The organism is Streptomyces cynarae (genome assembly GCF_025642135.1).
Taxonomy (GTDB): Bacteria; Actinomycetota; Actinomycetes; order Streptomycetales; family Streptomycetaceae; genus Streptomyces; species Streptomyces cynarae.
In genome coordinates this window covers 4,856,358-4,971,368 of the sequence record NZ_CP106793.1, presented here as the reverse complement: position 1 = coordinate 4,971,368, position 115,011 = coordinate 4,856,358, and the positions used below count along the sequence as shown (strand labels likewise).

Annotated in this window: 94 protein-coding genes, 1 tRNA gene and 5 pseudogenes (2 of these 100 running past the window's edge); 37 read left to right on the top strand and 63 right to left on the bottom strand. The window is 71.5% G+C overall.

All coding sequences use genetic code 11. The features are described 5' to 3' along the window. A protein-coding gene (gene disA / locus N8I84_RS22810) for a DNA integrity scanning diadenylate cyclase DisA (protein WP_103842159.1) crosses the window boundary here: on the top strand, window positions 1-652 show its 3' portion. Its footprint begins 473 nt before the window's first position; the window shows 652 of its 1,125 coding nt (coding positions 474-1,125); its start codon lies off the left edge, out of view; its stop codon occupies window positions 650-652. A 112-nt stretch (window positions 653-764) separates the two neighbouring features. On the opposite strand, the gene N8I84_RS22805 is transcribed toward disA, so the two are convergent. Further along, on the bottom strand, window positions 765-1,577 hold the full coding sequence (locus tag N8I84_RS22805) for a hypothetical protein (protein WP_263231247.1): 813 nt from the start codon (window positions 1,575-1,577) through the stop codon (window positions 765-767). 240 nt (window positions 1,578-1,817) lie between these two features. On the opposite strand from N8I84_RS22805, the gene N8I84_RS22800 reads away from it, so the two are divergent. The 5 genes from N8I84_RS22800 to cseC all read left to right on the top strand — a co-directional run bounded on the left by N8I84_RS22800 (window position 1,818) and on the right by cseC (window position 6,407). Further along, window positions 1,818-2,777, top strand: coding sequence for an HhH-GPD family protein (locus tag N8I84_RS22800; RefSeq protein ID WP_263231246.1), 960 nt, complete (start codon window positions 1,818-1,820; stop codon window positions 2,775-2,777). 360 nt (window positions 2,778-3,137) lie between these two features. Beyond that, window positions 3,138-3,677, top strand: coding sequence for a SigE family RNA polymerase sigma factor (locus N8I84_RS22795; RefSeq protein WP_263231245.1), 540 nt, complete (start codon window positions 3,138-3,140; stop codon window positions 3,675-3,677). Continuing rightward, a complete protein-coding gene (locus N8I84_RS22790) occupies window positions 3,665-4,321 on the top strand; it encodes a hypothetical protein (protein WP_263231244.1) in 657 nt (218 codons plus the stop codon). The genes N8I84_RS22795 and N8I84_RS22790 overlap by 13 nt, the downstream gene beginning before the upstream one ends. A 26-nt stretch (window positions 4,322-4,347) precedes the next feature. Next, window positions 4,348-5,052, top strand: coding sequence for a two-component system response regulator CseB (gene cseB, locus N8I84_RS22785; RefSeq protein WP_200422420.1), 705 nt, complete (start codon window positions 4,348-4,350; stop codon window positions 5,050-5,052). Window positions 5,053-5,066: 14 nt separating this feature from the next. Continuing rightward, window positions 5,067-6,407, top strand: coding sequence for a two-component system sensor histidine kinase CseC (cseC, locus tag N8I84_RS22780; RefSeq protein ID WP_263231243.1), 1,341 nt, complete (start codon window positions 5,067-5,069; stop codon window positions 6,405-6,407). A 57-nt stretch (window positions 6,408-6,464) separates the two neighbouring features. On the opposite strand, the gene N8I84_RS22775 is transcribed toward cseC, so the two are convergent. The 3 genes from N8I84_RS22775 to N8I84_RS22765 form a co-directional block, all read right to left on the bottom strand. Beyond that, window positions 6,465-6,908, bottom strand: a complete 444-nt coding sequence (locus tag N8I84_RS22775; protein WP_263231241.1) for a VOC family protein — start codon at window positions 6,906-6,908, stop codon at window positions 6,465-6,467. 58 nt (window positions 6,909-6,966) lie between these two features. Continuing rightward, on the bottom strand, window positions 6,967-7,380 hold the full coding sequence (locus tag N8I84_RS22770) for a helix-turn-helix transcriptional regulator (RefSeq protein WP_263234860.1): 414 nt from the start codon (window positions 7,378-7,380) through the stop codon (window positions 6,967-6,969). Window positions 7,381-7,515: 135 nt separating this feature from the next. Next, entirely contained in the window at window positions 7,516-9,111 is a 1,596-nt protein-coding gene (locus N8I84_RS22765; RefSeq protein WP_263231240.1) for an MDR family MFS transporter, read from the bottom strand. 171 nt (window positions 9,112-9,282) lie between these two features. Here N8I84_RS22765 and N8I84_RS22760 point away from each other — a divergent pair, with 171 nt between their 5' ends. Further along, a complete protein-coding gene (locus tag N8I84_RS22760) occupies window positions 9,283-9,882 on the top strand; it encodes a TetR/AcrR family transcriptional regulator (protein WP_263231239.1) in 600 nt (199 codons plus the stop codon). An 18-nt stretch (window positions 9,883-9,900) separates the two neighbouring features. Here N8I84_RS22760 and N8I84_RS22755 read toward each other — a convergent pair whose 3' ends face one another. Further along, window positions 9,901-10,461, bottom strand: coding sequence for a M23 family metallopeptidase (locus tag N8I84_RS22755; protein ID WP_263231238.1), 561 nt, complete (start codon window positions 10,459-10,461; stop codon window positions 9,901-9,903). Window positions 10,462-10,700: 239 nt separating this feature from the next. On the opposite strand from N8I84_RS22755, the gene N8I84_RS22750 reads away from it, so the two are divergent. After that, window positions 10,701-13,808, top strand: a complete 3,108-nt coding sequence (locus tag N8I84_RS22750) for an NACHT domain-containing protein (protein WP_263231237.1) — start codon at window positions 10,701-10,703, stop codon at window positions 13,806-13,808. A 73-nt stretch (window positions 13,809-13,881) separates the two neighbouring features. Here the strand turns inward: N8I84_RS22750 and N8I84_RS22745 are convergent, their stop codons facing one another. Next, complete coding sequence (locus N8I84_RS22745; RefSeq protein ID WP_263231236.1) at window positions 13,882-16,401, bottom strand: ATP-dependent Clp protease ATP-binding subunit; 2,520 nt, start codon at window positions 16,399-16,401, stop codon at window positions 13,882-13,884. 431 nt (window positions 16,402-16,832) lie between these two features. Between N8I84_RS22745 and N8I84_RS22740 the strand changes: the two genes are divergently transcribed. Beyond that, window positions 16,833-17,465 carry an SCO3374 family protein gene (locus N8I84_RS22740; protein ID WP_263231235.1) on the top strand — a complete coding sequence of 211 codons (633 nt, stop codon included), beginning with the start codon at window positions 16,833-16,835 and terminating at the stop codon, window positions 17,463-17,465. Here N8I84_RS22740 and N8I84_RS22735 read toward each other — a convergent pair. From N8I84_RS22735 to N8I84_RS22690, 10 genes and pseudogenes are all read right to left on the bottom strand, one after another. Then, window positions 17,444-17,782 carry a histone-like nucleoid-structuring protein Lsr2 gene (locus N8I84_RS22735; RefSeq protein ID WP_263231234.1) on the bottom strand — a complete coding sequence of 113 codons (339 nt, stop codon included), beginning with the start codon at window positions 17,780-17,782 and terminating at the stop codon, window positions 17,444-17,446. The genes N8I84_RS22740 and N8I84_RS22735 overlap by 22 nt on opposite strands. A gap of 252 nt (window positions 17,783-18,034) precedes the next feature. Next, complete coding sequence (locus N8I84_RS22730) at window positions 18,035-18,568, bottom strand: amino-acid N-acetyltransferase (RefSeq protein ID WP_200422411.1); 534 nt, start codon at window positions 18,566-18,568, stop codon at window positions 18,035-18,037. 9 nt (window positions 18,569-18,577) lie between these two features. Then, on the bottom strand, window positions 18,578-19,006 hold the full coding sequence (locus N8I84_RS22725; protein ID WP_390899048.1) for a BlaI/MecI/CopY family transcriptional regulator: 429 nt from the start codon (window positions 19,004-19,006) through the stop codon (window positions 18,578-18,580). A gap of 205 nt (window positions 19,007-19,211) precedes the next feature. Then, window positions 19,212-19,391 carry a hypothetical protein gene (locus tag N8I84_RS22720; RefSeq protein WP_263231232.1) on the bottom strand — a complete coding sequence of 60 codons (180 nt, stop codon included), beginning with the start codon at window positions 19,389-19,391 and terminating at the stop codon, window positions 19,212-19,214. Between the two features lie 92 nt (window positions 19,392-19,483). Next, window positions 19,484-20,205 (bottom strand): annotated as a pseudogene (locus N8I84_RS22715) (hypothetical protein). Between the two features lie 196 nt (window positions 20,206-20,401). Next, complete coding sequence (locus tag N8I84_RS22710) at window positions 20,402-21,205, bottom strand: type III pantothenate kinase (protein ID WP_263231230.1); 804 nt, start codon at window positions 21,203-21,205, stop codon at window positions 20,402-20,404. 10 nt (window positions 21,206-21,215) lie between these two features. Then, entirely contained in the window at window positions 21,216-22,193 is a 978-nt protein-coding gene (gene nadC / locus N8I84_RS22705; protein ID WP_263234859.1) for a carboxylating nicotinate-nucleotide diphosphorylase, read from the bottom strand. A gap of 5 nt (window positions 22,194-22,198) precedes the next feature. Next, window positions 22,199-23,914: an L-aspartate oxidase gene (locus N8I84_RS22700; protein ID WP_263231228.1), complete on the bottom strand. Its 1,716-nt coding sequence runs from the start codon at window positions 23,912-23,914 to the stop codon at window positions 22,199-22,201. Further along, a complete protein-coding gene (gene panC / locus N8I84_RS22695; protein ID WP_263231227.1) occupies window positions 23,911-24,951 on the bottom strand; it encodes a pantoate--beta-alanine ligase in 1,041 nt (346 codons plus the stop codon). The genes N8I84_RS22700 and panC overlap by 4 nt, the downstream gene beginning before the upstream one ends. Beyond that, the gene (locus tag N8I84_RS22690; protein WP_263231226.1) at window positions 24,948-25,880 is read right to left on the bottom strand and encodes a Rossmann-like and DUF2520 domain-containing protein; all 933 of its coding nucleotides are present in this window, start codon (window positions 25,878-25,880) and stop codon (window positions 24,948-24,950) included. The genes panC and N8I84_RS22690 overlap by 4 nt, the downstream gene beginning before the upstream one ends. 196 nt (window positions 25,881-26,076) lie before the next feature. On the opposite strand from N8I84_RS22690, the gene N8I84_RS22685 reads away from it, so the two are divergent. Beyond that, entirely contained in the window at window positions 26,077-27,297 is a 1,221-nt protein-coding gene (locus tag N8I84_RS22685) for a threonine aldolase family protein (protein WP_263231225.1), read from the top strand. Window positions 27,298-27,351: 54 nt separating this feature from the next. Beyond that, window positions 27,352-28,458 (top strand): DUF5937 family protein, encoded by a 1,107-nt coding sequence (locus N8I84_RS22680; protein ID WP_263231224.1) that lies wholly within the window; start codon window positions 27,352-27,354, stop codon window positions 28,456-28,458. Between the two features lie 33 nt (window positions 28,459-28,491). Here N8I84_RS22680 and N8I84_RS22675 read toward each other — a convergent pair whose 3' ends face one another. Both N8I84_RS22675 and N8I84_RS22670 read right to left on the bottom strand, forming a co-directional pair. After that, window positions 28,492-29,163 (bottom strand): response regulator transcription factor, encoded by a 672-nt coding sequence (locus N8I84_RS22675; protein WP_200422403.1) that lies wholly within the window; start codon window positions 29,161-29,163, stop codon window positions 28,492-28,494. A 50-nt stretch (window positions 29,164-29,213) separates the two neighbouring features. After that, window positions 29,214-30,419, bottom strand: coding sequence for a sensor histidine kinase (locus N8I84_RS22670; protein WP_263231223.1), 1,206 nt, complete (start codon window positions 30,417-30,419; stop codon window positions 29,214-29,216). Between the two features lie 142 nt (window positions 30,420-30,561). On the opposite strand from N8I84_RS22670, the gene N8I84_RS22665 reads away from it, so the two are divergent. Beyond that, window positions 30,562-31,566, top strand: coding sequence for an SAM-dependent methyltransferase (locus N8I84_RS22665; RefSeq protein ID WP_263231222.1), 1,005 nt, complete (start codon window positions 30,562-30,564; stop codon window positions 31,564-31,566). A gap of 131 nt (window positions 31,567-31,697) precedes the next feature. Here the strand turns inward: N8I84_RS22665 and N8I84_RS22660 are convergent, their stop codons facing one another. Next, window positions 31,698-32,849 (bottom strand): NADH-quinone oxidoreductase subunit D, encoded by a 1,152-nt coding sequence (locus tag N8I84_RS22660; RefSeq protein WP_263231221.1) that lies wholly within the window; start codon window positions 32,847-32,849, stop codon window positions 31,698-31,700. A 31-nt stretch (window positions 32,850-32,880) separates the two neighbouring features. Here N8I84_RS22660 and N8I84_RS22655 point away from each other — a divergent pair, with 31 nt between their 5' ends. Together N8I84_RS22655 and N8I84_RS22650 are read left to right on the top strand one after the other, a co-directional pair. Continuing rightward, a complete protein-coding gene (locus tag N8I84_RS22655) occupies window positions 32,881-33,372 on the top strand; it encodes a PH domain-containing protein (RefSeq protein ID WP_263231220.1) in 492 nt (163 codons plus the stop codon). Next, window positions 33,369-34,699: pseudogene (locus N8I84_RS22650) on the top strand (PH domain-containing protein). The gene N8I84_RS22655 and the pseudogene N8I84_RS22650 overlap by 4 nt, the downstream one beginning before the upstream one ends. Window positions 34,700-34,805: 106 nt before the next feature. Here N8I84_RS22650 and N8I84_RS22645 read toward each other — a convergent pair. After that, window positions 34,806-35,987, bottom strand: coding sequence for an ICP22 family protein (locus N8I84_RS22645; protein ID WP_263231219.1), 1,182 nt, complete (start codon window positions 35,985-35,987; stop codon window positions 34,806-34,808). A 360-nt stretch (window positions 35,988-36,347) separates the two neighbouring features. Beyond that, entirely contained in the window at window positions 36,348-37,478 is a 1,131-nt protein-coding gene (locus N8I84_RS22640) for an alpha/beta hydrolase-fold protein (RefSeq protein WP_263231218.1), read from the bottom strand. Between the two features lie 210 nt (window positions 37,479-37,688). On the opposite strand from N8I84_RS22640, the gene N8I84_RS22635 reads away from it, so the two are divergent. The 6 genes from N8I84_RS22635 (at window position 37,689) to N8I84_RS22610 (ending at window position 42,911) form a co-directional block, all read left to right on the top strand. After that, the gene (locus tag N8I84_RS22635; protein WP_263231217.1) at window positions 37,689-39,527 is read left to right on the top strand and encodes a phosphatidylglycerol lysyltransferase domain-containing protein; all 1,839 of its coding nucleotides are present in this window, start codon (window positions 37,689-37,691) and stop codon (window positions 39,525-39,527) included. Between the two features lie 193 nt (window positions 39,528-39,720). Then, on the top strand, window positions 39,721-40,608 hold the full coding sequence (gene folP, locus N8I84_RS22630) for a dihydropteroate synthase (RefSeq protein ID WP_263231216.1): 888 nt from the start codon (window positions 39,721-39,723) through the stop codon (window positions 40,606-40,608). Next, entirely contained in the window at window positions 40,605-41,105 is a 501-nt protein-coding gene (locus N8I84_RS22625; protein WP_263231214.1) for a nuclear transport factor 2 family protein, read from the top strand. The genes folP and N8I84_RS22625 overlap by 4 nt, the downstream gene beginning before the upstream one ends. Before the next feature lie 275 nt (window positions 41,106-41,380). After that, window positions 41,381-41,740: a dihydroneopterin aldolase gene (gene folB, locus N8I84_RS22620; protein WP_263231213.1), complete on the top strand. Its 360-nt coding sequence runs from the start codon at window positions 41,381-41,383 to the stop codon at window positions 41,738-41,740. Next, on the top strand, window positions 41,737-42,348 hold the full coding sequence (gene folK / locus N8I84_RS22615; protein ID WP_263231212.1) for a 2-amino-4-hydroxy-6-hydroxymethyldihydropteridine diphosphokinase: 612 nt from the start codon (window positions 41,737-41,739) through the stop codon (window positions 42,346-42,348). Before folB ends, folK begins: the two co-directional genes overlap by 4 nt. Window positions 42,349-42,425: 77 nt before the next feature. After that, a complete protein-coding gene (locus N8I84_RS22610) occupies window positions 42,426-42,911 on the top strand; it encodes a DUF3180 domain-containing protein (RefSeq protein ID WP_263231211.1) in 486 nt (161 codons plus the stop codon). 73 nt (window positions 42,912-42,984) lie between these two features. Here N8I84_RS22610 and folE read toward each other — a convergent pair whose 3' ends face one another. From folE to dacB, 6 genes are all read right to left on the bottom strand, one after another. Then, entirely contained in the window at window positions 42,985-43,590 is a 606-nt protein-coding gene (folE, locus tag N8I84_RS22605; protein WP_263231210.1) for a GTP cyclohydrolase I FolE, read from the bottom strand. 135 nt (window positions 43,591-43,725) lie between these two features. Further along, window positions 43,726-45,753, bottom strand: coding sequence for an ATP-dependent zinc metalloprotease FtsH (ftsH, locus tag N8I84_RS22600; protein ID WP_263231209.1), 2,028 nt, complete (start codon window positions 45,751-45,753; stop codon window positions 43,726-43,728). A gap of 230 nt (window positions 45,754-45,983) precedes the next feature. Next, window positions 45,984-46,544 carry a hypoxanthine phosphoribosyltransferase gene (hpt, locus tag N8I84_RS22595; protein ID WP_103840506.1) on the bottom strand — a complete coding sequence of 187 codons (561 nt, stop codon included), beginning with the start codon at window positions 46,542-46,544 and terminating at the stop codon, window positions 45,984-45,986. 229 nt (window positions 46,545-46,773) lie between these two features. Next, the gene (gene tilS, locus N8I84_RS22590; protein ID WP_263231208.1) at window positions 46,774-47,820 is read right to left on the bottom strand and encodes a tRNA lysidine(34) synthetase TilS; all 1,047 of its coding nucleotides are present in this window, start codon (window positions 47,818-47,820) and stop codon (window positions 46,774-46,776) included. Between the two features lie 204 nt (window positions 47,821-48,024). Beyond that, window positions 48,025-49,158 (bottom strand): zinc-dependent metalloprotease, encoded by a 1,134-nt coding sequence (locus tag N8I84_RS22585; RefSeq protein WP_263231207.1) that lies wholly within the window; start codon window positions 49,156-49,158, stop codon window positions 48,025-48,027. A 142-nt stretch (window positions 49,159-49,300) separates the two neighbouring features. Next, window positions 49,301-50,944: a D-alanyl-D-alanine carboxypeptidase/D-alanyl-D-alanine endopeptidase gene (gene dacB, locus N8I84_RS22580; protein WP_263231206.1), complete on the bottom strand. Its 1,644-nt coding sequence runs from the start codon at window positions 50,942-50,944 to the stop codon at window positions 49,301-49,303. 79 nt (window positions 50,945-51,023) lie between these two features. Here dacB and N8I84_RS22575 point away from each other — a divergent pair, with 79 nt between their 5' ends. Both N8I84_RS22575 and N8I84_RS22570 read left to right on the top strand, forming a co-directional pair. After that, window positions 51,024-51,515: an inorganic diphosphatase gene (locus N8I84_RS22575; RefSeq protein ID WP_200422385.1), complete on the top strand. Its 492-nt coding sequence runs from the start codon at window positions 51,024-51,026 to the stop codon at window positions 51,513-51,515. Window positions 51,516-51,644: 129 nt separating this feature from the next. Further along, window positions 51,645-53,402 carry a threonine/serine exporter family protein gene (locus N8I84_RS22570; RefSeq protein ID WP_390898934.1) on the top strand — a complete coding sequence of 586 codons (1,758 nt, stop codon included), beginning with the start codon at window positions 51,645-51,647 and terminating at the stop codon, window positions 53,400-53,402. Between the two features lie 39 nt (window positions 53,403-53,441). Here N8I84_RS22570 and N8I84_RS22565 read toward each other — a convergent pair whose 3' ends face one another. Continuing rightward, on the bottom strand, window positions 53,442-54,389 hold the full coding sequence (locus N8I84_RS22565; protein ID WP_263231205.1) for a DedA family protein: 948 nt from the start codon (window positions 54,387-54,389) through the stop codon (window positions 53,442-53,444). 183 nt (window positions 54,390-54,572) lie between these two features. After that, complete coding sequence (locus tag N8I84_RS22560) at window positions 54,573-55,334, bottom strand: MerR family transcriptional regulator (protein ID WP_263231204.1); 762 nt, start codon at window positions 55,332-55,334, stop codon at window positions 54,573-54,575. A gap of 168 nt (window positions 55,335-55,502) precedes the next feature. Here N8I84_RS22560 and N8I84_RS22555 point away from each other — a divergent pair, with 168 nt between their 5' ends. Further along, complete coding sequence (locus N8I84_RS22555; protein WP_263231203.1) at window positions 55,503-56,915, top strand: glutamate decarboxylase; 1,413 nt, start codon at window positions 55,503-55,505, stop codon at window positions 56,913-56,915. Window positions 56,916-56,936: 21 nt separating this feature from the next. On the opposite strand, the gene N8I84_RS22550 is transcribed toward N8I84_RS22555, so the two are convergent. From N8I84_RS22550 to N8I84_RS22540, 3 genes are all read right to left on the bottom strand, one after another. Beyond that, the gene (locus N8I84_RS22550; RefSeq protein WP_263231202.1) at window positions 56,937-57,476 is read right to left on the bottom strand and encodes a DinB family protein; all 540 of its coding nucleotides are present in this window, start codon (window positions 57,474-57,476) and stop codon (window positions 56,937-56,939) included. Between the two features lie 100 nt (window positions 57,477-57,576). After that, the gene (locus N8I84_RS22545) at window positions 57,577-59,040 is read right to left on the bottom strand and encodes an aldehyde dehydrogenase family protein (protein WP_263231201.1); all 1,464 of its coding nucleotides are present in this window, start codon (window positions 59,038-59,040) and stop codon (window positions 57,577-57,579) included. A gap of 137 nt (window positions 59,041-59,177) precedes the next feature. Continuing rightward, window positions 59,178-60,014, bottom strand: a complete 837-nt coding sequence (locus N8I84_RS22540) for a helix-turn-helix domain-containing protein (protein ID WP_263234857.1) — start codon at window positions 60,012-60,014, stop codon at window positions 59,178-59,180. 343 nt (window positions 60,015-60,357) lie between these two features. Between N8I84_RS22540 and N8I84_RS22535 the strand changes: the two genes are divergently transcribed. Then, complete coding sequence (locus N8I84_RS22535) at window positions 60,358-60,846, top strand: ATP-binding protein (RefSeq protein ID WP_263231200.1); 489 nt, start codon at window positions 60,358-60,360, stop codon at window positions 60,844-60,846. A gap of 185 nt (window positions 60,847-61,031) precedes the next feature. On the opposite strand, the gene N8I84_RS22530 is transcribed toward N8I84_RS22535, so the two are convergent. The 4 genes from N8I84_RS22530 to N8I84_RS22515 all read right to left on the bottom strand — a co-directional run bounded on the left by N8I84_RS22530 (window position 61,032) and on the right by N8I84_RS22515 (window position 62,658). Further along, on the bottom strand, window positions 61,032-61,289 hold the full coding sequence (locus N8I84_RS22530; protein ID WP_200422377.1) for a DUF397 domain-containing protein: 258 nt from the start codon (window positions 61,287-61,289) through the stop codon (window positions 61,032-61,034). Between the two features lie 172 nt (window positions 61,290-61,461). Beyond that, window positions 61,462-61,920 carry an SRPBCC family protein gene (locus N8I84_RS22525; RefSeq protein WP_263231199.1) on the bottom strand — a complete coding sequence of 153 codons (459 nt, stop codon included), beginning with the start codon at window positions 61,918-61,920 and terminating at the stop codon, window positions 61,462-61,464. Continuing rightward, on the bottom strand, window positions 61,917-62,276 hold the full coding sequence (locus N8I84_RS22520; RefSeq protein WP_263231197.1) for an ArsR/SmtB family transcription factor: 360 nt from the start codon (window positions 62,274-62,276) through the stop codon (window positions 61,917-61,919). The genes N8I84_RS22525 and N8I84_RS22520 overlap by 4 nt, the downstream gene beginning before the upstream one ends. A gap of 10 nt (window positions 62,277-62,286) precedes the next feature. Continuing rightward, window positions 62,287-62,658 (bottom strand): VOC family protein, encoded by a 372-nt coding sequence (locus tag N8I84_RS22515; RefSeq protein WP_263231196.1) that lies wholly within the window; start codon window positions 62,656-62,658, stop codon window positions 62,287-62,289. Between the two features lie 132 nt (window positions 62,659-62,790). Between N8I84_RS22515 and N8I84_RS22510 the strand changes: the two genes are divergently transcribed. Together N8I84_RS22510 and N8I84_RS22505 are read left to right on the top strand one after the other, a co-directional pair. Further along, on the top strand, window positions 62,791-63,306 hold the full coding sequence (locus tag N8I84_RS22510) for a hypothetical protein (protein WP_263231195.1): 516 nt from the start codon (window positions 62,791-62,793) through the stop codon (window positions 63,304-63,306). A gap of 207 nt (window positions 63,307-63,513) precedes the next feature. Continuing rightward, window positions 63,514-64,083: a DUF4232 domain-containing protein gene (locus tag N8I84_RS22505; RefSeq protein WP_263231194.1), complete on the top strand. Its 570-nt coding sequence runs from the start codon at window positions 63,514-63,516 to the stop codon at window positions 64,081-64,083. Window positions 64,084-64,092: 9 nt separating this feature from the next. Here N8I84_RS22505 and N8I84_RS22500 read toward each other — a convergent pair whose 3' ends face one another. Beyond that, a complete protein-coding gene (locus N8I84_RS22500; protein ID WP_263231193.1) occupies window positions 64,093-65,229 on the bottom strand; it encodes a DUF2786 domain-containing protein in 1,137 nt (378 codons plus the stop codon). An 83-nt stretch (window positions 65,230-65,312) separates the two neighbouring features. On the opposite strand from N8I84_RS22500, the gene N8I84_RS22495 reads away from it, so the two are divergent. Both N8I84_RS22495 and N8I84_RS22490 read left to right on the top strand, forming a co-directional pair. Next, complete coding sequence (locus N8I84_RS22495) at window positions 65,313-66,056, top strand: Clp protease N-terminal domain-containing protein (RefSeq protein ID WP_263231192.1); 744 nt, start codon at window positions 65,313-65,315, stop codon at window positions 66,054-66,056. Window positions 66,057-66,112: 56 nt separating this feature from the next. Continuing rightward, a complete protein-coding gene (locus N8I84_RS22490) occupies window positions 66,113-67,849 on the top strand; it encodes a bifunctional 3'-5' exonuclease/DNA polymerase (protein WP_263231191.1) in 1,737 nt (578 codons plus the stop codon). A gap of 43 nt (window positions 67,850-67,892) precedes the next feature. Here N8I84_RS22490 and N8I84_RS22485 read toward each other — a convergent pair whose 3' ends face one another. After that, window positions 67,893-70,877 (bottom strand): AfsR/SARP family transcriptional regulator, encoded by a 2,985-nt coding sequence (locus N8I84_RS22485; RefSeq protein WP_263234856.1) that lies wholly within the window; start codon window positions 70,875-70,877, stop codon window positions 67,893-67,895. A gap of 618 nt (window positions 70,878-71,495) precedes the next feature. Continuing rightward, window positions 71,496-72,407 carry a glycosyltransferase family 2 protein gene (locus N8I84_RS22480; protein ID WP_263231190.1) on the bottom strand — a complete coding sequence of 304 codons (912 nt, stop codon included), beginning with the start codon at window positions 72,405-72,407 and terminating at the stop codon, window positions 71,496-71,498. A 282-nt stretch (window positions 72,408-72,689) separates the two neighbouring features. On the opposite strand from N8I84_RS22480, the gene N8I84_RS22475 reads away from it, so the two are divergent. Together N8I84_RS22475 and N8I84_RS22470 are read left to right on the top strand one after the other, a co-directional pair. After that, window positions 72,690-73,526 (top strand): RNA methyltransferase, encoded by an 837-nt coding sequence (locus tag N8I84_RS22475; RefSeq protein ID WP_263231189.1) that lies wholly within the window; start codon window positions 72,690-72,692, stop codon window positions 73,524-73,526. Window positions 73,527-73,824: 298 nt separating this feature from the next. Beyond that, the gene (locus N8I84_RS22470; protein WP_263231188.1) at window positions 73,825-75,669 is read left to right on the top strand and encodes a trypsin-like serine protease; all 1,845 of its coding nucleotides are present in this window, start codon (window positions 73,825-73,827) and stop codon (window positions 75,667-75,669) included. A gap of 210 nt (window positions 75,670-75,879) precedes the next feature. On the opposite strand, the gene N8I84_RS22465 is transcribed toward N8I84_RS22470, so the two are convergent. Beyond that, the gene (locus N8I84_RS22465) at window positions 75,880-76,515 is read right to left on the bottom strand and encodes a class I SAM-dependent methyltransferase (protein ID WP_263231187.1); all 636 of its coding nucleotides are present in this window, start codon (window positions 76,513-76,515) and stop codon (window positions 75,880-75,882) included. A 61-nt stretch (window positions 76,516-76,576) separates the two neighbouring features. Next, on the bottom strand, window positions 76,577-76,963 hold the full coding sequence (locus N8I84_RS22460; RefSeq protein WP_313884274.1) for a hypothetical protein: 387 nt from the start codon (window positions 76,961-76,963) through the stop codon (window positions 76,577-76,579). 223 nt (window positions 76,964-77,186) lie between these two features. On the opposite strand from N8I84_RS22460, the gene N8I84_RS22455 reads away from it, so the two are divergent. Then, window positions 77,187-78,437 (top strand): sensor histidine kinase, encoded by a 1,251-nt coding sequence (locus N8I84_RS22455; protein ID WP_263231185.1) that lies wholly within the window; start codon window positions 77,187-77,189, stop codon window positions 78,435-78,437. Beyond that, window positions 78,425-79,069, top strand: coding sequence for a response regulator transcription factor (locus N8I84_RS22450; RefSeq protein ID WP_263231184.1), 645 nt, complete (start codon window positions 78,425-78,427; stop codon window positions 79,067-79,069). Before N8I84_RS22455 ends, N8I84_RS22450 begins: the two co-directional genes overlap by 13 nt. 183 nt (window positions 79,070-79,252) lie before the next feature. Here N8I84_RS22450 and N8I84_RS22445 read toward each other — a convergent pair whose 3' ends face one another. The 13 genes and pseudogenes from N8I84_RS22445 to bldG all read right to left on the bottom strand — a co-directional run bounded on the left by N8I84_RS22445 (window position 79,253) and on the right by bldG (window position 97,612). Further along, window positions 79,253-79,615, bottom strand: coding sequence for a hypothetical protein (locus N8I84_RS22445; RefSeq protein ID WP_263235068.1), 363 nt, complete (start codon window positions 79,613-79,615; stop codon window positions 79,253-79,255). A gap of 343 nt (window positions 79,616-79,958) precedes the next feature. Then, window positions 79,959-80,918: pseudogene (locus tag N8I84_RS43170) on the bottom strand (glycine-rich protein); the annotation flags it as partial. Between the two features lie 277 nt (window positions 80,919-81,195). Further along, window positions 81,196-81,272, bottom strand: a tRNA-Thr gene (locus N8I84_RS22435). 108 nt (window positions 81,273-81,380) lie between these two features. After that, on the bottom strand, window positions 81,381-83,000 hold the full coding sequence (locus N8I84_RS22430) for an alpha/beta hydrolase (protein ID WP_390898933.1): 1,620 nt from the start codon (window positions 82,998-83,000) through the stop codon (window positions 81,381-81,383). Window positions 83,001-83,130: 130 nt separating this feature from the next. Beyond that, window positions 83,131-84,335: pseudogene (locus tag N8I84_RS22425) on the bottom strand (DNA polymerase III subunit delta'). Window positions 84,336-84,441: 106 nt separating this feature from the next. Then, window positions 84,442-87,624, bottom strand: coding sequence for a dTMP kinase (gene tmk / locus N8I84_RS22420; protein ID WP_263231182.1), 3,183 nt, complete (start codon window positions 87,622-87,624; stop codon window positions 84,442-84,444). A gap of 146 nt (window positions 87,625-87,770) precedes the next feature. After that, window positions 87,771-90,629: a type I DNA topoisomerase gene (gene topA / locus N8I84_RS22415; protein WP_263231181.1), complete on the bottom strand. Its 2,859-nt coding sequence runs from the start codon at window positions 90,627-90,629 to the stop codon at window positions 87,771-87,773. 269 nt (window positions 90,630-90,898) lie between these two features. Continuing rightward, window positions 90,899-91,096 (bottom strand): hypothetical protein, encoded by a 198-nt coding sequence (locus tag N8I84_RS22410; RefSeq protein ID WP_263231180.1) that lies wholly within the window; start codon window positions 91,094-91,096, stop codon window positions 90,899-90,901. A gap of 521 nt (window positions 91,097-91,617) precedes the next feature. Then, entirely contained in the window at window positions 91,618-93,135 is a 1,518-nt protein-coding gene (locus N8I84_RS22405; RefSeq protein ID WP_263231179.1) for a class I SAM-dependent methyltransferase, read from the bottom strand. A gap of 26 nt (window positions 93,136-93,161) precedes the next feature. Next, window positions 93,162-93,776: a small secreted protein gene (locus tag N8I84_RS22400; protein WP_263231178.1), complete on the bottom strand. Its 615-nt coding sequence runs from the start codon at window positions 93,774-93,776 to the stop codon at window positions 93,162-93,164. 220 nt (window positions 93,777-93,996) lie between these two features. After that, entirely contained in the window at window positions 93,997-96,399 is a 2,403-nt protein-coding gene (locus tag N8I84_RS22395; protein WP_263231177.1) for a sodium-translocating pyrophosphatase, read from the bottom strand. A 321-nt stretch (window positions 96,400-96,720) separates the two neighbouring features. After that, on the bottom strand, window positions 96,721-97,164 hold the full coding sequence (locus N8I84_RS22390) for an ATP-binding protein (RefSeq protein ID WP_263231176.1): 444 nt from the start codon (window positions 97,162-97,164) through the stop codon (window positions 96,721-96,723). 106 nt (window positions 97,165-97,270) lie between these two features. Further along, on the bottom strand, window positions 97,271-97,612 hold the full coding sequence (bldG, locus tag N8I84_RS22385; RefSeq protein WP_103840429.1) for an anti-sigma factor antagonist BldG: 342 nt from the start codon (window positions 97,610-97,612) through the stop codon (window positions 97,271-97,273). Window positions 97,613-97,692: 80 nt separating this feature from the next. Between bldG and N8I84_RS22380 the strand changes: the two genes are divergently transcribed. Beyond that, complete coding sequence (locus N8I84_RS22380) at window positions 97,693-100,203, top strand: DEAD/DEAH box helicase (RefSeq protein WP_263231175.1); 2,511 nt, start codon at window positions 97,693-97,695, stop codon at window positions 100,201-100,203. Here N8I84_RS22380 and N8I84_RS22375 read toward each other — a convergent pair. The 7 genes and pseudogenes from N8I84_RS22375 to ssd all read right to left on the bottom strand — a co-directional run bounded on the left by N8I84_RS22375 (window position 100,112) and on the right by ssd (window position 105,487). Continuing rightward, a complete protein-coding gene (locus N8I84_RS22375) occupies window positions 100,112-100,534 on the bottom strand; it encodes an Rv3654c family TadE-like protein (protein ID WP_263234855.1) in 423 nt (140 codons plus the stop codon). The genes N8I84_RS22380 and N8I84_RS22375 overlap by 92 nt on opposite strands. A gap of 59 nt (window positions 100,535-100,593) precedes the next feature. Continuing rightward, window positions 100,594-100,986: a TadE family type IV pilus minor pilin gene (locus N8I84_RS22370; RefSeq protein WP_263231174.1), complete on the bottom strand. Its 393-nt coding sequence runs from the start codon at window positions 100,984-100,986 to the stop codon at window positions 100,594-100,596. Next, window positions 100,973-101,191 (bottom strand): DUF4244 domain-containing protein, encoded by a 219-nt coding sequence (locus N8I84_RS22365; RefSeq protein WP_263231173.1) that lies wholly within the window; start codon window positions 101,189-101,191, stop codon window positions 100,973-100,975. Before N8I84_RS22365 ends, N8I84_RS22370 begins: the two co-directional genes overlap by 14 nt. 208 nt (window positions 101,192-101,399) lie before the next feature. Further along, window positions 101,400-102,221: a type II secretion system F family protein gene (locus N8I84_RS22360; protein WP_263231172.1), complete on the bottom strand. Its 822-nt coding sequence runs from the start codon at window positions 102,219-102,221 to the stop codon at window positions 101,400-101,402. Beyond that, window positions 102,218-103,092, bottom strand: a pseudogene (locus tag N8I84_RS22355) (type II secretion system F family protein). Before N8I84_RS22355 ends, N8I84_RS22360 begins: the two are co-directional and overlap by 4 nt. Before the next feature lie 44 nt (window positions 103,093-103,136). After that, on the bottom strand, window positions 103,137-104,393 hold the full coding sequence (locus tag N8I84_RS22350; RefSeq protein ID WP_263231170.1) for a TadA family conjugal transfer-associated ATPase: 1,257 nt from the start codon (window positions 104,391-104,393) through the stop codon (window positions 103,137-103,139). Next, entirely contained in the window at window positions 104,390-105,487 is a 1,098-nt protein-coding gene (ssd, locus tag N8I84_RS22345; RefSeq protein WP_263231169.1) for a septum site-determining protein Ssd, read from the bottom strand. Before ssd ends, N8I84_RS22350 begins: the two co-directional genes overlap by 4 nt. Before the next feature lie 613 nt (window positions 105,488-106,100). On the opposite strand from ssd, the gene N8I84_RS22340 reads away from it, so the two are divergent. Beyond that, entirely contained in the window at window positions 106,101-106,925 is an 825-nt protein-coding gene (locus N8I84_RS22340) for an HAD family hydrolase (protein ID WP_263231168.1), read from the top strand. Between the two features lie 380 nt (window positions 106,926-107,305). On the opposite strand, the gene N8I84_RS22335 is transcribed toward N8I84_RS22340, so the two are convergent. After that, on the bottom strand, window positions 107,306-108,130 hold the full coding sequence (locus tag N8I84_RS22335; RefSeq protein ID WP_263231167.1) for a Fic family protein: 825 nt from the start codon (window positions 108,128-108,130) through the stop codon (window positions 107,306-107,308). Window positions 108,131-108,229: 99 nt separating this feature from the next. Here N8I84_RS22335 and N8I84_RS22330 point away from each other — a divergent pair, with 99 nt between their 5' ends. Beyond that, complete coding sequence (locus N8I84_RS22330; protein ID WP_263231166.1) at window positions 108,230-109,210, top strand: ATP-binding protein; 981 nt, start codon at window positions 108,230-108,232, stop codon at window positions 109,208-109,210. A 16-nt stretch (window positions 109,211-109,226) separates the two neighbouring features. Here N8I84_RS22330 and N8I84_RS22325 read toward each other — a convergent pair whose 3' ends face one another. Continuing rightward, window positions 109,227-110,531 carry a polysaccharide deacetylase family protein gene (locus tag N8I84_RS22325; RefSeq protein WP_263231165.1) on the bottom strand — a complete coding sequence of 435 codons (1,305 nt, stop codon included), beginning with the start codon at window positions 110,529-110,531 and terminating at the stop codon, window positions 109,227-109,229. A 347-nt stretch (window positions 110,532-110,878) separates the two neighbouring features. Between N8I84_RS22325 and N8I84_RS22320 the strand changes: the two genes are divergently transcribed. Together N8I84_RS22320 and acs are read left to right on the top strand one after the other, a co-directional pair. Beyond that, window positions 110,879-113,263: a SulP family inorganic anion transporter gene (locus N8I84_RS22320; RefSeq protein WP_263231163.1), complete on the top strand. Its 2,385-nt coding sequence runs from the start codon at window positions 110,879-110,881 to the stop codon at window positions 113,261-113,263. 336 nt (window positions 113,264-113,599) lie between these two features. Further along, on the top strand, window positions 113,600-115,011 hold the 5' portion of the coding sequence (gene acs / locus N8I84_RS22315; RefSeq protein ID WP_263231162.1) for an acetate--CoA ligase. 544 nt of this gene lie beyond the right edge of the window; 1,412 of the gene's 1,956 nt are visible here — the first part of the coding sequence; its start codon is at window positions 113,600-113,602; the stop codon falls past the right edge of the window.

Genomic DNA, 115,011 nt, shown 5'->3' with positions numbered 1-115,011 from the left:
GGCGGCGATCCTGTCCCGCGCCAACCAGGCCCTGGCCACCCTGGAGCGGTACAAGCTCCGCCTGGACGAGGTGGCCGGGACGCTGTCCGCGCTGGAGATCGAGGACCTGGTGACGGTCCGGGACGTCTCGGCGGTCGCGCAGCGGCTGGAGATGGTGCGCCGCATCGCCACCGAGATCGCGGAGTACGTGGTCGAGCTGGGCACGGACGGCCGCCTCCTCGCCCTCCAGCTCGACGAGTTGATCGCGGGCGTGGAGCCCGAGCGCGAACTGGTGGTCCGCGACTACGTGCCGGAACCGACCGCGAAGCGTTCCCGCACGGTCGAGGAGGCGCTGGCCGAGCTGGACGCGCTGAGCCACGCGGAGCTCCTGGAGATGTCCACGGTCGCCAAGGCGCTGGGTTACACCGGCTCCCCCGAGGCGCTCGACTCCGGGGTGTCCCCGCGCGGCTTCCGCCTGCTGGCGAAGGTCCCGCGGCTGCCCGGCGCGATCATCGACCGCCTGGTGGAGCACTTCGGCGGCCTCCAGAAACTGCTCGCGGCCAGCGTGGACGACCTGCAGACGGTGGACGGGGTGGGCGAGGCCCGGGCACGGAGCGTACGCGAGGGCCTGTCGCGGCTGGCGGAGTCCTCGATCCTCGAGCGGTACGTCTGACCGACGGCCGAGCCGGGGCCGGGGCGCTGTGCCGCGCACGGCACCCGGCAGTCGGGGTTGCCGTACTCACGGGCCGGGGCCCGCGACGCCCGGCTCATCCCAAGGACAGGACCTAGTCCTTCGCCAGCACGAACGACGTCTGGGCCTTCGGGAAGCCGGGGACCTTCGCCTCGACCAGGTAGGTGCCCGCCGGCGCGGAACCCGCCGGGGGCGTCGCGCAGTTGGGTGCGCTGTGCTTGCGGTCCCACTTCACGGTGTAGGTGACCTGCTCGTTCGCGGGCACCCGGAACAGCGCGCCGCCCGAGCCGCCGGGGCAGTCCGCCGAGGTCCAGAAGGCGCTGCCGCTTCCCGTCTGAGTGATCGTCAGCACCGCGTACTTGGGGCCGAGGTCGACCTTGCAGTCGCTGCCTGAGGTGTTCTTGGCGATCAGCTGGAAGGTGGGGGTGTCCCCGGGCTCGTAGGTGTTGTGCAGGCTGCGCAGCGTCAACTGCACCGCGCCGGACGCGCAGTTGGGCAGCGTCGCCCCACCACCAGCGGGGAGCTGGTCGACGGAGGAGGAAGTGCCGCCGCTGCCACCGCCGTTAACCCCGTCGCCCGCGCCGCCGGATCCGGCGCCACCCGTTCCGTCGGAGGTCCCGGAGCCCGACGACCCGGAGGACCCGGAGCCGTCGCCGCCGCCCGACTCGTCGCGCCCGCCCGGGCGTTGGCTGATCGCGGGCCCCGTACCGGACGGGCCCGGCGTGATCGATGACGTGGGATGCTTGCCGTTCGAGCCGTCCGCCTTGTTCTTCCCGCCGCCACCGGAGGAGGTGACCGCCCACACGACGAGCAGCACCAACAGGGCGACCACGGACAGCACTACGGCCCTCCGTCGCCAGTAGATGGAGGAGGGAAGCGGCCCAACCGGATTGCGCAGAGATCCCACGGCGCAAACTGTACGAGAGATCTCCCCCACACCTGGCCCCACCCGCCGCCCGGGCCACAACTTTTCCGGATCATCATCTCGGAGAGCCGCGTCCGCCGAGCCGGCGAACTCTCCGGAGGACGCCCTCACCCACGGACACCGAGCCCGACCGCCGGAGCCCACGAAAGGTCATCCCGGACAAAACCACCCCGAGCCGGTTCCCCACCCGACCACCCCCGGCATGGCAGGATCGACTACGCCATGACTGCACCCACCACCCCCGCCCCCGCCACCGCCCCCGTCCAGACCGACGACACCCCCGGCTCCACCGCCACCGGCCAAGCCCCCGGCACGGTCCTGCACGGCCCGGTCATCGCCTGGTTCGAGCAGCACGCCCGTGATCTCCCGTGGCGGCGCCCGGAAGCCGGACCCTGGGGCGTGATGGTCAGTGAGTTCATGCTGCAGCAGACGCCGGTCAACCGCGTCCTGCCCGTCTACGAGCAGTGGCTCACCCGCTGGCCCCGCCCGGCCGACCTGGCCAAGGAACCCCCCGGCGAAGCGGTCCGTGCCTGGGGCCGCCTCGGCTACCCCCGCCGCGCCCTCCGCCTGCACGGCGCCGCGGTCGCCATAACGGAACGGCACGGCGGCGACGTCCCCACAGACCACGCCCAACTGCTCGCCCTGCCCGGCATCGGCGAGTACACGGCCGCCGCCGTCGCGTCGTTCGCGTACGGCCAGCGACACCCGGTGCTCGACACCAATGTGCGCCGGGTCCTGGCCCGCGCGGTCACCGGCGTGCAGTACCCGCCCAACGCCACCACCGCCGCCGAGCGCAGGCTCGCCCGCGAATTGCTGCCGGACGACGAGCGCACCGCCTCGCGCTGGGCCGCCGCCTCCATGGAACTGGGCGCGCTGATCTGCACGGCGAAGAACGAGAACTGCCACCGCTGCCCGATCGCCACGCAGTGCGCCTGGCGACTGGCCGGGAAGCCCGAGCACGACGGTCCGCCGCGCCGAGGCCAGACGTACGCGGGCACGGACCGTCAGGTGCGCGGCCGACTGCTGGCCGTGCTGCGGGAGGCCGTGGGCCCGGTGCCGCAGTCGGTGCTCGACCGCGTGTGGGACGACCCGGTCCAGCGCGCCCGCGCCCTGGACGGCCTGGTCTCCGACGGCCTGGTGGAGCCCCTCCCGGGCCGCCTCTACCGCCTGCCCCTCACCTGACCCGTCCGAGCGCCCCGCTCCCCGATTTCACAGCCAACCCTTGGTCCCGTCACAGCAACACCGCCGCCACATCACAGCCTCCAGCCCCCTACCCACCTGACAAATCACCCCATACCCACCCCAACTCCCGCCTGCCTTTACCCCGTTCCTACGCCTGTTACACAACCGACGGACAGCCGAGTGCTCTCCGCAGCCTGGAACGGACAACGCCGTGACAACTCGTCCGTAACTTCATATGCGTGCCGCCGACAGTGCGGCACCCGGGCTCGGGACGGGCCCGCTCGAGGTTGTGAGGAACCGGCCGGGCTGCGGGGCGCAGCCGGACCACAGGTCGGAAAACGGGGAACGGAGGCGGTTGGAATGGCGCACGGCGAGGTGCTCGAGTTCGAAGACTACGTACGCACCCGGCAGGACGCGCTGCTGCGCAGCGCGCGCCGGCTGGTCCCCGACCCGACCGACGCCCAGGACCTGCTGCAGACCGCGCTGGTGCGCACCTACGGCCGCTGGGACGGCATCGCGGACAAGCGACTGGCCGACGCCTACCTGCGCCGCGTCATGATCAACACGCGGACCGAGTGGTGGCGCTCGCGCAAACTGGAGGAGGTCCCCACCGAGCAGCTCCCGGACGCGTCGGTGGAGGACTCCACGGAGCAGCACGCCGCCCGTGCCCTGCTGATGGACGTCCTGAAGGTGCTGGCTCCCAAGCAGCGCAGCGTCGTCGTGCTGCGACACTGGGAGCAGATGTCCACGGAGGAGACGGCCGCCGCCCTCGGCATGTCGGCCGGTACGGTCAAGAGCACGCTGCACCGGGCGCTCGCCCGGCTCCGGGAGGAGCTGGAAGCCCGCGACCTGGACGCACGCGCGCTGGAGCGTGAGGAGCGGGAGCGTTGCGCCGCCTAGGTACGGGGGTCATACGGCTCAGCGGAGCCCTGAAGGCGGTGACCGCGGCGGTGGCCGCGGTCACCGCCCTCGGGCTTTTCGTCTCCGCCTGCGCCACGGGCGGCGCGGGCGCCCGGGACGAGGGCCCCGCGGGGAGCGACCCGGTCATCGCGGGTGCCGCCACGCCGTCGCCGTCGCCCACCACCAAGGAGCCCACGCGCGCCGAAGTGGTGAAGATCGTCAAGGACGACCCGCAGGTCGCCAAGGTGGTCAAGGAGGACCTGAAGCCCTGCGTGGCCGACGAGTACCCGGTCGACGTGTCCTACGGCGACCTCACCGGCGGCGATGTCGACGACATCGTGGTCAACGTGATGACGTGCGGTGACGCGGTCGGGGTCGGCTCGTACGTGTACCGGATGAAGAACCACAGGTACCAGAATGTGTTCAAGGCCGAGGAGCCGCCGGTCTACGCGGAGATCGACCGCGGCGACCTGGTGGTGACCCAGCAGATGTACGAGAAGGGCGACCCGGTGTCGTACCCCTCCAGCGAGGAAGTGATCACCTACGACTGGAGGACCAGCCACTTCACCGAGATATCCCGCACGCGCAACGAGTACAGCAACGCTGTGGGCAACAGCGGCACCGCCGCCCCCACCAAGAAGTGACACCCGACCCCTACTGAGAGCAGCGGATGGCAGAGCAGACACACGTCCTGTTCGTCGAGGACGACGACGTCATCCGCGAGGCCACCCAGCTCGCGCTGGAGCGCGACGGCTTCGCGGTGACCGCCATGCCCGACGGCCTGTCGGGCTTGGAGGCGTTCCGCGCCCGCCGTCCCGACATCGCCCTGCTGGACGTGATGGTTCCGGGCCTGGACGGGGTCAGCCTGTGCCGGCGCATCCGCGACGAGTCGACCGTGCCGGTGATCATGTTGTCCGCGCGGGCCGACTCGATCGACGTGGTGCTCGGTCTGGAGGCGGGCGCCGACGACTACGTGACCAAGCCCTTCGACGGCGCCGTGCTGGTGGCGCGCATCCGTGCGGTGCTGCGCCGCTTCGGGCACGCGAGCGGCGCCGGCCGGGCGGCCGAGGACACCTCGCCCGGGGACGACGGGGTGCTCACCTTCGGTGACCTGGAGGTCGACACCGAGGGGATGGAGGTCCGGCGGGCCGGGCAGCCGGTGGCCCTGACGCCGACCGAGATGCGCCTGCTGCTCGAGTTCTCGTCGGCGCCCGGCACCGTACTGTCGCGCGACAAGCTGCTGGAGCGCGTGTGGGACTACGGCTGGGGCGGGGACACCCGTGTCGTCGACGTCCATGTGCAGCGGCTGCGCACCAAGATCGGCCAGGACCGGATCGAGACGGTCCGCGGCTTCGGCTACAAGTTGAAGGCGTGAGCGGGGACAGGAGCATGCGGGGGATCATCGGCCGCCTCGTCCCCGAGGACGCGGCCATACGCACCGGTCTGAGATGGAAGCTCAGCGCGGCGATCGCCCTGGTCGGGGCGCTCGTCGCGATCGCGTTGAGCCTGGTCGTGCACAACGCGGCCCAGGTGTCGATGCTGAACAGCGCACGTGACCTCGCCGACGAGCGCATCCAGGTGGCGCAGCGGATGTACGAGTCCGGGCGCACCCAGACCTTCGGGACCAAGATCGACGACCCGGCCATCCCGCGGGACCTCCTGGAGAAGGTCATGCAGGGCAGGCGCGCCACCTTCGCCTCCTGGGACCGCAACGGGGTGCCGGACACCTGGGCCGCCGTACCGCTCAAGGACGGCCGGGTGCTGTCCCTGCACACCCGCACGGACCGCAGCGTCGGGGTGATCAAGGACCTCGACCAGGCCCTGATCATCGGTTCGATCGCGGTGGTCCTCGGGGGCTCCGCGCTCGGTGTGCTGATCGGCGGGCAGCTGTCGGGCCGGCTGCGCAAGGCGGCCGCCGCGGCGAACCGGGTCGCCAAGGGCGAGACGGACGTGCGCGTACGGGACGCGATCGGTGGTGTCGTACGCGACGAGACGGACGATCTGGCGCGGGCGGTGGACGCGATGGCGGACGCGTTGCAACAGCGGCTGGAGGCGGAGCGCCGGGTGACCGCGGACATCGCGCACGAGCTGCGCACGCCGGTGACGGGCCTGCTCACCGCGGCGGAGCTGCTGCCGCCGGGCCGCCCCACCGAACTGGTGTTGGACCGCGCGAAGGCCATGCGGACGCTCGTGGAGGACGTCCTGGAGGTGGCCCGTCTGGACGGCGCGTCCGAGCGGGCCGAGCTGCAGGACATCATGCTGGGTGAGTTCGTGACCCGGCGGGTGGCCGCGAAGGACGCGGACGTCGACGTCAGGGTGATCCACGAGTCGGAGGTCACCACGGACCCGCGCCGTCTGGAGCGGGTGCTGTTCAACCTGCTGGCGAACGCGGCACGACACGGCAAGCCGCCCATCGAGGTGTCCGTCGAGGGCCGGGTGATCCGTGTACGGGACCACGGGCCCGGCTTCCCCGAGGAGCTGCTGGCCGAGGGCCCGAGCCGGTTCCGTACGGGCAGGTCGGACCGCTCGGGCCAGGGCCACGGCCTGGGGCTCACGATCGCGGCGGGGCAGGCGCGGGTGCTGGGCGCCCGGCTGACGTTCCGCAACATCCGGGCGCCCGGGGTGCCGGAGCACGTGCCGGCCGAGGGGGCGGTGGCGGTGCTGTGGCTGCCGGAGCACGCGCCGACGGACACGGGCAGCTTTCCGATGCTGCCCATGTCGGGAAAGTAAGAAGCAGAACCGGGAGGCCGCAGGACCGGGGCCGGCAGAAGGACAGGGAGGAGCCGGCTAGCTCCACTCCTTCTCGAAGTCCAGACCGCCCTCGCGGCGCTGGGTGAAGGAGAACCAGTTGCCGGAGTCGTCGCGGAAGAGCGCCTCGGTGCCGTACGGCCGCTCCTGCGGCTCCTGGAGGAACTCCACGCCGCGGTCCTTGAGCCGCTTGTAGTCGCCGTGGATGTCGTCGGTGGCCAGCACACCGGCACCGAGAGCGCCCTTGGCGACGAGCTTCTTCATCATCTCGGCGGACTCGGGGTCCATCGCCGGCGGCCCGGGCACCATGAGCGTCAGCTCGACGTCGGGCTGGTCCGGGGCGCCTACGGTGAGCCAGCGCATGCCGCCGTCGCCCATGGTCATGTCCGTACGGACCTCGAGGCCGAGCTTCTGCGTGTAGAACTCCTTGGCCCGGTCCTGGTCGAGGACCCAGACGGTGGTGATGGCGAGCCCCTTGATCATGGCGTGCTCCTGGAGGTGGGAGGTGCGGTGTGCGCTGCCACGGTAAGCAGCGGCCCCTTCACCCCGCTTCTCCGGAATTGCTCTGCTCGCTCCTGCGGAACCCGCCCGCCCAGAGCATCGCGTAACACCCGGGTATGAGCGCGGCGCCGCGGCCGACGTGCTTGGCGCGGTACTCGCTGGGCGTGAGCCCGGTCCTGGCCTTGAACCGCGCCGAGAACGTCCCGACGCTGCTGAACCCCACGAGATGGCAGATCTCGGTCACGGACAGATCGGCGGTGCGCAGCAGGTCCTCGGCGCGCTCGATGCGCCGGTGCGTCAGATACTGCCGCGGCGTCTCGCCGTACGCCTCCTTGAAGGCCCGCAGGAAGTGATACCGCGAGTACCCGGCACGGTCGGCGACGGCCTCAAGATCGAGCGCCGGATCGGCCCAGTCCCGGTCCATCAGATCCTTGGCCAGCCGCAGCTGCCGCATCTTGTCCACGCCCCCGATGCTGCCACGCGGCACTGACAGGGCGGCGGGGGCGAGACTCGCCCGCTGTGCCCGTCCGCGTGCCGAAAGGCCCCCGGGCGCACGCACCCGGGGGCCTCGGGCCGGAGCCCGTGCCGGTCAGACGGCCTCTGCAACCGCCGGCGGCACATCCGCGGCGTCCCCAGCCGCGGCCCCGGCCTGCTTGTCGGGTCCCGCTCCCCGCAGCGGGACCTCCTTCACGAACACCGCCGCAGCCAGCGCGAGCACGGCCACCACCGCGCCGAGCAGGAACGCCGAGTGCGTGCCCGCGGACACCGCGTGCTGGTACGCCTCACGCGCCGCCGCCGGCAGCTTCTGAAGGCTCTTCGCGTCCAGCTGCGCCGACTGCTCGGTGATCTTCGACCCCAGCGCACCGGCCCGCTCGGCCATCACGTGCTGCACCCGGTTGTTGAACAGCGCGCCCATGATCGCGACGCCGAAGGAGGAGCCCAGCGTCCGCGCGAGGGTCGTGGTCGACGAGGCGACACCCATGTCCCGCATCTCGACGCTGTTCTGCGCCACCAGCATGGTGACCTGCATCAGGCAGCCCATCCCGGCACCCAGCACGGCCATGTACAAACCCGAGGTGAACCGGCTGGTCCCCGTGTCCATCTGCGACAGCAGGAAGAGGCCCGCGATCATCAGCACGCTGCCGACCACCGGAAAGACCTTGTACCGCCCGCTGTTGGTGGTGACCCGCCCCGCGATCATCGACACCACGAGCATGGCGCCGAGCATCGGCAGGAGCAGCAGCCCCGAGTTGGTCGCGGACGCGCCCTGCACGGACTGCTGGTACAGCGGCAGGAACAGCGTCGCACCGAACATCACGAACCCGGTGATGAAACCGATCGCCGACATCAGCGAGAAGTTCCGGCTGCGGAAGATGTGCAGCGGCACGACCGGCTCGGCGGCCTTCGTCTGCCAGAACAGGAATCCGACGAGCGCGGCGACACCGATCCCGATCAGCTCCATGATCCGCGCGGACGTCCACGCGTACTGGGACCCGCCCCAGGTGGTGACCAGCACGATCGAGGTGATGCCGACGGTCAGCAGCGCGGCGCCGAGGTAGTCGACCCGGGCCTGGGACCGTTTCTTCGGCAGGTGCAGCACGACGCTGATGGCGCCCAGTGCGACCACACCGAGCGGCAGGTTGATGTAGAAGGCCCAGCGCCAGCCCCAGTTGTCGGTGATGGTGCCGCCGACCAGCGGACCGCCGATCATCGCGAGCGCCATGACGCCCGCCATCATGCCCTGGTACTTGCCGCGCTCCCGCGGAGGAATCAGATCACCGATGATGGCCATGACGCCGACCATGAGACCGCCCGCGCCGAGCCCCTGGACGGCCCGGAAGCCGATGAGCTGGCCCATGTTCTGCGCCATGCCGCTGAGCGCGGACCCGGCCAGGAAGATCACGATCGAGGTCATGAACGAGCCCTTGCGCCCGTACATGTCTCCGAGCTTGCCCCACAGCGGCGTGGCGGCGGCGGTGGCGAGGGTGTACGCGGTCACCACCCACGACAGGTGTTCGAGGCCGCCCAGCTCGCCCACGATGGTCGGCATCGCCGTGCCCACGATCATGTTGTCGAGCATCGCGAGCATCATCGTGATCATCAGCGCGAGCAGGACGACCCGTATGCTCCGAGGTTGTTTCTCACTTTTGTCACCGTCAGCGGCCGGTGCCGCGCTGTCCGCCATGTCCCCAGTCTCCCCTTGGTACTGCCTGCCGCCCGGCTACTTACTTGTCGCCCGGCTAGTTCGCTATTCTCGGGGAAGATAGCCCCGTAACTAGCCGTGCGTCAAGTAAGTTTCGTAGGCTCGGCGAGGAGGCCTGCACACGGGCTCTCCGGGAGTGCGAGGAGTACGAGGATGGGCGGCACCACCATGGAAGGCACCAAGCGGCAGCGGCGCGGGGACACCCGTCAGCGCATCCAGGACGTGGCGCTCGACCTCTTCGCCGAGCAGGGCTACGAGAAGACCTCGCTGCGGGAGATCGCCGAGCGCCTGGACGTCACCAAGGCCGCGCTCTACTACCACTTCAAGACCAAGGAAGAGATCCTCGCCAGCATCTTCGAGGACCTGACCCGCCCGATCGACGAGCTGATCGAGTGGGGCAAGGCGCAGCCGCACACCCTCGAGACCAAGCAGGAGGTGCTGCGCCGCTACAGCGAGGCATTGGCCGGCGCGGCCCCGCTCTTCCGCTTCATGCAGGAGAACCAGGCCACGATCCGCGAACTGAGCATCGGCAACCAGTTCAAGGACCGGATGCTGCAGATGCGCGACATCATCCGGGATCCGGACGCCTCCCTGACCGACCAGGTCCGCTGCGTCAGCGCGCTGTTCACGATGCACGCGGGGATGTTCGTCCTCCAGGAGGTCGAGGGCGATCCGGAGGCCAAGCGCAAGGCGGTGCTGGAGGTCGCGATCGACCTGGTCACACAGGCCCACTCGGGTGAGGGGACGGCGTAGGGAGGGCCCGGGCACGCCTCAGACGGCCACGCCCCTGCCCCGCAGGTAGGCGACGGGGTTGACGGCGGATCCGTAGTGCGGGGTCGTACGGACCTCGAAGTGCAGATGCGGGCCGCTGGAGTTGCCCGTGTTGCCGGACAGCCCGATGCGCTGGCCGGTGGCGACGGCCTGGCCGACCCTGACGTCGATCCGCGAGAGGTGGGCGTACTGCGAGTAGGTGCCGCCCGCGTGCCTGATGACGACGGCCTTGCCGTACGCCGCCCCGTCCCCGGCGCCGCCCGCTCCCGCCTTGACGACGGTCCCGGCGTGCGCGGCGACGACGCTCGTCCCGCTCGGCACGGCGAAGTCCTGCCCGCTGTGGGCGGACTTCCACATGCCGCCGGCCTGGTTGAAGCCGGCGGTGAGCGAGTAGCCCCTGACCGGATGGACCCAGGACGCGGCGCTCACCGCGCCACTGCCGGCGGCGGCCGCCACATCGGCCCCCAGCACGGCTGAGGCCCCGGCACCGGCGGCCAGCACGGCCAGCCGGGCACGCATCCGGGACATACGGGAGGAGGAGGGCATGACGCTCTGAGACATGGGAACCTCGGGAAGCAGGTGACTTGACCGTTTCTTGGTACAAGTAGGAACTGTTGATTACCAAACGCGCGATCTACGAGGACATGCCGTACCGGTGGCGATATCGCCCCACCCTGGGTGCCCCACCGGCGGGCGGCCGCTACTAGGCGCCCTCGTACCAGCCACTTCCCCTGTGCGGCATGTCACCCGGCGGGCCCGCTAGGCTGACCCACCGTCACGGACCGAGTACGGGGGAGCAGATGGATCCAGCGGCCCTGGGCGTCAAGGTGGCCTCCAGCGTGGTCACCCCGCTCGTGAAGCGGCTCTTCGTCACGGAGGGGCCCGGCGCCGGGCTCGTCGACAAGCCGGTGCGCGTCTCGCAGTTCGTCTCGTTCCGCGGCGAGAAGCGCGCCCTCGCCGAGAAGGAGCTCACCAAGCTCGCCGCCGAGCTGGTCAGGCGGGCCGTCACGGCGGAGGGCGAGCGCCCGCTGCCCGAGGACGAGACACCCGCCGTCGTCCTCGCCCTGGCCACCACCCTGCATGCCCTCGGCGACCTCGACATGACCGACGTCCAGGCCGTGCGACTGGGTCACCAGACCCTCGCCCTGCACCTGCGGGCCGCGAGCGGCACCCCCGACCGCCACCTCTCCCTCGACGCCACCCTCTTCTACGAGCGCGTCCTGGAGATCGCCTGCCTGCACATCCTGCACTTCTTCACGCAGCGGTCCACCTTTGTCCCCCGCACCCTCGTCGAACAGACCCGGCGGCAGGCCGAGATCATCGCGAAGATCGACGAGCTGATCGCCCGCACCCCGCCCACCGGCGGCACCGACCCGGCCTTCGACCAGCGCTACCTCGCCTATGTCGCCACCAAGCACAGCCACCTGACCATCTACGGAATCGATCTCGTCAACTCCCCGGAACGCTGGCCCCTCGACACGGCCTACCTCAGCCTCCAGGCACTGCGCCCGGACCACGAGACCGACGCCCGTATCGCCACCGCCTCCGCAGCCCTGTCCGCCGACCAGGCCCTCACCGGTCACGACCGGGTCCTGCTGCGCGGGGTCGCCGGCTCCGGCAAGACCACGCTGGTGCAGTGGCTCGCGGTGACGGCGGCCCGCGGTGAGCGCGGCGACCGGATCCCGTTCGTCCTGCCGCTGCGCACCCTCCTGCGCCGCCCCGGCGGACTGCCGGCGCCCGACGCCTTCCTGGACGCCGTCCGCGTCCCCTTCCACGCCACCCAGCCGCCCGGCTGGGCCGACCGGGTCCTCACCGCCCGCCGCGCGCTCCTGCTCGTCGACGGCGTCGACGAGATCCCCGAGCGCGAACGGGAACGCACCCGGCGCTGGCTGCGCGAACTGCTCGACGTCTACCCCGGCAACCAGTGGCTCGTGACCTCGCGCCCCTCCGCCGTACGCGAGGACTGGCTCGCCGCCGACGGCTTCACCGAACTCTCCCTCGCCCCCATGGGCCGCGACGACGTCGCCGCGTTCGTCCGCCGCTGGCACACCGCGGCCCGCGTCGGCGCCCCCGACACCGACCGCCTCGACGACTACGAACACTCGCTCCTGGACGCCGTACGCACCAAGCCGGACCTCGGCCGGCTCGCCACCAACCCGCTGATGTGCGGGCTGATCTGCGCCCTGCACCGGGACCGGCGGGGGTATCTGCCGCACGGCAGGCAGGAGTTGTACGAGGCGGCCCTGTCGATGCTGCTGGCGCGGCGCGACGAGGAGCGGGACATGTTCGTCCGGCAGGACGGCATCCACCTGACCGAGGCCCCGCAGATCCAGCTGCTGCAGCGCCTTGCGTACTGGCTGATCCGCAACAACCAGTCCGAGATGGACCGTGAGCGCGCGGAGCGGATCATCGCCGACGTGCTGCCCTCGCTGCCGGCCGCCGCCTCCCAGGGCGACGCCGGACAGATCCTGCGCCACCTCCTGGTCCGCAGCGGGCTGCTGCGCGAACCCGTCCCCGGTACGGTCGAGTTCGTCCACCGCACCTTCCAGGACTACCTGGGCGCGAAGGCGGCGGTCGAGGACGGGGACTTCGGGCTGCTGGTGCGGGGCGCCGCCGACGAACAGTGGGCGGACGTGATCCGCATGGCGGTGGCGCACGCACGGCCGCGGGAGAGGGCCGAACTGCTGGACGACCTGAGCGCCTCCGCCGACCGGGCCCCGGCAGCGGCCGCGACGCGTATCCGGCTCCTGGCGCTCGCCTCGCTCGAACACGCGACGGAACTCGATCCCCGTGTCCGCACCCGGGTGGAGTCCGAGGCCGCCGCGCTCATCCCGCCCCGTACGACGGCGGAGGCCCGCGCCCTCGCCGAGGCCGGCCCCCTCGTCCTGGAACTGCTTCCGGGCCCGGAGGGGCTGACGGACGCGGAGGCGAGGGCGGTGGCCATCACCGCGTCGCTGATCGGCACCGAGGCGGCCATCCCGGTACTGGCCCGGTTCCGGTCGCATCACGCCCTGTCCGTGCGGGCGCAACTGACGTGGACCTGGCACCGCTTCCACACCGAGCGGTACGCGGAGGAGGTGATCGCGCATCTGCGGCCCAAGGGCCTGTACTTCGCGGCGCACTCGGCGGCCGAGCTGCGCGTTCTACGGGACTTGGGCGGGCCGTCCCTGCTCCAGATCGTCGGCGACATCGGCTCGGACGACATCCGGGCCGCACTCCGCCCGGACCAGGTGCGCAAGCTGGTCGTCCGCGACAACCCCGCATTGCGGGACCTGAGCTGTCTCTCCGATCAGGGGCGGCTGAACGAACTGGATCTCGGAAGCCTGGACCCGGACGTCGACGATCTCTCGCCGCTCGCGGAACTGCCGATCACCCTGCTGTCGCTGCACGGCAACTCCCGTCTGGGGACGCCGGAGGCACTGGCCCGGCTCGGGCCCACCGTGACGGGGCTCGACCTCAGTATCCGGCTGCACGGCGACTCCCTCGACACGGTCCTCCCCCGAGAGCACCCCCTGGAATACCTTCGACTCTCCGAAAAGGCACTGCGGTTCACCGGACTGCGCGGGCTTCGGCACCTGCACACGGTGAAGAGGATGAGTCTGGCCTCCCTTCCGAAAGAGCTTCCCCCGGAGCACTTCGAGGAGATCGCCGCCCTGCCTGCCCTGGAGGATCTGCGGCTCATCTGGAATGCCACCGGCTGGGAAGCGGGCCCCGTTCTGCCCCGGGTCACCCGGCTGCGGCTGAACACGTTCACCGGGACCGAGGACCTCTCGAAACTCCCCACGCTCTTCCCCGGAGTGCAAGACCTCACCCTTCGCCTCGCCCCGGACGTGTCCGGCCTCCCGGATCACGTCCTGGACCTTCTGCCGGTCCGGCCCGTCATCGAACGCACCGACAGCGTGCTGTGACCGCACACGGAAAAGGGGCTGCCCCGGGACCGAAGTCCCGGAGCAGCCCCTTTCCGTCTCACCCCCGCAGGGGTCAGTCCTTGCTCAGGTTCGGACCGCCACCGGCCGCCTGCTCGATCGGCGGAACGTCCGGCAGAGCCGACTTCTCCTCACCACGGAAGGTGAACTTCTGGGCGTCGCCCTCGCCTTCCGTGTCGACGACCACGATGTGGCCCGGACGCAGCTCTCCGAAAAGGATCTTCTCGGACAGCGTGTCCTCGATCTCGCGCTGGATCGTGCGGCGCAGCGGCCGGGCGCCCAGCACGGGGTCGTAGCCCTTCTTCGCCAGCAGCTCCTTGGCGGACTGGGCGAGCTCGATGCCCATGTCCCGGTCCTTGAGCCGCTCGTCGACCTTGCTGATCATCAGGTCGACGATCGCCAGGATGTCGGTCTGAGTCAGCTGCGGGAAGACCACCACGTCGTCGACGCGGTTGAGGAACTCGGGCCGGAAGTGCTGCTTGAGCTCGTCCGAGACCTTGTTCTTCATGCGCTCGTAGTTGGTCTTCGTGTCACCCGCGGCGGCGAAGCCGAGGTTGAAGCCCTTGGAGATGTCCCGGGTGCCGAGGTTGGTCGTCATGATGATGACCGTGTTCTTGAAGTCCACGACCCGGCCCTGGGAGTCGGTCAGGCGACCGTCCTCCAGGATCTGCAGCAGCGAGTTGAAGATGTCCGGGTGGGCCTTCTCGACCTCGTCGAAGAGGACCACCGAGAACGGCTTGCGGCGCACCTTCTCCGTCAGCTGGCCGCCCTCCTCGTAGCCCACGTAACCGGGGGGCGAACCGAAGAGACGCGACACCGTGTGCTTCTCGCTGAACTCCGACATGTCGAGGGAGATCAGCGCGTCCTCGTCACCGAACAGGAACTCCGCCAGCGCCTTGGACAGCTCGGTCTTACCGACACCGGACGGGCCGGCGAAGATGAACGAACCACCCGGACGCTTCGGGTCCTTCAGGCCCGCACGCGTACGGCGGATCGCCTTCGACAGCGCCTTGACGGCGTCCACCTGGCCGATGACCCGCTTGTGGAGCTCGTCCTCCATGCGGAGCAGGCGGCTGGACTCCTCCTCGGTCAGCTTGAAGACCGGGATGCCCGTGGCCGTGGCCAGCACCTCGGCGATCAGCTCGCCGTCGACCTCGGCGACGACGTCCATGTCGCCGGCCTTCCACTCCTTCTCCCGCTTGGCCTTCGCGGCGAGCAGCTGCTTCTCCTTGTCGCGGAGAGAAGCCGCCTTCTCGAAGTCCTGGGAGTCGATCGCGGACTCCTTGTCCCGGCGGACGGCCGCGATCTTCTCGTCGAACTCGCGAAGGTCCGGCGGCGCGGTCATCCGGCGGATGCGCATCCGGGAACCGGCCTCGTCGATCAGGTCGATCGCCTTGTCCGGCAGGAAGCGGTCCGAGATGTAGCGGTCGGCCAGGGTGGCGGCCTGGACCAGGGCCTCGTCCGTGATGGAGACGCGGTGGTGCGCCTCGTAGCGGTCGCGCAGGCCCTTGAGGATCTCGATGGTGTGCGGCAGGGACGGCTCCGCGACCTGGATGGGCTGGAAGCGGCGCTCCAGGGCCGCGTCCTTCTCCAGGTGCTTGCGGTACTCGTCCAGCGTGGTGGCGCCGATGGTCTGCAGCTCACCGCGGGCCAGCATCGGCTTCAGGATGGAGGCCGCGTCGATGGCGCCCTCGGCGGCGCCCGCACCGACCAGCGTGTGCAGCTCGTCGATGAACAGGATGATGTCGCCGCGGGTGCGGATCTCCTTGAGCACCTTCTTCAGGCGCTCCTCGAAGTCACCGCGGTAGCGGGAGCCGGCGACCAGCGCGCCCAGGTCGAGGGTGTAGAGGTGCTTGTCCTTGAGGGTCTCGGGCACCTCGCCCTTGACGATGGCCTGCGCCAGGCCCTCGACGACCGCCGTCTTGCCGACGCCGGGCTCGCCGATGAGCACCGGGTTGTTCTTGGTACGGCGGGACAGCACCTGCATGACCCGCTCGATCTCCTTCTCGCGCCCGATGACCGGGTCGAGCTTGGACTCACGAGCGGCCTGGGTGAGGTTCCGGCCGAACTGGTCCAGGACGAGAGAGGTCGAGGGCGTGCCCTCGGCCGGGCCGCCCGCGGCGGCGGTCTCCTTGCCCTGGTAGCCCGACAGCAGCTGGATGACCTGCTGGCGGACACGGTTGAGGTCTGCTCCGAGCTTGACCAGGACCTGGGCGGCGACGCCCTCGCCCTCGCGGATCAGGCCGAGCAGGATGTGCTCCGTGCCGATGTAGTTGTGGCCCAGCTGAAGGGCCTCTCGGAGCGACAGCTCCAGGACCTTCTTGGCACGGGGGGTGAAGGGGATGTGCCCGGACGGGGCCTGCTGGCCCTGGCCGATGATCTCCTCCACCTGCTGGCGGACCGCCTCGAGCGAAATCCCGAGGCTCTCCAGGGCCTTAGCGGCGACACCCTCACCCTCGTGGATCAGGCCCAGGAGGATGTGCTCGGTGCCGATGTAGTTGTGGTTGAGCATCCGGGCTTCTTCCTGAGCCAGGACGACAACCCGCCGCGCGCGGTCGGTGAACCTCTCGAACATCGTTAATCGCTCCTCAGAGCGGTCAGGCAGTGGGGGGGAACTTCCCCTCCCTGTCCTTCCGCAGCTTAGTCCCGCAAGCGGGGACCGCTCATTCCAACTGCCGACACCGTCGATGGCCTCCTGACCCCGAACGCCGACATCTGCTCCAACCCGATGGTGCGAGACGATGTTCCCGCAGGCCAGGCAGATACCCCACTCGCCAGTACGCCGATGGCGAACGTGAGACGACCTCTCCCGCGCAACGCCCCCTCCCACTAGGGATGTCTTACCCGCCGACACCGACACTCCATGCCGCGCGCACCGTTTCCCTCCGCTACGGGCGAACATCCTTGCGCCGCCGAACGCCCCCGTACGCCCCTTTTCTCGGCACTCGGCGCAATCGATCGGCCACCCAGCGTAACCCGACGCCGGCTCGGGCGGTTGCTCCGTACATGGTCCACACGGTCCTCCCGGTGCCGCCTCCACGAAGGCCACTCGATCGCGGCACGAGCGCCGCGGTGCGTCAGTGGTACGAGCATGAGCTGGGCTGGGCAACGGCGCCCGGAGAGCCGCTTCGGTTGGTCACCGGGGTGCGTTTCGACGTGCTGGAGGCGCCCGCGGAGGCCGGTTTCGCCGCGCTGAGGCATCTGGGGCCCGCGTCGCCGGTCGCGTTGTGCGCCGGGCGGATGCGGCTGCTGGTGGCGGCGGGCAGCGCGGAGGAGCTGCCGGGGCTGCTCGACTGGCTGGAGTGGGGGGCGCTGGCCCTGGACCTCACGGTCACCGGCGCGGGCGGGCGGACGGAGGCGCCGCTGCCGCCGGGATGGGCCCCCGCTTCGGTGCCGGATCCGGCCGGCACCCCGGGATCCCGGGCGCTTCCCCTGGACCGGGCCGTTTCACAGGGGGCCGCCGTCTGGCTGCGGCCCCCCGAGCCGGGGTGCGAGGTCGAACAGGTGCTGCCGACGCTGTCGGCCGTGGGGGGCGGTGGGGGCGCCCCCGATCTGGTACGGCTGGTCGACACGGTGGCGACACAGTGCCACCGGGTCCGGCTGCGGCGCGCGTGCGCTCAGCCCATCGCCTTCTCGTAGGCCTCGCGGATGGTCGCCGGAACACGGCCACGGTCGTTGACCTCGTAACCGTTCTCCTTCGCCCAGGCGCGGATCTGCGCGGTGTCCTGGCTGCCACCGGAAGCGGCCGCACGGGCCTTTCCACGCCCACCCGAAGCACGGCCTCCGGTACGACGGCCGCCCTTCACGTACGGCTCGAGAAGGCCGCGCAGCTTGTCCGCGTTGGCGGTCGTGAGATCGATCTCGTACGTCTTGCCGTCCAGTGCGAACGTGACGGTCTCGTCAGCCTCGCCACCGTCGAGGTCGTCGACAAGAAGGACCTGAACCTTCTGTGCCACCGGATTTCCTTTCATCGATAACTTCAGGGCCGAGGGTCTGCGGCCGGTGCCGCCCGTTTCGCGTCCCCTGTTATATGCAGTACTGCAGTACGTCGGAAAGCAAACCGCTTTTGCCGGAAAAACACAAACCCCCCGGGAGAGACTGACGGACGGCCGGGAGACCGGAAACATGCGCGTTTCGGACATAGGGAACCTGGGCAACGTCTTCAGGCTGAAGCGCGGGCTGAATAGTCCCCTGGGATCGCCCGGCGATCACAGATGCAGAAGCATCCGGCTGTTGCCCAAGGTGTTCGGTTTCACTCGTTCGAGACCGAGGAACTCCGCCACGCCCTCGTCATAGGAACGCAACAGCTCGGCGTAGACATCCTGGTCGACGGGCGTCTCGCCGATCTCCACGAAGCCGTGCTTCCCGAAGAAGTCGACTTCGAAGGTGAGACAGAAAACGCGGCGAACACCGAGCCACCTCGCGGTCTGCAGCAACTTCTCCAGCAACTGGTGGCCCACGCCCAGGCCCCTGGCCTCCGGCATCACCGCGAGAGTGCGGACTTCCGCCAGGTCCTCCCACATGACGTGCAAGGCGCCGCAGCCCACGACCTCGCCGTTGTCGTCGCGTTCCGCGACCCAGAACTCCTGGATGTCCTCGTAAAGCGTGACGGTCGCTTTGTCGAGCAGGATGCCGCGGCGGACGTAGGAGTCGAGGAGGCGGCGCACCGCCGGGACATCGCTCGTCCTGGCCCGTCGGACAGTGATGGCTTTTGTGGTGGCTTCGGGGCGCTTCGCTGGCATGAGCGGACGCTATCGCCCCATGTCGCCCTCCGCCGAGGCGGGGTTGTTCTCCTCGGGCGTCCCGGCCGGGTTCTCGGGGCCCGTTTCGGCACTCGGGGGCTCCGGGGTGCTCTCCGGGCCCTGCACGATGCGCATCGCGTCACGGAGTGCCTGTCTCTGTTCGTCGCTCATCATCCCGAAGAAGGCGACAAGCGCGGCGGCCGGGTTGTCGCTCTGCGACCAGGCGTCGTTCATCAGGGCGGCCGCGTAGGCGGCGCGGGTGGAGACCGCCTCATATCGATAGGCCCGGCCTTCCGCTTCCCGGCGGACCCAGCCCTTCTGATGGAGATTGTCCAAAACGGTCATCACCGTGGTGTAGGCGATGGACCGTTCCTGCTGAAGGTCTTCCAGGACTTCTCGAACGGTCACCGGGCGGTTCCACTTCCACACCCGCGTCATGACCGCGTCTTCGAGTTCTCCCAATGGGCGAGGCACGCTTAGCACAATAGTGGGAGAAGTCACCAATGGCTTGCGGGACGTGCACTTACGCGACAAACCACAGCAAAAAGGGCGTACGACTCCTAAACGCACTCAGGGCATGAGTCGTACGCCCGGTGGCACGGGGTGCCGCCCGGAAGGCCCGAGGGCCGCAAAAAAAGGGGGATCAGGCGTCGGCGTCCCCGGACTTCTGGGGAGCGCTTTCCGCGTGCGCGAGGGCCGCGTCGACGGCGGCGTCCTCCTTGGCCTTGTTGGCGCCGCCCTGGGTCTTCACGATCACCCGGATGAGCCCGATGAAGAACACGGCCATGACGACCGGGGGCACGAGCGCGGAGACGTAGTCCATGCGTCAAGAGTAGCCAGGGGTGTCCGAAGGATCCCGGTCGGGTGGGCGTCACCGGATTGCGCCCGATCCGGGGCCTGTCGGTTCGACCGGCCCTAGCCGGCCGCGAGCTGCCCGTGGGACTGGGCCGGGGGGCTCGGCTTCCGCTTCGGCGGGAAGACCTCGCCGGGGGTCGGGATCGGGCGGCGCGACGGGCGCGGGGCCTGCGGCTCACGGCGGGGAGCGGGCTTCTCCGGCTTGCGCTCGGGCTTCCGCTCGGGTTTGCGGGTCGGCTCCTCCGGCCGCTCCTCCTCGCTCGCACGGCCGCCGGGAAGCGCCGTCAGACGCGCCCGGCAGACGGGGGCCGCGGCCCTGCGGGCAGTGAGGTGCGCGCGTCCCCGGGCCCGGCCGGTGCCGAAGTCCTCGCACCGGGCGTGCGTCGCGACGGGTCGAACGTCGCCTGTTGGGGCACCAGGGCCCGGCAGCGGTCGAGCAGGGCGGCGGCCAGCGGGGTGCCGCGCAGGGCGCGCAGCGCGGCGAGGTCGTCCGGGGCAGGGCGGTAGCCGGCGCGCAGAGCGTCCTGGAGGAGCGTGAGATAGCCGCCTGCGGCGCCCGGGAGGGCGGCGCGGTAGCGGGCGAGGTCGGCCAGCAGGAAGGCCCTCAGGCGGTCCCCCTCGCGCACCGCCGCGTCGACGGACTCGGCGAGGCGGAGGCAGTCCTGGACGTCCTCGGCGGAAGCGGTGCGGGGGTTCAGGGCCAGGGCGAGGGCGCGGCGGAGCACGCGCAGCTCCTCCGCGCCGAAGGCCAGGGCGCCTCGGGATCCGTGTGGCGTGGGCATGCGGGGACGCTACCGCTAATCGGACAAAACGGATCTCTCCGGGTGCCGTGTCGCTATGGGGTTCCCCCAGGTGGGGGCGCGGGTGCGCCTGCCCGCCGTCGAACTGTTCGTCCGTCGGCGGGTGCTGCCTCGTGGCTCGTCGCGCCGACGCGGCGCAGCCGCACATCGACACAGCCCCGCGCCCCTGGAGGGGCGCTCAGCCCCCCATACGGGAAACGTTCCGTTCGTAGACCAACCGCAGGCCGATCAGTGTCAGCCATGGTTCGTGTTCGTCGATCACCGCCGACTCGCCCAGGACCATGGGAGCAAGGCCGCCCGTCGCGATGACCGTGACGTCGTCCGGGTCGTCCGCCAGTTCTCTGGCCATGCGGGTGACCACGCCGTCCACCTGGCCCGCGAAGCCGTAGACGATGCCCGCCTGCATCGCCTCGACCGTGTTCTTGCCGATCACCGCGCGCGGCCGGGCCAGTTCGATCTTGCGGAGCTGGGCGCCGCGCACTCCCAGGGCCTCGACGGAGATCTCGATGCCGGGGGCGATGACGCCGCCCGCGTACTCGCCGCGCGCCGAGACCGCGTCGAACGTCGTCGCCGTGCCGAAGTCCACCACGATCGCCGGGCCCCCGTAGAGCTCGACCGCCGCGACCGCGTTGATGATGCGGTCCGCGCCGACCTCCTTGGGGTTGTCCATCAGGATCGGCACGCCGGTCTTGATGCCGGGTTCGACCAGGACGGCGGGGACGTCGCCGTAGTAGCGGCGGGTGACCTCGCGCAGTTCGTGCAGGACGGACGGGACCGTCGAGCAGATCGCGATGCCGTCGATGCCCTCGCCCAGGTCCTCGCCGAGGAGCGGGTGCATGCCCATCAGGCCCTGGAGGAGGACCGCCAGCTCGTCGGCCGTGCGGCGGCCGTCTGTGGAGATGCGCCAGTGCTCCACGATGTCCTCGCCGTCGAACAGGCCGAGGACGGTGTGCGTGTTGCCTACGTCGATGGTCAGCAGCATGGGGCTCTACCTACTCCGCCGCTCGCAGGTCCAGGCCGATGTCCAGGATCGGGGAGGAGTGCGTGAGCGCGCCGACCGCCAGGAAGTCGACGCCCGTGTCCGCGTACGCCTTGGCGTTCCCCAGGGTCAGGCGGCCCGAGGCCTCCAGCAGGGCGCGGCCCTTGACGATCGCCACCGCCTCCTCGCACTCGGTGGGCGTGAAGTTGTCCAGGAGGATCAGGTCCGCGCCCGCGTCGACGACCTCGCGCAGCTGGTGCAGGGTGTCGACCTCGACCTCGATCGGCACGTCCGGGAACATCTCACGGACCGCCTGGAAGGCCTGGGCCACGCCTCCGGCCGCGACGACGTGGTTGTCCTTCACCAGGGCCGCGTCCGAGAGGGACATGCGGTGGTTGACGCCACCGCCGCAGCGGACCGCGAACTTCTCCAGGGAGCGCAGCCCCGGCGTCGTCTTGCGGGTGTCCCGTACGCGCGTCTTGGTGCCCTCCAGGGCGTCCGCCCACGCGCGCGTGGCCGTCGCGATGCCGGACAGGCGGCACAGGATGTTCAGCGCGCTGCGCTCGGCGGTGAGCAGGTCCCGGGTGCGGGTGGTGACGGTCAGCAGCTTCTGGCCGGCCTCCACCCGGTCACCGTCGTCCACGTGGCGCTCGACCTCGAACTCGTCGGTGCACACCACGGAGATGACGGCCTCGGCGACCCTGAGGCCCGCCACGACGCCCGCCTCGCGCGCGGTGAAGTCGCCGGTGGCGACCGCGTCCTCGGGGATCGTCGCGACCGTCGTCACGTCCACGCCGTGGTCCAGGTCCTCCTGGATGGCGACGTTGGCGATGTCCTCGACCTCCACCGGGTCGAGACCGGCGTCGGCCAGGAGCTGGGCGAGCGCGGGGTCGAGCCCGCACTCCAGGTATTCCTCGTCGCCGTCCGCGCCGCAGGCGCAGCCGTCGCCGCAGCCGCCGTTGGAGGCGAGAGGGAGGTCGGGGGTACTCACTTCGGTCACTGCTCCTGAGGACGCTGGAAGGTCGGGGGGAAGTCTGCGGTGTCCGTGGTGTGCACGGCCAGCGATCTGTCGGGATTCAGCCGTACGACGATGTGGCGGCGCCAGCTCGCGTCGTCGCGGTCGGCCCGGTCCTCGCGCCAGTGGCAGCCGCGGGTCTCCTCGCGCAGGAGGGCGGCGGCCACCAGGACGCGGGCCACGCACAGGAGGTTGGTGGCCTCCCAGGTGTCGACGCCGGGCTCGGCCGTCTTGCCGTTCTCGTGGAGGGCGTCGCGGGCCTCGGTGTGCAGCCGCTGGAGCTGGTCGGCGGCCTTGGCCAGGGATTCGGCGGAGCGCAGCACGCCCGCGCCCTCCGTCATGATCCGCTGGATCGCGAAGCGGGCCTCGGGGCCGAGCAGCGGGTGCGCCGGCTTCTCCGAGTACGGGACCGGCTCCGGCACGCGCGCGTGGAGGCCGTTCTCCGTCTGGTCCCGGGCGATGTCGGCGGCGATGCGCTCGGCGTAGACCAGGCCCTCCAGGAGGGAGTTGGAGGCGAGCCGGTTGGCGCCGTGGACGCCCGTGCAGGCGACCTCGCCGCACGCGTACAGGCCCGGCACGGTGGTCCGGCCGTGGGAGTCGGTGCGCACGCCCCCGGAGGCGTAGTGCGCCGCCGGGGCGACCGGGACGGGCTCGGTGACCGGATCGATGCCGTTGGCGCGGCAGGCGGCCAGGATCGTCGGGAAGCGGTGCTCCCACATGTCGGCGCCGAAGTGGCGGGCGTCGAGGAACATGTGCTCGGCGTCCTGCTCCTGCATCCGGCGCGTGATGCCCTTGGCGACGATGTCCCGGGGCGCGAGCTCCGCCAGCTCGTGCTGACCGACCATGAAGCGCACCCCGTCGGCGTCCACCAGGTGGGCGCCCTCGCCGCGGACCGCCTCGGAGACGAGGGGCTGCTGCCCCTCCGCGTCCGGGCCGAGGAACAGCACGGTCGGGTGGAACTGCACGAACTCCAGGTCGCTGACCTCGGCGCCCGCGCGCAGGGCGAGCGCCACGCCGTCGCCGGTGGACACCGAGGGGTTGGTGGTCGCGGAGAAGACCTGGCCCATGCCGCCGGTGGCGAGGACCACGGCGGGCGCGTGCACGGCGCCCACGCCGTCGTGCTGGCCCTCGCCCATGACGTGCAGGGTCACGCCCGCGGTACGGCCGTCGGCGTCCGTGAGCAGGTCCAGGACCAGCGCGTTCTCGATCGTGCGCAGCCCACGCGCGCGTACCGCCTCCACCAGCGCCCGGGAGATCTCGGCGCCGGTCGCGTCGCCGCCCGCGTGCGCGATGCGGCGGCGGTGGTGCCCGCCCTCGCGGGTGAGCTCGATCCCGCCCTCGTCGTCGGTGTCGAAGTGCGCGCCGGTGGAGATCAGCCGCCGTACGGCGTCGGGACCCTCGGTGACGAGGATGCGGACGGCCTCCTCGTCGCACAGGCCCGCGCCCGCGACCAGGGTGTCGTCCAGGTGCTGCTCGGGGCTGTCGCCCTCGCCGAGGGCCGCCGCGATGCCGCCCTGCGCCCAGCGGGTGGAGCCGTCGTCGAGGCGCGCCTTGGTGACGACGACCGTGTTCAGGCCGGCGGCGTCGCAGCGAAGCGCCGCGGTGAGGCCGGCCACGCCGGAACCCACCACCACGACGTCGGCGGGGATGGACCAGCCCGGGGCGGGCGCGTGCAGTCGTATGCCTGTGCCGGTCACGAGGCGGCTCCGTGAGGGTCGACGGGTTCGGGTGCTCCGAAGGAGAGCGGGATGTTGTCGATCAGCCGGGTCGTCCCGACCCGGGCGGCGACGGCGAGGACCGCCTCGCCGGTGAAGCCGTCGGGGACGTCGGTGAAGTCCGACGGGTCGACCAGTGCCAGGTAGTCCAGCACCAGGGGCGGGTCCAGCTGGGCGGCCTCGTCCAGGACGAGCTTCGCGGCGGCGCGGACGGCGGCGGGACCGCCGGGCGCGGCCTTGGCGACGGCGTGCGCGTCGGCGGCGGCACGCGACTCGCCTATGGCGCTCAGGGCCTCGGCACGCGCGTGCGTGGCGGGCACCTCCAGGGCACGCGCGCGCAGCGCCTCCTGGGCGGCGTGCCGGTCGCGGCCCGCGAACAGGGCGCGGGACAGGGCGAGCGCGGTGTGCCGCTCCTGGGGCGAGAGGTACCGGTTGCGGCTGGACAGGGCCAGCCCGTCCTCCTCGCGCACGGTGGGCACGCCGACGATCTCCACGCCGAAGTTCAGGTCCCGCACCATCCGGCGGATCAGGGCGAGCTGCTGGGCGTCCTTCTGCCCGTACAGGGCCACGTCGGGGCGTGTGAGGTGGAGCAGCTTGGCGACGACGGTGAGCATGCCGTCGAAGTGGCCCGGGCGGGAGGCACCTTCCAGGCGCTGCCCCATGGGCCCCGCGGAGATCCGCACCTGGGGCTCGCCGCCCGGGTACACCTCGTCCACGGAGGGGGCGAACACCACGTCCGCGCCGGACTGCTCGGCGATCTTCAGGTCGGCGTCCAGGGTGCGCGGGTAGCGGTCGAGGTCCTCGCCCGCGCCGAACTGGAGCGGGTTGACGAAGACGGTGACGATCACGAGACCCTTGCTGCCGACGTGCTTGCGCGCCGCCCGGATCAGGGTGGCGTGGCCCTCGTGCAGAGCACCCATGGTCATCACGACGGCGGTGCGTCCCGGCACCCCGTAGCGGTCCTGGACGTACCGCAGGTCGTCCACCGTGGGGGCGAGTTCGAAGGGGCGGCGGCTCATCGGTCTTCCCCGTTCTCGGGCAGGTCGGTGCCGTCGGCGAGGACCCCGAGCAGGTCCTCGGCCAGCTCCGGCTTCAGCAGTCCGTGGGCCAGGGCCCGGTCGGCGGTGGCGCGGGCCATCGCCAGGTAGCCGGCGACGGTCTGGGGGGCGTGCCTGCGCAGCTCGGAGACGTGCGCGGCGACCGTGCCCGCGTCTCCGCGCGCGACGGGGCCGGTGAGCGCCGCGTCGCCGGAGCGCAGCGCGTTGTCCAGGGCGGCGCCGAGCAGCGGGCCGAGCATGCGGTCGGGGGCCCCGACGCCCGCCGCGCGCAGCAGCTCCATGGACTGGGCGACCAGGGTGACCAGGTGGTTGGCGCCGAGAGCGAGGGCCGCGTGGTAAAGCGGGCGCATCTCCTCGGCGACCCACTCGGGCTCACCGCCCATCTCGATCACCAGGGCCTCGGCGGCCAGCCGCAGCTCCGCCGGCGCGGTCACCCCGAAGGAGCATCCGGCCAGGCGCTGGACGTCCACGGGCGTGCCGGTGAAGGTCATAGCGGGGTGCAGGGCGAGCGGCAGGGCCCCGGCGCGCAGGGCGGGGTCGAGCACGCGCGTGCCGTACCGCCCGGAGGTGTGCACGAGCAGCTGGCCCGGACGTACGGCCCCCGTCTCGGCGAGGCCCTCCACGAGGCCCGGCAGGGTGTCGTCCGGGACGGTCAGCAGGACCAGTTCGGCGCGCTCCATCACCTCGGAGGGCGGCACCAGCGGCACGTCCGGGAGCATCTGCTCGGCGCGCCGTCTGGAGGCGTCCGAAACCCCGGAGACGGCGACCGGGCGGTGCCCGGCGAGCTGGAGCGACGCGGCGAGCGCGGGACCGACCCGGCCGGCTCCGACCACGCCCACGGTGAGCCGCGCGGGGCGGTCCTTGGGGTCTGGCTGCTGGACTGTACTCACTCGACGGAAGCCTTCCCGTTCCAGTCCGCTCTGGGTACCGGACGATTTCTCGTCATGTTAACGCGATTGGGGGGCGAGGCGGCCGGTTGTCCACAGGCTGTGGGTTCCCGCAGGTGGTGGCCGGTGTGGAAATCGGGGTGCCGCAGGGGCGGGCGCACGGGATGATCCCGGGATGAGGACGAGGGCGGAGGGGGACATGGCGCGAACGGCTGAGCAGGTCGCCGGAGAGCCGGCTCGGGAGGGCGGGGAAGACCCGGCGGAATCACCCGAGGAGCTGCGGCGCCTGCTGCGGGAACGCCGGATCGCCGCCTACCGGGGCGCGGAGCGCGTGCTGGCGCGCCCGGGGTTCCTGGGGACGCTGCGGGAGCGGCTGGCGCTGCTCGACGGCGCGGAGGGCCTGCACGACCTGGACCAGGCCGGGGACATGTACGGCACCGGGATCGTCGAGGCGCTGGAGGAGAAGGTCGCCGGGTTGCTGGGCAAGGAGGCCGCCGCCTTCTTCCCGACCGGGACCATGGCCCAGCAGGTGGCGCTGCGCTGCTGGGCCGGCCGCACCGGCGACCGGACGGTGGCCCTGCATGCGCTCGCCCACCCCGAGGTGCACGAGCGGAAGGCGTTCAGTGAGGTCAGCGGGTTGCGCCCGGTGCGCGTGACGAGCGAGCCCCGGCTGCCGACCGCCGAGGAGGTGCGCGACTTCGAGGAGCCCTTCGGGGCGCTGATGCTCGAACTGCCCCTCAGGGACGCCGGTTTCGTCCTGCCCTCCTTCGAGGAGCTCACCAAGCTCGTCGAGGCGGCGCACGAGCGCGACGCGGTGGTGCACTTCGACGGCGCGCGCCTGTGGGAGACCACGGTCCACTTCGACCGTCCGCTGGAGGAGATCGCGGGCCTCGCGGACAGCGTCTACGTGTCGTTCTACAAATCTCTCGACGGGTACGGCGGCGCAGCGCTCGCGGGCCCCAGGGCCCTCGTCGACGAGGCCAGGACCTGGCGGCACCGCTACGGAGGCGCGGTCTTCCAACAGTTCCCGACGGTGCTGTCGGCCCTGGCGGGACTGGAGCGGGAACTGCCCCGGCTGCCGGAGTACGTGCGCCACGCGCGCGTGGTGGCCGCCGCGCTGCGCGAGGGTTTCGCGGCGGCGGGACTGCCGTGGGCGCGGGTGCACCCCGACCCGCCGCACACCCACGAGTTCCAGGTCTGGTTGCCGTACGACGCGGACGTCCTCGCTCAGGCCGCCGTCCGCCAAGGCGAGGAGACGGGGACGCTCCTGTTCGCCAACCCGTGGGACCGCGGCGGTCCGGGCCTGGCCTTCACCGAGGTCTACGTACGCGCCGCCGCCCTGGAGTGGACGGCGGACGACGTGAAGAAGGCGGCGGTGGAGTTCGTGGAGCGGCTGCCGGGAGTCAACGGGTCCGTTTGACGGCCTCCGTCAAACGAGGGCGGCTCTGTCAGTGGCGGGGTGCACCATGAGGCCATGAGCGTGGACATCGACATCAGCGGGCTGCGGCCGGAGAGGGTTTCCGTCGTGCCCTCTCCCCTGGCCGAGCTCAGCATGGCGCTGCACGCACTGGCCGAGCCGGGGCACCATCCGGGCCTTCAGGGATGGGTGACGGGCGTGACCGCCCGGCTCGACTCGCACCTGGCCGACCGGATGTGCGAGGCCGACTTCCTGTGGCGGACCACGTTCTCGGACCTGTTCCTGCCCTACGCGGGCATCCCGGGCCGCGCGGCCCTCCCCGGTGCCACCCTCGCCGAGGACATGGACCTGCTGGACAAGCTCAGCGACGAGCAGTTCGTGGACGCGGCCCTGGAGTTCACCTGCGCCACGTGCTACAGCACGCCCGGCCCGACGGCGCTCTCGGACGCCGGGGTACGGGGGCGCGCCCTGGAACGGGCCGCCGCGCGAGGACCTCGCCAACTGCGCTTCACGGAGCGGCTGCTGGCCGACCCGCCGCGCACTCGGGCCTGGCTCCGGCAGTTCCTCCAGGACTGCGACGAGGCGTTCTTCTCCGACGCCTGGTCCCGGCTGCGCCACCAGCTTGCCGCGGACGCCCGCCACAAGACGGACCTGCTGCGGCGCAAGGGTCTGGCGGAGGCGCTGGCGGCCGTGTCGCCCGCCGTGACGCTGGACGGGACGAAGGGCCGGATCGTCGTGGACAAGCTCGGTGAGGGCCGCACCGCCACTGGGGACGGCGGCCTGCTGCTCGTCCCGACGAGCCTCGGCTGGCCGCACCTGATGGTCCTTCACCGCCACGGCTGGCAGCCGGTGCTGCACTACCCGGTCGCGTCCCCCGAGCTGTCGGCGCCGCCCTCGCTGGAGCAGCTGACCCTGCGGATGACCGCCCTGTCCCACCCGGTGAGGATGCGCATCTGCCGCCATCTGGCCCGCAGCGCGTACACGACGAGCGAGCTGGCGCAGGCGCACGGGATGACCGCCCCCGAGATATCCCGGCACCTGGGCGTCCTGAAGAAGGCCGGTCTGATCACCACCCGTCGCCGCGGCCGGTACGTCCTGCACCAGATGGACGTCACGGCGGTGGCCCGGCTCGGCAGCGACTTCCTGGAGGGCATCCTGAGGTAGGCGCACACCGGCCCGAGCCGGCCGCAGCGGTGGTCAGCCGTGCCCGCCCGCCCGGACGAGCCCCGTCTCGTAGGCGAGGACGACCACCTGCACCCGGTCCCTGAGCCCCAGCTTGGTCAGGATGCGGCCCACATGGGTCTTCACGGTCGCCTCGGACAGCACCAGCCGGGCCGCGATCTCGCCGTTGGACAAACCCTGGGCCACCAGCACCATGACCTCGCGCTCGCGGTCGGTGAGCCGGTCCAGCTCCTTGTGCCGGGGCTCGGTGCTGCCGCCCGGCAGCATCGGTGCGAACCGGTCGAGCAGGCGACGGGTCGTGGACGGCGCGACCACCGCGTCGCCGCTGTGCACGGCGCGGATGGCGGCGAGCAGTTCGCCGGGCGGCACGTCCTTCAGCATGAAGCCGGAGGCGCCCGCCTTCAGCCCCGAGAACGCGTACTCGTCGAGGTCGAACGTGGTGAGGATCAGCACCTTGGGCGGGTTCGGGTCCGCGCAGATGCGGCGGGTCGCCTCCACGCCGTCCAGCTTCGGCATGCGCACGTCCATCAGCACCACGTCGACCTCGGTCGAACGCAGCACCTGAAGGGCCTCCACGCCGTCACCCGCCTCCGCGACGACCTCCATGTCCGGCTGGGCGTCCAGCACCATCCGGAACCCGGTGCGCAGCAGCACCTGGTCGTCGACGAGCATCACGCGGATCGGCATGGCAAGGGTCCTCCGGTCGGGTGGTCGGGCGGGCTGGGGCGGGCACGTAATCAGTGGGCCGGTTTCAGCGGAAGCAGGGCACTGATGCGGAAGCCTCCTCCTGGGCGAGGGCCGGCGTCCAGGGTTCCGCCGACCATGCCGACGCGCTCCCGCATGCCGATCAGACCGTGGCCGTGGCCGTCGAGGCCGCCCTCCTCGTAGAGCTCGTGCGGGGCGCCCTTGCCGTCGTCCTCGACGAGCAGTCCGAGGCCGTCGTCGAAGTACACCAGGCGCACGCTGGCGCCCGCGCCCGGCCCCCCGTGCTTGCGGGTGTTGGTGAGCGCCTCCTGCACGATGCGGTACGCGGTGAGCTCCACGCCGCTGGGCAGCGGGCGCGGAGTGCCCTCCACCTTGAAGTCGACGGGCAGGCCCGCGCTGCGGCACTGCTCGACCAGCTCGTCGATCTGTTCGACGTCGGGCTGCGGGACGTACTCGCCCTCCTCCTTGTGCTCGCCGGTGCGCAGCACGCCGAGCAGACGGCGCATCTCGGCGAGCGCCTGACGGCCGGTGGTGGAGATCGTCTCCAGGGCCTTCTTCGCCTGGTCGGGGGCGCTGTCGAGGACGTAGGCGGCGCCGTCGGCCTGCACCACCATCACCGAGACGTTGTGCGCGACCACGTCGTGCAGCTCACGGGCGATACGGGCGCGCTCGGCGGCGACCGCGACCTTGGCCTGCGCCTCGCGCTCCTTCTCCAGCCGGGCGGCACGCTCCTCCAGCTGGGCGAAGTAGGCGCGCCGGGTGCGCAGGGAGTCGCCGAGGACCCAGGCGAGCGCGAAGGGCACGGTCTGGAAGGCGGCTATCGCGATGTTGCCGAGGGCACCGGAGTGGTGTTCCGGCCAGCGGATCGCGGCCAGGGTGCCCGCGCTCAGGCCGGCGATCAGGCCGACGCGGGAGGCCCAGCGGGCGCCCAGAGCGGCGACCGTGTAGATGATCACCAGCATGGCGAAGTCGGCGATCATCGACTGCTCGTCCAGGACCAGCTGGGCCAGGCCCATGCCGGCGGCGACGATCAGCATCTTCTCGGGCATACGGCGGCGCAGCGCGACGACGAGGCAGAGCACGGCGGAGACGGCGAGCCCGACCGGGAGCGATCCGTGGTGGTCCGGCGCCCCGTTGAGGTTCGTCAGACTCACGCAGGAGAGCCCGAACAGGACGACGGCCCAGAAACTGTCGACCCAGGTGGGATGCCTGCGGAGGAAGTCATAGAGGCGCTGCACGTAACCCAGAGTAGGGAAACACGCAGGGTGCGGGGGTCAACCGGAGGACCGATCCGTGACGGACACACGTACTCCGCAAGGTGGATACCTGCCGGCACCCCACGGTCGGAGAGGCACCCGGGTCAGGCCCTAGCCTGACCCCGTGGGACAGCGGCTGAGCGGTGAGTGGCGGGGATGGCGGGCGGCGGCCGAGGAGGCGCTGTACGGGGCGGACGGGTTCTACCGGCGGCCCGAGGGGCCCGCCGCGCACTTCCGCACGTCCGTGCACGCATCGCCGCTGTTCGCCGCGGCCGTGGCCCGGCTGCTGTGCCTGCTCGACGAGGCGCTGGGGCGGCCGGCCGAGCTGACCTTCGTGGACATGGCAGCGGGGCGGGGCGAACTGGTCGCCGGGGTCCTGGACGCGCTGCCCGGGGACGTGGCCGCCCGCACGCGCGCGTGCGCCGTGGAGGTCGCCGGCAGGCCCCCGAACCTGGATCCCGGGATCGAGTGGCTGGCCGAGCCACCGGAGAAGATCACCGGGCTGCTGTTCGCGAACGAGTGGCTGGACAACGTGCCGGTCGAGGTCGCGGAGGCGGACGCCGACGGTGTGCCCCGGCTTGTCCTGGTCCGGCGGGACGGGACGGAGCGGCTCGGGGAGCCGGTCACGGGAACGGATGCCGCGTGGCTGGAGCGTTGGTGGCCGCTGTCCGCCGAAGGCGCAAGGGCCGAGATCGGCGCGCCCCGGGACAGCGCGTGGGCCGCCGCGGTCGCCACCGTCGAGCGCGGGCTGGCCGTCGCCGTCGACTACGCGCACCGCGCGGAAGCCCGGCCGCCGTTCGGGACGCTCACCGGGTTCCGCGCGGGCCGGGAGTGCGCTCCCGTGCCGGACGGCTCCTGCGACATCACGGCGCATGTGGCCCTGGACGCGTGTGCTCTTCCGGGGGCACGCCTGCTGACCCAGCGCGACGCCCTGCGAGCCCTCGGGATCACCGGCGCACGCCCCCCGCTCACCCTCGCCTCCACGGACCCCACCGCGTACGTACGCGCCCTCGCGCACGCCGGAGCCGCCGCCGAACTCACCGCGCCCGGCGGCCTCGGCGACTTCGGCTGGCTGCTCCAGCCCGTGGGCGTCCCGGAAGCAGCCCTGGCAGGACTCGAAGGCTCGTAGGCGGCGAAGGCTCGTAGGCCGCGAAGGCTCGTAGGCCGCGGAGGCTCAAAGGGCTCGACGACCACAGGGCTCGACGGCCGGAAGGGATCGAACGGCCAGAAGGGCTCGACGGCCTCGAACGGCTGGGGAAGCTACTTGTCGATGTCCCCGACCACGAAGAACATCGACCCCAGGATCGCCACCATGTCCGCGACCAGCGTGCCCGGCAGCAGCTCGGTCAGCGCCTGGATGTTGTTGTACGAGGCCGAGCGGAGCTTGAGCCGGTACGGAGTCTTGTCGCCCTTGCTGACCAGGTAGTAGCCGTTGATGCCGAGCGGGTTCTCGGTCCAGGCGTAGGTGTGGCCCTCGGGTGCCTTGAGCACCTTGGGCAGGCGCTGGTTGACCGGCCCGGGCGGCAGCTCGGCCAGCCGGTCCAGGCACGCGTCGGCCAGGTCCAGCGCGTTGTGCGTCTGCTCCAGCAGGCACTCGAAGCGGGCCAGGCAGTCGCCCTCCTGCCGGGTGACGACCCCGAGGGTGTCCTGGAGTTCCCCGTAGGCCAGGTACGGCTCGTCCCGGCGCAGGTCGAAGTCCACACCGGACGCGCGCGCGATCGGCCCGCTGACGCCGTACGCGTGCACGGTCTCCGGCGTGAGGACGCCCACGCCCCGGGTGCGCCCCCGGAAGATCTCGTTGCCGAGCACCAGGTCGTCGAACCGGTCCATACGGGAGCGCACGTCACGGACGGCGGTACGCGCGCGTGCGGTCCATCCGGCCGGAAGGTCCTCCTTGAGCCCGCCGACCCGGTTGAACATGTAGTGCATGCGGCCGCCGGAGATCTCCTCCATGACGTTCTGCAGCTCCTCGCGCTCCTGGAACGCGTAGAACACCGGCGTGATGCCGCCCAGCTCCAGCGGATAGGAGCCGAGGAACATCAGGTGGTTCAGGACCCGGTTCAGCTCCCCGAGCAGCGTGCGCATCCAGACGGCGCGCTCGGGCACCTCCATGCCGAGCATCCGCTCGACGGCGAGGACCACGCCCAGCTCGTTGGAGAAGGCGGAGAGCCAGTCGTGGCGGTTGGCCAGCATGATGATCTGGCGGTAGTCGCGCGCCTCGAACAGCTTCTCCGCACCGCGGTGCATATAGCCGATGACCGGCTCCGCGTGCCTGATCCGCTCGCCGTCCAGCACCAGCTTCAGCCGCAGCACACCGTGCGTGGACGGGTGCTGGGGCCCGATGTTGAGCACCATGTCGGTGCTCTCCGCGGCGCCGCCGATCCCGACCATGGTCTCCGTCGTAGGAGTCATGGACCCAGTCTCTCGTACGTACGCTTGCGCCATGGAAACGGGGACGGTGAAGGCGGGCGGGGAACCCCTCTGGACGGGTCTGCCGCCGGGGCTGCTGAGGATGCGGCGGATGCTGCTGGTGGTGTGGCTGGGGCTGGGGGCCGTCGTGGTGGCGCTGCTGCCGGGGCTGCTGGCCGGGCCCGTGTGGGCGCTGTTCGCACTGCTGCCGCTGGCCGGGCTCGCCTGGGGCTGGGTGCTGCTCGGCCGCAACTGGCGCTCCTGGCGGTACGCCGAGCGCGCCGACGACCTGCTGATCAGCCGGGGCGTGCTGTGGCGGGAGGAGACCGTGGTGCCGTACGGCCGCATGCAGCTCGTGGAGGTGACCTCCGGTCCCGTCGAACGGCACTTCGGGCTGGCGAGCGTCCAGCTGCACACGGCCGCCGCCGCGACCGACGCCAGGATCCCGGGGCTGCATCCGGCCGAGGCGGAGCGGCTGCGGGACCGGCTGACCGAGCTGGGCGAGGCCCGATCGGCGGGGCTGTGAGCGACAGCGGAGGACAGTCCTGCATACCGGAGGGGCCGGGGGCGGCGGAGCGGCGGCTGCATCCGGTGACCCCGCTGCGGCGCGCCTGGGCGCCGGTCGCCGTGGTCGTCGGCTGGGCCGTGCACGACCCGAACCAGGCCCAGGAGCAGCTGGCGAAGCTGACGGCGACCGCGCTCCTCATCGGGCTCGCGGTCCTGGTGCCGGCCGCCGCCCTGTACGGCTTCCTCAGCTGGTGGTTCACGCACTTCTCGGTGACGGACACCGAACTGCGCATCCGCACGGGCCTGCTCTTCCGCCGTACCGCGCACATCCGTCTGGACCGGCTGCAGGCCGTCGACGTCAGCCAGCCGATGCTGGCCCGCCTCGCAGGTGTCGCCAAGCTGAAGCTGGACGTCATCGGCACCCACAAGAAGGACGAACTGGCCTATCTCGGCCAGGGGGAGGCGCGGGCGCTGCGGGCCGAGCTCCTCGCCCGCGCGGCCGGCTTCGCCCCGAGACGGCGCACGAGGTCGGCGAGGCGCCGGTACGGCGGCTGCTGCACGTGCCGCCGGGCGACCTGGCCGTCTCGCTCCTCCTCATCGGCGCCACCTGGGGCTCGCTGCTCGGCTCCTTGGTCGTGCCGACGCTGGTGTGGCTCGGCACGCACAGCGTGGGGGCGGTGCTGGCCGCCGGGGTGCCGTTGATCGGCGGCGCGGCCACCAGGTCGGCGGGGCGTTTCGTGCGCGCGTACGACTGGACGGTGGGCGAGTCGCCGGACGGGCTCCGTATCGACCACGGGCTGCTGGACCGGTCGCACGAGACGGTGCCGCCGGGGCGCGTGCAGGGCGTACGGATCGTGGAGCCGCTGCTGTGGCGGAGGCGCGATTGGGTCCGGGTCGAACTGGACGTCGCGGGCTCGTCCAACTCGGTGCTGGTGCCGGTCGCCCCGCGCGCGGCCGCCGAGTCGGTGATCGCCCGGGTGCTGCCCGGGGTGACGGTGCCGACGTCCCTGTCCCGGCCGCCGCGGCGCGCGGCCCGGTGCCTGCCGGTGTGGTGGCGCGGCCAGGGGCTGGCCGTCACCGAGACGGTGTTCGCCGCCCGGCACGGCCTGGTGCGCCGCACCCTGTCCCTCGTCCCGCACGCCAAGGTGCAGAGCGCACGGCTGACGCAGGGGCCGTGGCAGCGGCTGTGGCGGGCCGCCGACGTGCACCTGGACACCGGCGCGAACAAGACGGTCACGGCGCGCCTCAGGGACTCCGAGGAGGCGGCGGCGCTGCTCTACGCGCAGGGGGACCGGTCGCGCACGGGGCGGCGGGACGCGCGGCCGGACCGGTGGATGGCCTCGTAGGCGGCAGCGTAGGCGGCAGCGCCACCACGTGCCGAGGGACGACGCGACGACGTGAGGGGCGGCGGCACCTGGCGTGCCGCCGCCCCTCATCCACGTCCTGGCGGGTTCAGGAGGCCGCGGTCCGCAGCCCCTGCACGTCGATCCGCTCGGTCTCGTCGTGCGCCGTCAGGTCGATGACCTGTCCGACGGCGCGCGCCTCGGGGTCCGCGGACTTGAAGCCGGACTCGGACTCCGCCTTGTGCACCGCGAGCGCCTCCTGGCCGACGACGTCCGCGAGGTCCTCGTTCTGCACGGACTCCAGGCTCTGCCGCGACTTGGTGCCGAAGAAGTCGAACCCGCCCTCGACGGCCGGGCGCGGACGCGGGGCCGACGGTACGACGGCCACGGCGGTCGGCACCGTGAAGTGGCCGGTGGTGTGTGCGGGCTTGGCGGCGGGGGGCTGCGGCTGCTGTTCCGTCGAGGCGGCCGGGTGCTCCTGCTCGGCGGCCGACTCGCCCTCGCTCTCCGTCTCGGTCCCGGTGCCGGCCTCGGGGGCCTCCGGGGCGTCGGAGGCGTCGGGGTCGGCGGAGGCGCGCTCGCCGCCGTCGTCGTCCGGGCCGTCCTTCGTCGGGGAGTCCTTCCCGCTCGCCGCCCCGGACTCGGCGTCCGGCTCTCCGGCCACGCCCGCGGCACCGCCCCGGGCAAGCCGTGCCAGCGCCTCGTTGGCCGCGGCGAAGAGCGCCGGTCCCTCCGGGGAGAACGCCCGGGGCGCGGACGACGACGGCCCGGCGTCCCCGTCCGGCTCGGTGGCGGGCGCCTCAGCGACCGGCGCGGACAGCTCGGGGGAAGAGGGCGCTGCCTCGATCGCCAGCCGGCGGCGGCCCTCCAGGGCGCTCGCGCGCTCCGTCTCCGCTGTGGCGTACCGCCGCAGCAGGGCGGCGTGTTCGTTGCGGAGATTGGCCAGTTCCGTGCGCTTGGCGCGGAGCCTCTGCTCCAGTTTGGCGCGCAGTTCGCGCGACTCCTCCAGGTCGGTCTCCAGCTCGGCGACGCGCTCCTCGTGACGCCATTCGTCGCTCGCCCGCGCGCGCGTGAGGTCGGCGACGCGTTTGCCCGCGGCCAGATCCCAGCGGCGCATGACGACCGAGCCCAGGATCGTCGTGACCGCGGCACCCGCGGCCAGCCCACGGAGCACCAGCGGCTCCGTGAACAACCAGGGCCCCACGGCGCAGACGACCGAGACGCCTGCGATCACCGAAGGAGGCAACAGCCTGTGCAAGGGTGGGGAATGACGGTGACGTCCACGTGGCATGGCCAGAAACTTACCGCGCGTAGGCGAATGATGGTGCCACACCCGGTAAAAATGCGGCCACACCGCAACGTTCCCACAGCCCCACGACATCGGAATGGGAACAACACCCTCCCGAATCCGGGAGATTCCCTTCGACGCGGAAACACCGTCGGCGCCCGACGGGGGCATGGGACGCCCCGCCGGGCCGTTTGGGCACTCCGCGGGCCCCTTCCGGAGTCGCCGGGACAGATCTTCAAGATCGTTTATCGCGCGGCCGGAAGCTCGTTACCGTGGCCCGGCTCCCCTCCCGAAAGGGAACCGGGAGCCGGCCGTCTCCGGATTGGCGGCGAATTCTTGTGGAGATACCACCCATTCACCCGCTCAGCGGTCGCTGAGCCGCCCGCTCAGCCACTGCAGCGAACCCGGGATCTCCCGCAGCCACGTGTTGAAGTTGTGGCCGCCGCTGTCGAGGATGAGCGACGAGATGCGGGTCACCTTGTTGGCCCGCACCTGCTGGATGAACTTGAGCGTGGCCTTGTAGTGGAACTCGCCGTGCTTGCTGCTCGTGACGAGCAGTGAGGTGTTGGGCGCCGGCATGTGCTTGAGGTACCACATCAGGTCGGCGCGGTTCTGCAGATCCTTGTTCCCGTGGAAGAGGTCGCCCGTGGTCGGGTCGATCGGCGCCTTGAAGTACGGCGACAGACCCACCGCGGCGGCATAGACGTCCGGGTGGTGCATCGCGAACTTCAGCGCGCAGTAGCCGCCCGTGGAGTCGCCGATGATGCCCCAGCCGGCGGGCCTGACGCCCACCCTCTTGTAGTGGGACTTGATCGAGTCGGGGAGGTCCTTCGCGAAGAAGGTCTCGACCTGCGGCCCACCCGGAATGTCCACGCACTCCGTGTCCCGCGGCGGTACCACGGTCGGGCGCAGCATCACCAGGATCATCGGCTGCATCTTGCCGCTCTTGGAAAGGTCGTGCGCCGTCTGCGGATACTTCAGCCCCTTGATGAGCGCCTCCGCCGTACCCGGGTAGCCGGTGAGGACGACGCCCACCGGGAACGACCGCGTGCGGAACTGCGGCTGGAAGTACTCCGGCGGCAGGTAGACGTACGCCGGCGTGGCGATATGGGTCTTGGCGCCGAATATGGTGATTCTCTGGATCTGTCCGCCGATCTGCGGCTGTCCGCCGCCCGCCACGTTCACGGTCTGGGTGCCGACCACCTGGACGGCTCCGCCGCTCGCTCCCGTGGCGCCGTTGTCGACGACCACACCCTGTCCCGTGTCCTGGCCGAACAGATCGGACCAGCTGGCGTAGAAGCCGAAGGACTGGTTGGCGAAGAGCCCGAGGGACGCGAAGATCGACAACTGGGTGGCGAACAGCAGACCGACCCGTCCACTGACGGCCTGCCAGTTCCTTCGTGCCAGACGTGGCCAGTACCACACCGTGCCGAAGAACAGCAGCACGGCGAACACGATCGCCAGCGCCAGCACCTTGTTGCTCGTGAGACCCATGGGCTCTTTCCTGCCTGCGCTTTCCATACGGCCGCGGGGCCCGCCCCCGCGGTTTCGCCGGCCCTTGCCCCGGACTTTCCGTCGGCTTTGAACCAGCTTTGTGATGGGGAGTGAACCTCTCTCCCCGAGACACCGTCCTAGAGGGCGCAATGTCGCCGGATGCCCCGATCGGCACCGGGCTCAAGGTCTCTCGCAGAACTACGGGATGCGATGTCTGTCAGGATAGATGGGGAAAAGTCGGATGAGGTTCCGGAGCGATCACGTGTGGTGCGGCGCATACTCCGCGGCCCGCGTCCGGAGGCCGTCCCCACGCTGATCGCCAGGGCCTGCACCCTCGTGGGAGTCCTGGACATCGCCGCGGGCGTGTTCCCGCGCTTCCGGCACAGCCGTATGCACCGCATGGCCGAGGTGCTGCCCGGCTCGTTCGGACCCTTCGCCGCGGCCCTGTCCCTGAGCGCGGGCGTCCTGCTGCTGCTCCTGGCCCACGGGCTGCGCCGGCGCAAACGCCGGGCGTGGCGCGCCGCGGTACTGCTCCTTCCGGCGGGCGCCGTGTCGGAGTACGTCTACCGCCACTCGCTCGTCGGCGTGCTCATCGCGGTGGCGCTGCTGGTGCCGCTGCTGCGCCACCGAGGCGAGTTCGCGGCCCTGCCCGACCCGCGCAGTCGCTGGCGCGCACTGGCCAACTTCATCCTCATGGGCGCCGGTTCCGTGGGTCTGGGCCTGGTCATCGTCAGCGTCCACTCGCACCGCATGGTCGGCGACCCGAGCCTGTCCGACCGCCTCGAGCACGTCCTGTACGGCCTGTTCGGCTTCGAGGGCCCGGTCGACTACACCGGCAACACCTCCTGGACGGTGGGCTTCTCGCTCGGCGCGCTCGGTCTCATCACCGCGATCACCACGATCTACCTGGCCTTCCGGCCCGAACACCCGGCCGCCCAGCTCACCGAGGAGGACGAGGAACGGCTGCGCGCCCTGCTGGACAAGCACGGGAGTCGTGACTCCCTCGGCCACTTCGCACTCCGCCGCGACAAGGCGGTCGTCTTCTCACCGAGCGGCAAGGCGGCGGTGACGTACCGCGTCGTGTCGGGCGTGATGCTGGCGAGCGGCGACCCGATCGGCGACGTGGAGGCCTGGCCGGGCGCCATCGAGCGGTTCATGGACGAGGCCAGGGCTCACTCCTGGACGCCCGCGGTCGTGGGCTGCTCGGAGACGGGCGGCGAGGTGTGGACCCGCGAGACCGGCCTGGACGCCCTCGAACTGGGTGACGAGGCGGTGGTGGACGTCAAGGATTTCTCCCTCTCCGGGCGTGCGATGCGCAACGTGCGCCAGATGGTGAAGCGCATCGAGCGCGCCGGTTACGAGACCCGGGTACGGCGCATCCGTGACCTCGGCGAGGGCGAGTTGGAGCGCATACGACGGGCGGCCGAGGACTGGCGCGGTACGGACACCGAGCGCGGTTTCTCCATGGCGCTCGGCCGTGTCGGGGACCCGGCTGACGGTGACTGCCTGATCGCGACGGCCCACAAGGCCGACGCCGAGGCGGGACCGTACGGCGACCTCAAGGCCGTCCTGCACTTCGTCCCCTGGGGCACGGACGGGGCCTCCCTGGACCTGATGCGCCGTGACCGCTCGGCCGACCCGGGCATGAACGAACTGCTGATCGTGGCCGCGCTGCAGGCCGCCCCGAAGTTCGGCATCGAGCACGTCTCGCTGAACTTCGCGATGTTCCGCTCGGCGCTGGCCCGCGGCGAGAAGATCGGTGCGGGGCCCGTGCTGCGGGCGTGGCGGGGGCTGCTGGTCTTCCTTTCCCGGTGGTTCCAGATCGAGTCCCTGTACAAGTTCAACGCCAAGTTCCAGCCTCGCTGGGAGCCGCGCTTCATGGTGTACGCCTCCACCCGCGACCTGCCGCGCATCGGCTTCGCGGTCATGCAGGCCGAGGGCTTCGTGAACCTGGCCCTCCCCCGCGTCCTGCGCCGCACGTCCCGGGCCCCGCGCCCGTGCGCGCACGGCGTGGCGGAACGCGGGGTACGGACCCCCAGCCGCGCCTGACAAGCCCCAACAGGCCCGGTGGGGGCCCCGATCCCCGGGGCCTCACCGGGCCGTCCCCGGAGCCCGGCCGCAGCCGGTCCACCGTGGCGGACACCCGTCCCTGGAGGCGGGTGCGGGTGCTCGGCCTGTCTTTGCCACGCCCCTGACGCCGAGCTGATCCGAAAGACAGGCCCCGGGGGCCTACGCTGAACGTATGAGCACGAAGAGTGGGCGGGGCCGCGTGGCCGGTCTTCCGGCGTGGGACCGCTGTGCGGTCATGGGGGTCGTCAACGTCACCCCCGACTCCTTCTCCGACGGCGGCCGCTGGTTCGACACCACCGTCGCCGTCAAGCACGGCCTCGACCTGGTCTCCGAGGGCGCCGACCTCGTCGACGTCGGCGGGGAGTCCACCCGCCCCGGTGCCACCCGTGTCGACGAGGCCGAGGAGCTGAGGCGGGTCATCCCCGTCGTGCGCGGTCTCGCCTCCGAGGGCGTCACGGTCTCTGTCGACACCATGCGCGCCCGTGTCGCCGAGCAGGCCCTCGCCGCCGGTGCCGCCCTCGTCAACGACGTCAGCGGCGGACTCGCCGACCCCACGATGATCCCGGTCGTCGCGGCCACGGGCGCCCCCTTCGTGGTCATGCACTGGCGCGGCTTCCTGCAGGGCGGCAACGTCAAGGGCGTCTACGAGGACGTCGTCACCGAGGTCGTGGACGAGCTGCACGCGCGCGTGGAGGCCGTCCTCGAGGGCGGCATCGCCCCGGACCGCATCGTCGTCGACCCCGGTCTCGGCTTCTCCAAGGACGCCGAGCACGACCTGGCCCTGCTCGCCCGCCTGGACCGCCTGCTCGGCCTCGGCCACCCCCTCCTGGTGGCCGCCTCCCGCAAACGGTTCCTCGGCCGCGTCCTGGCCGGCCCCGAGGGCGCACCCCCGCCCGCACGGGAACGCGACGCCGCCACGGCCGCCGTCTCCGCACTCGCCGCGCACGCCGGCGCCTGGGCCGTGCGCGTGCACGAGGTGCGCGCGACGGCGGACGCCGTACGCGTCGCCCGCGCCTTGGAGGACGCACGCACGACCGGAACCCCCGAAGGAGCCCGGTGAGCACCGCCCACACGGACGTCGAACAGGTCGAACTGGCCAACACGGCCTTCTACGAGGCCATGGAGCGGGGGGACTTCGAGGAGCTGTCCTCGCTCTGGCTCGCCCCCGCCGACCTGGGCGTGGACGAGGAGTACCACGACCCGGCCGACACCGGCGTGGTCTCCTGCGTCCACCCGGGCTGGCCCGTCCTGACCGGACGCGGCGAGGTCCTGCGGTCGTACGCGCTGATCATGGCGAACACCGACTACATCCAGTTCTTCCTCACCGACGTCCATGTCTCCGTGACCGGCGACACCGCCCTCGTGACGTGCACGGAGAACATCCTCAGCGGCGGCCCGTCCCCCGACGGCGGCGAGGAGCCGGGCCCGCTCGTCGGTCAGCTCGTGGTCGCCACGAACGTGTTCCGCCGCACGTCCGACGGCTGGAAGCTCTGGTCGCACCACGCCTCCCCCGTGCTGACCGAAACCAGTGACGACGAGGAGGACGACTCCGTCTGAGAGGACGACTCCGTCTGAGGGGTGGACGGCCCGCGCGAGTGGGTAGGCGGCCTGAAGTGGTCGGAATCACCTACTCCCGGGTATGGGCGGCTACCCGGTCATGAGCCACCGTGTTCCCCAGGGGAAACGCCCGATGAGCCCTCCCGCCGGTGCCGTCGGCGCGCGCCCCCGTGGGCCGACGGTGTCAGTGCTCGCAGGTAGATTCATTCGAGGCCGGTGTACCGTCCGCATCCGGTGAGAATCGGCCGCTACCGACGATTGCAGGAGTGATTCGCGTGGATCGTGTCGCGCTGCGCGGCCTGAAGGCCCGCGGGCACCACGGCGTGTTCCCCAAGGAGCGCGAGGAGGGCCAGACCTTCATCGTCGATCTCGTCTTGGGCGTGGACACCCGGCCGGCCGCGACCGACGACGACCTGACGAAGACCGTGCACTACGGCGTGGTGGCCGAGGAGGTCGTCGCCGTGGTCGAGGGGGAGCCCGTGAACCTCATCGAGACGCTCGCGGAGCGCATCGCACTGTCCTGCCTGAAGCACGCCCCGGTCCAGGAGGTCGAGGTCTGCGTCCACAAGCCGGACGCCCCGATCACGGTCCCCTTCGACGACGTGACCGTCACCATCACCCGGAGCCGAGTATGAGCGCCTTCTTCGCCGGGGGTCAGAGCGACCCGACCGTCCAGCCGGTGCCCACCTCCGTCGTGGAGAAAGTGGACGCCGCCGACACCACCCTGCAGAACCCGAAACGGGCCGTGATCTCCATCGGCTCGAACCTGGGCAACCGCCTGGAGAACCTCCAGGGCGCGATAGACGCTCTGGAGGACACGCCGGGCGTCCGCGTCAAGGCGGTCTCGCCGGTGTACGAGACCGAGCCGTGGGGCGTGGCCCCCGGCAGCCAGCCGGCGTACTTCAACGCGGTGGTCGTCGTGAAGACGACCCTGCCCCCCTCCTCCCTGCTGGAGCGGGCGCACGCCGTCGAGGAGGCCTTCCACCGGGTGCGCGACGAGCGCTGGGGGGCGCGCACGTTGGACGTGGACATCGTCGCGTACGCCGACGTGGTCTCCGACGACCCGGTGCTCACGCTGCCCCACCCGCGCGCCCACGAGCGGGCCTTCGTCCTCGCGCCGTGGCACGACCTCGACCCCGAGGCCCAGCTGCCCGGCCGCGGCCCGGTGGCACACCTGCTCGACGCCGTCGCCCGCCACGGGATCACGCCCCGCGCCGACCTGGAACTCCGGCTGCCCGAGTAGTCGTTAAGGTCTACCGGGCCGGGGCCTCCCGGATCACCGCCCCGTGCGACCGACGGCCGGGCCGACGAAGGGACATCGTGAAAGAGCTGCGCGTCAGGACGCTGGTGGCGGTGTTCGTGGTGGCCGGAGTGCTGTCCTGGGCGGGCGCCCGCCTGTGGGACGCCGTGGGCACACTGCCCCGGGTCCCACTGGCCGCGCCCGTCGTCCTCGCCCTGATCGCCGTGGTCCTGCTGGCCACGGCGCTCTCCCTGCGCGCCCGCCTCAAGGCCCAGCGGGAGCGCCGCCAGGACGCGAAGGGCGTCGACCCGCTGATGGCGGCCCGCGCGGTGGTCTTCGGCCAGGCCAGCGCCCTGGTGGCGTCCCTGGTCGCCGGCATGTACGGGGGCACGGGCGTCTTCCTCCTGGGCTCCCTGGACCTGCCCTCCCGCCGCGACCAGGCCATCTACGCGGGCTTCTCGGTCGTCGCGGGCATCGCGGTCATAGCGGCCGCCCTGTTCCTGGAGCGGGTCTGCAAGCTCCCCGAGGACGACGACCACGACGGCAACGCGGCACCCGTCTCCTGATAGACGGCGCTGAGCGCGGTCAGCGCCGTCACCGCCGTCAGCGCCGTCAGCGCCGTCAGCGCCGTCAGCGCCGTCAGCGCGCCAGTATCAGGCTCATCGCCTCGGCGCGCGTCGTGGCGTCCCGCAGCTGGCCGCGCACGGCCGACGTCGTCGTCTTGGCGCCCGGCTTGCGGATGCCGCGCACGGACATGCACATGTGCTCGGCCTCGATGACGACGATGGCGCCCCGGGCCTCGAGTATGCGCATGAGCGAGTCGGCGATCTGCGTGGTGAGTCGTTCCTGCACCTGCGGCCGGCGAGCGAACACCTCGACGAGACGCGCCAGCTTCGACAGTCCGGTGATCTTTCCGCTCTCGGCCGGGATGTAGCCGACATGGGCGACACCGTGGAACGGCAGCAGGTGGTGCTCGCAGAGGGAGACGATCTCGATGTCCTTGACCAGGACCATCTCGTCGTGGCCCAGATCGAACGTCGTCGTCAGTACATCCTCGGGCTCCTGCCTGAGCCCGGCCAGAAGTTCCCGGTACGCCCGTGCCACCCTGCCCGGGGTCTCCCGCAGCCCCTCTCGGTCCGGGTCCTCCCCGACCGCGATGAGCAGCTCCCTCACGGCGTTCTCCGCACGCTTCTCGTCGAACTCGCCGATCGTGCTCTCGCCGTTCAGCGTCACCGGGTCGGTCATGTGGTGCCTCGTTCCTGCGCCTGTGACGCGCACGGGTCGCGCGTCTCATCCGCGGCCCTGCCAAAACCGGCCGCGCCCCCCAGGCTAGAACCCTGGGGGGCGCGGCCGAAATTCCGGGGCCGGTGGGACCCCTGTTCAGCTCTCGCGGCGGTCCTCCGGAGACGCCTCCGTGGAGGTGACGGACTCCGCGGCGTTCGCGATCGCCGGCGTCGCGCCGTTCGACCCGTTCGTCAGTGCCAGCTCCTTGGGGGAGAGCACCGGCGGGCGGGTGGACGGCGTGCGGCGCGAGGAGCCGGTCCAGGCGGGCCGCGGCGGGCGCTTGACGATCGGGGCGAAGATCTCGGCGATCTCCTCCTTGCCCAGGGTCTCCTTCTCCAGCAGCTGGAGCACCAGGTTGTCGAGGACGTCGCGGTTCTCGACCAGGATCTCCCAGGCCTCGTTGTGCGCCGTCTCGATGAGCTTCTTGACCTCCTCGTCCACCAGCGCGGCGACCTCTTCCGAGTAGTCGCGCTGGTGAGACATCTCACGGCCGAGGAACGGCTCGCTGCCGTCGCTGCCGAACTTGATCGCACCGAGGCGCTCGGTCATGCCGTACTGCGTGACCATCGCGCGGGCCAGGTTGGTGGCCTTCTCGATGTCGTTGGCGGCACCGGTGGTCGGGTCGTGGAAGACGAGCTCCTCGGCCGCGCGGCCGCCCAGCATGTAGGCCAGCTGGTCCAGCATCTCGTTGCGCGTCGTGGAGTACTTGTCCTCGTCCGGGAGGACCATCGTGTAGCCGAGGGCGCGGCCGCGGGACAGGATCGTGATCTTGTGGACCGGGTCGGAGTTCGGCGAGGCCGCCGCGACCAGGGCGTGGCCGCCCTCGTGGTACGCGGTGATCTTCTTCTCCTTGTCCGACATGATCCGGGTCCGCTTCTGCGGGCCCGCGACCACGCGGTCGATCGCCTCGTCCAGCATCCGGTTGTCGACCAGCTTCTTGTCGCTGCGGGCCGTCAGCAGCGCGGCCTCGTTCAGGACGTTGGCGAGGTCGGCGCCGGTCATGCCGGGGGTGCGGCGGGCGACGGCCGACAGGTCGACGTCCGGGGCGACCGGCTTGCCCTTCTGGTGGACCTTGAGGATCTCCAGACGGCCCTGCATGTCCGGGCGGTCGACCGCGATCTGGCGGTCGAAGCGGCCGGGGCGCAGGAGGGCCGGGTCGAGGATGTCGGGGCGGTTGGTGGCCGCGATGAGGATCACGCCGCCCTTGACGTCGAAGCCGTCCATCTCGACGAGCAGCTGGTTCAGGGTCTGCTCGCGCTCGTCGTGACCGCCGCCGAGGCCGGCGCCGCGGTGGCGGCCGACCGCGTCGATCTCGTCGACGAAGACGATCGCCGGGGCGTTCGCCTTGGCCTGCTCGAACAGGTCACGGACCCGGGAGGCACCGACACCGACGAACATCTCGACGAAGTCGGAACCCGAGATCGAGTAGAACGGGACACCCGCCTCGCCGGCGACGGCACGCGCCAGCAGCGTCTTACCGGTACCGGGCGGGCCGTAGAGCAGCACGCCCTTGGGGATCTTCGCGCCGACCGCCTGGAACTTGGCCGGCTCCTGCAGGAACTCCTTGATCTCCTGGAGCTCCTCGACCGCCTCGTCCGCACCCGCGACGTCCGAGAACGTCGTCTTGGGGGTGTCCTTGGTGATGAGCTTCGCCTTCGACTTGCCGAAGTTCATCACCCGGGAGCCGCCGCCCTGCATCTGGTTCATCAGAAACAGGAAGACGACCACGATCAGGACGAAGGGCAACAGGGAGAGCAGGATGCCGACGAAGGGGTTCTGCTTGGACGGCGAGACCGTGTAGCCCTTCGGGATCTGCTTGTTCTGGTACTTGTCCTGCAGGGCGTTGGCCAGCTGGGCGCCCTGGTCGCCGATGTAGCTCGCCTGGATCTTGGAGCTGCCGTCGACCTTGACGCCGTCCTTGAGCGAGACCTTGATGACCTGCTCGTCGCCGGTGGTCAGCTTGGCCGAGTCGACCCTGTTGTCATTGATCGCCTGGACGACCTTGCCGGTGTCCACCGTTTTGTAGCCGCCTGAAGAGCCGACGACCTGCATCAACACGACCACGGCAAGGACGGCCAGCACGATCCACATGACCGGCCCACGGAAGTATCGCTTCACGTCCATCCATACGGAGCGGTGCCGCCCCGTCCCTCCTGCCATAGTGAGTTTGATAAAAACAGTTCTTCCGACGGTACCCCAGGATCGTCGCCCTCAGCCGCAGGGGACTACCGGCAATACCGCCCACGCATCTCCAACGGCGCGAAACCCGTTGTGGTTCCCGAACGTCCTACAAAGACCGGAATCCGGGATCCGGCCGCCGCGCGGACGGCCGGGAGCGCCGGGCCACGGAGGGTTCAGCCGCCGTAGACGTGGGGCGCGAGAGTACCGACGAACGGGAGGTTGCGGTACTTCTCCGCGTAGTCGAGACCGTAGCCCACGACAAATTCGTTCGGGATGTCGAATCCGACCCATTCGACGTCGATGGCGACCTTGGCGGCGTCCGGCTTGCGCAGCAGCGTGCACACCTTCAGCGACTCGGGCTCGCGGGAGCCGAGGTTGGAGATCAGCCAGGACAGGGTCAGCCCGGAGTCGATGATGTCCTCGACGATCAGGACGTGCTTGCCCTTGATGTCGGTGTCGAGGTCCTTGAGGATCCGCACGACGCCGGAGGACTGCGTTCCCGCGCCGTAGGAGGACACGGCCATCCAGTCCATCGTGACGGGGGTGGACAGCGCCCGGGCGAGGTCGGCCATGACCATCACCGCGCCCTTGAGAACGCCGACGATCAGCAGGTCCTTGCCCGCGTACTCCGCGTCGATCTTCGCGGCCAGCTCGGCCAGCTTCGCGTCGATCTCTTCCTTGGTGATGAGCACCTGCTTGAGGTCGGCACCCATGTCTTTCGCGTCCACCCGCATCACTTTCGGTCGTCCCGCCGCTTCGATTGCTCGCGCGCGTCCGGTGTGGCGCCGTGCCGCCGTCGAGGGCCGACCGCGGCCGGTCACCCGCGCGGCGGCAGCCGCATGGCGACTACTGCCCGCGGCGTGCCCGCGCTCTTCCTCGCGACAGCGGCGCGCCCCTCGGCCCGCTCGCGTGGCTGACCGACCCCCGAGGGGCGGCCGGGCGCCTCCCGCAGGGGGCGTGTTCTCAGCCTTGCCGAATCACCAGTCTGCCACCCTGCCGCTGAGCGACGACTTTGCCCGGGAGATTGATGGCCCCCTGACCCCGCCAGCCGGTGATCAGCCGGTCGACCTCCTCGATGTGCCGGGCGAAGAGGGACCCGGCCGGGGCGCCCGCCTCGATGGCGGCTCGGCGCAGGATGCGGCGGCGGACGGCGGGAGGCAGGGCGTAGAGCTTGGCGCACTCCAGGAGCCCGGAGGCGTCGCGGACGGAGGCCTCGGCCTGGCTGGCCCAGGCGTCGAGGGCGTCGGCGTCGTCGCGGGAGAGCTGCGCCGTGCGGGCGAGGGCTTCGACGACGCCTTTGCCGAGCGCCTTCTCCAGGGCGGGCAGGCCCTCGTGGCGGAGCCGGGAGCGGGTGTAGGCCGGGTCGGTGTTGTGCGGGTCGTCCCAGACGGGCAGCGACTGGGTCATGCAGGCCTTGCGGGCGGTCTGCCGGTCGATGTGGAGGAAGGGGCGGCGGTAGCGGCCGCCGGACCCCGAGACCGCGGCCATCCCGGACAGGGAGCGGGTGCCGGAACCGCGGGCGAGGCCCAGCAGGACGGTCTCGGCCTGGTCGTCGCGGGTGTGCCCGAGGAGGATCGCGGTCGCGCCGTGGCGGTCTGCGGCGGCGTCCAGGGCGGCGTAGCGTGCGTCACGGGCGGCGGCTTCGGGACCTCCGCCACGGCCGACGGTGACGGCGACGGACTCGACGGGGTCCAGGCCCAGTCCGCGCAGGCGCAGGACGACCTCGGCGGCGCGCAGGTCGGAGCCGGGCTGCAGGCCGTGGTCGACGGTGATCCCGCCGGCGGAGATGCCGAGCTTGGGTGCTTCGAAGGCGAGGGCGGAGGCGAGCGCCATGGAGTCGGCGCCGCCCGAGCACGCCACGAGCACGAGCGGCGCGGACGGGCGCTCGTGGGGCGGACGGCCGATCGTCACGTGCTCTCTCGGCCGCTCGGCGGTCTGCTCGGTCAGGATGTCGTGGAGGACGCGGCGGACCGCCAGGCGTATCGCCGCGACCGCGGGATGGGGACCCATGTCCGGTTCCCTTCATGAAGTTGTGTCGGGGGGTGAGCCCGAAGCCGGTCACTCAGAGTGTGTAGATGGTGACAGAAACGGGCCGTTCCCCGAGCATTGCACGCCTGTCCCAGGCTCACGGTCCCTCGGAAGGGTGATTGGCGGAGCGTTGACCTGCCGACGGCCGGATTACTTCACTCCGGATTCATGGCTCTCACTCCGGGTTCACGATTCCGCCCTGCGGTGCACCCGTGCGACCCAGTCCGCCGGTTTGGCGATCTCCGCCTTGGTCGGGAGGGTGTTCGGGGAGGTCCACACACGGTTGAAGCCGTCCATGCCGACCTGCTCGACGACCGCCCGCACGAACCGCTCGCCATCGCGGTACTGCCTGAGCTTGGCGTCCAGGCCCAGCAGCTTGCGAAGCGCCAGGTCCAGACGGGAGGCGCCCCTGGCGCGGCGCTGCTGGAACTTCTCGCGGATCTCGGCGACGCTCGGCACGACCTCCGGTCCGACGCCGTCCATCACGAAGTCGGCGTGTCCCTCCAGGAGCGACATCACCGCGGTGAGCCGGGCGAGGATCTCCCGTTGGGCGGGAGTCTGCACGAGTTCCACGAGGGAGTGGCCGTCGTCGCCCTCCTCGCCCTCCGGCCGGCCCCCGGCGAGCGACTGGACGGCCTCCCTGATGCGCTCGAGGACGGTCATGGGATCGATGTCGGTCTCCCCCAGGAACGCCTGGATCTCGCCCTCCAGGTGGTCACGCAGCCAGGGCACCGCGGTGAACTGCGTGCGGTGCGTCTCCTCGTGCAGACAGACCCAGAGGCGGAAGTCGTGCGGGTCCACGTCCAGCTCGCGCTCGACGTGGACGATGTTCGGCGCGACCAGGAGCAGACGGCCGCCGCCGTTCTCGCCCGCGGGCAGCTCGCGGGTGGGCGGGGCGAAGGTCTCGTACTGTCCGAGCACGCGGCTGGAGAGGAACGACAGCAGCATGCCCACTTCCACGCCGGTGACCTTGCCGCCGACGGCGCCGAGGACGGCCCCGCCGGGCGTGCTGCCGCGGCGCTGCGACATCTTGTCGAGGAGGGGCTTGAGGATCTCCCGGAACCCGGCGACGTTCGCCCGGACCCAGCCGGGGCGGTCGACGACGAGGACCGGGGTGTCGTGCACACCCTCTTCACCCATACGAGTAAAGCCCCGGACGTGTTCCTCCGAGGCCTTCGCGTGGCGGCGCAGCTCGGCGACGACGGCCCGGGCCTCGTCGCGGCTCACTTCGGGGCCCGGCCGCACGAGCCGGGTCGCGGTCGCCACCGCGAGATTCCAGTCGACCATCCCAGGAGATCCGGCACCACCGATGCTCGTCATGTGTCAACGGTACGTGAGCGCTGCCGCTGGGGGCAGGGTCGAAAGAGCTCGGCCGGGGCTGGAGTCTTGGCCGGGCTGTGCCCGGTGGTGTGGGCTGTGCCCACCCTCCCCCGAGCTGTAGGACGACCGCCCACAGCGGTCTTCAGCGGCAGCCGCAGGACGCCAGGGTCGCTGCCGTGTGGTCCAGGGCCGTTCGCGCCGTCGTCTGGTCCATCGATCCTTCCGTCAGGAACGCGAACGCCAGGAGGTGGCCGTCCGCGTCGACCACCGTCCCGGCGAGCGTGTTGATGCCGGTCAGGGAGCCCGTCTTGGCGCGTACGAGGCCCACGCCGGAGTGTTCGGCGGCGTCCGCGTAGCGGTCGCTGAGGGTGCCCGTGAAACCCGCCACCGGCAGACCCGTGAGGACGGCGCGCAGCTCGGGGTGGGACGGGGAGGCGGCGGTCGCCAGCAGGGCCGTCAGCACGTCCGCGGTGAGCTTGTCGTCGCGGTCGAGGCCGCTGCCGTCGTGGAACTGCGAGCCGCCGACCGGCAGGCCCAGCTTCTTCAACTGGGCGGAGATCGCCGCCGCGCCCCCGTCGAAGCTCGGGCTGCCGCCGGTGGCGAGGGCGGTCTGGCGGGCGAGGGCCTCGGCGATGTCGTTGTCGCTGTTGGTGAGCATCCGCTCGACGACGGCGGACAGGGGCGGCGACTGGACGGAGGCCAGCGCCTCCGCGCGCGCCGTCGCCTTCGCCGGGCCGGGCTGCGAGGTCTTGACGCCGTGGCCCTGGAGCAGTCGGGCGAACGTGCGGGCCGCGTCGGCCGCCGGATCCGTGCCGCGCGGGGCCGGCCCGCTGGAGGTGTCGTCCGTGCGGCCCTCGTCGGCCATCAGGGCCGTGACCGGGGCCAGGTTGTCGTTGACCCCGATGGGGTGCAGGGCCGGGCCCGTGAACAGGGAGGTGTCGTACGAGAGGGTCACCGAGGTCAGGTGGCGCCTCTTCAGGGCGGCGGCGGTGTCGTCGGCCAGGGTGCGCAGGCTCGCCCAGCCCCCGGTCTGCTTGCGGGCGGTCAGCGTCGGGTCGCCGCCGCCGACCAGGACCAGGTGGTCACCGCCGGGCTCCAGCACCGCGCGCGTGGTGAAGCGGTGGTCGGCGCCCGCCGCGGAGAGCGCGGCGACGGCCGTGGCGATCTTCGTGGTCGATGCGGGGGTCAGCGCGTCGTCCACGCCCTTGGCGTACAGGCGCTTCCCGGTGGCCACGTCGACGACCGCGGCGCTGCGCCGGGTGCCGAGGGAGGGGTCGCGCAGGAGCGGGTCGAGTACGGCGGCGAGGGGCTTGTCCTCGGGGGCGGACTTGGTGGTGGCGCCACCGAGGGCGACGAGCACGGAAGCGGCGCTCGGGGCGGGGGCGGGCGCGACCGCCGCCGTACCGGCCCCGTGATCTGTGCCACCCCGGCGGTCCCACGCTGCGGCGAGGTCGCGCTCGGCCGTACGCTGGCCGGAGGAGTCCCAGGGACCGGCGGCGGTCACGGCGCCGGCCGCGAGCGCGAGGCCCACGGTGGCGGCGACGGCCGCCAGCTGCGGGGTCGACAGCCGCCCGTAGGGCGGGCGTACGGTGCGCGCGACCCGCGCGACGTGCGGTTTCGCCACCCCCGTGATTCGTGTCACACCGGGTCGGGCGGTTGCGGTGATCCGCCGGGCGCGGGGTTCCACGGCCTGGGCCATGCGCGTGAGATGCGGTTTCACGGCCTGCGCGACCCGTGCCAAACGTGGTCCCGCGGCCCGCCAAGGACCCAGCTCCGGCACGACCACCAGCCCCTTTCGCGATCACACTCATGCGTGAGGGACACTTAACCACCAGAACTATGTGCTGATCATGGAGGAGCCACCGGTGGAGTTCGACGTCACGATCGAGATCCCGAAGGGTTCGCGGAACAAGTACGAGGTGGACCACGAGACCGGTCGTATCCGCCTCGACCGTCGACTCTTCACCTCGACCAGCTACCCGGCCGACTACGGCTTCGTGGAGAACACCCTGGGTGAGGACGGCGACCCGCTGGACGCTCTGGTCATCCTGGAGGAGCCCACCTTCCCCGGCTGCCTCATCAAGTGCCGCGCCATCGGCATGTTCCGGATGACGGACGAGGCGGGCGGCGACGACAAGGTGCTGTGCGTGCCCGCGTCCGACCCGCGCGTGGAGCACCTGCGGGACATCCACCACGTCTCCGAGTTCGACCGCCTGGAGATCCAGCACTTCTTCGAGGTCTACAAGGACCTGGAGCCCGGCAAGTCCGTCGAGGGCGCCGACTGGGTGGGCCGCACGGACGCCGAGGCCGAGATCGAGCGCTCGTTCAAGCGGTTCAAGGAGCACGGCGGTCACTGACCCCTCCCGACCTCCAGCGGGCCGCGTGACCCTTCCGGGTGACGCGGCCCGCTGGCGTAGGTGCGCATACTGGGGCGCACGGGAGGTACCCACGGGACACACGCGCACGGAAGGGCAAGGCACAAGCAGGTGGCGGAGCCGGACGGGGTGGGCCGCAAGCCGCGGTCGGACGAGGCGAGGGGCGTGTTCGCGCCCGACGGGCATGTCGGGAGCGAGTCCGCCACGACCCTGGCCTTCCCCGTCCCCGCGAGCGTGGGCGCGCCGGCGGCGGTCGGCGGCGAGTCGTCCACGACGTCGGAGTTCGCGATCCCCGAGGGCCTGGACGTCCCCGCGGCCGGCGCCGACTCCGAGGCCACGTCGGAGTTCGCCCTCCCGGAGGGCCTCCAGGTCCCGCAGCCGCCCACCGCCGAGCCGGACGGGTCCGCATTCAGCCCGCCGAGCACGTACAGCGCCCGCAGCGCTCCGGCGGCCTTCACGCCACCCTCCGGGATTCCCGCGGTGCGGCTCACCAAGGAGGCGCCCTGGCAGGACCGGATGCGCGCGATGCTGCGTATGCCGGTGACCGAGCGGCCCGCGCCGGAGCCCGTGCAGAAGATCGGCGAGTCGGGTCCCGCCGTGCCGCGGGTGCTGGACCTGACCCTCCGCATCGGCGAACTGCTGCTGGCGGGCGGCGAGGGCGCCGAGGACGTGGAGGCGGCGATGTTCGCGGTCTGCCGGTCCTACGGCCTCGACCGCTGCGAGCCGAACGTCACCTTCACCCTGCTGTCGATCTCCTACCAGCCGTCCCTGGTGGACGACCCCGTGTCGGCCTCGCGGACGGTACGTCGCCGGGGCACCGACTACACCCGCCTTCAGGCCGTGTTCCGGCTCGTGGACGACCTCACCGATCCGGAGACCTCGATCTCCCTGGAGGACGCCTACCGGCGGCTCGCGGAGATCCGCCGCAACCGGCACCCCTACCCCGGCTGGGCGCTGACCGGGGCCAGCGGGCTGCTCGCCGGTGCGGCCTCCATGCTCGTCGGCGGAGATCCGATCGTGTTCGTCGCGGCCGCGCTGGGCGCCATGCTCGGCGACCGGCTCGCGTGGCTGTGCGCGGGCCGCGGGCTGCCGGAGTTCTACCAGTTCTTGGTGGCCGCGATGCCGCCGGCCGCGATCGGTGTCGCGCTCACGCTGGCCCATGTGCCGGTGGCCGCCTCCGCGGTGATCACCGGTGGGCTGTTCGCGCTGCTGCCCGGCCGAGCCCTGGTCGCGGGCGTGCAGGACGGGCTGACCGGCTTCTACATCACCGCCGCGGCGCGCCTGCTGGAGGTCATGTACTTCTTCGTGGGCATCGTCGCCGGCGTCCTGGTGGTCCTCTACTTCGGGGTGAAGCTGGGCGCCGAACTCGACCCGAACGCGGCCCTGCACCTCGCCGAGCGGCCGGTCGTCCAGATCGTGGCGTCGATGCTGCTGTCGCTGACCTTCGCCGTACTGCTCCAGCAGGAACGGTCCACCGTGCTGTGGGTGACCCTCAACGGCGGCGTCGCGTGGAGCGTGTACGGGGCGCTGCACTACCCGGGCGGGCTGTCGCCGGTCGCCTCCACGGCCGTCGCGGCCGGGCTGGTGGGACTGTTCGGGCAGTTGCTGTCGCGCTACCGGTTCGCGTCCGCGCTGCCGTACACGACCGCGGCGATCGGGCCGCTGCTGCCGGGCTCCGCCACGTATTTCGGGCTGCTGTCGATCGCCCAGAACAACGTCGACAAGGGACTGGTGTCGTTGGCCAACGCCGTTTCTCTGGCGATGGCCATCGCGATCGGGGTGAACCTGGGGTCGGAGATCTCCCGGCTGTTCCTGCGGTTCGGGTCCGCCGGGGGGCGCCGGGCCGCCAAGCGGACTCGAGGGTTCTGAGCACCGCCGGGTGATGAGCCCCAGGGAAGGCGCGCGCCCCTAGTAGCCCTGGTTGTACGGGTACTGCTGCTGCGGCTGCTGGTACTCCTGCGGCACCTGCTGCCCGTACTGCTGGGGGTACTGCTCCTCGGGGTACTGCTGCTGGGCGTACTGGTCCTGGGCGTACTGCTGCTGCGGGTACTGCTGGTAGTCGTAGCCCGAGCCCTGGTTTTGATTCTGGTTCTGGTTCTGGTTGCCGTACTGCTGCGGGTACTGGCGGTCGGCGGAGATGCGGCGCAGTTGGGTCGTCGCGTCGTCCATGACCGGGGGCCGGGACTGATTCTGGGCCTGGGCCTGGGGTTGGGGCTGCGGTTGCGGCGCGCTCTTCTTCGCCTGGGAACGCGCCCGCAGGAACTCGATGATGATCGGGATCACCGAGACGAAGACGATCAGGATCAGGATCAGCTCGATGTTCTTGTGGACGAACGCCACGTTGCCCAGCCAGGAGCCCAGCAGCGTGACGCCCGCGCCCCACAGGACGCCGCCGATGACGTTGAACACCAGGAACGAGCGGTACTTCATGCCGCTGACGCCGGCGATGATCGGCGTGAACGTGCGCACGACGGGCACGAAACGGGCCAGCACCAGGGACTTCGGACCGTGCTTCTCGAAGAACTCGTGCGCCTTGGCGACGTTCTCCTGCTTGAAGAGGCGGGAGTCCGGGCGCCTGAAGAGCGACGGGCCGACCTTCTTGCCGAACATGTAGCCCGCCTGGTCGCCCAGGATCGCGGCGAGGCAGATCAGGCCGATCGCCCCCCACAGCGGGAACTTCATCGTCCCCGCGGTGATCAGCAGGCCGCAGGTGAACAGCAGCGAGTCACCCGGCAGGAAGAAGCCGATGAGCAGGCCCGACTCGGCGAAGACCACCAGGAGCAGACCCCAGATGCCGAAGGTGTCGAGCAGGTGATTCGGATCCAGCCAGCTCGGTCCGAGGGCAAGCGACATCACGGTTCCGGGCTCCTGAGGGGTGAGGGGACGTACGTGCGGCGTCCTGGGGCGGCCGTCACGCAGGCACTGGCCGGACAAAGCTATCAACGCACAGTGTCCCCGGCAGGTTCCCCCGGTGTCCCCGCAATGCACTGTGCGGGAACTGGGTCACAGCTGTGCCGCCCCCTCATCCCCCTTGTCCGCTCAGCCCTCGTGGCGGGCCGCGTTCGCCACGATCGCGTCCCTGAGGTGCTCGGCGAGGCCGGGGCGCATGGAGTCGTAGTACGCCTTGAAGCGCTCGTCGGAGATGTACATCTCCGCGAAACACCGGTGCATCTCGTAACGGACCTCGAAGTACCACCTGCTGATGTGCTGACGGTGTTCCTCGGCCAGTTCCATCGCGCGCTCGCCGGTGGGCGGTTCCCCGGCGGTCATCAGGGCGACGTAGCGCTCCTCCCAGGCGTCGACCTCGGCCTTGATGCGCTTCCAGTCGTCCTTGCTGTAACGGGCGGCGCGGCGCTGCGACTCGGCGTACGCCTCCGTACCGCCCCAGCGCTGCTCGGCCTCCTCGGCGTACTGCTCCGGGTCCTTGTCCCCGAAGACCTCGAACCTCTCATCGGGCGTGAGGTTGATCCCCATCTTGTGTGCCTCCATGGCGTGCTCCACGGCTGCCGCCATCTTCCGCAGTTTCTCGATCCGGTCCGTCAGCAGCGCGTGCTGGCGCCGCAGGTGCTCCTGCGGGTCCGTGTCCGGGTCGTCGAGCAGGGCGGCGACCTCGTCGAGCGGGAAGCCGAGTTCTCGGTAGAACATGATCTGCTGCAGCCGGCCGAGGTCGGCGTCGCTGTAGCGCCGGTGACCGGCGTACGTGCGCTCACTGGGTGTGAGAAGGCCGATCTCGTCGTAGTGGTGCAGCGTGCGCACGGTCACACCGGCGAAGCCGGCCACCTGGCCCACCGAGTAGCTCACTTCCGCTCCCTTCTGGGTACGTGCCCCAGCCTCGGCCCTCACGTCGCGTGAGGTGCAAGGGGATACACCTGCGCGCGGACGGAACCATGATTCGTTGAACCATCGAGACCGGCGACGAGGAAACCGACGCGTCACCGGCTCCGCCTACGCGATGGGAGACGCGACGCCATGCCGCTCCACACTGGCCCGGGGAAGCCCGACGAGCGCCCGAGGTCGATGAACCCCTTCTACGGGGAGGCCAATCCGGTCGTCGAGATGACCGAGGCGCCGCCCAGGCACCGGTTGCCCGCGGGCCCGATGCTGCCCACGACCGCCTACCAACTGGTCCACGACGAACTGATGCTGGACGGCAACTCGCGGCTGAACCTCGCCACCTTCGTCACCACCTGGATGGAGCCCCAGGCCGGCGTGCTGATGAACGAGTGCCGGGACAAGAACATGATCGACAAGGACGAGTACCCGCGCACCGCCGAGATGGAGCGCCGCTGCGTGGCGATGCTCGCCCACCTGTGGAACGCGCCGGACCCGGAGGCGGCCGTCGGCTGTTCGACGACCGGGTCCAGCGAGGCCTGCATGCTCGCCGGGATGGCGCTGAAGCGGCGCTGGGCGCGGCGGAACGCGGACCGCTACCCGTCCAGGGACGCCCGCCCGAACCTGGTGATGGGCGTGAACGTACAGGTCTGCTGGGAGAAGTTCTGCAACTTCTGGGAGGTCGAGGCGCGCCAGGTGCCCATGGAGGGCGACCGGTTCCACATCGATCCGCAGGCCGCGGCGGACCTGTGCGACGAGAACACGATCGGGGTCGTCGGCATCCTCGGCTCCACCTTCGACGGATCCTACGAGCCGATCGCGGAGCTGTGCGCGGCTCTGGACGCCCTCCAGGAGCGCACCGGTCTGGACGTCCCCGTGCATGTGGACGGTGCTTCCGGGGCCATGATCGCGCCGTTTCTCGACGAGGACCTCGTGTGGGACTTCCGGCTGCCGAGGGTCGCGTCGATCAACACCTCGGGGCACAAGTACGGGTTGGTCTACCCGGGCGTGGGCTGGGCGCTGTGGCGGGACGACGAGGCCCTGCCGGAGGAACTCGTCTTCCGCGTCAACTACCTGGGCGGCGACATGCCGACCTTCGCGCTGAACTTCTCCCGGCCCGGGGCCCAGGTGGCCGCGCAGTACTACACGTTCCTGCGGCTGGGCCGGGAAGGGTACCGGGCGGTCCAGCAGACCACGCGGAACGTGGCGCGGGGCCTCGCCGAGCGGGTGGAGTCGCTCGGCGACTTCCGGCTCCTCACCCGTGGCGACGAGCTGCCGGTGTTCGCCTTCACGACGGCACCGGACGTGGAGGCGTACGACGTCTTCGACGTCTCGCGGCGGCTGCGCGAGTACGGCTGGCTGGTGCCCGCGTACACCTTCCCCGCCAACCGGCAGGACCTGTCCGTCCTGCGCGTCGTGTGCCGCAACGGCTTCTCGACGGACCTCGCGGACCTGTTCCTCGAGGACCTGACCCGCCTGTTGCCCGAACTCAGGCGCCAGCCGTACCCGCTGACCCGTGACAAGGAGGCGGCCACGGGCTTCCACCACTGATCCGCCGCCGGCCGGCCCGGCTCACCCCGCCTGTGCCAGGGCCACCAGTTCGAACGCCGTCTTCCCGTCGAGGGACTCCCGGAGGATGTCCGCGTGCCCCGCGTGCCGGGCCGTCTCGCGGATCAGGTGGAGCATCACCCAGCGCATGGAGACCCGCTCGTCCGGCGGGAACCAGGGGTCGTTCGGCAGCGGGAAGGTGTCGTCGAGGCTCGGCACGGCGCGGATGAACGCCTCGGTCCCGGCCGCGACCTCCTCCCAGTACGCGAGCTGCGAGGCAACCGTCTCGCCGTCGAGGAGCTGGAAGCACTCGTGCCAGTTCGACTCGTCCCGCTTGACCGCGGGGGGCTCCCCCTTGGCCCGGGCGATCCAGGTCTGTTCGACCTCGACGACATGCTTCAGCAGGCCTCCCAGGGACAGCTCACTGGCGCTCGGGCGGGTCCTGGCCTGCTCCTCGGTCAGCCCCAGCACCGCCCGGCGGATCCCGCCGCGCTGCTCCTCCACGAACGACAGGAGCGCCCCCCGCTCGTCTCCCTGCGCCTCGGCTCGTACGTGCGTGACCATGGCTGCCGCCTTTCGTCGATCCGGTTCTCCCTGACACCTGAGACGCTACGGGCCCTTGCGGTCAGCTTCTGTCCGCAAGGGCCCGCCGCTTACGCGGAGACTAGAAAGGGAACGCGCTCCGCCCGTGCTGGATCGAGATCCACTTCAGCGTGGTGAAGGCGTCCAGCGTCGTCTCGCCGTTCAAACGGCCGATGCCCGAGTTCTTCTCGCCGCCGAACGGGACCAGCGGCTCGTCGTGGACCGTGCCGTCGTTCACGTGGAACATGCCCGTGTCGATCTGCTGCGCGAAGGCGACACCGCGCTCGACGTCGGCGGTGTGGACGGCGCCGCTGAGGCCGTACGGGGTGTCGTTGACGAGGCGGACCGCCTCCTCCTCGCCGTCGAAGGGGATGAGCAGCGCGACCGGGCCGAAGATCTCCTGCCGCAGGATGGGGGAGCCGGCGGGGACGTCCGTGAGGACGGTCGGCTCGACCAGGTTGTCGGTGGTCGCGCCGTGCACCAGCGCCGTGGCCCCCTCGGCGATCGCCTGCTGCACCACACCGGTGATCGCGTCCGCCTGCGAGGAGTTGATGACCGGCCCGATGACGGTCTCCGCGTCGCGCGGGTCGCCCGCCTTCAGCGACTTCACCTTGGCGACGAACTTCTCGGTGAACTCCGCAAGCAGCGAGCGGTCCACCAGGACGCGGTTGGCGGCCATGCAGACCTGGCCCTGGTGCACGTACCGGCTGAAGACGGCCGCGTCGACCGCGTAGTCGACGTCCGCGTCGTCCAGGACCACCAGCGCGCTGTTGCCGCCGAGTTCCAGGACCGAGCGCTTGAAGTGGGCGGCGCAGACGGTCGCGACATGGCGGCCGACCTTGTCGGAGCCGGTGAAGGAGATCACCTTCGGGATCGGGTGCTCGAGGAACGCGTCGCCTATCTCCGCTATGTCGGTGATCACCACGTTGAGCAGTCCGCCCGGGAGCCCCGCGTCCTCGAAGATCCTGGCGACCAGGGAGCCGCCGACGACCGGCGTGTCCTGATGCGGCTTGAGGACGACGCCGTTGCCGAGCGCGAGCGCAGGGGCGACCGACTTGATCGCCAGCAGGAACGGGAAGTTGAACGGGCTGATCACGCCGACGACGCCGACGGGCACGCGGTAGAGACGGTTCTCCTTGCTGTCGACGGGCGAGGGGAGGATCTTGCCCTCGGGGCGCAGCACCAGCTGGATCGACTCGCGCAGGAACTCCTTGGCGAGGTGCAGCTCGAAGGCGGCCTTCAGCCGGGTGCCGCCCAGCTCGGCGATGATCGCCTCGGTGATCTCGGCCTCGCGCTCCTGAAGGAGCCCGAGCGCCTTCTCGAACACCGCGCGGCGTGCGTAGGGGTTGGTGGCGGCCCACTCCTTCTGCGCGGCCGCGGCGGCCCGGTAGGCCTCGTCGACCTCTTCGACCGTGGCTATCGTGATCGACGCCAGCTTCTCGCCGTCGTACGGGTTGAAGTCGATGATGTCCCAGGAGCCGGTGCCCGGGCGCCACTCACCGCCGATGTACTGCCGAGCCAGATCGGTGAAGTAGGACGACGACATGTGATCCCTCAATCCCTTTGCAGCCGAAGCAGACACCCGTTTCCGCACCCGCGCTCACGTCACGGCCTGATCGGGCGTCATCGTACTTGTGGCTGCCGGGAGTTGGAGGGCTCCTGGGGATACTCCCGGTAGGGCTTTCAGGAAAGCTGGAGCAGTCCCCGCAGCAGATCGCGGCTTTCGTCCGGGCCGGGGCTGTCCTGCTGCAGCTCCTTCATCGCGGCCTCGTACTGGGTCACGTCCTCGCGTTTGTCCAGGTAGAGCGCGCTGGTGAGCTGTTCCATGTACACCACGTCGGACAGGTCGGACTCGGAGAAGCTGAGAATGGTGAAGGAGCCGCTCTCACCCGAGTGCCCGCCGAAGCTGAACGGCATGACCTGCAGCCGTACGTTGGGGCGCTCGGAGATGTCGATCAGATGCTGAAGCTGGCCGCGCATCACCTGCCGGTCGCCGTAGGGGCGGCGCAGGGCCGCCTCGTCGAGGACGACGTGGAACTGCGGGGCGTTCTCCGACACGAGGTACTTCTGCCGCTCCAGGCGCAGCGCCACCCGGCGGTCGATGTCCTCGGTGCTCGCGCCCTTCATCCCCCGGGAGACCACCGCGTGCGCGTACGCCTCGGTCTGCAGCAGGCCGTGCACGAACTGGACCTCGTAGGACCGGATCAGATGCGCCGCACCCTCGAGGCCGACGTACGTAGGGAACCAGTTGGGCAGCACGTCCGAGTAACTGTGCCACCACCCCGCGACGTTGGCCTCCTTCGCGAGGGAGAGCAGGGACGTGCGTTCGACCTCGTCGGTGATCCCGTACAACGTCAACAGGTCCTCGACATCCCGCGTCTTGAAGCTCACCCGTCCCAACTCCATGCGGCTGATCTTCGACTCGGAGGCGCGGATCGAGTAGCCGGCCTGCTCCCTGGTGATGCCGCGTGCCTCCCGCAGGCGCCTGAGGTGGGATCCCAGCAGAATGCGCCGCACCACCGAACCGCTCGAGTCCCCAGCGCTCACTTCGTCAGCCTCCCCAACGTCCTTCAGATCGCGCAGTCTGCCACTAAACCACTCCGAGCTGTACTCGTGCGGTTACAGAAATGGAAAGAAGACAAAGATGAGGCGCAGGGGGAGAGGAGAGAGGGCAAGCAAGAGGGAAGAAAGTGACTGAAGAAATAAGGGGAAAGCCGTACAGGAGCGGCCAATTCCGGCGCGTGCACGTGCATCTGCCCTTGCATCTGCTTGGCTCATCCGAAACCATGGTTGCGCGCCACCGCTGCATCGCCACGACCGCGAACACCCGGGAGTGCCTCGCATGGGGACGAATGGATCGACCATGCTCGAGCCCTTACGGCAGGGACTTCCGCCGCTCGATCCCGCGGCCGTGTCCAGCGCCGCCTCCTGCGCCCTGCCCGCCCGCCTCGAAGCGGTGCGCGAGGCACGGCGGTTCACCAGGGCCACGCTCGGACAATGGGATGTGGGCGAGCGTTTCGACGACGTCTGCCTGGTGGTCTCCGAACTCGTGACCAACGCCCTGCGCCATGCCCTGCCGGCCTCCGCCGTGCGTGCGGGCGAGCAGGACCCGCCGGTACGACTGCACCTGATGCGCTGGACCACGCGCCTGGTGTGCGCCGTGCGCGACCCCAGCCATGACAGTCCGGTCGCCGGCGACTCGGAGGACTTCTCGGCCGAGTCGGGCCGCGGGCTGTTCCTCGTCGAGTCGTTCGCCGACAGCTGGGGCTGGCACCCGCTGGCGGGCACACTGAGCGGCAAGGTGGTCTGGGCGCTGTTCCGGCTGTCACCGGCACAGGTGTGCCCTGAGTGATGTCCCGCGGCGCTTTCGGATGCCCGGGTTCTACGCGTGTTGCACGCCTGCGGCGCAGCAAGTCGCCGCAGGCGTCGGCTTGCTGCGTACGCGCGTGCTTCGACGCACCACTGAACCGGCCCTGTCGCGACGGGAGACGTCGACCGCTCCCGTGATCCACCCGGGGTGCACGCCGGTCCGGCGTGTCACGCGATCAGATGGTCGAACTCGCCGTCCTTGATGCCCAGCAGCATCGCCTGGATCTCCGCGCGGGTGTAGACCAGCGCGGGCCCGTCGGGGAAGCGCGAGTTGCGCACCGCCACCTCTCCCCCGGGCAGCCGGGCGAACTCGACGCATGACCCCTGGGAGTTGCTGTGCCGGCTCTTCTGCCAGGCCACTCCCTCCAGCTCCGTCGCAGCCATGCCGTTGTACACGTCGTCCACGTCGCACACGTCGTGGTCCACAGGTCGCTCCCCGGGTGGTGCAGTGGCTGGTATGGCCATTGATACAGCGGTCAACTGCCCCGGATCATAACCCCGTTCACGTGCAGATGCAGGAGCAGATGCACGTGCACGCGGGGTGGTCCTGCGGTTACAGCTTTTACAGTTCCTTGACTACGCCACGACTGTGCTCTGGTTACAGTCGGTCAAGCGTCTGCCCCAGAGCTCGCATCACATGCGAGCTCCAGCCCCCGTGCATGATCTTCCGCGCCATCATCTGTGCCGGGTCGTCCGGGTCGAACCCTTCGTGCACTAGGAAGAGACGCGTTCCACGGCCTTCCTGTTCCAATGTCCATGTGATGGTCCAGTCCGCGGGGTTGGCGGGATCGGCGTCGGCCCAGCGGACGCGCAGCATCCGTTCGGGCTCGTAGGCGAGAACCCGCACCTCGACGGTGCCGGAGAAGCGCGCATTGGGCCGCGGCACCGAGGTCATCGTGTAGCGGTGACCGACCTCGAGCCGGAAGTTCTCGCTGCCGGGCATCTGCCACTGGGCGAGCAGGGCGGGCTCGGTGAGCGCACGCCAGACCTTGGCGGGCGGGTGCGGCAGGAACTGCTCGACACGGACGGTGGTGAGATCGTCGTCTGCGGTGTTCATGGCTGGTCATCGTCGGGCATGCGGTCGAGCAGATCGCCGAGGTCCTTCAGCGCCTCGCGCCAGAACCGCTCGTACGGATGGAGCCAGTCCTGCACCTCGGCGAGCGGCGCGGCCTGAAGGCGGTAGATGCGCTGCCGGCCGGAGCGATGCTCGGCGACGAGACCGGCCTCGCGCAGCACCTTCAGGTGCTCCGACAGACTCGGGCGGCGCATGGCGAAGTGGTCGGCCAGGTCCTGGACGGGCTGCGGCCCCTTCTCCCGCAGCAGGCGCAGCACCTCGCGGCGCGTGCCGTTGGCGAGCGCGGCGAAGACGCGGTCCTCGGCGGCGGTGCCCGCCCCGGCCCCGGGGGTGGTCATGGCGGTCTTCCTATCCGTGAGCCTCCGTCAGCAGCATCAGACCGTTGCCGTCCGGGTCCCGGAAGGACGCCATCCGGCCCCAGGGGAGGTCGTCCGGGCCCTGCACGGAGACACCCGCCTCGGCCAGACGGGCGCAGTCGGCGTGGACATCGGTCGTGACCAACATGATCCCCCGGGCACTGCCGGGCTCGAAATCGCCCATTCCCGGCCCGGAGAGCGTGAAGACGGTCTGGGCGCCCTCGGGGGCGACCTGGAGCCAGCGCCCCTGGGGCACGTCCAGGTCCGCGGTGACCTGGAACCCGAGGACCTCGGTGTAGAAGCGCAGAGCGCGGTCCTGGTCGGTGACGGGGAGGGTGACGAAGGAAGCGTGCGTGATGGTCATGGACGCACATTAGGTAGGAGATCTCCTACTCGTCAAACGTAGGAGATCTCCTACCTATGGGGCGTCGCCGATGTCCTGGTAGCTTGCCAGCGGCCGTCCCCATGACGTCATCGGCACCCCTGGGAGACTTCAGTGACCACGGCGACCCAAGTCACGCGTCGGCAGGCCCGCGTCACACTCGCGGCCGCGGGCTGTGCGGCCGCGCTCTTGCTGACGGGCTGCACCAGCGACTCCGGCGCCTCGGGCGACGCCGCGTCGGCCACGCCCGGCGCGTCCTCGTCCTCGGCCTCCACGGACAACGGCGGGGACTCCACGTCCCAGTCGGGGAAGGCCGGGAAGCTGGAGGGGAGCTGGCTGGCCACGACCGGCGGCAAGGCCGTGGCCCTGGTGATCAACGGCAGGCAGGCCGGGCTCTTCGCGATGGGCGGGACCGTGTGCAGCGGCACCGCGGGCGAGGAGGCGGGCATGCAGATGATCCACCTCAAGTGCACCGGCGGCAGCAAGAGCCGCAGCACCGGCATGGTCGACTCCGTCAACTCCAGCAGCATGAAGGTGACGTGGGAGGGCGGCATCGGCACGGAGACGTACACCAAGGCCGAGGGCGGCAAGCTCCCGAGCGGGTTCCCGACGGGGAGCCTGGGGTCGTGACGCGCGCCCCGGCCGGCGGTTGGAGCCGCTTCCGCCCGATCCCCGGCCCCGCACGCACGACCTCCATCGGCCCGCAGCCGGCTCGCTCAGCCCGCGTACGGGAGGCATGAGCAAGGCATACGGGACGAATGGCGGCAAGCACCTCCGACGGCGGCCGCGGTAAGCGGAGGGCGCGCAACGGCAGCCCGCACGCCTACGTGATGATCCATGAGCACCATCACGAACCAGAGGAGCCCGATGCGCGCCCTTCCCGTCCGTCTCGCCGTCACCGCCTTCGTGGCGGCCCTGGCACTGACCGCCTGTGACAGCAGCAGCAACAGCGGCAGCGCCGAAAAGAGCGGCGACAGCGGCAAGAGCAAGAACACCGCCGAGTGCACCCTCGGCATCAAGGTCGGCCCCGCCAACGCCGCCACCACCGCCGGCGACACCGGCAACGTTCCGGTCACCCTCACCAACGACGGCAGCCGTCCGTGCGCCTTCGACGGCTTCCCGGGCATCGAGCTGACCGGCGGCGACACCGGCTGGAAGGTGCCCGACCAGGAGGGCGCGAACCCGGAGAAGGTGACGCTGCAGAAGGGCGACACCGCGACCTTCACGATCACGTATGTGCGCGGGAAGGCCGACGGCGCCGACAGCGCCACGGCGAAGAACGTGAAGATCACCGTTCCGGGCGCCGGTGACGCGCACAGCTATCCGTGGTCGTACGGCGAGGTCGCGCTGAAGGGCGGGAAGACCCCCGACGCCTCGGTGAGCCCGATCCAGGTCGCGGGCGACTGACGCGACCGTTCAGGGGAGCCGGGGCCGCCCCGTGACCTGGGCACGGTCGGCGGCCGCGGCCCCCTGCTCCCATCCGGCCGCGTCACTGACGCCGCGCAGCCGGGTGGTGACCGTGTCGGGGAACATCTCTTCCATGCGGTCCGTGACGGCGACGTCCCGGGCGGCGAGCACCGGCAGCAACTCGCCCTCCCCGCCGGTCACCTGTCCCTCGGCCTCCTCGGCGGCGGCGCGGAGCCGGTCGCCGATGCGGTGCGCGTACGCGGCCAGGAACGACTGCCGGAACGTCTTCGTGCGCTTCCGGCCGCCCTTGCGCTGCGCCGCCTCCGCCTTCGTCATCGCTGCGGTGGCCTGCACCAGCAGCGAGGTGTAGAGGAGTTCGACGGCTTCGAGGTCGGGTTCGAATCCGACGACCGTGGAGAACCCGAGCGCGTCGTGCCACACGGCCCGACAGCGGTTCGCGGCGGCCACGGCGTCCAGGAGCACCGCCTTGGCCGTCTCGTACGGCGGATCGACGCCTATGCGGCAGGCGCCGGGCGCATCCCCGGCGTGCGTACGGGCCGCGAGCAGCGCCTCGTCGATGCTGTGCCGCGCCATCAGCTCCTGTGCCTTGGCGCTGAGCGCCTCCGCCTCCTCCGGGTATCCGGTCGCCTCCGCCTTCGCGAGCAGGGCGCGGATACGGGTGAGCATGCGGGACTCCGGCTGCCGCAGGGCGGCGGAGGGCCGAGGCTCGTCGAGGGGTTCGAGGGCGGGCAGGCGGAGCAGCAGGCGGTACAGCTCCAGGACTGCGGTGGCGTGGGAGAAACGGTCGGGGCCGCGCTGAGGCTCATCGTCGAGTTCGTCGAGTTCCTTCAACTGGGCGGCCCAGCGCGGCGTGGGGGCGGGCCGCTGCCCCGCCTCGCCGAGGATCAGCTGGGACACGAGCCGTACGTGCACCTCGTCCAGTTCGCGGCGCACGAGGCGCACGACGTCGGCGGGCTGCCAGCCGCGCCGCCAGGCCGCCGCGACGAACTCCTGCCCGCGCCGGGCGAGTTCCCCGTCGGCCGCGGAGTCGGCGGCGAGCAGCGAGGCACCGGTGTCGAGGCCGGCGTCGGTGTCGTCGTAGAGGGCTGCCCGCAGGGCGCGGTCCACGGTGGTCGGCGTACTCACACGGTCGATCGTGACATGCGCGGGCGCCCGTCGATTGTCAACTTCGGGTTGACACTCCCCGACTGTCAACTTACGGTTGACACATGACGGTGAATCCCTACATCTCAGCGAACCTGCGTCTCGACGACCTCATCGACGCCATCAAGAAGGTCCACACCGACGCCCTGGAGCAGCTCCAGGACGCCGTGATCGCCGGGGAGCACCTCGGGGACGTGGCCGACCACCTGATCGGCCACTTCGTGGACCAGGCCCGGCGTTCGGGCGCCTCCTGGACCGAGATCGGCAAGAGCATGGGCGTCACCCGGCAGGCGGCCCAGAAGCGCTTCGTGCCCAAGGAGTCCGCGGACCTCGACCCCAGTCAGGGCTTCAGCCGCTACACCCCGCGCGCGCGGAACGTGGTCATGGCCGCGCACAACGCGGCGAAGGAAGCCGGCAACGCCGAAACCGTCCCCGCCCACCTGGTGCTGGGGCTCCTCAGCGAGCCGGAGGCGCTCGCCGCCAAGGCGATCACCGCGCAGGGCGTCTCCCTGGACGCGGTGCGCGAGGCGGCCGCCGCGGCACTCCCGGCCCCCGCCGAGGACGTCCCGGAACTCGTCCCCTACGCCCCCGCCGCGAAGAAGGCCCTGGAGCTGACGTTCCGCGAGGCCCTTCGCCTCGGCCACAACTACATCGGCACCGAGCACATCCTCCTCGCGCTGCTCGAGCTGGAGAACGGCGAGGGCCCGCTCAGCGGTCTCGGCATCGACAAGCCGGCGGCCGAGGAGAACGTCAGGAAGGAGCTGACCGAGATCACCGACGCCCTCAAGGCCCGTGAGAAGAAGGACTGAGAGCGCCTTTCCGCAGGTCAACCCCCATTGTCAGACCCCCCTGCCACACTCGCAACATGACCGGGCGCTGGGCTCTCGCTCCGGCCGGGGACGGTGGCGTGGAAGTCGCCGCCCTCGGCCCGGACGGGATGCTCGCCGGGCCCGTGGTCAGGGAGGAGGACCTCGCCGGGGCCGTGCGCACGCGGCCCGAGGTCACCCGGTGGGTGTGGCGGTCCACCGCCGACGTCCAGCCACGTCTGCTCGCCACGGGGGTGCGAGTCGACCGGTGCTACGACGTCGAGGCCGCCGAGGCCCTCCTCCTCGGCCACGAGGGACGCCTCGGCGAGCCCCGGTCGGCCGCCGCCGCGCTGGCCCGGCTGCGCGGCGGCCCCGTACCGCCCGATCCGCCGCCGCGCTCCGCCGAGCCCGGCTCGCAGTCCTCCCTGTTCGAGCCGAGCCCCGTCCACGTCCCCCTCAAGGACCTGGTCGAGGTCTACGCCGACCAGCAACGGCGGCACGGCACCACCACGCACCCGGACCGCATGCGGCTGCTCACCGCCGCCGAGTCGGCCGGCATGCTGGTGGCCGCCGAGATGCACCACGCCGGCCTGCCGTGGAGCGCGGACGTCCACCGCGAGGTGCTGCACGAGCTGCTCGGCGAGCGGTACGCGGGCGGGGGCGAGCCCCGGCGCCTCGCCGAGCTGGCCGACGAGGTGTCCGCCGCCTTCGGCCGCCGTGTCCGTCCCGACCTGCCCGCGGACGTCGTCAAGGCGTTCGCCCAGGCCGGGATCAAGGTGCGCTCCACCCGCCGCTGGGAGATCCAGTCCGTCGACCACCCCGCGGTGAAGCCGCTCCTCGAGTACAAGCGGCTGTACCGCATCTGGGTCGCCCACGGCTGGTCCTGGCTCCAGGACTGGGTGCGCGACGGCCGCTTCCGCCCCGAGTACCTGCCGGGCGGCACGGTCACCGGCCGCTGGGTCACCAACGGCGGGGGCGCCCTGCAGATCCCCAAGGTCATCCGGCGCGCCGTGGTCGCCGACCCGGGCTGGCGGCTGGTCGTGGCCGACGCCGCCCAGATGGAGCCGCGCGTCCTGGCCGCGATCTCCCGCGACCCGGCGTTCATGGAGGTCGCAGGTCGCGACGACGACCTCTACCAGTCGGTGTCGGACCGGGCGTTCTCCGGCGACCGCGCCCAGGCCAAGCTCGCCGTGCTCGGCGCGATCTACGGCCAGACGTCCGGCGACGGCCTGAAGAACCTCGCCGCGCTGCGCCGCCGCTTCCCGAAGGCCGTCGCCTACGTCGACGACGCGGCCCGCGCCGGTGAGGAGGGCCGGCTGGTGCGCACCTGGCTGGGGCGTACGTCGCCGCCGGCGGCCGGGGCGTCCGACGACGCTGCGGAGGAAGCGGGCATTCCGCAGGAGGACACGGCACCGGCCCCGACCGACGAACCCCAGCAGTGGATGCCGGGCTACGCCTCATCCATCCCCCGAGCTCTCGACTCCGCTCGAGCAGGGAGGTACCCCCACCGCGCCCGGGGCCGCTTCGCACGCAACTTCGTGGTGCAGGGCAGTGCCGCCGACTGGGCTCTGCTGATGCTCGCCGCGCTCCGCCGCGCCTGCGCGGGCCTCGCCGCCGAGCTGGTCTTCTTCCAGCACGACGAGGTGATCGTGCACTGCCCGGCGAAGGAGGCGGAGACGGTGGCCGCGGCCATCCAGGAGGCGTCGGACCTGGCGATGCGGCTGACGTTCGGCGAGACACCGGTACGGATCCCGTTCACGACGGCGGTGGTCGAGTGCTACGCGGACGCCAAGTGAGGCGGCGCGAAGCGAGGCGCCGAGTGGCGGCGCCCGTCCGGTCTCACCCCTCCGCCAGCAGTTCCCTCAGCTCCCCCGCCACCGGACTGTCCGTGCCCTCCAGGGCCGAAAGGGCCGCCTCCCACTGCCGGCGGGCGTCCTCGGCGTCGCCCTCAGCCCGGCGCAGCAGGCCCCGCTGGTGGCGGGCGAGCCCCTCGGTGTAGCGGTCACCGCGCCGGGCGGCGCGGCACAGCAGCACATCGCACTCGTGCGCGGCCCGCCCGGCGTCCCCCCGTTCGCGCAGCGCCCGCACCAGGCCCAGCCGGGTCTGGGACTCGCCCTGCCAGTGGCCGTGCCCGCCGAGGATGCGCAGGCTCTCCTCGAAGTGGGGCACCGCGGCGTCCGGTTCGCCGAGCGCGAGATGGGCGAAGCCGATGTTGCAGTGCGCGGAGTGACGGACGATCACATCGCCGATCCGCTCGCCGATCTCCAGGCTGCGGCGGTGGTGGCCGATGGCGCCCCGCGGGTCCGTGTGCTCGTACAGGTTGCCGAGGTTGCTGTAGGTGATGGCCTCCTGCATCGGGTCGTTGAGCACACGTGCGTACTCCAGGCACTGCCTGAGCGCCTCACCGGACTCCTCGTACCGCCCGAGGACCCCCAGCAGCAGTCCCCGGTTGTTCAGGCCACGGCACAGGCAGGAGAGATCGCCGAGCCGCCGCCAGATCTCCAGCGCCTCGTCCAGCAGGGCGAGCGCGTCGTTGCCCCGGCCCTTCAGGAACTGCACCCCGGCCATGTCCAGCAGCGCGTACGCCTCCGCCGGCGCGTCCCCGAGGCCCCGCGCCCCACGCAGGGCGGCGCGTACGAGCGCCTCCGACTCGGCGACGCGGCCGCGGCGCTGGAGCGGGGAGGCGATCATGCGGACGAGCAGGGGCACACGGGCGGAGGTGTCCGCGTGACGTTCCACGAGCGCGACGATGTTCTCCAGTTCGAGGACGATCCAGTCGGCGGCGGCCTCGGCGGAGCCGAAGGCGGGCACGGACGCCACGTCCGCAGTGTGCGTCCGGGGCTGTGAGGGGGTCGCCCGGCGCCGGTCCGTGCGCTCGGTGCCCGGCTCGACCAGCGCGTCGAGGGCGCGCGTGGCCATCGCGGCGTACCAGCGCAGGGCGATCTCGGTGCCGGAGCGCTCCGGCTCGACGCCCTGTTCGCGCGCCACCGTCTCATGGGCGAAGTCCCGGACGAGGTCGTGCGGCGCGTAGCGGCCGTAGGCGGTCTCCTCCAGCAGGGCGACGTCGACCAGGCGGTCGAGGGCGGCCTCGGCGCGGCGTTCGTCCGTGCCGAGGAGGCGGGCGAGGAGGGACGCGCCGTAGCCGGGCAGGTCCAGGGCGCCGATCCGGGCGAGGGCCCGTGCCGCGTCCCGGTCGGCCTCGCGGTCGGAGGCGCGCAGCGCGTCGTGCGCGACGGCGAGCGACCGGCGCACGCTCAGGTCGTCGTACTCCAGATGGTGCAGCCGCCCTTCGGTGGCGGCGAGTTGACCGGCCAGCATGTCAGGGGTGAGGGCGCGACGGGCGGCGAGCCGCGCCGCCACGATGCGCAGGGCGAGCGGGAGCCGGCCGGCGAGTTCGACGAGCGGGTGCCCGGCGTGCAGCCCGTCCCGGCCGGAGACCGCGCGCAGCAGGGCCGCGCTGTCCTCGTCGCTGAGCGGGGCGAGCGGGACCCGGTGCACGCCGTCGAGCGCGGTGAGCGGGGAACGGCTGGTCACGATCACCGCGCAGCCCGGGCCGCCGGGCAGCAGCGGACGCACCTGTGCTGCGTGCGCCGCGTCGTCCAGCACCATCAGGGTGCGGGTCGGGGCGAGCAGCGAGCGGAGCAACGAGGCGGCGGCGTCGGGGTGTTCGGGGATGCGGTGCGACTCGGCGCCGAGGTCGCGCAGCAGGGCGGCGAGCGCCTGCTCGGGGCCGAGCGGGGTCATACCGGGGGTGGCGCCGTGCAGATTGACGTAGAGCTGACCGTCGGGGAAACGTTCCCGCAGTCCATGCGCCACATGCAGGGCGAGCGCGCTCTTGCCGACCCCGGCCATACCGCTGACCACGGCGACGCCGGGCGCGTCGCGTTCGGCGGCGAGGAAGCGCAGCAGGTCTTCGCGGACGGCTTCGCGGCCGGTGAAGTGTGCGGGGGCAGGCGGGAGTTGGGCGGGCCTGGGTGCTTTCGCACGGTCGGGGCCCGGGTCGTGGTCGGCGTACGGGTCGTCCGCCCGCGGACCGTCCTCTCCCGTCCCCTCGCCGCTCCCGGCCTGCCCCTCCCGGAGGATCTCCAGATGCGCCTCGCGCACCGCAGCGCCGGGCTCGACGCCGAGTTCCTCGATGAGACGCGCCCGCAGGTCGCGGTGGACGGCCAGGGCCTCCGCCGGGCGGCCGGTGCGGTGCAGGGCCAGCATCAGCAGCCGGTGGAACCCCTCCCGCAGCGGATGCTCGGCGACCAGCGCGGCCAGCTCCGGCACGAGGCTCCCGAACCGCGCCCCGCCGAGCTGCAGTTCCGCGTCGTACCGCCACTCCAGGACGAGCAGCCGCGCCTCCTGGAGCCGCTGCACCAGCGCATGCGCCCCCGTCTCGTGAGGCAGCCCGCTGAGCGGGGTGCCGCGCCACAGCGCGAGCGCGGCGGACGCCTCGCGCAGGGCGCCCTCCCAGTCCCGGGCGGCGTGCGCGGCGCGGGCCGCGATCAGGTGCTCCTCGAAGACGCGAACGTCCAGCTCGCCCTCGTCGACGCGCAGCAGATAGCCGGGCGACACGGCGCGCAGCCGCTCCGGGCCGTCGTCGCCGAGCAGGCGGCGCAGCCGGGTTACATGGTTCTGCAGAGACGCCTGCGCGGACATCGGCGGCGCACCGCCCCACAGCGCGTCCTTCAGGGCCTCGACCGAGACGACCCGGCCGGGCTCCAGCAGCAGCGCGACCAGCAGGGCGCGCACCTTGCCACTGCCGATCGTGCGCACCTCGCCGTCGGCGCCGTACACGACGGGCGGACCCAGCAGTCCGAACCGCAGCCCGTCCCGCATCGCCGCCCCGTCGCCCTTCTTCCCCCTGGCTCGCGGCTTCGCTCGAGCAGAGGGGACCCCGATGGCACGCTCGCCGTGCCTCGCCTCATCGTGCGGCACGACCCCCGCGTAACGCCTGATCGCGCGGCCCGACCGCCGCGTCCCGCCGTCGGATCGCGTCGACGGACGGCGCGTTTCCGTCGGACCGGGCCACAACTTCTCGTGGACCGGGCCAGCTCACGGCTTCCTTGCCAGCCGTTGGCCCCATGTTAGCGATCTGTTGGCGTGGCCTGATGTGATCCTTTCATCGGATCTGGCCCGACGGCGCGCGCGTTCACGCGTAGCTCGGGGGAGTGTCGCCGCCGTGGCCGGATCCGGGATCGCACGAGGACCCGGTCGGTGGAGGTGAACGACCGGGTCCTTCGTCGTCTCCGCGAGCGCGGGAGCCGCCTCCATGGAGTGCGCCTGCCCACCACCGCGCGGGCTACTCCTCAGGCGCCCCGCAACCGGGGCGTCCCGCCCGACCGGGGCTCCTGGGCCATCCGGTGGTCTCGGCTCGTTCGGGGGTTCTGGGTCATCCGGGGTTCCGGGTCATCCGGGTTCCGAGTCATCCGGGGGTCCCGGATCGTCCCGGAACTCTCAGATGACCGGCGGCCGGCCGAGCCTGGTGAGCCGCCACACCGTGCGCCAGCGCATGGGCCGCCGTGCGCCGCCGGAGGTCCGCAGCCCCTCCACGAACCCGCCGAACCAGGCCTTCAGCCCGCCGACCGACCGGGTGCGCAGGAGGGTGACGGCGATCCACACCCCGAGGTGGACCGGGATGAGGGGAAGCGGCAGCCGCCGCCGTACGAGCCAGACGCGGTTGCGGGCCGTGACGCGGTAGTAGACGGCGTGCCGGGCGGGCGAGGTCTTCGGGTGCTGGAGCAGCAGCTCCGGCGCGTACAGGATGGTCCACCCGGCGTCGGCGGCCCGCCAGGCCAGGTCGGTCTCCTCGTGCGCGAAGAAGAACTCCGCGGGCCAGTCGCCGGTCTCGGCGAGCATGGCCATGGACAGCGCGTGCCCGCCGCCGAGGAAGCCGGTCACCTCCCCGCCGCGCATCGGGTCGGCGGCCCCGACCCGGGGCACGTGCCGCTGCTGGGTCTCGCCGTGCTCGTCGGCGATGCGGAAACCGACGATGCCGAGCCGGGGGTCGGCGGCGTACAGGTCCCGTACGCGGCGCAGCACGTCGGCGTCCACGAGCAGCCCGTCGTCGTCGAGTTCCACCACGACGTCGACGTCCCCGAACTCCCGCAGCCGGGCGAGGGCCACGTTGCGGCCGCCGGGGCAGCCGAGGTTCTCGTCGGTCTCGATGCAGGTGACCTCGCCGGGGAGGTCCAGGCGCTCGGCGAACTCGGGCAGCGGGCAGCCGTTGCCGATGATCACGATGCGGGAGGGGGCGAGGTCCTGCTTGGCGACGGACCTGAGGAGCGCGTCGACCTCGGCGGGCCGGTTGCCCATGGTCACGACGGCGACGGCGATCCTGGGCCCCTGCTCCTGCTGCGGCTGCGACACCACACCCACCCCGTTCCCACCGACGACTGACCACGCGATGCTAGCCGTTCACCAAGAGGACTCCCGATGTCCGCCGGTTCTCCCCGCACCGGACGACTTTCCGGGGCGTACCGGGCGGGATGGGGCGCGCGGGCACGCGACGCCCCTCCCCCGGCCCGCATGTACGCTGGCCGCAACCGCGCGGCAGCGCAGCGCACCACAGCAGCACGAGCGAGCACACGAGAAACACGAGAAAGGGGACGGAGGATCGGAGCCCGCCGCGGACCGTGACTCCCACCGCCCATGCCGTCCAACCCCCGGGCCGGGTCGCCCAAGGAGATCTCCAGCCCGAGCAACCCCCACGTCAAGGAGCTCGCCGCCCTCCGCCGTCGGCGCAGCAGGCAGGCCGCCGGAGTGACCCTCGTGGAGGGGTACGAGGAACTGGACCTCGCACTGCGGGCCGGTGTGCGCCCCCGTGAGCTGTACTTCTGCCCCGCGCTGACCGGCGGGGCCGACCCGCGGAACGTGGTGGCCCGTGCGGCCGAGCGCGGCGCCGCCCTGTACAGCCTCAGCAGGCAGGCGTTCGACAAGGCGGCGTACCGCGAGGGCCCGGACGGCTGGCTCGCCGTCGTCCCGGACATCGAGACCGACCTCTCCCGCATCCGGGTCGACGACCGGTCCCTCTTCCTGATCTGCGAGAGCGTCGAGAAGCCCGGCAACCTGGGCTCGATGCTGCGCACCGCGGACGCGGCCGGAGTGACCGCGGTCATCTCCGCCAACCCGGTGACCGACTGGGGCAACCCCAACGTGATCCGGGCCAGCAAGGGCACGGTGTTCGCCGTCCCGATCGCCTCGGCCGACTCCGAACAGGTCATGCGCTGGCTGTCCGACCACGAGGTGAACGTCGTCGCCACCACCCCCGACACCGACGTCCTCATGGCGGACGTCGACATGACCGGGCCCACGGCGATCCTCGTCGGCAGCGAGAAGTACGGCCTGTCGGACCGGTGGCTGCGGGGCAGCCACACCAAGGCCAAGATCCCGATGTTCGGCCAGGTGGACTCGCTCAACGTCGGGGTGTCGGCGGCGCTGTTCACCTACGAGGCCGTACGGCAGCGGATGGCGTCGGGCCGACACTGACGCGGGACGGCGGACGTCCCGTAGATGAAGGGGAGCTCCCCCCGGCCTAGCCCGTGATCGCCGCCCTCCGGTACACCTGTGCGCCCATCCCACTGACGGCGATGGGCCACCGGTGGCAACTCGACTTCGCTGCACGAGCGTTCGCGATCCGCTCCCTCACATGAGAGGCATGCGGTGTCTCCGGCGCAAACTTTAAACATCTGTGGCCTGTGAGACTGGTGAAGATCAGCGAGTCGGAAGTAGTATCAGCCGCTTGTCTTCAAGCATCCCCAGCATCTTCACTCATCGGGAGACCTGAGTGTCCTCTGCCCACAGAGGCGGGAATCACCGCCGCCGGGGCCGGATAGCCGTACGCGCCGCTGCCGCCACCCTGTTCCTCGGTGGCGCCGGTGCGTTCCTCATGGCGCCTGCCAACGCGGCGCCCCTGCCGACGGACATCGGCGTCCAGGGCCACGACAGCGTCGGCAAGTCGCAGCTCAACGCCCGCGTGCACGGCGCGCTCACCGCGCCGGCCGCCAACACCCCCGCCAGCCTGCGCCCCGCCGCGAGCGCTGGTACGCAGTCCGGCACCACCACCACCAGCCCGCAGCCGCAGCCGTCGGCCACCGGCACCGCCAGCCCGCAGATCATCGGCGGTACGACCACCAGCATCTCCACGGCCCCGTGGATGGTGCAGTTGTGGTACTACGACGACAAGGGCACCAGCGACACCAGTGACGACGTCGGCTTCTTCTGCGGTGGCACCGTCGTGTCGCCCACGAAGATCCTCACCGCCGCGCACTGCGTCTCGGGCTATGACTGGCACAACAACGGCGCCATCATCTACGGCACCGACCAGTTGCCGACCACGGACTCGTCGACCAACACCACCGACTTCCACGGTGGAACGGTGACGGGCGTCTGGCGGCAGTGGAACGATCCTTCGTTCCAGATCACCTCGAGCGGCACCGCCGTCAACGACGTCGCCGTGCTGACGCTGCCCGACCCGATCAGCGCCAAGCCGCTGCCCATCACCACCTCCGACGACACCGCGTCGTACAAGGCGGGCACCCAGGCGCAGATCTACGGCTGGGGGCGCACCAGCTCCACCAGCCAGGACATCTCGCAGACCCTGCGCAAGGCCACCGTGCCGGTGAACGGCGACTCGACCTGCTCGAGTTTCTACGGCAGCGACTTCGTCGCGGGTGCCATGACGTGCGTCGGCGATCCGGCCAGCGGCTCCGACACCGGCACCGTCGCCACCTGCAACGGCGACTCCGGCGGCCCTCTGGTCGTGAACGGACGCGTCGTCGGCGTCGTGTCGTGGGGCGTGCAGGACTGTGTGGCCCAGGGCTCGTACAGCGTCTTCACCAAGCTGAGCACCTACGTCGGGGCGACCGAACCGCGCATCGACGACACCGACCTGAGCGGTGACGGTCGCGCGGACATGTTCGCGATCGCCTCCAACGGCCAGGGCTACGAGTACGACTCCCGCGGCAAGTCCTTCGGGTCGCGGATCTCGCTCGGCGACTGGAGCGGGGTCAACCTGGTGCGCCAGGCCGACCTCGACCGCGACGGCTACGCCGACCTGCTGGTGCGCACCACCGACGGCACCCTGTACTGGCAGCACCTCAACCTGTCCACCGGCGACACCGACGTCACCAAGCTCGGGACCGGCTGGAACAGCATGAAGGTCATGCTCGTACCCGGCGACGTCACCGGTGACGGCCAGCAGGACCTGCTGACCGTCGACTCCAGCGGCAACTTCTGGCGCTACCCGGGCACCGGCCACGGCAACTTCGGCTCGCGTGTCAAGCTCGGCTACGGCTGGGGCCAGTACGGCAGCAACGTCTTCGGCAAGGGCGACTTCACCGGCGACGGCAAGCTCGACCTGCTCGCCCAGGACTCCTCCGGGAACCTGTGGCTGTACAAGGGCACCGGCAACCCGTCGGCCCCGCTGGCGGCCCGCGTGAAGATCGGCTGGGGCTTCCACTACAACGCGTACGTGATGAACGGGGACATGACCGGCAACGGTCACTCCGACCTGATCGCCCGCGACAGCAGCGGCAACCTGTGGCTGTACGAAGGCACGGGCGACGTCTCGCACCCGCTGGCCTCCCGCATCAAGATCGGATACGGCTACGGCGGCTACCGCCTGAGCTGACCGGCACCGGCGGGAGATCGATCCCGCACCCGGACACCGGGTGAGAACGGGCCCGCGTGCGTCCTGACCAGGGCGCACGCGGGCCCGTTCGCGTCGATGGGCGACCGTTGCGGTGGATGGGCGACCGTTGCGGTGGGAACGAGCCTTCAGGGCGGGCCGGTTCGTCCGGCGGACCGGCCCGCCTCCCCCGTGGTCGGCCGGACGGCGGGGTCAGGCCGCCGCTGAGCAGGGGTGGAAACGGGCCAGGTAGGCGAAGGTGGATCCGTGGCGGCCGGCCAGGTGGAGGCCGGACCCGTCGGCGAGGCGGTGCAACGTGCCGAACGGGATCCAGTGGCGGTCGAAGAACTCACCGACCACGATTCGGCCGCCGGGGGCCAGCACCCGGACCGCCTCGGCCAGCACCCGCTCCGGCTCCGGTATCTCGCCCAGTGCGGTCACCAGGTACAGGGCGTCGAACGTCCCGTCGGCGAAGGGGAGTTCGCGGGCGTCGGCCCGGTTCGGCGTGATGTTGGTGATACCCCGCCGCTGCGCGCCACGCATCACGTGGTCGAGCATCTCCGGCTGGATGTCCAGGACGTCCAACCGTCCGTCCGACCCGAGTTGTGGTGCGACATGCAATGACTGCAGGCCGGTGCCGGGGCCGACCTCCAGCATCCGCTCCCCCGGCCGGGGCCTGAGTACGGAGTCCAGGTTGCTCGATGTCAGGCAGGGCAGCTGCAGGTCGAGCAGCCTGCGCTGGCTGTAGGGGTAAGGGGCCTGGTCGCCGAACCACCAGGCGCCCGCGGCGACGGCACCGGCGGCGAGTGCCCAGCGGACACCGGGCTTGGTCAGGACAGGGTGGGGCATGGGTCTTCTCCGATGCGGTGGTGGGCGGCAGCGGGAAACGAGGCCGGGGGCCAGGAGGTGGTCAGGCCGTCGCGCGGACATGCCCTCGTACAGCCAGCACGGCGCACACCACCGCCAGCGGCAGCTCCGCGCCGAACGCCATCGCCACCGCCGAGAACCGGTCCGCGCCAGGCGCCGCCGTCATCGTGTCGAACCAGGCGTCGACCAGCAGCAGCGTCGCAGTGGCGGCGGCCGTGAGCGCGTGCAGATGGTGGCCGCGTACGGCCAGCACTCCCGTGGTGATCAGGCCCACTGCCTCCAAGGCGTCCAGGCCGATCCAGGCACTGCGCCAGTGCGCGGCGGTGGTGGTTCCGGGCAGGCCGTCGGCCAGCACGACCAGCCAGGGCAGCAGAGCCACCCCGCAGACGACCAGGACGTGCTCCGCACGGCACCGGCGGCGAGTCCGCATCCCGGCGGACCTTGGCCTACGGCCCTGACCCCGACGGACACTCAGCACGCTCATCGGCTCGGTCTCCTCGTGTTCCCCGCTTTCCTTCACGTCCTCAAGCCTTCAGCGCGCGGCGCTCACGGTCAGTAACGCGGGTGTCCGTTCCGTGGTGGCACTGGTTGCACCCCCAAGGCGGCCATTTACGTCATGGACCGCCCCTGACCTCGGCGCCTACCGTTGGCCCATGCCCATCACCGCCCGTCTGCGGGGTGTTGTCCTGCGGCCGTTCCAAGGAGCCGGACGACCGGTCGCGTTCATCGCCACGGGGGTCCTGATCCAGCTCGTCGTGCTGCTGGTCATGGCCCTGCCGTGGATGCTCTTCGTCCCGGTGTCGATGGCCGCCGTCCTCCTCGCGGTGCTCGTCCCGCTCGCCGCCGTCGTGCTCTCCGGCCCGCTGCTGACCGTGGCACAGCACGACCGCTTCCATGCCCGGCTGGGCGTGGACATCCCCTCCCCCTACAGCGGACGGCGGCCCCCGCTGCACAAGTGGCTACGGTCCCCGCAGGGCCGGCGGCAGCTCATGTACCACCTGCTGGACGGGCCGCTGCTGGCCCTCGCCTCGGCTTTCGTCCTTCTGACATGGGCCGCGGCCGTCACCGCCGCCTCCGTCTACGTGTGGCTCTGGCTGGTGCCACTGGACTGGCGCGTCGACCACCCCGGCTACACCACCTGGGCGGCCTACGTCACCGCTGCCGGAATCGCCCTCCTCTACGCGGCTTCCTGGCTTTCCGGAGCTCTGGCCCGGCTCGACACCCGGGCCGCCACCGTGCTGCTCGGCCCGAGCCGCGAGGAGCAACTGGCGCGCCGGGTCGAGGCCCTGGCCGAGAGCCGGGCGGGCCTGGTGGACGCGGCCGACGCCGAACGGCGGCGCATCGAACGGGACCTGCACGACGGAGCCCAGCAGCGGCTGGTCTCCCTCGCGGTCAACCTGGGGCTTGCCAAGGCCACGCTCGGGGACCTGCCCGAGAACGCCCGCCGGGTGATCGACGAGGCGCACCGGGAGGCGAAGGAGGCGATAGAGGAGTTGAGCAGTCTGGTGCGCGGGCTGCACCCGGCCGTTCTGGAGGACCGCGGCCTGGACGCCGCGCTCTCCGGGCTCGCCGCCCGGGCACCCATCCCGGTACGGGTGAAGGCCGACCTGCCGTCGCGGCCGTCGCCCACGATCGAGGCCGTCGCCTACTTCGTCGTCTCCGAAGCGCTGACGAACGTGGTGAAGCACGCGGAGGCCTCCGGGGCCGAGGTCACGCTGGAACGCTTCGGGCCGACCCTCCTGGTCGTCGTCAGCGACGACGGCGTGGGCGGCGCCGACCCCACCCGTGGCACCGGCCTCGCGGGGCTGGCCAAGCGGGTCGCTTCGGTGGATGGCACGCTGTCGGTGACCAGCCCCGTCGGGGGGCCGACCGTCTTGACCGTGGAGCTGCCGTGCGCGCCGTGATCGCCGAGGATTCCGTCCTGCTCCGGATCGGCGTGGTCAAGGTCCTGGAGATGGCCGGGTTCGAGGTGGCCGCCGAGGTCGGCGACGCGGAAACGCTGCTGGCGGCGGTGGACGAACACCGGCCGGACATCGCGGTGGTGGACGTCCGCATGCCTCCCGGTTTCACGGACGAGGGCGTGCGGGCCGCACTGGTGATCAGGCGACAGTGGCCGGACACGGCGGTCCTGCTGCTCTCGCAGTACGTGGAGGAGCGGTACGCGGCCGATCTGCTGGCCGCCAACACGACGGGGATCGGGTACCTGCTCAAACAGCGGGTCGCGGACGTCGAGGAGTTCGCCGACGCGCTGCGGCGGGTGGCCGCGGGCGGCACCGCACTGGACCCACAGGTGGTCTCCCAGCTGCTGGTGCGCCGCCACAGCGATCCGCTGGACCGCCTCACCCCGCGCGAGCGCGAGGTCCTGGAGCTGATGGCGGGCGGCCGGTCCAACGCCGGGATAGCCGGGCAGCTCGTGGTCAGCGAGAGCGCGGTGGCCAAACACATCAACAGCATCTTCGCCAAACTCGACCTGCCGAAGGCGGACGCGGACCACCGCCGGGTGCTGGCCGTGCTGCGCTTCCTGGGGGTGGCCTGACAGCGGGGCCGACGGGCGTACACGAGGAGCTGGAACACGATCCGGCGTCAGGTGAGACCACAGCCGGGACCCTCGCTGCCAGTTCTCGCAACGCGGCATCTGCTCGGCCGGCGCGGTGCAGGGGGAGCCGGTCCAGCCGTGATGAAGAGCGGAGCCTGCCGCCCGCGGCCGGGCTCCGACTGGCTAAGGGTGTCCCAGGGGCGACTGAGGCTTACGGACTCGGAGCCGTCGACCGGTGTCACCAGGGGGGCCGGCGAAGGGCACGAACGGTTTGCACTCGTGGCGCAGGATGCGTTCGGTGACCGAGCCGTGGCCGAGAGGGCAGCTCGCGACGTAGTTCTGGCCGTCGGCCGTCTGCAGGGTGATGAACAGCCGCCCGTCGGAGACAAACAGTGAGACGTTCGCGATCGGGGCCGACGGGTAGCCGGCGATGTTCGACAGCTTGATCCACCGCCCACCGCCACCGCGTGGGAGCTTTCGCTCCTGGATCCAGGCCGCGCCCTGGGAGTCGGTCTCCACCACGAGGGCGGTGGAGCCGACAGCCACCGAATCGAGGCTGAGCACCGGCCCGACGGGGCCGGTGGCGCCGGTCGGACCGGTTGCGCCGACAAGGCCGGTGCCACCGGTGGCGCCGGTCGGGCCTTGCACACCCGCAGCGCCGGTCGGGCCGGTGGCCCCCGTCGGACCCTGCACACCCACCGCGCCCGTCGGACCGGTGACACCGACGGCGCCTGTGGCGCCGGTCGGGCCGATCGGACCCGTGGGGCCGGTGGGGCCGGCTGGTGGGGCCAGTGGGGCCGAGGAGTGAGGTGTAGGTGATGGTGATACTCGCAACAGCGCTGGTCACCGCAGGGCCGGCGCCGCCGACCGGTACGAGGGAGGAACCACCGCCCCCACCACCCGCGTTCCCTACTGGGTCGACCGAGAAGTTGAGGTTCCCACCTCCGCCTCCGCCGTAGTAGCCGCCACCGCCTCCGCCACCCGTAGCCACGCCGCCGTTGCCGCCAGTCCCGAGCGTGCCAGGTCCACCTTGCGATGTACCGCCGGCCCCGCCTTGGGTGGCGGTCCCCGCCCCGCCGCCGGATCCTCCGCTGCACCCCCCGTTCACGCCCGACTGGCCGGCGTCCCCGCCCCGGCTTCCCGGGCACGTCGAGCTGAAGACCTCACCGGCTCCACCGCCGCCCGCGGCCACGATGAGGCGCGAGTCGGTGGTGGTGAGGAGGACGGTGCGGGGTTGGGTGCGGATGTCGGAGGCTCCGCCTCCTCCGCCGCCGAAGCTGGTGCTGCCGCCACCGTTGAAGCCGCGGTGCACAGCGAGCCCGGGTAGCAGGATCCGTCGTTGGTGGCGCTGCCGCCTACTTGGACATAGAGAGTCTGTCCGCTGGACAGTCCGGTAAGAGTGCCCAAGTCCTGGGCGCCGCGGCCGCCGGGCATGTTGGTGAGACCCTCCGGGCCGCCGACGGCGCCGATCGCCGTGACATCGACTTGCGTGACGCCGCTGGGGACGGTGAACGTCTGCTCGGCTCCGGTGAAGGCGAACGCACAGGTTGTGATGGAACCTGACGTCGTGCAACTGCCCTGCGCGTGAATGGTCCCGGACAGCACCAGAGGGGTGATACAGGCACCGCAGAGTACGCTGGCCGCAGCGATCACCGCACGTCGGCGGCGGCCCGCCGAACCGGCAGGGTGTCCGCTCACACCGGAGCCTGACTGACCGGCAGCAACTGCCAGTGAGAACGGCACGACTACTCCCAGAAGGCGGAAAGGCGCTTCCTCGGCAGGGGTTCAACTGCCGCCACTCTGAATCAGGCAGCCCGGCTGTCGACCGGCAACCGATCTGACACACCATTGATTCACCCCTGCGGCCCCCGCCGACTTGCCGGCGCCCTGAGTCCTTGATCCATCGGCAGTACTCCAGGGGCGCCAGGAGCCCCCGTAGGCGGTCCAGAGCGCGCCCCTGTACAGACAGTCCGGCCGTCTCTCCCCCCGCCTCAAGCCGCCGCCGCGGAGCTGTGACAGGAGCACACGTCGTACTCTCGCGGCCCGACGGCACGCTCCCTGCGCCGTCGCCGTATCCGCTGAACGCAAAAACCCCAGCTCAGACAGCGTCTGGGCTGGGGTTCGGATGGAGCCGCCTTCGGGATTCGAACCCGAGACCTACGCATTACGAGTGCGTTGCTCTGGCCATCTGAGCTAAGGCGGCGCGCTGCCCGCACTATGGTGCGATCAGCAACATCGGTAAGTCTACACAGTTTCCGAGGGTGCTCTGACCACCCCCCGGAGGCGGGACCTCCGGGGAGTGGCGCGGCGCCTACGAGCAGCGCTTTCCCTTCGCCGGTGGTGTGCCGCGGAGCAGATACGCGTCGATCGCCGAGTCCACGCACCTGCTGCCGCGACCGAATGCCGTGTGGCCGTCGCCGTCGTATGTGAGGAGCCTGCCGGAGGAGAGCTGGGAGGCGAGTGAGCGCGCCCAGCGGTAAGGGGTGGCCGGGTCCCGGGTCGTGCCCACCACCACGATGGGTGCCGCCCCCTTCGCCCGGATGCGGTGCGGCCGTCCGGTCGCGCGCACCGGCCAGTACGCGCAGCTCAGCGAGGCCCAGGCCAGTCCCCGCCCGAACACCGGGGAAGCCTTCTCGAACGCCGGGAGCGCCCTTTCCACGTCCTCCGGTCCCGAGAACGCGGGCGGCAGGTCGAGGCAGTTCACGGCCGCGTTCGCGGACATCAGGTTCGAGTACCTGCCGCCCGCGTCCCGCTCGTAGTAGCTGTCCGACAGCATGAGCAGCCCGGCGCCGTCGCGGTGCTTGATCGCCGAGGTCAGCGCCTGGCGCAGCCGCGGCCACGCCGCCTCGTCGTACATCGCGGCGATCACTCCGGTCGTCGCCAGTGCCTCCCCGAGCCTGCGGCCGTCCGCGTCGCCGGTCGGGATGGGTGACGCGTCGAGCTTCTTGAAGAACGCCTTCAGCTTGTCGCCGACCTTCGCCGGCGACGTGCCCGGGCCGCCCAGCGGGCAGTCCGATCGCCGGACGCAGTCCTTGGCGAAGGACTGGAACGCCGTTTCGAACCCCGCCGTCTGCTCCTCGTTGAGCCTGCGCGCGGACAGGGCCGGGTCCATCGCGCCGTCCAGCACCATCCGGCCCACCCGATCGGGGAACAGTCCCGCGTACGTCGCCCCGAGGAACGTCCCGTACGACGCTCCCACGTAGTTCAGTCTCCGGTCGCCGAGCACCCCGCGCAGGATGTCCATGTCCCGGGCCGCCTCGACGGTGGAGACATGGCGCAACAGGGCCGCCGAGTGCCGCCCGCAGCCCTCCGCGAACCGCTTGTAGGCATCCACCAGGCGGCGCGTCTCCGCCGGGCTGTCGGGGGTGATGTCGGTCTGCGCGTACGCGTCCATCCGGGGACCGTCGAGGCATTCGACCGGCTCGCTGTGGGCCACGCCGCGCGGGTCTACGGCGACCATGTCGTAGCGGGCGCGAACCTCGGCCGGGTAGCCGACGCCCGCGTACTGCTCCAGATAGCCGACCGCCGAACCGCCCGGGCCGCCCGGGTTCACGAGCAGAGACCCGAGGTGTCTGCCCTGGCCGGTGGCCCTCTTGCGGGCCACGGCGAGCCGTACGTCGCCCGCGCCGGGCTCGGCGTAGTCGCGCGGGGCCTTCATCGTGGCGCACTGGAAGCCGGGGACGCCGCAGGTGCGCCAGGTCAGCTTCTGGGTGTAGTACCGGGCCAGCGCCGACGGGGGCGACTGGGGCAGCGCGGCCAGGGCCGTCTGCGCGGTCGTCGAGCCGCCGGCGGAGCAGGCGGAGACGAGCAGCGCGGCGGCGGCGAGCAGCGTGCCGCCCGTCCGCATCGCGGACGGGGAACGACGGGAACCTCGAGGGCGGCGGAGGGGGTGCAGAAGGCGGGACGGTCCGGGAATGCGCCTGGTGTGCATCTCGTGAGCGTAACCGTGCGCGATGCATTGATGCCGCACGGTGACGCAGGCACCTCGTACGAGTGACATGGTCAACTACGCGGTCGACCGACCGCACCGCCTGCCCACGGAAGAGGGAAGGGTTTCGCCCTCATCCCGCTCTGAGCGCCATCGTCATCGCCTCCACCGCCAGCAGTGGGGCCACATTGCGGTCCAGGGCGTCCCGGCACGAGGCGATCGCCTCGATACGGCGGAGCGTGGCCTCGGGTGTGCTGCCTCGGGCCAGCCGCTCCAGGGCGTCCTCCGCGTCCGTGTTGGCGAGGGCTGTGCGGGAGCCGAGCTGGAGGGCGAGGACGTCGCGGTAGAAGCCCGTGAGGTCGGTGAGGGCCTGGTCGAGGCTGTCGCGCTGGGTGCGCGTTCTGCGGCGCTTCTGTTTGTCCTCCAGCTCCTTCATGACGCCCGCGGTGCCGCGCGGCATCCGGCCGCCCTGCGCCGCGCCGAGCGCCGCCTTCAGCTCCTCGGTCTCCTTGGCGTCGATCTCCTCGGCGAGCTGCTTGGAGTCGTCCGTGGCCGCGTCGACCAGCTCCTGGGCGGCTCTGAGGCAGCCGCCGATGTCGTCGAGCCGCAGCGGGAGCTTCAGGACGGCTGCTCGGCGGGCACGAGCCTCCTCGTCCATGGCCAGCCTGCGGGCACGGTCCACGTGGCCCTGGGTGGCGCGGGCGGCGGCGGCAGCGATCTCCGGCTCGATGCCGTCGCGCCGCATGAGCATGTCCGCGACCGCCTCCACGGGCGGCGTGCGCAGGTTCAGGTGGCGGCAGCGGGAGCGGATCGTCGGCAGGACGTCCTCCAGGGACGGCGCGCACAGCAGCCAGACCGTGCGGGGAGCGGGCTCCTCCACCGCCTTCAGGACCGCGTTGGCCGACTTCTCGTTCAGCCGCTCGGCGTCCTCGACGAGGATCACCTGCCAGCGGCCGTTCGCCGGCGACGTGAACGACTTGCGGACGGTGTCGCGCATGTCGTCGGCGAGGATCTGCGTGCCGACGGCGGCGACCGTGGTGACGTCCGCGTGGGTGCCGATCAGGGCGGTGTGGCAGCCGTCGCAGAAGCCACAGCCGGGGGCGCCGCCGAGCGCGCGGTCGGGGCTCACGCACTGCAGCGCCGCGGCGAAGGCCCGCGCCGCCTGCGTACGTCCCGCGCCGGGCGGACCCGTGAACAGCCAGGCGTGCGTCATCTTGGACGCCTCGGGCGGCGGGTGCCGGCGGCGGCCGCGGTGACCAGGGCGTCGGCGTCCCGGGCAGCCGCGCCGAGCTGCTCGCACACCTTCTCCTGGCCCGCCAGGTCGTCCCACACGCTCACGGGGACACCGCCCTTCCGTCGTACTGCCGTACTGCGCCCTACCGCGATCCATTGTGCGGGTCACCACTGACAACGGCGGCGGCACCGACAGCCGGGGCGGGTCCGCTCAGCGGCGCCTGCCGCGTCCCCGCCCGTTCCGGCCGTCGTCCCAGTCCTCGTCCTCCCGGGGGCCGAGCAGCTCGTCCGCCAGGGTCGGAAGGTCGTCCAGGGGCGTCTCCTCCGCCCAGTCCGGGCGCGGGCGGCGGGGGCGGCCGTCGGCGTCCAGCTGCGGCAGCTCGCGCGTGCGGTCCTCGGCACCGTCCGGTCGCGGAGCCGGGCGCTCGTCGCGGAAGAAGCCGGGCGGCACCCTGTCCGCCGGCTCACCGGCGCCCGCGTCCCGTACGGGCGGCAGGACGGCCGTCTCGTCGGCGGATCCCGGCACCACCGGGGGCAGCACCGCCGTCTCGTCGGCCGCTCCCTGCGGCTCGGGCGGCGCCGGCAGCTCCGCCGTGGTCTCGGCGTCGGTGTCGCGCGCCCGTACCGGGGGCAGGACCGCGGTCTCGTCCAGCGGCCCGCCCGACGCGTTCGTCGGCGTCACCAGCGGCGTGGGGACCGTCGTCTCGTTGTCCGGCGACGCACCCCGTGCGGGCGCACCGGATCCGGTTGCCGGCGTGGTGGGCGGGGCCGATGCCGCCGACGCGGCCGACGCCGCCGCCTCCGCCGCCGCCCTGCGCGCCTCCTCGGCCCGCAGCAGTGCCTCCTCGGCCTTCCGCTGCTTCTCCAGCCGTCGCTCCTCGGCCTCCGCCCGCAGCCGGGCCTCCTCCTCGGCCTCCCGGCGCCGCCGCTCCTCCTCGGCCCTGCGCCGCGCCTCCTCCTCTGCCCGGGCCTTCTCCTCGGCCAGCAGCCGCGCCTTCTCCTCCTCGGCGCGCCGGCGGGCTTCCTCGGCCCGCCGCCGGGCCTCCTCCGCCTGCCGCTCGGCCTCTCGGCGCTGCGCCTCCTCCAGCTCGCGCCGCTTGCGCTCCTCCTCCTCGGCGCGCAGCTTGGCGAGCTGCTCCTGGCGCTCGCGCTCCAGCCGCTCCTCCTCGGCCTTGCGTGCCGCCTCTTCCTCGGCCTTGCGCCGGGCCTCCTCCTCGGCCTTGCGGCGCGCCTCCTCCTGCGCCTTCAGCTCGGCCTCGGACAGCGGGAGCATCTGGTCGAGCCGGGCCCGGATCACGGTCGTGACCGCCTCGGGCTCCTGTCCGGCGTCGACGACCAGATAGCGCGCGGGGTCGGCGGCGGCCAGCGTGAGGAAACCGGACCGCACACGCGCGTGGAACTCGGCGGGCTCCGACTCCAGCCGGTCCGGCGCCTCCGTGAACCGCTCCCGCGCGGTCTCCGGCGCGACGTCCAGCAGGACCGTGAGGTGCGGCACGAGGCCGTCGGTCGCCCAGCGGTTGATACGGGCGATCTCGGTCGGGGACAGGTCACGGCCCGCGCCCTGGTAGGCCACGGACGAGTCGATGTACCGGTCCGAGATCACGACGGCGCCCCGCTCCAGGGCCGGACGTACGACCGTGTCCACGTGCTCCGCGCGGTCCGCCGCGTACAGCAGCGCCTCCGCTCGGTGCGACAGGCCGGCGCTGGAGACGTCCAGCAGGATCGACCGCAGCCGCTTGCCGACCGGAGTGGCACCCGGCTCACGGGTCAGCACGACCTCGTGGCCCTTGGCGCGGATCCACTCGGCGAGCGCCTCGGCCTGAGTGGACTTCCCGGCGCCGTCGCCGCCCTCCAGGGCGATGAAGAATCCGTTCGCCGCGGAGGCGTGCTCCGGATCGTCGCCGCCGCGCAGGGCGTCGAGCAGGTCCTGCCGCAGCGGCACACCGGAGCGGTCGTCGACCTTGGCGAGCACCAGGGCGGCCACGGGCAGCAGCAGCGCGCCGACCAGCATCAGCGTGAAGGCGGCGCCGCCGTGCGCGAACACGAACCTGCCGTTCTCCATCCGGTGCGGCCCGATGGCCCCGGCCACCAGGGGCGCCACGAGCGCGCAGAGCGCGACGCACACCCGGACGACCGCGTGCAGATGCTCGGTCGTCCGCGCCCGGCGGTGCTCCTCGGCTTCCTGGTCGAGCAGCGTGTGCCCGATGTTCGCTGCCACGCCCGCGCCGATGCCCGCGAGCAGCGCGACCAGCAGCACGCTGGTGACGTCCGGGTCGAGACCGGCGGCGAGCAGCGCCATACCGGTGAAGGCGATCGCCAACGCGAGCAGCCGGCGTCGCGACAGCGCGGGCAGCACGCGGGGCGCCGTACGGATGCCGACGACCGTGCCGCCGGTCAGCGCGAGGACCAGCAGGCCGTACAGCACCGGGCCGCCGCCCAGGTCCTTGGCGTGCAGCACAGAGACGGCGACGGCGGCCGCGACCGCCCCGGCCACGGCGGCGCAGGCCAGCACCAGCAGCGGAAGCACGCCCGTGCGGCCCTTCGCGACGCCCGTGTCCGTCCGGGGACGGCGCAGGCCCTCCAGCGGCGACCGCGCGCGGGGGGTGCGGGTGTCGGGCAGCTCCAGCGAGGAGGCCACCGACAGCGAGGCGGCGAACAGTCCGGCCGCCACATACGACGCGAGGGCCGCCTGGTGCTGGCCGAACCAGGCGATGCCCGTGCCCAGCAGGTTGTTCACCAGCGCCACCACCACGAGTGCGGCAGCGGCCAGCGGCACCGCCACGAATCCCGTGCGCAGCGACAGACGGCGCAGGGCGTCCATGTGGTCCGGCAGCGGACGCACCGTCGCGCCCTCCAAGGGCGGCGCGGGCAGCAGAGCGGGCGCCGCGCTTTCATGGCACACCGTCCAAAAGCGCTCGGCCACGCCGGTGACGAAGGCGGTGACCAGCAGGAGCGCGAGCGCGCTGCCCGGGATCCAGTCGATCCACAGGGGCGCGACGATCAGCAGAGCGGCCCTCACACCGTCCGCGCCGACCATGGTCCAGCGGCGGTCGAGCGGCCCCTCCTGGGACGTCAGCGCGCTGAGCGGGCCGAGGAGCACGGCCCCGAAGAGCAGGGTGGAAAGAATCCGCGCGCCGAAGACGGTCGCGATCGCGAACGACACACCCCGGTAGCCGCCGCCGAACGACCCCTCGGCGATGGCCGCCTGGAGGACGAGCAGCACCAGGACGAGCACGGCGAGCGCGTCGCCGATGCCTCCCACGAGCTGGGCGCTCCACAGGCGCTTCAGCTGCGGCTGGCGCAGCAGGGCGCGGACGGCGCGCTCGCGGGAGTCTGCGACCAGGGCGTCGTCGGGGGCCGCTTGGGGGGCCGTTGGCTGCTCGGCTCGCGTCATGCATTCAGACTATCGGGAGCCACCGACAGACCGAGGCGGCCACTCGCCATGTACACACGGCCCGACACCGAACCGATGCCGGACCGTGTGTTTGGCGAAGTGGCTGTGAGGAACCGGGGCCCCTTCGGGCTCGGTCCTCTTCCGCGTCAGTCCTCCGCGGTGCCCTTGGACGCCGCCGTCTTGGCGGCAGCGGTCTTCCTCGCCGTCGTCTTCTTCGCCGTCGTCTTCGCTGCGGTCTTCTTGGCGGCCGTCTTCTTGGCCGCGGTCGACGTCGTCTTCTTGGCCGGTGCCTTCTTGGCGGCGGCCTTCTTCGCCGTCTTCTTCGCAGGTGCCTTGGCGCGCTTCTCCGCTAGCAGCTCGAAGCCCCGCTCCGGAGTGATCGCCTCCACGCTGTCGCCGGAGCGCAGGGTCGCGTTGGTCTCGCCGTCGGTGACGTACGGACCGAAGCGCCCGTCCTTGACGACGACCGGCTTCCCGCTCACCGGGTCCTCGCCGAGCTCCTTCAGCGGCGGCTTGGCGGCCGCACGGCCACGCTGCTTGGGCTGGGCGTAGATCGCCTGGGCCTCCTCCAGCGTGATCGTGAAGATCTGGTCCTCGGACTGCAGCGAGCGCGAGTCCGTGCCCTTCTTCAGGTACGGGCCGTAGCGGCCGTTCTGCGCGGTGATCTCCTGCCCGTCGGCGTCGGTGCCCACCACACGCGGCAGCGACATCAGCCTCAGCGCGTCGTCGAGGCTCACCGTGTCCAGGGACATCGACTTGAACAGCGAGGCCGTGCGCGGCTTGACCGCGTTCTTGCCGGTCTTCGGGGTGCCCTCGGGGAGGATCTCCGTGACGTAGGGGCCGTAGCGGCCGTCCTTGGCGACGATCGGGCGGCCCGTCTCCGGGTCCGTGCCCAGCGGGCGCTCGCCGCTCGGCTTGGCCAGCAGCTCCTCCGCCAGCTCGACGGTGAGCTCGTCGGGAGCGAGGTCGGCCGGGATGTCGGCGCGCTGGTGCTGTTCGGTGTCCTTCTCGCCGCGCTCGATGTACGGGCCGTAGCGGCCGACCCGCAGCACGATGTCGTTGCCGACGGGGAACGACGACACCTCGCGCGCGTCGATCGCGCCCAGGTCGGTCACCAGCTCCTTGAGGCCGCCGAGGTGGTCCCCGTCGCCGTTCCCGGCGTCGGCAGCGGTGCCGTTGGTGCCCGCGGGGAAGCCGCTGCCGGATGCCGTCTCGCCGAAGTAGAACCGCTTCAGCCACGGCACGGCCTGCGCCTCGCCGCGGGCGATGCGGTCGAGGTCGTCCTCCATCTTGGCGGTGAAGTCGTAGTCGACGAGCCGCCCGAAGTGCTTCTCCAGGAGGTTGACCACGGCGAAGGACAGGAAGGACGGCACGAGGGCCGTGCCCTTCTTGAAGACGTAGCCGCGGTCCAGGATCGTGCCGATGATCGACGCGTACGTCGACGGGCGGCCGATCTCCCGCTCTTCGAGCTCCTTGACCAGGCTGGCCTCGGTGTAGCGCGCCGGGGGCTTGGTCGCGTGGCCGTCGGCGGTGATCTCCTCGGCGCTCAGCGCGTCGCCCTCGGCGACCTGCGGCAGCCGGCGCTCGCGGTCGTCGAGCTCCGCGTTCGGGTCGTCGGCGCCCTCGACGTACGCCTTCAGGAAGCCGTGGAAGGTGATCGTCTTGCCGGACGCGCTGAACTCGGCGTTCCGGCCGTCGGCGGCGGTGCCGCCGATCCTGACGGTGACCGAGTTGCCGGTCGCGTCCTTCATCTGGGAGGCGACGGTCCGCTTCCAGATCAGCTCGTAGAGCTTGAACTGGTCGCCGGTCAGTCCCGTCTCCGCCGGGGTGCGGAAACGATCACCCGAGGGCCGGATCGCCTCGTGCGCCTCCTGCGCATTCTTGACCTTGGCGGCGTAGGTGCGCGGCGCGTCGGGCAGGTACTCGGCGCCGTACAGGTGCGTGACCTGGGCGCGGGCGGCGGTGATCGCCGTGTCCGACAACGTCGTGGAGTCCGTACGCATGTACGTGATGTAGCCGTTCTCGTACAGCTTCTGCGCGATCTGCATGGTGGCCTTCGCGCCGAAGCCGAGCTTGCGGCTCGCCTCCTGCTGCAGCGTCGTCGTACGGAACGGGGCGTACGGAGAGCGGCGGTACGGCTTGGACTCGACGGACCGTACCGAGAAGCGGGTGTCCGCCAGGGCGGCGGCGAGGGCGCGGGCGTTCGCCTCGTCGAGGTGGAGGATCTGATCGCTCTTGAGCTGTCCCAGGGAGTCGAAGTCGCGCCCCTGCGCGACCCTCCTGCCGTCGACGCTCTGCAGACGGGCGACCAGCGACGACGGGTCCGAGCGGTCCCCCGCGCGGCCGGTGGCGAAGGTTCCCGTCAGGTCCCAGTACTCGGCGGAACGGAACGCGATGCGCTCGCGTTCCCGCTCCACCACGAGACGGGTGGCGACCGACTGGACACGGCCGGCCGACAGGCGCGGCATGACCTTCTTCCACAGGACCGGCGAGACCTCGTAGCCGTAGAGCCGGTCGAGGATGCGGCGGGTCTCCTGGGCGTCGACCAGCTTCTGGTTCAGCTCGCGCGGGTTGCGCACGGCCTGCTGGATCGCGTCCTTGGTGATCTCGTGGAAGACCATCCGCTTGACGGGGACCTTCGGCTTCAGCACCTCCTGGAGGTGCCAGGCGATGGCCTCGCCCTCGCGGTCCTCATCGGTGGCGAGGAAGAGCTCGTCGGATTCGCGCAGGAGATCCTTGAGCTTCTTGACCTGCGCCTTCTTGTCGGCGTTGACGACGTAGATCGGCTGGAAGTCGTGCTCGACGTCCACGCCGAGGCGGCGGACCTCACCGGTGTACTTCTCGGGCACCTCCGCGGCGCCGTTCGGAAGGTCGCGGATGTGCCCGACGCTCGCCTCGACGGTGTAGCCCGGGCCGAGATAGCCCTTGATCGTCTTCGCCTTGGCAGGCGACTCGACGATGACGAGTCGGCGGCCGCCCTGTGCGGTCTCGCTGGTCGGGGACAACTTCGCTCTTCTCTCCGGTCGACGCTGGGCCTCCCCAGGCCTTGGTCCCGGGGTGAGGTCGCTTTCTGGCTCGCTGGTGACGCTGCGGAGTGTGACGGTACATCCCGCCCCCGTGTCAAACGGGAAAAGCCCACAACGGCCACTCGAACGGTAACCCGACTACCGGCATTCCTGCCGCCCGGACTGTCCAGCGGCCTTTTCGGGCCTGTCCGGAGCGTGATCTCCCAGTTGCTCCGCCTCCAGTCGCCCGGGGAGCGGGAACGGTGATGTCAGAGGCGCACGAAGCACCACGTACCGGCCGCGAGCGAGGCCACGGCGGCGAGGCTCGCGAGCGTGGCGGATGCGATACGGCTCACACCGTCCGCCACCGGCTCCCCACGGTACAACCGGGTCGCGGTCCAGGTCAGCAAAGCGCAGCCGAACAGGACGAACACCGTCCCCGTGATGATCGCCGGTCCGCTCTCCATGTCGTTTCCCTCCCGCCCGGCCGGCCCGGCTTCCCTCCACCCGGCCCGCCCCGGCGACGGGAGGCTGGCACGCCGGGAAAGCCTGCACGCGAACCTGGGGTGAACGCGCGGCGGACAATCCACCCGCACGCCCTGTGCGCCCCGGCGAGACGGGGCGACGGGGCGGCGGGGCGACGGGGCGTGCGGGCCCCAGGGCCCCGGGCCCGGGCTCGGTCCCCGGGCCGACGGTCGTTCCGGCCGCCAGAATGAACTCGGCGCGAACTCGCTGGTGCGGAAGCTTCCCGCCGACCTGGCGACCCAAGCGCCCCACCGGCCCCAACGGCCCCAACGGCCCCAAGGCCCCGAGGCCCCACGGCCCCAACCGCCCCGGATGGACCTCCGCACCAGCTGGTGCGGGAGCTTCCGCCGACCTGGCGACCCGGGCCCCCGCGGCCCCAACCGCCCCAAGGCCGACCGCCTCGGATGGCCCTCCGCGCCAATGATCCCAACGGCCCAGCGGCCCCACTCGGCCTCGCCGCCCGTCAGCGCGCAGGCTCCAGGAACCCCTGCTCGACCAGCAACCGGATCTGTGCGGGCGTGCGGTCGCGCAGCAGCACGGGGTCCTCGCCGACCAGCTGGGCGATGGCGTCCAGGATCCGCCCCGCGCTCAGCGTGCCGTCGCAGACGCCCGCGAAGCCCGCGCCGACCGTGTCCACCTTGGTGGCGCGGCGCATCCCCCGGTTCTGCCGCAGCACCACGTGCTCCGGGTCCTCGGCGCCGGGCAGCCCGACCTGCTCCTGGACGACTTCGGCGGCGAGCCTGAAGTGGCCGGCGAGCAGGGCCGCGTCGTCGTGCGCCCGCAGGTAGTCGACGCGGTCGAAGTGCGCACGCACCGTGTCCCCGAGAGGCTGTTCGACCGGATGCGGCCACTCCTCGACCGTGATCGAGGGCTCGGCCGCGTCGGTCCTGCGCAGGGCGATCCAGCCGAATCCGACCGCGCGCACCTTGCGCGCCTCGAACTCGTCCAGCCACGCGTCGTACCGCGCCTGGTACTCGGCCGCATCGCCGCGGTGGTCCCCGGCGTCCCTCAGCCACAGCTCGGCGTACTGCGTGATGTCCTGCACCTCGCGCTGCACGATCCACGCGTCGCACCCGCGCGGCACCCACGACCTGAGCCTGTCCTGCCAGTCCTCCCCTTCCACGTGCTGCCAGTTGGCGAGGAACTGCGCGAACCCGCCCACGTTCAGCCGCTCCCCCGACCCCTGAACGAGCGTGCGGCACAGATCGTCCCCGCCCATCCCACCGTCACGGTAGGTGAGCCGGGCGCCGGGGGAGATCACGAAGGGCGGGTTCGAGACGATCAGGTCGAACGTCTCGTCGTCCCGGACCGGCTCGAAGAGCGACCCCTGGCGCAGATCGGCGGCCGGGGCGCCGGACAGCGCGAGGGTGAGTGCGGCGATGTGCAGGGCGCGCGGGTTGACGTCGGTCGCGGTCACGCGCGTGGCGTGCTGGGCGGCGTGCAGCGCCTGGATCCCGGAGCCGGTGCCGAGGTCGAGGGCCGAGCCGACTGGGGTCCGTACGGTGATGCCGGCGAGGGTGGTGGAGGCGCCGCCGACCCCTAGGACGACGCTTTCGTCGCGGCTGCCGATGCCCCCCGCACCTCCGACGGCACACCCGAGGTCGGAGACGATGAACCAGTCCTCGCCGTCCGGCCCGCCGTACGGCCGCACGTCCACGGTCGCGGCGACCTCGTCCCCGCCGGTGCGCACCAGCCAGCCCGCCTCCAGGCAGGCGTCGAGGGGCACGACGTCGGCCACGCGCGCGTGGAGCACGGGTTGTTGCAGCAGGAACATCCGTACGAGTGTCTCCAGCGGCGTGTCCCCGCGCGTCGCCCGGAGTGCGGGGACGGTCTCGCTCCGCGCGAGCGCCGCGTACGCGGGCGCTCCGAGCAGGTCGAGCAGCCCGTCGGCGGTGAAGGAGGCGCCGAGCAGGGCGTCCCGCAGCCGTGCGGAGACATCGGTGCGGTCCAGGGAGGGCAGGGTGCGACTGGGGGTACTCACGCCCCCATTGTGGCGTGCGGGCGGACTCAGCCCGCAGTCGCCGAGGCCGTAGCGGCCGCCTTCTTGCAGCTCGCCTGCTCCGCGATCGCCTTCTTGACGTCGCCCTGTTCGAGGTTCTTCAGCGCCGTGGTCCCGCTCTGGTTCTGCTTCTCCAGCTCGGTCATCTGGGCCGCGATGTCGTGCAGCCCGGACGCGAACTTGCCCTGGTCCTTCGTGTTGAGCGCGTCCACCTTCTTCTTCAGGTCGGCGTAGGACGCGGAGAGGTTGTTCAGGGTCTTGACGGCGTCCTGCTGCCGCTGCGCACCGCCGTCGACGCCGGGGGGCGCTCCGGCGTTGTTCAGGGCGGTCGCGAGCGACTTGTAGCCGTCGGACATGTCCTGGAAGGCCTGGGAGTCGGTCTTCTGGATGGTCTGAGGCGGGTTCGTGGTGTCCGAGGCCGCCTTCGTGATCGCGTCGTTGGCGGCCTTGATCTTCGCGTTCTGCGCCGGCACCGCGTCGCAGACCTGCTTGGCCCAGGAGGCCAGCTTGTCGTCGGTCTGGCTCTTGCCACCGCTGGTGCAGGCCGACAGCGCCAGTACCAGCACCGCACCGCCGGACACTGTGGTCGCGAGCTTCTTGTTCACCGGATTGGTCCCTTCCATGGCTCTCTCGGCCCGGAAGATACACGCCAATCGGGCGGCGCCCGGAGGCCGAATATCACCTATGGGTGCGATTGGCGCCTTTTGCACCACGCGAGAGAAGGCTCACGAGAGGGCCCCGCACACGGACAAGGGCGGGCGCACGGCCTCTCGAGGAGCGCCGTACGCCCGCCCGTGTGCCCGTATCTGACCAGGCGTAAGAGCGGGGTGCCGTCCAGCCGGGCTACGACACCACCGCCGGATCAGCGGGCTTGGACACCTTCTCGGCGTTGTCTTCGTCACCCACGGCGATCCCGCGCCGCTTGGACACGTACACCGCGAGCACGATCACGACGAGCGAGAGCACCGCGACGGCGATCCGCACGCCGATGTTCTTGTCGCTGCCGTAGGAGAACTTGACGACCGCGGGCGCGATCAGCAGCGACACCAGGTTCATCACCTTCAGCAGCGGGTTGATCGCCGGGCCTGCGGTGTCCTTGAACGGGTCGCCGACCGTGTCGCCGATCACCGTCGCGGCGTGCGCCTCGCTTCCCTTTCCGCCGTGGTGGCCGTCCTCGACGAGCTTCTTGGCGTTGTCCCAGGCGCCTCCGGAGTTGGCGAGGAAGACCGCCATCAGCGTGCCGGTGCCGATCGCGCCCGCGAGGTAGGCGCCGAGCGCTCCGACGCCGAGCGTGAACCCGAGGGCGATGGGCGCCATGACGGCGAGCAGACCGGGCGTGGCCAGCTCCCTGAGGGCGTCCTTGGTGCAGATGTCGACGACCTTGCCGTACTCCGGTTTCTCCGTGTAGTTCATGATCCCGGGCCGGTCGCGGAACTGCCGCCGCACCTCGAAGACCACCGCACCGGCCGCCCGCGACACCGCGTTGATCGCCAGCCCCGAGAAGAGGAAGACGACCGCCGCGCCGGCGATGAGGCCGACCAGGTTGTTGGGCTGCGAGATGTCCATGACGAGGCTCATCGGCCCGCCGTCACCGACCCTCTCACCCACGTCCTGGGCGGCCGTGGTGATGGCGTCCCGGTACGAGCCGAAGAGCGCCGACGCCGCGAGAACGGCGGTGGCGATGGCGATGCCCTTGGTGATCGCCTTGGTGGTGTTGCCCACGGCGTCCAGATCGGTGAGCACCTGCGCGCCCGAGCCCTGGACGTCGCCGGACATCTCGGCGATGCCCTGTGCGTTGTCGGAGACCGGGCCGAAGGTGTCCATGGCGACGATCACGCCGACCGTGGTGAGCAGGCCCGTGCCGGCCAGCGCCACCGCGAACAGCGCGAGCATGATCGACGTACCGCCGAGCAGGAACGCCCCGTAGACGCCGAGACCGATCAGCAACGCCGTGTAGACGGCCGATTCCAGACCGACGGAGATACCGGCGAGGACCACGGTGGCGGGACCCGTCAGCGAGGTCTTGCCGATGTCCCGCACGGGACGGCGGCTGGTCTCGGTGAAGTAGCCGGTCAGCTGCTGGATCAGGGCGGCCAGCAGGATGCCGATGGCGACCGCGACGAGCGCGAGGATCCGCGGATCGCCGCTCTTGGCACGGATCGCCGCATCGGTGACACCCTTGAGGGCGGCGTACGACGACGGCAGGTAGGCGAAGACGGCCGCCGCGACGAGCCCCAGCGAGATCACCGCGGAGATGAAGAAGCCCCGGTTGATCGCGGACATGCCGCTGCGGTCGGCCCGGCGCGGGGCCACCGCGAAGATGCCGATCATCGCGGTCACGACCCCGATCGCGGGCACGATCAGCGGGAACGCCAGTCCGGAGTCGCCGAACGCGGCCTTGCCAAGGATCAGCGCGGCGACGAGCGTGACGGCGTACGACTCGAAGAGGTCGGCAGCCATCCCCGCGCAGTCGCCGACGTTGTCGCCCACGTTGTCGGCGATGGTCGCGGCATTGCGCGGATCGTCCTCCGGAATGCCCTGCTCGACCTTGCCGACCAGGTCGGCGCCGACGTCGGCGGCCTTGGTGAAGATGCCGCCGCCGACACGCATGAACATGGCGATCAGCGCGGCGCCCAGACCGAAGCCCTCGAGGACTTTCGGGGCGTTCGCCGCGTAGACGAGCACCACACAGGAGGCGCCCAGCAGACCGAGCCCCACCGTGAACATGCCGACGACACCGCCTGTGCGGAAAGCGATCTTCATCGCCCGGTGCGAGACGGCGGTGAGGTCCTTTTCCGGCTCACCCTCCGCCGGGGTCGCCTCGCGCGCCGCCGCGGCGACGCGCACATTGCTGCGCACGGCGAGCCACATACCGATATAGCCGGTGGCCGCCGAGAACGCCGCACCGATCAGGAAGAACACCGACCGTCCGGCGCGCTGATTCCAGTCGTCCGCGGGCAGCAGCATGAGCAGGAAGAACACGACCACGGCGAATACGCCGAGCGTGCGCAACTGCCGGGCCAGATAGGCGTTCGCGCCTTCCTGGACCGCGGCCGCGATCTTCTTCATGTTGTCGGTGCCCTCGCCGGCCGCGAGCACCTCGCGCACCAGAATCCCGGCCACCACGAGGGCCGCCAGCGCGACGGCCGCGATGACCACCACGATCATGCGGTTGTCGTGTGTCAGGACCGCGGCCGCGAGGGCTGAGGGGTGGTCAAACTGTTGAGGGGTAGAAAGCCCCGCCATTCGTCCTCCTTGACGCTTGGGCTGAGCTCAAGATGTGGACGGATTGTAGGTACCGGAACCTGATCAAAACAGTGCGCGGTAAACCGATTGAGACGTCACTTGCTCTTCAGGAAAAGATCGCACATCAGCCACAGAACCCGAAAGTGGTAACGCCCCAAAACCATTGACGAGATGGACTCTTGATCAAATTATCGCGCTATCGATCGTGAATTCATTCACGTGAAGCGCTTCACGAATTACGATACGACTTTACAAAAAGAAGGGCCCTGCACAGGCAGGACCCTTCCGGAGAAGTCTTCGTCTTGTGGGAGAAACGTGCCGTCAGGCGGGGAACACGGCGGCGCCGGGCGGCGTGGTCGGCCAGCTCATTCTGATCATTCCGCCGTTCTCCCCGGTGGTGACCTCCACGTCGTCGACGAGGCCACTGATGACCGCGAGGCCCATCTCGTCCTCCTCGGCCTCCGCCTCCGCCTCGACCGCGTCGCCACCCGCCGGATCGTCCCCGGGCACGATGTGCGGCGCCTCGTCGCCGACCTCGATGGAGAACTGTTTCTCCTCCTCGGTCAGCAGCACTCGCACCGGCGCCGAAATGCCGTTGCTCTGGTGCAGTCCGACGGCCCGGGAGCAGGCCTCCCCGACGGCGAGCCTGACCTCGTCGAGTGCGGCCTCCTCCACCCCGGCCCGGCGCGCCACCGCCGCCGCCACGAGCCGGGCGGTCCTGACGTGTTCGGGCAGCGCGCTGAAGCGGAGTTCAACGGTGGCCATGCATCCCCCTCAGAACTTCGGGCGTGCGGTCGGGGGGCCGGGCCGTGCCGGCCCGCGCCCCCCGCTCTTGCTTCTGCCGTCCGGGCACCACGGCCCGGAAGCGGGGTCAGTCGGTGGCCGACACCGCTTCCTCGACCGAGGTGTGAATCGGGAACACCTTGGTGAGGCCGGTGATGCGGAAGATCTTGAGAATGCGCTCCTGGTTGCACACCAGGCGCAGGGAGCCCTCATGGGCTCGAACACGCTTCAAGCCGCCTACCAGCACGCCGAGCCCGGTGGAGTCGAGGAAGTCCACGCCCTCCATGTCGACGACGAGGTGGAAATTCCCGTCGTTCACCAGCTCGACCAGCTGCTCGCGCAGCTTGGGCGCGGTATATACGTCGATTTCGCCACCGACCTCGACGACCGTACGATCGCCGACGGTACGGGTCGACAGGGACAGGTCCACGGATCCTCCAGCACCTTGCTATCGAGCGGTCGCCCCTCGGGCACCTCGGCTTCAGCCCCCGGGACGGTTCGCCAGCCGCGATGGCATTCAATCACTTACCGGCAGGCGTGTACGACGCCTTGGACCCATTGTCCGTCACGCCAGTGACACACTCGGTGCCGATGGCCAAGAATCACCGATCCGATCGACCCACGACGGGCCCCGTGTCCGGCCTCTCGCCGGGCACGGTGCTGGACCGGCTCGCCTCGGGTCCGAGCCGAGCTGCGCGCATCACTCATACGGAGCACTTGCCCCCGCGAGAGGGCCGCCATGCCGTCTGGCCGGACCGGATCCGTGCCGAGGTCGTCGCCGCCGTGCGCCGCGCGGGCATCGAGCACCCCTGGGCCCACCAGGCGCTCGCCGCCGAGCACGCCCTGGACGGCGACTCGGTGGTCGTCGCCACGGGCACCGCGTCGGGCAAGTCGCTCGCCTACCTGGTCCCGGTGCTGTCGCGGCTGCTGGACGGCGCCGAGGCTCCGAACGGCCGGGGCGCGACCGCCCTGTACCTCGCCCCCACCAAGGCCCTCGCGGCGGATCAGTGCCGATCGGTGAAGGAACTTTCACACCCTCTCGGCACGGCGATCCGCGCCGCGGTCTACGACGGCGACACGCCGCCCGAGGAACGGGAATGGGTACGCCAGTACGGCAACTACGTCCTGACCAACCCCGACATGCTGCATCGCGGCATATTGCCCTCCCATCCGCGCTGGTCCTCCTTCCTGCGCGCCCTGAAGTACGTCGTCATCGACGAGTGCCACACCTACCGCGGCGTCTTCGGCTCCCACGTCGCCCAGGTCCTGCGCCGGCTGCGCCGCCTGTGCGCCCGCTACGGCGCCTCACCCGTCTTCCTGCTGGCCTCCGCGACCGCCGCCGAGCCCTCGGTGGCCGCCCGCCGCCTCACCGGCCTGCCGGTCGTCGAGGTCGCGGACGACGCCTCCCCGCGTGGCGAGCTGGTCTTCGCCCTGTGGGAGCCGCCGCTCACCGAGCTGCACGGAGAGCGGGGCGCGCCCGTCCGGCGCACGGCCACCGCCGAGACCGCCGACCTGCTGACCGACCTGACCGTCCAGGGCGTGCGCTCGGTCGCCTTCGTCCGCTCCCGCCGCGGCGCCGAGCTGATCTCGGTGATCGCCCAGGAACGCCTGGCGGAGGTCGACCGCTCCCTGGCCCGCCGCGTGGCCGCCTACCGCGGCGGTTACCTTCCCGAGGAACGCCGCGCCCTGGAGCGGGCCCTCCACTCCGGGGAACTCCTCGGCCTCGCCGCGACGACCGCCCTGGAGCTCGGCGTGGACGTGTCCGGGCTCGGCGCCGTGCTGATCGCCGGGTACCCGGGGACACGCGCGTCGCTGTGGCAGCAGGCGGGGCGCGCGGGCCGTGCCGGGCAGGGCGCGCTCGCGGTACTGGTCGCCCGTGACGACCCTCTGGACACGTTCCTCGTCCACCACCCCGAGGCCCTCTTCGACCAGCCGGTGGAGTCCACGGTCCTCGATCCGGACAACCCCTACGTCCTCGCCCCGCACCTGTGCGCGGCGGCGGCCGAGCTGCCGCTGACGGAAGAAGACCTGGAGTTGTTCGGTCCCGCGTGCGCGGACGTGCTGCCGCAGCTGGAGGCCGCGAAGCTGCTGCGCCGCCGCACGAGGACCTGGCACTGGACACGCCGGGAGCGGGCCGCCGACCTCACGGACATCCGCGGGGCGGGCGGGCGCCCGGTCCAGATCGTCGAGGCCGGCACCGGTCGGCTGCTCGGCACGGTCGACGCGGGCGCCGCCCACACGACGGTCCACGAGGGCGCGGTCCATCTGCACCAGGGCCGTACGTACCTGGTGCGGTCGCTCGACCTGGAGGACTCCGTCGCCCTGGTCGAGGAGGCCAACCCGCCGTACACCACGGTCGCCCGCGACACGACCTCCATCTCCGTACTGGAGACGGACGTGGAGATCCCTTGGGGCGAGGGCCGGTTGTGCTACGGCTCCGTCGAGGTCACCAACCAGGTCGTCTCCTTTCTGCGTCGGCGTGTCATCACCGGTGAAGTGCTGGGCGAGACGAAACTCGACCTCCCTCCTCGCACGCTGCGCACCCGCGCCGTGTGGTGGACGGTCACCGAGGACCAACTGGACCAGGCCCGGATCGGCCCGGAGATCCTCGGAGGCGCGCTGCACGCGGCCGAACACGCGTCGATCGGCATGCTTCCGCTCTTCGCCACCTGCGACCGCTGGGACATCGGAGGCGTCTCGGTGCCGCTGCACCCGGACACGCTCCTGCCCACGGTCTTCGTGTACGACGGCCACCCGGGCGGCGCGGGCTTCGCCGAGCGCGCCTTCCACACGGCCCGCGCCTGGCTGTCCGCCACCCGTGAGGCCATCGCGTCCTGCGAGTGCGAGGCGGGCTGCCCGTCCTGCATCCAGTCCCCGAAGTGCGGCAACGGCAATGATCCGCTGCACAAGAGGGGTGCCGTACGCCTCCTCACGGTGCTGCTGCGCGGGGCCCCCGAGGAGGCGGCGAGCGGTCCGGCGGCTGCGGCGCCCTCGGCTCCGCCGGCCCCGCCCTCGCCCTGACCTCGGTGGTGAACGGCCCCGCGGCCGACGCCGCCGTGACGTCGGAGACCGCCCCCGCGAGGGCGCACCGCACGAGCCTGCTTCCCTGGGCCCGGGCCACCCGGGCCGCCGTGGCGCACGCCTTGCCGCCTCCGTCCATCCAGTGGTCCGCGGCCGCGAGTGCGGCGAGGTCGGCCGCACCGGCCGCACGATGCCGGGCCAGCACGACCTCGCCCTGGGCCAGCAGGACGCCGAACACGGCACACATCGCGCCGAGCAGGCACACGACCCAGACGGTGGCGGTGCCGCGATCCGAACGAGCCGCCGCCGCACGGGCGTCGAGGGCCTCCAAGAGCCTCCGTACATCGAGGGCCTCCGAGAGCCTCCGTACGGCGACCGGTTCACGCCCCCTCACTGCCTCACCCCCACCGTCTCCTCCGCCAACGCCACCGCTTCGTGGCGCAGTTCGAGAGGGAACACATCCGGGCCCGGGGGATGCGCCACGACAAGGACGCGTACCAGATCGCCCTGTCGGCTGACCGTGATCCTCGCGCCGTCCGGAGCCGCCTGCCGGGTCGTGTCCCGCACCACGCCCGGCGGCTCCTGCCGAGCCGCCGCCCGGGCCCCCGCGCGGGCCGCGTCCACGCACCGGATCTGCGCGGACGCGGCCGACAAGGCCCAGACGAGGGCCATCGCGAAGAGCACCAGAGCGGGCAGCACGACCGCGGTCTCGGCCGTCACGAATCCCTGGTCCCGGCCCCGGCCCGCTCCCGGGCGCGCCCTCGCGCCGTCACATCCGGACACTGAGCGCGCGTTTCACGATCGCCTGCAGTTCCGCGCTGACCTGCCCGCTCGTCAGCACCTTGTAGAGGACCGCCGCGAAGGCCACCGCGGCGATGATCCCCACCGCGTACTCGGACGTGACCATGCCCGCGTCCTTGCGCGCCACCGCCCGCAGCCGGCGCACCAGCGCACGCGCCCGGGCTCGTACTCGTACCGCCTTGCTCATATCAACCCCCGTGAGGTTCTGTTGTCGTCTGGTCGTTCACGTAGCCGTTTGTCGGTCGTTCTCTGTCCGGCCGCGGCCGTTCTCCGGTCCGTCAGGTCCGTCAGGTCCGTCAGGTCCGTCAGGCCCGTCAGGCCCGTCAGGCCCGTCAGGCCCGTCAGGCCCGTCAGGCCCGCCAGGCCCGTCAGCCGTCACCGGATGTCGTGCACCCTCATTTCCCACCTCCTCCCAGCAGCCCTCCCGCCAGCCCGATCACCACGGGCAGCACCCCGACCGCGATGAACGCGGGCAGGAAGCACAGCCCCACGGGGGCGGTGACCAGGACGCCCGCGCGGCGCGCCCGTGCCGTCGCCTCTCGGGCCCACTCGGCCCGCGCCTGAGCCGCGAGGCGCCCGACCGGTGCGGCCGCCGGGGCACCGGAATCGCCCGCCCGTTCAAGGAGCCGCGCCAGTGCTCCCGCGCCGGGGAGCGTGGCGAGCCGCTGCCACGCATCGGCCGGTTCGCCCCCGAGCCGCACCTCGGCCGCGCCCCGCGCCAGCCGCTCCCCGACCGGTCCCGCCAAGGCCTCGCCCACCGCCTGGGCTGCCGACACCGGGCTCGCGCCCGCCGCGATGCACGCCGCCAGCAGGTCGGCGGCCAACGGGAGCTGACGAGCGGCCACGGCAGGGTCGTACTCCTCGGTGTGGCGGTCGCGCTCCTGCCGGGCCCGCCACCGCGCCAGGCCGAACCCGGTGACCAGTCCGGCCCCCAGCCCGACGAACCCCCCGATCACCACCCAGCCGGCACACAGCGCCCCGGCGACCGGCAGCCACCGCCGCACGGCATCCCGCACCTCGGCCCGACCCGGCACTCCAGCCGGCACCCGCTCACGCCATCGCTCCTGCGCCGCACCGGCACCCGCACCCGCCAGGACCGCATCCACCCGCCGCCGCACTCTCCGCTCCCGCCGCGCGACGACGAGTGCCCGCGCCGGCCACCACAGCGCCAGCACCGCGCACAACATCCCCAGCCTGTGGACAACGCCCGCGCTCACGCCGCCTCCGCCCCGCGCACGATCCGCAGCGCCCACCACAGCCCCGCCCCTTCCAGCACGCCACCGACCACCAGGCACGCCAGCCCCGCCCCGGTGTGCAGGAGCACGTGCAGCGGGCGTGCGCCGAGCGCGGTGCCCAGCAGCAGTCCGAGGACCGGCAGCCCGGCGAGCAGGAACGCCGTCGACCGGGCGCCCGCCAACTGCGCTTGCAGATCGGCGCGTTGGTCGCACTCAGCACGCAGTGCCGCTTCCAGCCGGTCCAGCCCGGCCGCCAGTCCCGCACCCCGGTCCACGGCCACCCGCCAGCACGCGGCGAGCCCGGACAGCCCGTCGGCCCCGGCTGCCGTGCCGCGTCCGCGAGCGCGCCCGGGACGTCCCCGCCGAACCGCGCAGCCGCCAGCACCGCCGCCTGGGCCTCGCCGAGCCCGCCGGAGTCCCGAGCCGCCCGCAGCAGTGCCTCGCCCGGCTGACGGCGGCGCGCGCACTCCCCGGCGAGCGCGCCGCACAGCGCGATCACCCCCTCGCCACGCGCTTCCCGTGCCTGCCCCGCCTCGCGCGTCCGCCGCACCCGGCGCAGCACCGGCACACCCACGGCTCCGGCCACCAGGGGCAGAAGAGACGTCCCGAGCAGCGCGATCACCGCGCCCACGGCCACCGACCACCACTCCACGGGCAACCGCCGCGCCCGGAGCACGAACCGCTCCCAGGGCGGCGGACCGCCCCGCGCCGCGGCGCCGCCACCCGCGAACAGCAACCGGGCCCGGCGGGCCGCCGTGTTGGGGCCGCTCGCCATCCAGGCCGCCGTCCCGGCACACACCAGGACCACGCCGACCGCCAGATGACCGATCCCCGGCACACTTCCAGCCGTCATCTTCCCGAGCCCCGTCCCACCGACTGCCATCCGACCGACCCCGCTCACAGCACCTCCCCCTCACTGCCCCCACTTCCGTTCCGGAGCAGCTCCCGCAGCCGCTCCCATCCCCGCTCGCGCGCGAAGGCCTCCGGTCCCCACCGCAGCGCGGGCACCGTCACCACGAGCCCGGACGCGTCCCGCTCCAGCACATGCACCTCCGCGATCCGGCGCCGCCCGGTCCGGTCGCGCACGAGGTGGATGACCACCGACAGCGCGGCCGCCAACTGGCTGTGCAGCGCGGCCCGGTCCAGGCCCGCCGCCGTGCCGAGCGCTTCCAGCCGGGCGGGCACCTGGGCCGCCGCGTTCGCGTGGAGCGTGCCGCAGCCGCCTTCGTGGCCCGTGTTCAGCGCGGCCAGCAGGGACACCACCTCGGGGCCGCGCACCTCGCCGACGACGAGCCGGTCGGGTCTCATGCGCAGTGCCTGCCGCACCAGGTCCTGGAGCTCGACGAGCCCCACGCCCTCCTGGTTCGCGGGCCGCCCCTCCAGGCGCACCACATGCGGGTGGTCGGGGCGCAGCTCAGCCGAGTCCTCGGCGAGCACGATCCGCTCGCTCGACCCCACCACGCCCAGGAGCGCGCTCAGCAGCGTGGTCTTGCCCGAACCGGTTCCGCCACTGATCACATAGGAGAGCCGGGAGGCGATCAGTGCCCGCAGCACCCGGTCCCCGCCCGGCGGCACCGTGCCCGCCGCCACGAGTTCGTCGAGGGTGAACGCCCGGGGCCGTACGACCCGCAGTGACAGGCATGTCGAGCCGACCGCGACCGGCGGCAGCACCGCGTGCAGACGGGTGCCGTCCGGCAGGCGGGCGTCGACCCACGGTCGGGCGTCGTCGAGCCGCCGGCCGGCCACGGCGGCCAACCGCTGCGCGAGGCGCCGTACGGTCGCAGCGTCCGGGAAGGACACCTCCGTCAGCTCCAGTCCGGCACCCCGGTCCACCCACACCCGGTCCGGCGCGGACACCAGGACGTCGGTCACGGACGGGTCGGCGAGCAACGGTTCCAGAGGGCCGCTGCCGACCAGTTCGGACCGCAGCTGCCGGGCCGCGCCCAGCACTTCCGCATCCCCGAGCACCCGCCCCTGCTCCCGCAGCGCCTGCGCCACGCGTGCGGGGGTCGGCTCGGCCCCGCTCTCGGCAAGCCACTGCCGCACTCCGTCCAGCAGCCGCGTCCGCTCGCCGGACCCCACCACGCCGGTATCCGCGTCCGCCCCGGCACCGGGCCCCGCCGTACCTGCCGTCGCGCCCCAGCCCGTGGTCATACGGGGTCACCCGCCTCGGCCAGCGCCCGCTCCCAGAAGGCCGAGCAGAACCGGGCGAGCGACCCCCGCGCCGCTCCCCCGGGCGGTACCGAACCGTCCGCCGGTGGCGTCTCGTACGGCACCTCGCCGACCAGCGGCAGCCCCAGCAGTCGCGCCACCTCCCGGTCGTCCAGCCCGGGCGTGTAGGGCCCCCGTACCGCGATCCGCAGATCGCCGAGGACCATGCCGACCGCGGACGCCACCCGCCGCGCGGCCGCGACCCCCCGCAGTTCTCCGGGGACCACCAGGATCCCGACGTCCAGCTGCGCGAGGACCTCGGCGACCCCCTCGTCGACACGGCGCGGGAGATCGACGACGACAGCGCCGCCGCGTCGCCGGGCCGCGGCCAGGACCGCGCGGACCGCCTGGGGCGGGACGGCCACGGTGTCGCCGCGGTCCCAGCTCAGCACCCGCAGCGCGTGCACCTGGGGTAGGGACTCCTCCAGGGCGCCGCTTCCCACCCGCCCCCGGGAGGCGGCGAACGCCGGCCAGCGCAGCCCTTCCGTGGTCTCCCCGCCGAGGAGTACGTCTAGTCCGCCGCCCAGCGAATCCGCGTCCACGAGCAGGGTGCGCCTGCCCTCACGCGCGGAGGTGACGGCGAGGGCGCAGGCGAGCGTGGAGGCGCCGGCCCCGCCACGCCCGCCGATCACGCCGACGGTGAGCGCGGGCCGGCCGACCCCCTCGGCCACGTCGGCGATGCGGTCCACCAGCCACTGCTCGCCGTCCGGCAGCAGCAGGACGTGATCGGCGCCGATCTCGACGGCGCGCCGCCAGACTCCGGGATCGTCCTGATCCCGGCCGACCAGCACCACTCCCCGTCTGCGCACGGCCCCGCGCACCCGGCGCGCCGCGTCGTCGCCGACCAGGACCAGGGGTGCCGCATCCCAGCCGCCCCGCTGCTCGGGCACTCCCGGGTGCACCTCCGCTCTGGCGCCCGCGGCCGCGCACAGGCGCAGCAGGTCGTCGAGGAGCTCGGCGTCCTCGGTGACGATCAGCGGTCCGCTCCGCCGCCCCTCGGCGGCGGCCGGTCCGTCGTGTGTCATGGCTCCCGCCACGGTTCCAGCCCCCTTCGCTGCTTCCTCCGGGCGCGTCCGCGGACCTGTGCGGCCCGCGCTTCCCGCCCGTGTGGAGAGCCGGCAACCGGCCTCCATATGACCGGCCGATACGAACCGGCCATACGCGCCCGACAAACGGAACCGGCCGTGCACGGGCCATGAACTGGCTTGCCGTGAACCGGCGGGAACTCGCCGTCGGCCGGACGCGCTGGAATCAAGGTGCAGCGATCCCGGAAATCTTGTGGATCTTGGTCGATAACTGTGGACAACTCAGCGGTTGTGAATATCGCCTTCACCCATACCGGTGAGGGCGCGGCGGCAACCGCAGAGCAGCACCGGGACTACGCAGTGTCACAGGTCATGGACATGGCCGGGCGTGCATCGCAAGGCCGCCACGGGGCCGCGGAATGGCGTCGAAAAACAGAAAAACCCACCCGGACATGCGACGACCCCCGCCGGGGGGGAGAGCGGGGGTCGTCCCCACGGCCGACTCGGGGGGGAGGAGTCGGGCCGGGTTAGCACGGTCGCGAACGATCCGTGACTTCCATGGTGTACCCGAGAGCCCTCTCAGGCAAACCCACACGCCCCACCTTACGCCGAATGGTGGGCCCCTATGCTCAGGCCCGTGGAAAACCACTCCTTGCCCCGCACAGCGGCCTTCTTTGACCTGGACAAGACGGTCATTGCGAAGTCGAGCACTCTCACCTTCGGCAAGTCCTTCTACCAAGGGGGACTGATCAACCGCAGGGCGGCGTTGCGTACCGCATATGCCCAGTTCGTGTTCCTGGTGGGCGGCGCCGACCACGACCAGATGGAGCGGATGCGGGAGTACCTGTCCGCGATGTGCCGCGGCTGGAACGTCCGGCAGGTGAAGGAGATCGTCGCCGAGACGCTCCACGACCTGATCGACCCGATCATCTACGACGAGGCCGCCTCCCTCATCGAGGAGCACCACGGCAACGGGCGCGACGTGGTGATCGTGTCCACGTCGGGCGCCGAGGTCGTCGAGCCGATCGGCGAACTGCTCGGCGCGGACCGGGTGGTGGCGACCCGGATGGTCGTGGGCGACGACGGCTGCTTCACGGGCGAGGTGGAGTACTACGCCTACGGGCCGACGAAGGCGGAGGCGGTCAGGGAACTGGCGGAGTCGGAGGGATACGACCTGGCGCGCTGCTACGCGTACAGCGACTCGATCACCGACCTGCCGATGCTGGAGGCCGTCGGCCATCCGCACGCCGTGAACCCCGACCGGGCGCTGCGCCGCGAGGCACTCGCGCGAGGATGGCCGATTCTCGACTTCCACCGCCCGGTGCGGCTGAAGCAGCGGTTGTCGGTGCCGCCGCGCCCCGCGCTCCTCGCGGTGGCGGCGATAGGCGCGGCGGCGGCCACGGCTGGACTCGTCTGGTACGCGAGCCGGCGCCGCGCACCCCTGGTGTGAATGTCCGGACGCCCCGGAGAAGCACATTCCCGTCCGATTCACACCTTTTTGAACGTAAAAGTAAAGAACTGCATCAAGGGCTTCCGCTTGTCCGTGCCCTGGAGTACAAAGGGGTTAACGGCCCGCGAGACCAAAGGACATCCGAAAGGATCACCTTTTAAACGCAATTGGCCCCACGGACCGAGCATGAACACCGGGCACCCACGCGACGTCGACCCGTCGATTACGGGCCAGCCGCACCAGGTGACGGGCAAAGTTCCCGACCTGATGGGCGACCATCGAGGACGCTTGGTAACTCGGTGAACATGCCAGCGGCGGTACGAGACTTCGTACCGCCGCAACCATTGCCGAAGGCCCCCCGAGGGGGCCTTTTCCCATCCCTAAGCGGCCCCGCGCTGCAGCGCCTCGCAGACCGCCGTCGACTCGCGTACGCCGAGTTCGACCGCCTTTGCGCAGTGGGCGATCCAGGCCGCCATGCCCTCCGGGGTGCCGGACACGTAGCCGTCCAGGGCGGCGACGTAGGCGGCCCGGCCCAGTTCCGCGTGGCCCACCTCCGCCGCGCAGACCGCCTTGGGGTCGAGTCCGCTCCCCACCAGGACGATGCGCTGCGCCGCGCGGGCGACTAGACCGTTGTGGGACACGAAGGGACGCAGGGCGAGCAGTTCGCCGTGTACCACGGCGGCGGTCACGAGCGCGGGCGCGGAGCCGCCCGCGATGATCAGCTCGGAGAGTCCCTCGAGACGGCCGGAGACCTCGGCCGCGTCCGGCAGCGGCAGCTCGACCAGCGGCTCGTCGACGCCCTCGCCGTCCTGCCGGGGGCGACCCACACGCGGGTCGGGATCCGCTGCCGCCACCAGATGCAGCCGCGCGAGCACCCGCAGGGGTGACTGCCGCCAGATGGACAGCAGCTGCCCCGCCTCGGCGGTCAGCCGCAGCGCGGCCCCGACCGTACGGGCGCCGTCCTCAGCGCTGAAGTCGGTGCGCCGCCGCACCTCCTCCAAGGCCCAGTCGGCGCCGGACAGCGCGGCCGAGCCGCGCGCGCCACGCAGCGCCGCCTCGGAGGTGATCTCATTGCTGCGGCGCCGCATGACCCGGTGCCCGTAGACCCGGTCCACGGCCTTGCGCACGGATTCCACGGACTCGGCGACCCCGGGCAGCGCCCCAAGGGCCGCCAGCGGGTCGGCGGACGCACCTGTCGTACTCATGGGTACGACCCTACGCACCCGGGCCCCCTCCTTCGAAGGGGTGGTCTTCTTTCCACAGGCATGCCACGGACAGCTACTGCGACGCTACTCTTCGTGAATATGAAAATTGCTTTCGTGGGGAAGGGCGGCAGTGGCAAGACCACCCTGTCCTCCCTGTTCATCCGCCATCTCGCCGCCGCCGGTGCGCCCGTCATCGCCATCGACGCGGACATCAACCAACACCTCGGGCCCGCGCTCGGGCTCGACGAGGACGAGGCCGCGGCACTGCCCGCCATGGGCGAACGGCTGCCGATGATCAAGGACTATCTGCGCGGTACCAATCCGCGGATCGCCTCCCCCGAGACGATGATCAAGACCACGCCCCCCGGGGAGGGGTCGCGGCTGCTGCGCGTGCGGGAGGACAACCCGGTCTACGACGCCTGCGCGCATCCGGTGGAGCTCGACGGCGGCACCGTCCGTCTGATGGTCACCGGCTCATTCACGGACGCCGACCTGGGGGTCGCCTGCTACCACTCCAAGACGGGAGCGGTGGAGCTGTGCCTGAACCACCTGGTGGACGGCCGCGACGAGTACGTGGTGGTCGACATGACGGCGGGCTCGGATTCCTTCGCCTCCGGCATGTTCACCCGCTTCGACATGACGTTCCTGGTCGCCGAGCCGACCCGGAAGGGGGTTTCCGTCTACCGCCAGTACAAGGAGTACGCGCGGGACTACGGGGTCATCCTGAGGGTCGTCGGCAACAAGGTGCAGGGCACGGACGACATCGACTTCCTCCGCGCCCACGTGGGTGACGACCTGCTGGTGACGGTGGGGCACTCGGACTGGGTGCGGTCCATGGAGAAGGGCCGCCCGCCCCGGTTCGAGTCCCTGGAGGATGCGAGCCGCCGCTCCCTTCGCATGCTCCAGGCGGCCGCCGACGCGACGTACGAACTGCGCGACTGGGAGCGGTACACACGTCAGATGGCGCATTTCCACCGGAAGAACGCGACCAGTTGGGGAAACGAGCGCACGGGTGCGGACCTTGCGGCCCAGATCGACCCGGGCTTCGTGCTCAGCGAGGCCCTGACGGCCGCGGTGTGAGCGACGGCCGCCCCGTCTACCGCTTGGCCGGCGGTGCTCCCGGCACCCCCCTCGGTGCCGGGGCCGGTGACGAGGCCAGGAAGCTTTCCCAGCCCTCGGCAGGGGCCTGCCCCACCTTCAGGGTGCGCAGTTTCTCCAGGACCTGCGGATCCTGTGCGTCCAGCCAGTCGACGAGTTGGCGGAACGAGACGCAGCGCACCTCGGGCTCGCTGCACACGTGCTCGACGACCCGCTGAACGGCACGCATGTAGGTGCCGCCGTTCCAGGACTCGAAGTGGTTGCCGATGATCAGGGGCGCGCGGTTCCCGTCGTACGCCCGCCGGAAGCCCTTGTAGAGGCCGTCCCGCATCTGGTCGCCCCACTCCTCGAACTTGTCGGGGTCTCCCTGGGTCTGGGTGCCCGACTGGTTGACCATGAAGTTGTAGTCCATGGTCAACTGCTCGTAGGTGTGTCCCGGGAAGGGCACGAGCTGCATCGACAGGTCCCACAGCCCCTCCTTCTTCTTCGGCCAGACCTGCTCGTCGACGCCGGAGGTGTCGTATCGGAAACCCAGCTCACGGGCCGCTTTCATGAAGTTCTGCTGCCCCTCCAGACACGGGGTGCGGCCACCGATGAGCTCCTTGTCGTAGTCGAAGGGAAGCGAAGGCTCCTGTTTCAGGCCGGAGTTCGTCTTCCAGGACTTCACGAACGCCTTGGCCTGGGCGATCTCGTCCTTCCACTCCTCCACAGACCACTGGCCGACCCCGCCCTCGGGGCCGCAGAAGTGCCCGTTGAAGTGGGTGCCGATCTCGTTGCCCTCGAGCCACGCCAGCCGCAGTTGCTCGACGGTGTCCTTGATGCCCTTCTCGTCGTTGAAGCCGATGTCCGAGCGGCCCGGCGAGTGCTGCGGCGGCCGGTACAGGTCGCGTTTCTCCTCGGGCAGCATGTACACACCGCTCAGGAAGAACGTCATCGTCGCGTTGTTGGCCCTGGCGACCTCGCGGAAGTGCGAGAAGAGCTTCTGGCTGTCCTCACCGGCCCCGTCCCACGAGAAGACCACGAACTGCGGGGGCTTCCGACCGGGCCTCAGCCGCTCGGGTCTGGCCAGGTGCGGCTGGGCGCCCGTGTAGGCGGTGGAGCCGTCGCCGATCAGGCGGACCGCGCTGCCCGGAGCCCCGGCACCGGCACCGGCCCCCTTGCGCGGACTCTGCTCGGAACGGGCCGGTCCGAGGGAACAGCCGGCCAGCGCGGTGGCGCAGGCGGCGGCCAGGGCGACGCCCGTGGCGGTCCTGCGGGAGGGGGTTCCGGTTCTCGGGGTGGCGGTTCTCGGGGTGGCGGTCATCTTCCACCCACCTTCTTCCTTCGGTCGGGCCACGCTGAGCAGGTGTGGTGCGACGCGGCAGACACAAGCGGAAAGCCCGTGCGCCCGCGCGGCCAAGCCAAGGTCGCACGGAACACCGAAGGAAATTTGTATGACAAGCCGATGAAATAACCGCTTCACCCTTTTGAGTGATTAGATGCCCCATTTGCCCCCATATCAGATACCTTTCCTTTACCGTCCATTACGATCCATTTACCGAAGCAGTGAGACATCCCGCCGCTTACGCCGTGACCCACGGCCGCGCCCGACCCCTGGCCCCAGCCGGGGCCACCAATCCGCGACCGCGCCGCACCGGAGGAGACGGGACCATGCCCGCCTGCGTCCCCGCCCGCGCCGCCGACTCGACTCGGACGAAGCGCGTACACCCGCCCCACAGCCCCCCACCCGACCCGCCCCGCCGCTTCCGCGTCGCGGGCGCCGATCTGTCCGCCTCCCTCGCCGTCTTCCTGATCGCCCTCCCCCTGTCCCTGGGCATCGCCCTCGCCACCGGCGCCCCGCTCCAGGCCGGCCTGGTCGCCGCGGCCGTGGGCGGAATCGTCGCCGGCCGGTTCGGGGGCTGCCCGCTCCAGGTCAGCGGCCCCGCCGCCGGCCTCACCGTGGTCACCGCCGACCTCATCCACCGCTACGGATGGCGGACGACATGCGCCGTCACCGTCCTCGCCGGCCTCGCCCAACTGGGTCTCGGCTGCCTTCGCGTGGCGCGCACCGCGCTCGCGGTGAGCCCCGCGATCGTGCACGGCATGCTCGCCGGCATCGGCGCCACCATCGCCGTCGCCCAGTTGCACATCGTGCTCGGCGGCACCCCGCAGAGCGCCGTCCTCGACAACCTCCGTGCGCTGCCCGCCCAGTTGGCGCACCTGCACCCGGCGGCCGTGTCGGTGAGCGTGCTGACCCTGGCCCTGCTCCTGGCCTGGCCACGGCTTCCCGGTCGGACCGGGCACCTGCTGCGCCGGGTCCCGGCGCCGCTCGTCTCCGTGGCGGGCGCCACCGCGACCGCCTCGCTCGCCGGGCTGACCCTGCCCAGGGTCGACCTGCCGTCCTGGAGCAGCCACGCCCTGGCCGGAGCGCCCGAGGGCCCGGCGCTCGGCATCGCCGCCGCCGTCCTCACCATCACCCTGGTGTGCAGCGTGCAGTCCCTGCTCGGCGCCGTCGCCGTGGACAAGCTGGCGGCCCGGCGCCATCCACACCTCGGCCGCTCCGACCTGGACCGCGAGCTGCTCGGCCAGGGCGCCGCGAACATCGCCTCAGGAGCGCTCGGCGGACTGCCGATCGCGGGCGTCGCCGTGAGAAGTACGGCGAACGTCAACTCCGGAGCGATCAGCCGGAACTCCACGATGCTGCACGGTGTTTGGGTGGTGGTGGCCACGCTGCTGATGGTCCCGGTGCTCGAACTGATCCCCCTCGCCTCGCTCGCCGCACTGGTGATGGCCGTCGGCATCCAGATGGTGTCCCTGCACCACATCCGCACGGTCACCCGCCACCGAGAGGTGCTGGTGTACGCCGTCACCGCACTCGGCGTCGTCATCCTGGGCGTCCTCCAGGGCGTGGCGCTGGGTGTGGCAGCCGCCGTCGCCGTCGCGCTGCACCGCCTCACCCGCACCCGCATCACCCATGAGCAGCGGCAGGGAGTCCATCACGTACGCGTGCGAGGCCAGTTGACGTTCCTCGCGGTTCCCCGGCTCAGCCGGACACTGCACCTGGTGCCCGCCGGGGCGGAGGCCGTCGTGGAGCTGGACGGGTCGTTCATGGACCACGCTGCGCACGAGTCGCTGCAGGACTGGCAGCGCACCCACCGCGCGCGGGGCGGCACGGTCGCCCTGACCGCCCGGGACGGCTCCCCGGTCGCGATGCCCTCCCTGAGCTCGGCCCGGGCCGACTCGGGCGGGGAGTCCGCCGGGCCGTCGGCATGCCGGTGCCGGCCCTGGACACCATGGCGCAACCACCGGTGCGAAAGCCCACCGACCGCGACCGCAGGCGGTGGCCCCGAGGTGCCGGGCGAGGCCACCGGACCGAGCGGGCGGCAACTCGCGCACGGCATCAGCGCCTTCCAGCAGAACACCGCCCCGCTGGTCCGCGGCGAGCTGGCCCGTCTCGCGCGTGAGGGGCAGCGACCGTCGCACCTGTTCCTGACCTGCGCCGACTCCCGGCTCGTCACCTCGATGATCACCTCCAGCGGGCCCGGCGACCTCTTCGTCGTCCGCAATGTCGGCAACCTGGTACCGCTGCCAGGCGCGGAGAGCGGAGACGATTCGGTGGCGGCCGCCATCGAGTACGCGGTCGACGTGCTCAAGGTGCGCTCCATCACGGTGTGCGGGCACTCCGGGTGCGGCGCGATGCAGGCCCTGCTCACCTCGGACGCGGAAGGCGCCCAGACCCCGCTGAGGCGGTGGCTGCGGCACGGGCTGCCCAGCCTGGAGCGTATGGCCGACGACGAGGGGCCGTGGGCCCGGATCGCCGGGCGTGAGCCCGCCGACACGATCGAACAGTTGTGCCTGACCAATGTGGTGCAGCAGTTGGAGCATCTGCGGGCGCACGAGTCCGTGGCCCGTGCGCTCGGCGAGGGCACGCTGGAACTGCACGGGATGTACTTCCACGTGGGCGAGGCCCAGGCGTATCTGCTGGCCCCGTCCGAGGGCGGCGACGACGTCTTCAGCCGAGTGGGAGCGGCCGGGGACCTGCGCCACCCGGCGTGACACGGCGGTGGTGCGCGGCGCGGACGGGCCTGTCCGCGCCGCGCCGCGCACCACCGTGACGACACCCTCTCCGGACCCCCTGGATTCCCTCCGGACCCTTCCGGATCCACGCTGGACCCCCTCCGGGCAAGTGTGAGATGCGTCGCCGAACGGACCCGCCATGTGAACCGGGCGGGCGGCCGGCACGTGACCTGAGGCAGAAAGTCCGGGGCAGAACGTCCGGCCGCGGACCGCGACAGGTCTAAACCATTTTCCGGTCGGCCCTTGTCACCGAGCCCTCCGGTCTGGTGAGCTGTGGCCTGGGACACAACGGACACCCTGGGAAAGGGAGATGTCGTGAGCAACGAAAGCCTGGCCAACCTGCTCAAGGAAGAACGCAGGTTCGCGCCCCCCGCCGACCTGGCCGCACACGCCAACGTCACGGCAGAGGCGTACGAACAGGCCAAGGCTGACAGGCTCGGCTTCTGGGCCGAGCAGGCCCGCCGGCTGACCTGGGCCAAGGAGCCTTCCGAGACGCTGGACTGGTCGAACCCGCCGTTCGCCAAGTGGTTCAAGGACGGCGCACTCAACGTCGCGTACAACTGCGTCGACCGGCACGTCGAGGCGGGTCTGGGCGACCGCGTCGCCATCCACTTCGAGGGCGAGCCCGGCGACAGCCGCTCGATCACCTACGCCGAGCTCAAGGACGAGGTCTCCAAGGCCGCGAACGCCCTCCTCGAGCTGGGTGTCCGCAAGGGCGACCGGGTCGCCGTCTACATGCCGATGATCCCCGAGACCGCGATCGCGATGCTGGCCTGCGCGCGCATCGGCGCGGCCCACTCCGTAGTCTTCGGCGGCTTCTCGGCGGACGCGCTCGCCACCCGCATCCAGGACGCCGACGCGCGTGTCGTCATCACCGCCGACGGCGGCCACCGGCGCGGCAAGCCGTCCGCGCTCAAGCCGGCCGTCGACGACGCGGTGGCGCGCGTGGACAACGTCGAGCACGTGCTCGTGGTGCGCCGTACGGGCCAGGAGGTCGCCTGGAGCGAGGGCCGGGACGTCTGGTGGCACGAGCTCGTGGACCGGCAGTCCGCCGAGCACACGCCCGAGGCGTTCGAGGCGGAGCACCCGTTGTTCATCCTGTACACGTCCGGTACGACGGGTAAGCCGAAGGGCATCCTGCACACCTCCGGCGGTTACCTCACCCAGGTGGCGTACACCCACCACGCCGTCTTCGACCTCAAGCCCGAGACCGACGTGTACTGGTGCACGGCGGACGTCGGCTGGGTCACCGGGCACTCCTACATCGTCTACGGGCCGCTGGCCAACGGCGCCACCCAGGTCATGTACGAGGGCACGCCCGACACCCCGCACCAGGGCCGCTTCTGGGAGATCGTGCAGAAGTACGGGGTCACCATCCTGTACACGGCGCCCACCGCGATCCGTACGTTCATGAAGTGGGGCGACGACATCCCCGCGAAGTTCGACCTGTCCTCGCTCAGGGTGCTGGGTTCCGTCGGTGAGCCGATCAACCCCGAGGCCTGGATCTGGTACCGCAAGCACATCGGCGGGGACCGCACGCCGGTCGTGGACACCTGGTGGCAGACCGAGACCGGCGGGATCATGATCTCCCCGCTGCCCGGCGTGACCGAGGCCAAGCCGGGCTCCGCGCAGCGGCCGCTGCCCGGCATCTCCGCGACCGTCGTCGACGACGAGGCGAACGAGGTGCCGAACGGAGGCGGCGGCTATCTGGTGCTCACCGAGCCGTG

What these genes read in the sequence shown, in the direction of transcription:
- N8I84_RS22460 (WP_313884274.1), bottom strand. Translation starts at nt 76,963, where the DNA reads ATGCGGACTCGCCGCCGGTGCCGTGCGGAGCACGTCCTGGTCGTCTGC.
- N8I84_RS22490 (WP_263231191.1), top strand. Translation starts at nt 66,113, where the DNA reads ATGACCGGGCGCTGGGCTCTCGCTCCGGCCGGGGACGGTGGCGTGGAA.
- N8I84_RS22465 (WP_263231187.1), bottom strand. Translation starts at nt 76,515, where the DNA reads ATGCCCCACCCTGTCCTGACCAAGCCCGGTGTCCGCTGGGCACTCGCC.
- N8I84_RS22760 (WP_263231239.1), top strand. Translation starts at nt 9,283, where the DNA reads ATGGGCGGCACCACCATGGAAGGCACCAAGCGGCAGCGGCGCGGGGAC.
- N8I84_RS22680 (WP_263231224.1), top strand. Translation starts at nt 27,352, where the DNA reads ATGAGCGTGGACATCGACATCAGCGGGCTGCGGCCGGAGAGGGTTTCC.
- N8I84_RS22770 (WP_263234860.1), bottom strand. Translation starts at nt 7,380, where the DNA reads ATGCGGCAGCTGCGGCTGGCCAAGGATCTGATGGACCGGGACTGGGCC.
- N8I84_RS22745 (WP_263231236.1), bottom strand. Translation starts at nt 16,401, where the DNA reads ATGTTCGAGAGGTTCACCGACCGCGCGCGGCGGGTTGTCGTCCTGGCT.
- N8I84_RS22365 (WP_263231173.1), bottom strand. Translation starts at nt 101,191, where the DNA reads ATGAGCAAGGCGGTACGAGTACGAGCCCGGGCGCGTGCGCTGGTGCGC.
- N8I84_RS22730 (WP_200422411.1), bottom strand. Translation starts at nt 18,568, where the DNA reads ATGCCAGCGAAGCGCCCCGAAGCCACCACAAAAGCCATCACTGTCCGA.
- N8I84_RS22635 (WP_263231217.1), top strand. Translation starts at nt 37,689, where the DNA reads ATGTCTGTCAGGATAGATGGGGAAAAGTCGGATGAGGTTCCGGAGCGA.
- folK (WP_263231212.1), top strand. Translation starts at nt 41,737, where the DNA reads ATGAGCGCCTTCTTCGCCGGGGGTCAGAGCGACCCGACCGTCCAGCCG.
- N8I84_RS22475 (WP_263231189.1), top strand. Translation starts at nt 72,690, where the DNA reads ATGCCGTCCAACCCCCGGGCCGGGTCGCCCAAGGAGATCTCCAGCCCG.
- N8I84_RS22430 (WP_390898933.1), bottom strand. Translation starts at nt 83,000, where the DNA reads ATGCACACCAGGCGCATTCCCGGACCGTCCCGCCTTCTGCACCCCCTC.
- tilS (WP_263231208.1), bottom strand. Translation starts at nt 47,820, where the DNA reads ATGGGTCCCCATCCCGCGGTCGCGGCGATACGCCTGGCGGTCCGCCGC.
- panC (WP_263231227.1), bottom strand. Translation starts at nt 24,951, where the DNA reads ATGAGCCGCCGCCCCTTCGAACTCGCCCCCACGGTGGACGACCTGCGG.
- N8I84_RS22795 (WP_263231245.1), top strand. Translation starts at nt 3,138, where the DNA reads ATGGCGCACGGCGAGGTGCTCGAGTTCGAAGACTACGTACGCACCCGG.
- N8I84_RS22800 (WP_263231246.1), top strand. Translation starts at nt 1,818, where the DNA reads ATGACTGCACCCACCACCCCCGCCCCCGCCACCGCCCCCGTCCAGACC.
- N8I84_RS22520 (WP_263231197.1), bottom strand. Translation starts at nt 62,276, where the DNA reads ATGACCACCCCCGGGGCCGGGGCGGGCACCGCCGCCGAGGACCGCGTC.
- N8I84_RS22710 (WP_263231230.1), bottom strand. Translation starts at nt 21,205, where the DNA reads ATGCTGCTGACCATCGACGTAGGCAACACGCACACCGTCCTCGGCCTG.
- N8I84_RS22380 (WP_263231175.1), top strand. Translation starts at nt 97,693, where the DNA reads ATGGCATTCAATCACTTACCGGCAGGCGTGTACGACGCCTTGGACCCA.
- N8I84_RS22750 (WP_263231237.1), top strand. Translation starts at nt 10,701, where the DNA reads ATGGATCCAGCGGCCCTGGGCGTCAAGGTGGCCTCCAGCGTGGTCACC.
- N8I84_RS22720 (WP_263231232.1), bottom strand. Translation starts at nt 19,391, where the DNA reads ATGGACTACGTCTCCGCGCTCGTGCCCCCGGTCGTCATGGCCGTGTTC.
- N8I84_RS22550 (WP_263231202.1), bottom strand. Translation starts at nt 57,476, where the DNA reads ATGGTCACGCACGTACGAGCCGAGGCGCAGGGAGACGAGCGGGGGGCG.
- N8I84_RS22535 (WP_263231200.1), top strand. Translation starts at nt 60,358, where the DNA reads ATGCTCGAGCCCTTACGGCAGGGACTTCCGCCGCTCGATCCCGCGGCC.
- N8I84_RS22515 (WP_263231196.1), bottom strand. Translation starts at nt 62,658, where the DNA reads ATGACCATCACGCACGCTTCCTTCGTCACCCTCCCCGTCACCGACCAG.
- cseC (WP_263231243.1), top strand. Translation starts at nt 5,067, where the DNA reads ATGCGGGGGATCATCGGCCGCCTCGTCCCCGAGGACGCGGCCATACGC.
- N8I84_RS22525 (WP_263231199.1), bottom strand. Translation starts at nt 61,920, where the DNA reads ATGAACACCGCAGACGACGATCTCACCACCGTCCGTGTCGAGCAGTTC.
- N8I84_RS22555 (WP_263231203.1), top strand. Translation starts at nt 55,503, where the DNA reads ATGCCGCTCCACACTGGCCCGGGGAAGCCCGACGAGCGCCCGAGGTCG.
- tmk (WP_263231182.1), bottom strand. Translation starts at nt 87,624, where the DNA reads ATGACGCGAGCCGAGCAGCCAACGGCCCCCCAAGCGGCCCCCGACGAC.
- N8I84_RS22725 (WP_390899048.1), bottom strand. Translation starts at nt 19,006, where the DNA reads ATGACGCGGGTGTGGAAGTGGAACCGCCCGGTGACCGTTCGAGAAGTC.
- N8I84_RS22645 (WP_263231219.1), bottom strand. Translation starts at nt 35,987, where the DNA reads ATGCCACGTGGACGTCACCGTCATTCCCCACCCTTGCACAGGCTGTTG.
- ftsH (WP_263231209.1), bottom strand. Translation starts at nt 45,753, where the DNA reads ATGGACGTGAAGCGATACTTCCGTGGGCCGGTCATGTGGATCGTGCTG.
- N8I84_RS22350 (WP_263231170.1), bottom strand. Translation starts at nt 104,393, where the DNA reads ATGACCACGGGCTGGGGCGCGACGGCAGGTACGGCGGGGCCCGGTGCC.
- N8I84_RS22395 (WP_263231177.1), bottom strand. Translation starts at nt 96,399, where the DNA reads ATGGCGGGGCTTTCTACCCCTCAACAGTTTGACCACCCCTCAGCCCTC.
- N8I84_RS22505 (WP_263231194.1), top strand. Translation starts at nt 63,514, where the DNA reads ATGAGCACCATCACGAACCAGAGGAGCCCGATGCGCGCCCTTCCCGTC.
- N8I84_RS22655 (WP_263231220.1), top strand. Translation starts at nt 32,881, where the DNA reads ATGGAAACGGGGACGGTGAAGGCGGGCGGGGAACCCCTCTGGACGGGT.
- N8I84_RS22330 (WP_263231166.1), top strand. Translation starts at nt 108,230, where the DNA reads ATGAAAATTGCTTTCGTGGGGAAGGGCGGCAGTGGCAAGACCACCCTG.
- N8I84_RS22495 (WP_263231192.1), top strand. Translation starts at nt 65,313, where the DNA reads ATGACGGTGAATCCCTACATCTCAGCGAACCTGCGTCTCGACGACCTC.
- N8I84_RS22585 (WP_263231207.1), bottom strand. Translation starts at nt 49,158, where the DNA reads ATGACGAGCATCGGTGGTGCCGGATCTCCTGGGATGGTCGACTGGAAT.
- N8I84_RS22335 (WP_263231167.1), bottom strand. Translation starts at nt 108,130, where the DNA reads ATGAGTACGACAGGTGCGTCCGCCGACCCGCTGGCGGCCCTTGGGGCG.
- N8I84_RS22675 (WP_200422403.1), bottom strand. Translation starts at nt 29,163, where the DNA reads ATGCCGATCCGCGTGATGCTCGTCGACGACCAGGTGCTGCTGCGCACC.
- N8I84_RS22640 (WP_263231218.1), bottom strand. Translation starts at nt 37,478, where the DNA reads ATGGGTCTCACGAGCAACAAGGTGCTGGCGCTGGCGATCGTGTTCGCC.
- N8I84_RS22390 (WP_263231176.1), bottom strand. Translation starts at nt 97,164, where the DNA reads ATGGCCACCGTTGAACTCCGCTTCAGCGCGCTGCCCGAACACGTCAGG.
- N8I84_RS22755 (WP_263231238.1), bottom strand. Translation starts at nt 10,461, where the DNA reads ATGTCTCAGAGCGTCATGCCCTCCTCCTCCCGTATGTCCCGGATGCGT.
- folP (WP_263231216.1), top strand. Translation starts at nt 39,721, where the DNA reads ATGAGCACGAAGAGTGGGCGGGGCCGCGTGGCCGGTCTTCCGGCGTGG.
- hpt (WP_103840506.1), bottom strand. Translation starts at nt 46,544, where the DNA reads ATGCGGGTGGACGCGAAAGACATGGGTGCCGACCTCAAGCAGGTGCTC.
- cseB (WP_200422420.1), top strand. Translation starts at nt 4,348, where the DNA reads ATGGCAGAGCAGACACACGTCCTGTTCGTCGAGGACGACGACGTCATC.
- folE (WP_263231210.1), bottom strand. Translation starts at nt 43,590, where the DNA reads ATGACCGACCCGGTGACGCTGAACGGCGAGAGCACGATCGGCGAGTTC.
- N8I84_RS22320 (WP_263231163.1), top strand. Translation starts at nt 110,879, where the DNA reads ATGCCCGCCTGCGTCCCCGCCCGCGCCGCCGACTCGACTCGGACGAAG.
- N8I84_RS22485 (WP_263234856.1), bottom strand. Translation starts at nt 70,877, where the DNA reads ATGCGGGACGGGCTGCGGTTCGGACTGCTGGGTCCGCCCGTCGTGTAC.
- N8I84_RS22455 (WP_263231185.1), top strand. Translation starts at nt 77,187, where the DNA reads ATGCCCATCACCGCCCGTCTGCGGGGTGTTGTCCTGCGGCCGTTCCAA.
- N8I84_RS22660 (WP_263231221.1), bottom strand. Translation starts at nt 32,849, where the DNA reads ATGACTCCTACGACGGAGACCATGGTCGGGATCGGCGGCGCCGCGGAG.
- N8I84_RS22775 (WP_263231241.1), bottom strand. Translation starts at nt 6,908, where the DNA reads ATGATCAAGGGGCTCGCCATCACCACCGTCTGGGTCCTCGACCAGGAC.
- N8I84_RS22400 (WP_263231178.1), bottom strand. Translation starts at nt 93,776, where the DNA reads ATGGAAGGGACCAATCCGGTGAACAAGAAGCTCGCGACCACAGTGTCC.
- N8I84_RS22765 (WP_263231240.1), bottom strand. Translation starts at nt 9,111, where the DNA reads ATGGCGGACAGCGCGGCACCGGCCGCTGACGGTGACAAAAGTGAGAAA.
- N8I84_RS22740 (WP_263231235.1), top strand. Translation starts at nt 16,833, where the DNA reads ATGGTCCACACGGTCCTCCCGGTGCCGCCTCCACGAAGGCCACTCGAT.
- N8I84_RS22545 (WP_263231201.1), bottom strand. Translation starts at nt 59,040, where the DNA reads ATGTCGTCGTCCTACTTCACCGATCTGGCTCGGCAGTACATCGGCGGT.
- N8I84_RS22340 (WP_263231168.1), top strand. Translation starts at nt 106,101, where the DNA reads ATGCTCAGGCCCGTGGAAAACCACTCCTTGCCCCGCACAGCGGCCTTC.
- N8I84_RS22325 (WP_263231165.1), bottom strand. Translation starts at nt 110,531, where the DNA reads ATGACCGCCACCCCGAGAACCGCCACCCCGAGAACCGGAACCCCCTCC.
- N8I84_RS22685 (WP_263231225.1), top strand. Translation starts at nt 26,077, where the DNA reads ATGGCGCGAACGGCTGAGCAGGTCGCCGGAGAGCCGGCTCGGGAGGGC.
- N8I84_RS22410 (WP_263231180.1), bottom strand. Translation starts at nt 91,096, where the DNA reads ATGGAGAGCGGACCGGCGATCATCACGGGGACGGTGTTCGTCCTGTTC.